The sequence below is a fragment of the Pseudomonas haemolytica genome (genome assembly GCF_009659625.1).
In the GTDB taxonomy this organism is placed as follows: Bacteria; Pseudomonadota; Gammaproteobacteria; order Pseudomonadales; family Pseudomonadaceae; genus Aquipseudomonas; species Aquipseudomonas haemolytica.
The window spans coordinates 515,396-630,642 of the sequence record NZ_VOIW01000005.1; the positions used below are offsets into that span (position 1 = coordinate 515,396).

A 115,247-nucleotide genomic window follows, 5' to 3' on the forward strand; every position below is an offset into this window, starting at 1 on the left:
GTCTTTGTTCGATAGGAACCTCGCGGGCGAGGATAGTCCTATCACTCACCTCTTTTGAAGGCGTAAGAAAACTGACACAACTTGAAATCTTTCGTCTACAACTATTTCCACAGGAAAAATGTGACGCAGGTTCAACTTGATGAAGTCGTACGCAGTGTTTACTGGGAACGCTTGCTTTTTGCCTGACCGGTTTGGCGGCGTCATATTTAAATATTAAATAGCAGTAAAGCCGCTCTAGTTGAGCGGCGCACTTGAATAATGGATCCAATATATTGTCACGGTGTCATTAGCAACATTAAAGAGCCACTACTCGGACTATTTAAAGTACGTGCCCCCTATTACCGGGACATACTCCAGCCACACCTGTGCAACGCTTGCAAAAGGCTCTCGCCGGCAAGGCCCGGGACCTTGACGCCCTCCTCCGTGCTCATGTCTTCACCGGCCAGGATAGCATTGATAATTGCTTCTTCCACGGCCTCCGCGGCGGCGCTGAACAGCGGCGAGATATGATCGTTATTGACCATCCGCAACGGTGTGCTGAGTGGCAGATCCTTGCGCCCATAGTCTGCCGGCGGTAAATCGTGGTTACCGGTGGCAAAGGCCAGGAACAGGTCACCGCTGGAGTCCTCAGTGCCGCCACCGGTGCGCCCGATGCCGATGGATGCGCGCTGCGCCAGACGCTTGCATTGATGGGGCAGCAACGGTGCGTCCGTGGCAATAATCACCACGATGGAACCCATGCCGGGGGTACCACGCTCGGCGAAAGGTGAAGGGATGTCCATCAAGTGGCGCCCCACCGGGTAGCCATCGACCCGCAGTTCCTGGCGCTTGCCATGGTTGGCCTGCACCAGTACGCCAACGGTCCAGCCGCCCTGCTCCGCCGATAAACGTCGCGACGCGGTGCCGATACCGCCCTTGAATTCGTGGCAGATCATGCCGGTGCCGCCGCCCACGGCACCTTCCTGCACCGGCCCGGTTTCAGCCTGATCCAAGGCCTGGCGCACATGCTCAGGTTGCACATGCTGGCCCCAGATATCGTTGAGCAGGCCGTCATAGGTTTCCATGACCACCGGCATGCACCAGTACACCGCAGGGTCCGCCAGGCGCTCACGCTCCAGGGCAATCAGGGTGTCACGCACGATCCCGATGCTGTGGGTGTTGGTTATGGCCATCGGCGTGGTCAACAGCCCTGCCTCGCTGATCCACTCGAGGCCGGTAGCGTCGCCGTTGCCATTGAGCACGTGGTAACCGGCGAAACACGGTTGATGCCGTGCCTCCCCGGCACGCGGCTGGATCAGCGTGACACCGGTACGCACCTGCTTGCCGTCGACACGGGTCTTGAGCGTGCTGTGACCCACGCGTACCCCGGGAACATCGGTGATGGCATTCAATTCGCCGGGCGTGCCCAGCCCCAACGTGATACCCAATTGACGTGCACGCATACCCACTCCTTACAATTTCTGGAACGCCGGACTCAGCCGGCCACTGATGCAATACAAAATCACCGACAGGGCCAGCAAGCCGATGATAATCATGATGTCGCGCACCGACGCCTCGAGGATCAAGGTCACCAGCAGATAACCCGCGCCGAGCACCGCCAGCAAGGCCGGCAGCGGCCACAACGGCATGCGATAGGGATGCTCGCGATCACGCAGCAGCACCCGGCTCATCAGCGCGCTCAACGCCACCACCAGGTACACCAGCATGATCAGCAAAACGCTGAACGAAGTCAGGTCGGCCAGGTTCGAGCTAAAGCTCAACAGCGCCGAAGGAATCGCCAGGAACAGCGTCGCCAGCCACGGCGAATCCCAGCGTGGGTGAATACGCGTGAACAGCTTGTTGATGCTCGGCGTCCACAGCGCATCGCGACCACTGCTGAACACCACCCGGCCAATCTGGATGACGATGGCGACAATGGCGTTGAACACCGACAGGAAGATCCCGGCGCTGACCAGGCGCGACAGGGTTTCATTGCCGTGACTGGTCAGCAGGTAGCCGATGGGATCAGGGCTGCTGATCATCGCACTGAGGGACGGCGCGCCAATCAACAAGGCCGTGATCGGCACCAGCTCGATCACCACCACCAAACCCAGGGACCACAACACCGCCTTGTGCACGCCCTTGCCGCCGCACTTCATGTCTTCGGCCAGCAACACCGCCGGGCCGTAGCCATTGAACGAGAACAGCCCGATGCCGACAGCGCCGATCACCAGGGCCCAGGGTGCCAGGTGCAACACGCCGTTTTCGACGATCTGCGGTTGGAATAATACGCTGGCCGGCTGCACAGGATTACCGAAGCCGATAAACACAATCACCAGCAACGCCGCTACTTCCAACAGCAGGCAGGTACCGGTGATCCAGGCATTGAGCTTGATATTGAGGATGCCTAGAGCATAGCTACATACCACAATGACCAGGGCCACGGTCTGGGAGTCGAACTTCGTGCCCAGTGCGTTATTCAGGTATGTCGCTGCACCGGTGGCCAATACCGGCGGGATAAACAGCAACATCACCAGCACGGTCAAGAACGTGGCGTAGCCGGCCATGCCGCCAAACACGCGCTTGGCATACACGTACTCGCCACCGGCACTGTTATGGGCGCGGCCGAGTTCGGCGTAACAAAAGGCGAACATCAACGCGAGCAACGCGGCCATCACAAACGCCAGGAACACACCGCTGCCCGCCTGCTGAATGGCAAACGGGGCGATCACGAATACGGAACTGGCCGGCGTCACCGCGGAAACGGTAATGGCCACTACATCAAAGACGCTCAGGGTGGGCTTGAGCACGCCATCGGGCGCGGGGGTAGCGCTCATATCGTTATCCTCTGTCGTTGTTTTTGGTGTGAGGCAGAAACGAAAAATGATGATTTTCCGGGATATGCTTCCCGGTGAATAATCGCGACGTTATCGGCTGGGAGCCTATCGGCCAATTCCCCTATTGGCGTACTCCCCTTGACGGTGCCCGCTAAAAGCCGAACCCTTGGCCGATCTTTTGAGGGTAGGAGGCAGTGACATGAGCCTGTTCAGGGAAATCGGCATGCATGCGGGGTTGGGCCGCACCCTGTCACAGATCGGCACCGAGCGTTTCTGGAAACAGTTGGTGTTGTTGCTGCATCAATGCCTGCCCTTCGATAACGCCCTGGCGATTTTCTACCCGCTGGACGGCCCACCCCAGGCCCTGGAAGAGTACGACGCCCAGCCGAGCAGCAAACCGGCGTCGATGCTGGTTTACCTCAACGGCTTGTACCTGCTCGACCCGTTCTACCAGGCGTGCCGCGAGAACTACGCCAGCGGCGTGTATCGCCTGGAGGAAGTGGCGCCGGACCATTTCCGCCAGAGTGAATACTTCCTCAATTACTTCCATGACAACGTGCTGGAAGACGAGGTGCAATTGATCCTGCAATTGCCCGGCGCGGGGACGCTGTCACTGTCACTGGGCATGCAGCGGCGCTTCAGCTTTGAGGAAGCCGGGTTGCTGACCACGCTGGCCGCCTGGGTGCTCCCGCTGATGCAACAGCATTGGCAGCAAAGCAACCAGCGCGCACCGGCGATGGACAGTCAGATCAGAGACGCATTGAGCCATTTCGGTTGTGGCGTGCTGTCGGAACGCGAACTGGAAATCGCCCGCCTGGTACTGCGGGGGTTCTCCTCCAAGGCCATGGCCGAACGCCTGAAGATTTCGCCAGACACCGTAAAAGTGCACCGCAGGCACTTGTACGCCAAGCTGGATATTTCGTCACAGCCCGAGCTGTTCTCATTGTTTATCCAGTCATTGGGGCATGATCTGGAGAACCCGTAGGTTTAATCCGAATGAAAGAAGTTAATATGCTCCGGCAATAGATTTACACCATCAACGCGCACGGAAAAGTTCGGCCCCTGCGAACTGACCTTGATGTTCAAGGTGCTGACACCAAACTCGTGGGTCAATTGCACGTCACCCACGTCCACCGGTGGGCCTGGCTGTATATTGATGGCGGCTATGTTGCTATCTTTCAATACTGACGACACATCAATTTCATCTTCCTTCGGATTGAAATTCAAGATGATGTCCGGGTCATCGCTGAGAGAGTCGGTGCTTTTTTCATATTTGAATTTATTTTCACCTTGGCGGCCCACCAGTTGGTCAGCGCCACCGCCGCCGATAAGCACCGAGGGCTCGCCGCGGTTGGCTTCCAGGCGCTCGCGCTGGTCTGTGCCGCGTAAAGTGGGAGGGCTGTTTTCTGGGTAAGTCCAGGTACCGCCAGTTGGAAGGGTTTGTATAGAGGACATATAAGTCACCTTTCAGGAAGTAAGTTGAAAGTGTTACGTATTGGAGATCGGAATCTCTCACACGGCGAACAACACTTTCCACCCTGAATAGTTGACATTAAATGTACAAAATATGACGCCATTATCAACTCAAGCTAATCCGCCAGTTACTGATAGGCACCCGAACGTCAGGAAAGCTGGCTCAGCTTGTAACCAGCCACCTTGCAACTGTAGTCATCGGTTAACTAGTACCCCGTGCGAATGGTGTTCCACACCCGCGTGCGAATCCGGTCGATATTCAAGGGCATGGCTTGCAGCGCAAACAACTTCCCCATCATTTCCGGGCTCGGATACACCTTGGTATCGGCCTTGATCGCCGGGTCCACCAGGCTATCGGCAGCGGCGTTGCCATTGGCGTAATGCACGTGGTTGGTGATGCTGGCCATGATTTGCGGGCGCAACAGGTAATTCATGAAGGCATAACCGGCGTGTTCATTCGGCGCGTCGGCAGGCATGGCAACCATGTCGAACCAGATCGCCGCGCCCTCCTTGGGAATGTTGTAGCCGATGTTTACGCCGTTCTTGGCTTCCTTGGCGCGGCTTTCGGCCTGCAGGATGTCGCCTGAAAAACCGACGGCCACGCAGATATCACCATTGGCCAGGTCGGCGGTGTATTTCGAGGAGTGGAAGTACGCTACGTAAGGCCTCACTTTCATCAACAGGTCTTCAGCTTTCTTGTAGTCCTCGGCCTTTCTGCTGTGGTGCGGCAAGCCCAGGTAATTCAGCGCTGCTGGCAGCAGTTCCGGGCCATTGTCGAGAATCGCCACCCCGCACTTCTTCAGCTTGGCCATGTTTTCCGGCTTGAAGATCAAGTCCCATGAGTCCACCGGCGCGTTGTCGCCTAATACCGCCTTGACCTTGTCAATGTTGTAGCCAATGCCGGTGCTGCCCCACAGGTACGGGAACCCGTGCTCGTTGCCCGGGTCGTTGTTTTCCACAGCCTTGAGCAGCACCGGGTTGAGGTTCTTCCAGTTCGGCAACTGGCTCTTGTCGAGCTTCTTCAGGGCGCCGCCCTGGATCTGCCGAGCCATGAAATGGTTGGAGGGGAACACCACGTCGTAGCCGGATTTACCGGTCATCAACTTGCCGTCGAGGGTTTCGTTGCTGTCGAACACGTCGTAGGTGAAACCGATGCCGGTTTCTTTCTGGAAATTCCTGGTGGTATCCGGCGCAATATAGTCCGACCAGTTGTAGATCTTCACGGTCTCGGCAGCCTGGCTGATAGAGGCGACCAACATCAGGGGCAACAGGGCAATAGCTTTCATGGTTCGATTTCCTGGCGGTTTTTGGGCTGTTTTTATGGCAGGCGATCAAGGATCAAAGCGTTACAGAATCAATACGTAGGTCTTGCGCACGGTTTCCTGGATATCCCAGATACCGGTGCTGTTGGCCGGCAACATCAGCGCATCACCGGCTTGTATGTGAACGATTTCTCCGTTGTCAGGCGTAAAAGTGCAGCGCCCCTGGATGAAATGGCAGAACTCCTGGGATGTGATCTGCCGCCGCCAGCGCCCCGGGGTGCATTCCCAGATGCCGGTCTCGACGCCATCATTGCGCTCCACGCTCAAGGTCGAGGCCACGGCGATGGGCTCGCCCAAGGGCACGGCCACCGGTGATGAGTTCGGCAAATGGGTGTGAAGCGTGTCTTTGAATTGAGTGATGCTCATGGGTTTTCCCGTATGAATGGAGCGACTTAGTGCATGAACCCTTCCATGATCCCAGCGATACCGGTCGCCAACCGGCGGCGCCAGGGCGCGGTGTTGGGGTTGGCCAATACCTGGTCCTCATGGACAAAACTGCGGATGATCGCGTTGTAGCCCAGCCAGCGGCACGGCTCCGGTTCCCAGGCCTTCAGCGCGCGCAGGCTGCGCTCGCGTATCACCCAGGGTTGGTGGACCCGTGGCGTGTCCAGGCCCAGGATCAGGTCGGCCAGGGTGCGGCCGCCGAGGTTGGTGGCACCTACGCCCTCCCCGCCATACCCGCCAGAAAGCGCGATACCGGTTTTGTGGTCGCAGAGCATATGAGGTCTGAAATTGCGCGACATACCGAGATTGCCGCCCCATGAATGGGTAATTCTTGTGTTCTTCAACTGTGGGAAGAGCTCACCGAACAGGTAGCGACGCAGCTCCACTTCGTTGTCGGTCAAATCAAAGTTATGACGCAGCTTGCCGGCGAATTGGTAGCCACCACGGGCACCGAACACCAAACGATTGTCCGCCGTGCGCTGGCCATAGGTAACTTGCCGACTGCTCTCGCCAAAGGCCTGGCCGTGGTCGAGACCGATTTCATCCCATGTGCTGGCAGGCAATGGTTCGGTGGCGACAATCAAGCTCTGCACTGGCAACTGGTAGCGGCCCAGGGGCGGCAACGTATTGGCGTAGCCTTCGACAGCGGGCACTACCCAGGCAGTGCGTACGCTGGCCTTGGCGGTACGCAGGCTGCCGGACTGCCAATGGGTCACAGGGCTGTTTTCGTAAATGGTCACGCCCAGGTTTTCAACGGCCCGTGCCAGACCGCGCACCAGTTTGGCCGGGTTGATGGTTGCAACGTGGGGCGTGTAGATACCGCCATACGGCTTGGCGATACGGATTTGTTCGGCCAATTGCTGCGGGCTGAGCCAGCGATAGTCGTCTTCAGTCAGACCCTGGGCGTACAACTTGGCCAGGTACTGCCGCAGGCTCACCTCCTGCTCCGGGTAGCGTGCGGCGCAATACAGAGCACCGCCTTTGCGGTAGTCGCAGTCCATGCCTTCACGGGCCAGTACCTGCGCCACTTCATCAGGAATGCCGTGCAGCAGGTCAAACGAGGCGCGCCGCTGTTGCGGTGAAAGGCCGGCCAGCAGGCGGTCTTCCCCCAGCAAATTGCCCATCAGCCAGCCACCGTTGCGACCGGAGGCGCCAAATCCGGCAGTTTGCGCTTCGATGATCGCGATTTTCAGCTCGGGGGCCTGGCGTTTCAGGTAATAGGCGGTCCACAGCCCGGTGTAGCCGGCGCCGATAATGGCCACGTTGACGTCCAGGTCATGCTCCAGGGCCGGCCGCGCTTGCAGCGGGTCGTCCAACTGGTCCATCCATAAACTGATAGTGCGCCATGCCGGCATGCCCGTGTCCCCTACTCCGTTTCGATAGGGTCGATCCTAGAGCGCGGCGTCAGGGGCTGTCTTGCGCGCGTGCACGCAGGGAAATTTGTTTGAGGTAGGCCTTGGGCGACTGGCCGGTGTGCTGGCGGAACGCGCTGTAGAACGCCGACAGTGAATTGAAGCCAGCGGCAAACGCCAGGTCATCGACTTTGATGGGCGGTGTGGCGCTGTCCAGCGCGGCCAATAGATGCTGGAGCCGCGCCTGGTTGACGTAGCGGTAGAAGCTCTGCCCCAGCACCTGGTTCAGCAGGTAGGACATCTGATTGCGGCTGTAGCCGCATTCCTTGGCCACTCGTTGCAAGTCCAGTTCCGGGTCAAGATAGGGTTGCCGTGATTCGAAGTATTGCTGCAGGTCCTTGGCCATATGCCCCAGTTGCTGGGGCGACAAACCCAGGCGACTGACGGTAGGACGCGTCGATTGGGCAGGCTGCTCATGCACCAGGGACGCGTACTCGTTTACCCGCCAGATTAGCCCGTCGCGCACCGTAATGGCCTCACTGGTTCGAAACGACACAAGGCCCTGGCCGCCGCGCAAGGTGATGCGGTACTGGATAAACGCCGTATCGCCATCGGCGCGGATGCGGTCGGTGTGTTCAATCGCCTCGTCCGCCTCGCGGGGCATGCTGGCTTGCAAGTACTCGCGCAGCTCGGCGTAACCCACCACACGGTTCTGGAAGAAGTCGTGGTACTGGACCTCGGGATGGTAGTAGGCCATGACGCCGTCCAGATCGCGATGGCGCCAGCACAGGTGATGGTGCAAGACCAATTCGCCGGTGGCTTGAGTGTTCTGACAGTCATCGTCTGGGGCGATGTCGGGCATATAGGGCTCTGCGGCGAGGAAAACGCTTGAGAGTGCCGAATTTCACCCGGCCCTTCAATAGGCAGTTTGATCGTCTGACTAATGGCCTTTTGCCTAATTTTCCGTAGGACATGACCCACATCAAAATTAGCGAAAAGAACCGCCGAACGGGGCCAAAAAATTCACCTTGTGCTTGCGAACGAATGCTACTTTGAAGTTCTTCGACGTCATGACCAACGACGGTCGTGACCCCTGCCGCGAGCTAAAGGAAGCGCTCAATGAACAAGGTGGGCAACATGAACAAAGTGACTTTTCCCAACGCCTGCCAGCTGATGCGCTGGCATTTTCATCCAATCGGCTTCGAGGGGAGTATGGACGCCCCCGGCAGCATGGTCGCCCGCCTGTTCGACCGAGCCAGCGGCGAGACATTGATCGCCATCGCTGGCATCCCTTGCTCCACGGTGATGAACGCCGCCGATGTGGAGCGCATCATCGAGGCGGTAGAGGATGAGCTGGAGAGTTTTGTGCCGCCGTTGTCGTTGCGGGCCTGAACTTTCCCACCTGCAATGAAGATCCAGAAATATGAGAGGGGCTTGCCCCCTCCCACATTCAGCCCTGTGTCAGGTTGAGACTCGGCGCTGGTCATCGAAGAACGCTTTCTTGCCGTCTACCCGTTCAGATGCCCTCGGCACATTCACGCCCTGGCCCTCCGGCTTTTCCACGTACCAGTAGCAGTGGCTGACCGCCCGGGTTATGCCGACGTAGGCAAGGCGCAGTACTTCGTCCTTTTGCGCGTTGTCGTACGGCTCGCTGTCACCCTCCTTGCCCAGGCCGGCCATGCGGTAAACCTGGTTCTTATAGGGCGAGCTGGTGAGATGCTGGCAGTCCCCTAGCAAAAATACTGCATCCGCCTGCAAGCCCTTGGCGCTGTGGTAGGTCAGTTGTTTGAGCCTGCGCTCATGCCCCGGCAAGCTAGAATCCACATTAACAACAGACTGAATATGCTCTTGAATCAATAACTTATCGCTACTTTTTCGATAGAGCATCAACACTGTCTCGCCCCTTTGATAGTGCTCCAACAACCGCAGCCCAAGCGCCGCGTCGTCGCGCTCCAGCACTGTGACAGGCAGCAACGTCTTTGGCGCGCCACTGGCCTTGGCCTTCTTGCCGGGGATCGCCGGCGCGCTACGCACGATATGTTCGGCCGCATCGATGATGTGCTGATGGCTGCGGTAGTTCTCGCCGAGCATTACGCGAGTGGTGCTCGGCGATACAAATTCCTTGTTGAACTCCATAAAGTACTTGGGCGAGCTGCCGCGCCAGCCATAGATCGATTGCCAGTCGTCTCCCACGCACAACAAGGATGAGCGTTGCGCACCGCGCCCGACGTGCATCGCCGGGCCGCGACTACGGATTTCCCGCAGGCTGGCGCGGATCCACGACACGATCTGCGGCGATACATCCTGGAATTCGTCAATCATCAGGTGCGACATCGGCCGTAGCAGCGGATCGCTGAGCAGCTTGAGGTTTTCCGGGGTGTTTTCACCAAACAGGGAGAACATCCGGTTGTAGGTCATGATCGGCGGTGATTGATCCAGCAGGTGGTCTTCCAGGGCCTTCCAGAAAATACTCAGGGCTTCAAAGAAAAACCGATCCGGGTCGTCCTTGGCGAAGCGCATTTGGCTGACCGCCGTGGGTAAGTCCAACCCAAGGTTTTCGATAAACCCGGCAGCCATGACGAAACTGTCCAACAGCGGCGCTGAGGCCAGTTCGCCCTTGACCTTGTAATCAAAGCCCGGCCCGGCCGTAGCATCACCGGCCAGGCTGCTGAGGAGGCGCTTTGAAGACTCATAACTATCTAACCATATCAAAGGCTTATGACAGAAAGCTTGAAACAGGGTGCGCTTTACCGCCCATTCTGCACGCACTGAAAGCTTCGAGTTCGGCCGACTGATCTGAGCGTTTTCCCGCGCATCAAAACCCAGTACCACCCAGGCACCCAGCTCCGGGATATAGCCATGGCAATGAAATTGCGCGCCATTGATTTCAAACGTCTGGCGCCCAGGCTCTATGCCCTTGATCGGCCAGGCACCGGCGCGAAACCACAGGTCTTCGATCACATCGCACAACTCGTCATCGCGTTTGGCCGCTAACTCAGTCACGGCCATGCGTTTTTGCACGTCCGGATGATCGCGCTCCAGTTCCTTTAGCTGCAAGCCATGGCGGGCCAACGGCGCAATCAACTCGCGGAACCGCTCATGGCGACCATGCAGGCGGTGGTAACAGGCATTCATCTGTTGACGCTGGGCATCGCTGATACGCAGGTCGAAGGGGTTGCTGTCGGCGTCTTCAAAGCCTGCGCTGAGATTTTCAAAGGCTTGCAGTCGCTCGAAGCCCGGCAAGCTGCGCACCATCGGCAGAATGCGCGAGTGAAAGGTACGGACCACGGCCTGGGCTTCTTTCATGCCAAGGGGTTGGCCCCACAGGCTGAGAATTTCCATGAGCTTGTGAATGAAGTCTTTGCGCGACTCGCGGGTGAACGTCACCACCGTCATCGAACTCAGCTCAAAGCCCAGGTAATGCGTGAGCAACAGGATGCGCAGTACCAGCGAGGTGGATTTACCGGCGCCAGCACCGGCGATCACCGAGGTCGAGGGCGTGTCGCTGAAGATCATCTTCCACTGCGCGGCACTCGGCTGCGCATGCGCCGGCAGCAAGTGCGCGACATCCGCCTTCATGCGTTTCTTCACCTCAGGCGTGAGTGGCAACCGCCAATCGTCAAACAGGCTGTCATCCACCCCCGGCGCACGGTGTTCATCCGGGCGGAAATCGCGAATCAACAGGACCTGCCGGCCCTCCTCAAGCCCATCGGCCTTGCCCTCGCGGTAGCCATATTCCACACCCGCCTCATGCCCACTGCGGAAACCATCGGCTTGGCCATGCAACCAGGAAAACCGGTGCTGCGCACGCAAGCGGGTAAGGCCGTGGCCGAACAGGCGAGCAGCAAGCCGCTTCAACAGGGGCATTTCAGTCAAGGGACGCAGTTCAGGGGGCAGATCAGGCTTTTGTTGCGGCACGCGGACTCCTGCGATGAGCTTGGCTTTGACAAGGGCGCCATGGTCGCCGGAATTGGCGCTCAGTTCCAGCCAAATGCTTTGCTGTCATGCAGTTAGGCGATGAAGTGAAAGTCAGTACAGGGTTAAACAATCGAATTAATGGATAGGAATCCAGCAGTTTTTACGCTTTTTATCGATCATGCGCTGTTGGATGATAGCTCCATCAACAGGAGACGATCATGCTTGAACTTCGACCTTTCAACACCTTGGGCGGCGCCCATCATGGCTGGCTTGACGCCCATCACCACTTTTCATTCGCCGAATACCACGACCCCGAGCGTATGCACTGGGGCAACCTGCGGGTATGGAACGACGATATCATCGCGCCGGGCACCGGCTTCCCTCAGCACCCGCACCGTGACATGGAGATCATCACCTACGTGCGTGAAGGGGCTATCAGCCATGCCGACAACCTGGGCAACAAAGGTCGCACCGAGGCCGGCGACGTACAAGTGATGAGCGCGGGCACCGGGATTGCCCACAGCGAATACAACCTGGAGGCCACACCAACCAAGATCTTCCAGATCTGGATCATCCCAAATGAAGCTGGCTTGCCGCCGTCCTGGGGTGCCAAACCGTTTCCACAAGGCAATCGCGAGGGTTTTGTGACATTGGCCAGCGGAAAGGCCGGCGACAGTGAAAGCCTGCGCATTCGTGCCGATGCGCGCTTGGTGGCAGCCAATCTGAAAGCAGGGGAAAGCGCCGAGTACCGGCTGGACAGTGGGCGTCGGGCGTACCTGGTGCCGGCCACGGGCGTGATTGAAGTCAATGGGGTGCGGGCACAGGCTCGAGATGGCGTGGCGGTTGAGGATGAGCAGGTGTTGCGGGTGACGGCGATTGAGGACAGTGAGATCGTATTGGTCGACCTGGCCTGATCTCAAGCCCTCCAGGCCTCTAATGTGGAAGGGGACTTGCCCCCTCCCACAGTGTGTACGGCCTGGTTACTGGCTGATTGCACCGTCTACCAACACCTGCGCCTCTTCCACCAGTTGCTTGAGGTGATCTTCGCCGATAAAGCTCTCGGCGTAGATCTTGTAGATGTCTTCAGTGCCCGATGGCCGTGCGGCAAACCAGCCGTTTTCGGTCATGACTTTCAAACCGCCAATGGCCTGGTTGTTGCCAGGTGCATGGCTGAGTATTTGCTGGATGCTCTCCCCGGCCAATTGCGTGGACGTCACCTGCTCCGGCGAGAGTTTACCCAGCAGGGCTTTTTGCGCCGGGGTCGCCTTGGCATCGACGCGAATGGCAAACGGCTCACCCAACGCGTCGGTCAGGCCGCGATAGATCTGGCTTGGGTCCTGGCCTTTGCGCGAGGTCATTTCCGCCGCCAGCAAGGCCGGGATAAGGCCATCTTTGTCGGTGCTCCATACCGTGCCGTCCTTGCGCAGGAACGAGGCACCGGCGCTTTCTTCGCCGCCGAAACCCAACGAGCCTTCGAACAAGCCATCGGCAAACCATTTGAAGCCCACCGGCACTTCGTACAAACGACGGCCGATACGCGCCGCGACGCGATCTATCAGGCCGCTGCTGACCACGGTCTTGCCCACGGCAGCATCGGCGCGCCACTCAGGACGGTTCTGGAACAGATAGTCGATGGACACCGCCAGGTAGTTATTCGGCGCCAACAGGCCACCGGACGGCGTAACGATACCGTGACGGTCGTGGTCCGGGTCGCAGGCAAACGCGACGTCGAAGCGTTCCTTGAGGCCGATCAGGCCCTGCATGGCGTAGCTGGAGGACGGATCCATGCGGATCTGGCCGTCCCAGTCGACGCTCATGAAACGGAAGGTGGAGTCGACTTCAGTGTTTACCACCTCAAGGTTCAGACGGTAGTGCTCGGCAATCGCCGACCAATAGCGCACCCCTGCTCCGCCCAATGGATCCACGCCCAGGCGCAAGCCGGCGCTGCGGATTGCGTCCATGTCGATCACATTGATCAGATCAGCCACATAGCTGTTGAGGTAGTCATGGCGGTGAGTGGTGTCCGCCTTGAGCGCCTGGGCGTGGGTGACGCGCTTGACCCCGGCCAGCTTGTTGGCGAGCAACTCGTTGGCCTTGGCTTCGATCCACTTGGTGACGTGGGTATCGGCCGGACCACCGTTAGGCGGGTTGTACTTGTAGCCGCCACTTTGCGGTGGGTTGTGGGACGGCGTAATCACAATGCCGTCCGCCAGGCCGCTGGTACGGCCACGGTTGTAGCAGATGATGGCGTGGGAAATCGCTGGGGTCGGCGTGTACTCATCGCCTTCAGCCAACATGACGTGTACGCCATTGGCGGCCAGTACTTCCAAGGCACTCGCGCCGGCAGGTGTCGACAGTGCGTGGGTGTCCAGGCCTACGAACAGCGGACCATCGATACCTTGGGCTTCTCGGTACAGGCAGATGGCCTGGCTGATCGCAAGCACATGCCATTCGTTGAAGCTCAGCTCAAACGAGCTGCCACGGTGCCCGGAGGTACCAAAGGCCACACGCTGGGTGGAGATCGCTGCATCAGGCTGGCCGGTGTAATAGGCCGTGACCAGTCGCGGGATGTCCACCAGCAACTGGGCTGGCGCCGGTTTGCCCGCAAAAGGACTGATAGTCATGCATAAACCTCGTAAAGAAGGATTCGGAAAAAATGACAGTTTACTGGGACTTGGACTACTTCGCGACGGTATCGATCCTACAGGCGAGAGACAAATTTCAAACACTAGCCAGTTTGCGACTGGAGCAGTGCATGAGCCAACGTATCCAGGGTGATATCCAGGTTGGGATGGCCCGTGAACGTATGACTCACACGCATATGCTGGTGGTGCAAGCCACTGAGGCTGAACAACTCGCCCGGGGCGATAATCACCTGTTGCGTGAGCATGCTCTGGAAGACCAGGCGCATATCCACCGGCGCCACCGACTCTAACCAGAAACTCGCCCCCGCGACGGGCATTCGGTAGCTCACGCGGCCAGCCATGCGCGCCTCCAGCCGCAGGCTCATGGCTTGCGCTTGTTCTTGCAGGTGCTGGCGCAATGTCTGCAAGTGCTGGTCAAAGCGCCCGCTCTGGTAGAGCCGGGCAATGGCGCGCTGGCGGATTGACGATAATCGAAACGAGCGCAGTAGAAACTGACGTTGCAATTCACTGCCTATCTGATGTGACAGCAGATAACCAAAGGGCGCCTCCGGGCCCAATACCTTCTCGAACGAGGAGAACACGATCAGGCGCTCTGGGTTGACGAGATTACGCAGGGCCGCCTGGGACGGGGTGTAGCTCAGTTCGCCAAAGGTGTCGTCCTCCAGCAGCCAACAACCGTATTGGTCGAGCAGATGCGCCACCTGCAGGCGCTCCGGAACCGATAAAGCCGCGCCCGACGGCATACTGATCACTGATGACAACAGCACCAGATGCACGGATTCGTGATGCAACAGGTGCTCGAATGTGGTCAGGTCGAAGCTGCCGTCGGCGAGCCACGGCAACTCGATCACCCGGACACCAGCGGTCTGCAACAAGCGCAAGACCAGGTAGTCACAGGGTGATTCAGTCACCACCACGGTGCCCTTGAGACCCAGGGCATCAATCAGTATTTCCAGTACACCCCGCAAATCGGCGCCGATATATACCTCATCGGCCTGCCAACAGCGCGTGGGCGACGATGTATAACGCGCAGCCAACGCCGCACGAAGCTCCCAGACGCCGCAGGGTTGCGTCCAGGGTTGCAACTGGTGCGGGTACTTGCGCACCAGTTGACGTTCCAGCGTCAGCAAGTCGCCATCGAGCGAGCCCAGCAACGCCGGTTCATCGCCACTGAGTACGACCATGCCCGGACGTCGCGCCGCCGCGTATAGCCGCTCGAGCAAGTCGGCGCCCGCCATGACTTGCGAGTTAGCCGCCACTGGCCAGGCGAAGTAGCCGGACTTGGCGACCGAGTAGATGCGCCCTTCCTTCTCCAGCAGCGAGTAAGCGTACTGGATCGTCGAGATTGACACGTTCAAGCGTGCCGACAACTGCCGCAGGGACGGCAGCTTGACCGGCGTCTGCAGGCTGATTTCGTTGATCAGGCTGATCATGTAGCGATACACCGCCTGGTAGGCAAAATCTGCCTGCCGCTCTCCTCGCAGGTTCATAGCTGTTCACCGGGCGGTTTAGGCCAGCACACGCGACTAGCTCCCCGACAACTGCGCAGTCCGTGCCTGGCAAGGCATGAAGCGCTGCTTGCTTGCCAGGATGCGACGGTCGATCTGAAGAGGCCGCTTGCGGTACACATGCTGCAATAGTGGCAGCGGCAATCCGCTGGTATCCACCAGCCACTGTTGCAACATTTCCGCAGCGGGTTTGCCTTGAAGCGCCTTGTGCAGTTCGGGGAGCGCCACCAGCATGCCAGGGTGACATTGACGCAGGAAACCCTCCAGTCGCTCGCCATGCTGAATGAAGGGCGCAAACAACAGGCAGGTTAATTGACCTTCGTCCAAACCAAAGAACTCTCGGGCATAGGTGGTCGCCAGGACACGCCCATCTTCACCGGACGCCTCAGCGATCAACGCCATGGGGATTTTCCTGCGGTGCATGTAGTCCATTGCCTGGCGAAAAAAGCTTTCGACGCCATGCTCATAGGAAAGCTCACGCAGACATTGGGCCTGCAGCCCGTGCAAGTGCGCCATGAGCAATGGATTGGGGTAGGCAGGATGGCTGAAGTGAAAATCAAACGGGTCCGGCTGGCACGCCAGGAAGTCGGTCAGCAACGTTGCCTGGGGCACATCCACATCGTCGAGCAGGTCAGCAATACCGATATAGGCCAGATGACGGTGCCCACCCCGACCTGCCCCCTCAGTGCCCACATAATGTTCGCCATAAAGGTCACGGTAACAAGCGACACTCCACTCCTCCATACGCGCAAATAACCCATTGAGCGACACCGGCTTGCCGGGTGCGAAGTCGAGAGCGGTTGCCAATGCAGTCTTCTTCAGCCAGGCAAGGTATTGGCTTTGCTGGCGTGGCGAGTCGCCGCTGACCATGGCATGCACGCCGCCGTTCCATGTGGCGGCACGCTGGTAGAACTCGCCGAAGGCCAGGTAGGTATCGTTGCACAACGTTGCGCGGATATCCCCGGAGGTCAGATGCCCCAACATCAACATATTGCGCTGGCTGACCTGCCGCCCGGCAGCAGACGGAGGTCGCTGCGGATTAAAGGGCAGTACCTCCTGATTCTCCACCATCAACAGCTCGACTCTCGGGTCGTCATGGAAAAACAGCCTGCCATAGCCTTGGTTAATGCTGTCGAGGGTGGCCTGGGTCATGCCCGCATAGCGCAGGGTGGCAACCCGTAAGTGAAAAGTCTTAGGGGCCCGGCCCGCAATGGTCAGTTGTGCCGCCCGCAGCATCGCCAAGGCGTAACTGCTGACCTCGCCACCGCCGTGGGCGATCAGCACTTTATAATTACCCACTTGTTCCATGCCACCGGCTGCGACCACAATTCGTTGGACCAACAATTGGAGCACTGTTCGTTCGGTGCGCGTAAAGTGCCCGACCAAACGCTGCAAAACTTGCTGGTAAACATAGTTCATGGCTTGCTCATGAATTGCGCTCATCGTTCTACTACCTGAGTTGAAGTATCAGTTTCAAGCAACTATCAACATTAATTGCTCGACCCATTAAATCTGTAGGGCGGGTGTCGTCCGTTGCACAGCGCGCAGTGAGTTCAACATTAGCACCTTGCAACAAAACCACTGGCGATGCGTGGCAGCGCTCTCAGGGCTCCGCCCAAGCAAATCGCGCTGCCGAGCCATATCTAAACGGCGCGGCCAGCAGGCCTAGGAACAGCCCTACAACTTCCTACACTATTCCAACTAACAAACTAAGGACGCATCTGACAAAAGTTAATCGCCCACTTTAGTCGCGTCCGCGCGAAACAATAGGGCGCTTTGCGTGCACTATCCGGGTGGCCGGATACGCCTCGCTTAGTTTCTTCGGAACGTGGCAAAAATCTCAGACATTTAATCATTGCTCAATCCTTGAGATGACAGTGAAGGCACAATTATCGGCACTCAAATAATGATTAACAGATACAGAAGATCGCCTGAAACCCGTTCAGATGCGCCCGATCACAAACATTAATCGCGCCCACACAACAGCGCCGCACTGGATTTCAGGGCGGCTTAAGGAAAAAAGGTATTGTTTGCAGGGGCAGAATGCTCTTGCGGCGGCTCAACCCTGGTGCGGGTTAAGCCCTGTCAAATGGCGCATTTGCCTCATCGGCCCAGACGCCAGCGTATTCATTTGCGAATACTCCTACAGCTCAAACAGCTTCAACCTGCAATGCGACACGCTCGCGGCACGGGCATTCGTCCATGTAGCGATGCGCTTCGACGAACTGACTGAACGGAAATACCGTGGTTTTCAGTGGGACGAGCACACGATCGGCTGTCAGTTGGTTGATATCACGCAACGCGCGCTGCAATGCTACCTGGTCCTGGATGATGCCCAGTTCCGGCTTGCCGGTGAAGTTGCCGATACAGTGCACAAAGAACTGGATGTTCTTCTGGAACGCCGCACAAGCCGGAAATGGCGTTTGGTTGCCGCCTTGCAGGCCATACAGCACCAGGCTGCCGCGAGGCGCCAAGACATCGCCGAGCAACGACATCTGCGGGCCACCCAGGCCATCGAACACTACGTCGACGCCCCGGTTGTCGGTGAACTTGTTGATCTGCATCAGCAGGTCTTGCTCTTCGGTGACGATAACTTTTTCAGCCCCGAGGGACAGTAGATATTCGCGTTCAGAACTGTCCTTGGTGGCAGCAATCACTCGCACACCCAGGGCCTTGCCCAGTTGTACAAACGAGGGGCCGGCACAGTGGCTGGCATCGGTCACCAGGGCAAACTGCCCGGGCTTGACCCGCGCCAGGTCCATGTAGGCAAAGTACGCAATCAGCAGCGGCGTGTAGTGCACACTGGCTTCAATCGGGCTCAAGACATCCGGGTAACGGGTCAAGGCCGAACGTGGCAAGACGATCTGCTCGCCATACACCGGGTAATCATTAGGGCTTTCGGCTGGAAAACTGGCCACCTTATCGCCCACTGCCAAGTCATCCACGCCATCGCCGAGGGCGATAACTACCCCGGCCATCTCATGGCCAAGGCCAGAGGGCAAGCGTGCATGGGAAGACGCCAGGTTCTGGCGCCAAAGAATGTCGTACCAGCTGATGCCAATCGCTTCGACACGCACCTGCACTTCGCCCGGTGCGGGCTGCGCGGCTGCATGCTCTTCGCATTTGAGCACCTCGGCCGGACCAAACTTGTGAAAACGGATCGTGCGGGACATCGCAAACCTCGTCAAAGTAACCTCTAATGCCATGAACTTTATCTGGGCTTTTCAGCTAAGGCCACCGGTCGCCATTAATAGTCGACATGCCTGTCATTGATTCCGCGAAGGAGGAACAGACCTCAACTATCGTAGGAAAAATCAATTAGCCGGTGCAGAGTACCAGCCTTTCCCCGTAAGATTCATGCCGGTCATGCTTCTCAATCGAACCTTGGAGGTTCCTGTGTGACCGCTCACGTCAAGTTTGCTGACTCTTCCAGGACACAAGATGAACCGTAACGACCTGCGTCGTGTCGACCTTAACCTCTTGATCGTATTCGAAACCTTGATGCATGAGCGCAGTGTGACCCGCGCCGCCGAGAAATTGTTCCTCGGCCAGCCTGCCATCAGCGCGGCGTTGTCGCGCCTGCGTGGGTTGTTCGATGACCCGCTGTTTGTGCGCACCGGGCGCAGCATGGAACCCACAGCGCGCGCCGTGGAAATCTTCGCCCTGCTCTCCCCGGCCCTGGACTCGATTTCCACCGCCGTCAGCCGCGCCGCCGAATTCGACCCGGCCACCAGCACTGCCGTGTTTAGGATCGGCCTGTCCGATGACGTGGAATTCGCCCTGCTGCCGCAACTGCTCAAACGCCTGCGCGCAGAAGCCCCGGGCATTGTGCTGGTGGTGCGCCGCGTCAACTACATCCTGATGCCCGGCCTTCTCGCTTCCGGTGAAATCTCCATCGGCGTCAGCTATACCGCCGACCTGCCAGCCAACGCCAAACGCAAGGTGCTGCGCCGCAGCCTGCCTAAATTGCTGCGTGCCGATAGCGTGCCCGGCTCACTGAGCCTGGACGACTTCTGCTCGCGCCCCCATGCATTGGTGTCGTTTGCGGGGGACTTGAGTGGGTTTATTGATGAAGAGCTGGAAAAGCTTGATCGCAAACGTCACGTCGTACTGGCGGTGCCACAGTTCAACGGGCTGGGCACGCTGTTGGCGGGCACCGACATCCTGGCTACCGTACCGGATTATGCCGCCGAGGCGCTGACTTCGGCCGGAGGCCTGCGCGCCGAAGACCCGCCACTGCCGGTGCGTTCATTTGAACTGCACATGGCGTGGCGTGGGTCACAGGATAATGACCCGGGGGAGCGGTGGTTGAGGTCGCGGATTCAGATGTTTTTTGGGGATCCTGAGAGTCTTTAGGCGTTGTCGGGCAGGCTGTTCGGCTGATCATTTCTGCCTTTCCACAAACCATGGAGCTCCGTTCACTTCCAGTGGATTGCTACATTGGGGGCACATCTGAGGGCATGGTTTGAAAAGGATGCCCCCAATCTAAAGCCCAACAGTTCCGTTCTCGAAAAGTCTCCCCTGCGCTGTTCCCAGCCGCCGTTGAGCGCTAGTCGATGATCTCAGTTAATGGCTGAACCTCCATACGAGAACGAGTGAGGAGTCGTGTGATCGACACTGATGGTGGCGCACCATCATTAGATGTGTCCGTAAGCTTGCGCTTGCACTTCACAAAGCCGGAGCGCCAAGGCGACAGCGGCACGTGGTCGTGTACAACGACGTCGAGGGCCAGCAGGACACGGCATCAGGGCGCCCCTACGCCAACCCGTAGCACCCATGCCCCTGCAGGGGGGATCCGGAAAACTCGCTCAAGCGCTGGAAATAATCCGCCACTGCCGGCAACCACGGATGCTCGAACGGAGTGTCGATCCAGCGATTCACCGAAAGTCCCACAGGAATATCCGCCTGGGGATGTGGTCCGTATCTATTAATGGGGGCGGAAGGCTCCGTTAGACTCAAGTCGTTGTCAGGCAGGCCTCATTACTGATGCTTGAAATTACTGAGGATGGCTCACGTAAACGCCGCGACGTTCAGATGATATGCGCTAAGCATCAAATCTTGAGCTGAAATGACATCTCCATCCAAGATCGTTCAACTTTCCGATCATCTGCTCAGCCAAGCCATTGGCTCAAGCGTTAGAAATATTGGATACTGCCATTGCGCCAGCACCCATCTTTCAAGGTTGAAATGACACATGGCAAGGAAGAAAGCCAAAAACTCCGGTGGCACCGGCATACTCATCATTATTGCTCTGGCATTCAGTGCTCTCGCTGCGATCCCCAAAAACGCCTGGATAGCGATCGGTGTCATAGCGGGTATCGGCACGATTATGTGGCTGCTGGCCGAACGCGGAAAACGCCGGCTCAATCAGCTTCAAGAATCGGCTGCAAAGAATATACGCCCGCAAAAGCCACAAGGCTTAGGCGTAACGTTTTCCATGCGTGAGGTCTCGACGAGCAATAGGGACAATGAGGAAAACCCCGAGTTTTATACGGTGCAACTTGGCTCTGCCCCTGCCAATACCTTTAAAATTCCAAGTATCAGCTCACAGAGGGCCGACGCCCGCTGGGTGCCTGCTGGCGAAATCATCGAAGTTGCCGGTTTCTCCCTGCCTGGCGGCATGTTTTATATCGGGAGCACACTCGATAGCAGACATGATGCTCAAGAGCCTTCACTGATCAACCCAAAACTTCGGATTGCCAAGAACTACGTCGACCTCAACGAGCGACTGATGTCTTATTGGCCGAGCTTTCACTCCATTACACCGCAAGCGCGACGCGGATACCTGCAATGGCTCGCAGCTGGGCGTAGTGATCCGTTGGCAGATACCGGCTATGTATTTTTGTTTTTCTATGGTTTGGAACGTCGAGCCCTCATTGATCCCATTTACGATTCAAAGGTCATTAATGAGGTTCCTCTTATAGTCGACGAAGTCCGGCGTCTACTGAGTATTTATAGAGGAAATGGGTCATTCCGAGGCTATGCAGAAGGCTTCCTTGACTACCTAGGCAACCGCGCTGTTGACGCGAATCTCTACCTTGGCCTGCCACCCAATGTGGCCGAGCACAGCTACGAAATGCCTCTGCCGCTGCGCATCGGTTTAGGCCAGCACGCGGCCAATAAGCATCCGCTGAACGCCGATTGGGCACTGGCATGGGCGTTGGCCGACCCCAACATCAATAAACGCACGCCAGTCATACGCTGCAAAGATGTGTTTTCACGCTTGTTCAAGCTCAAGTACGAAAACACTTATCCTGCGGGCCTGACATTGGCGCAGAACAAAACCAAGCTCAAGGCCAGCTATCGCCCTGCCTCTGCCGTAATAAAGGCCCCCACGCTTACCCTGGGGGATCTACCTGACGTTATGGCAACCTCGGGCACACGTAAAATTTTGCAACTGCTGGTCGAGCAATGCACCAGCGAAGTTGAGCCCTACAGCCGTTATTTGGGAAGAAACCCTGAAAGCGCAGAGGCACTTGAGGGGCTCCTGCAGCTTCCTGTCGCGCTCTGGCCGAAGGCAGCCCATGATGAATTGGATGAGTTGCAGTCTAGGATTGGTAACGACCTGGTCGTCATGAGTTTTGGCGAGCTCGCAGGGCGCTTTAAAAGCGCGGGCGCATTGTCTCGAGACAAAGTAATCGCTCTGGCCCGCGCATTGGAGTCGCTGCATATTGGAATGGAACCCGACGTACTGGGTGGCAGCAAGACGCCAAAAGCCGAGGACCGGATAGCGTTGTTTGTAACCCAGCCTGAAGATGGATCACTCCGTGCGTCTGCTGCATACAACGCTGCATCGGTAACCCTTGATTTGGCCAGTGCGGTGGCTTCGGCCGACGGTGATACCTCCAACGAAGAAATCACACTGCTTGCTCAGCATATCGATTCATGGAGTCACATGAGCGGTGCTCATCACAAACGCCTCAAAGCACATCTGCAAATCCAACTCCAACAACCGCCCACGCTTGCCAGCCTTAAGAAAAAGCTCGATCCCTTGCCCGTCGATGCAAAACGCACCATTGCCGGCTTCCTCGCTCATCTGGCGCAGGCCGATGGCATCGTCAGCCCTGCGGAAGTGAAGTTGCTGGAGCGTGTGTATAAGGTACTGCAATTGGATAGCCAGTTGCTTTACAGCGACCTCCATGGGGCGGCAGCCGGTGTGGGTATTGCCGTGACGCCTGCCACCACTTACCCATCCGCCGAACCCGGCGCGCAGCCTGCCTCATCTTCGAAACAAGGTTTCGTCCTTGATCATGATCGGATTGCACAGCTTCAGCGGGAGACGGCGGAGGTCTCCGCCCTCCTCGCCAAGGTGTTCACTGAGGATCAGGTTGAGGAGGCGGAGCGGCCGACTGAAAGCGCTGAACCGAATTCCGAGTCGAGCGCGGACGTGCCTGGGCTTGACCTGGAACACTCGGCCTTCCTCCGCCTGTTGATCTCTCGCCCGGAATGGAGCCGCGCAGAACTGGAAACCGCTGCCAGCGACATGGAGCTGATGCTCGATGGCGCTCTGGAACAAATCAACGACATGGCTTTTGAACGATTCGACATGCCCGTCACAGAAGGCGACGACCCGGTCGAGATAAACACAGACATCCTGGAAGAATTAGCCCTATGAGCACTATCAGAGCCAAGGATCGCGATGCGGTCATTCAATCGTTACGCGCGGGCGTAGTGCCACGTGTTGGTCAGCACCTGATTCAGGTTGGCCGTGTAGGTGAGCTTGATGCTCTGATCAAGGATGTCGAACGTCTGATGGAGAGCGGATCAGCGTTTCGGGTGGTGATAGGCGAGTACGGCGCAGGTAAAACGTTCTTTCTGAACCTGGTTCGTGCTATCGCCATGGAACGAAAACTCGTGACCATGCATGCCGACTTGAACCCTGACCGCCGGTTGCACGCCACCGGGGGGCAAGCTCGCTCGCTTTACTCCGAACTGGCCAAGAATATGTCAACGCGCACAAAGCCTGAGGGTGGTGCCATGCAAGGCATCGTGGAGAAATTCATCTCCCAGGCCAAAACAGAAGCCAAGGCAGCGGGTACCGACAGCGAGACAGTAATTCGTAAACACTTGGCCGAATTGACCGAAATGGTTAATGGCTATGACTTTGCCGAGGTGATCGCTACCTACTGCCGCGGTTTTGAGGAAGGCAATGAGCAACTGAAGGCGGACGCCATCCGCTGGCTGCGCGGAGAATTCACCACCAAAACCGATGCCCGCGCTGCCTTGGGCGTGCGGACGATCATTGACGACGCCTCCGTCTACGACCAGCTCAAGTTGCTTTCCAGGTTCGTCAGACTCGCAGGGTTCGGTGGCCTGATGATATGCCTCGACGAACTGGTTAACCTCTACAAACTGGCGAATACACAGGCTCGTAATGCCAACTACGAACAGATCCTCCGCATCCTCAACGACTCATTGCAAGGGTCATCCGAAGGATTGGGTTTCGTGCTAGGCGGCACGCCCGAGTTTTTGATGGACACTCGTCGAGGGTTATTCAGCTACCCTGCCCTGCAGTCGCGATTGGCTGAGAACTCGTTTGCCAAAACCGGACTGGTGGATCTCTCGGGGCCGGTCATTCGCCTTACCAGTCTTACCCCTGAAGACTTCTACGTACTGCTTCAAAAACTCCGCCACGTATATGCCGGCGGCGATGCTGAAAAGTATTTGCTGCCTGACGAGGCGCTTCCTCTGTTTATGGCTCACTGCAACCAACGCCTAGGGGAAGCCTACTTCCGCACACCGCGTACCACGATCACAGCGTTCATCAACCTACTGGCCATCCTGGAGCAAAACCCAGGGGCCGATTGGCGAACACTGTTAGGGGCAGTCGAGGTCGCCAAGGATTCCTGCGGTGAAGATGATATGAAGGTCGATGCGGACGATGAACTTGCCACCTTCACACTCTGATTCATCAGGCTTCGAACAGCTAGAGCCCCGAATCCAGCGCTGGATTTGGGCTGAAGGTTGGACCTCCCTTCGCGACGCCCAGGAATGGGCCGTGCCTGTTCTGGTGCACGCCGATCAGGACGTCATCATCGCCGCAGCAACAGCCGCTGGCAAAACCGAAGCCGCCTTCTTACCCATCCTGACGAATCTGCTCAATAACGATGATCCTCCTGGTGCGGTGCTGTATATCAGTCCGCTCAAGGCCTTGATTAACGATCAATGGGACAGGTTAAGCCGACTCTGTGAACAGCTTGAGATCCCTGTTGTCGCTTGGCACGGAGATGTTTCATCCAGCAAAAAACACCGTTTTCTCAAATCATCTGAGGGCGTCCTGCTAATCACTCCCGAATCTCTTGAAGCATTGTTCGTCAATCGTGGCTCAAGTCTCGGCGGGGTATTCCAACACCTGCGCTATATCGTCGTGGACGAACTACACGCTTTCATCGGCAGTGAGCGAGGCAAACAACTTCAGTCATTGATGCACAGGGTTGAACTTGCTGCGGGGAGGCGCCTCCCCAGAGTTGGGCTTTCAGCCACCCTCGGCGATATGAAGATGGCGTCAGCGTTTTTGCGCCCAGCAAATGCCGATAACGTTACCGTTACCGTTATTGAATCGAAAAACGCTAACCAAACACTTCAGGTGCAAGTTCGCGGATACATTCAGCCGCCAATGAGCGAGCTTAAAAAGAAACCTGGTCAACTTAATGTGCAGGAGGGGGATGAAGACGACACGGAAAACGAGGCAAGCCCCGACTTCGCGATTGCTGAGCATCTCTACCAGGTACTACGCGGCAGTAATAACTTGATATTCCCGAATAGTCGGTCTCAGGTTGAATGGTACGCAGACCAACTGCGCCGACGATGCGAGAAAGACGGCGTTCCCAACGAGTTCTGGCCTCATCACGGCAGTCTCTCGAAAGACCTGCGGGAGCAGGCTGAACATGCACTGAAAGCCGGCGACCGGCCAGCATCTGCGATTTGCACTACAACACTTGAACTCGGAATAGACATCGGCAGTATCAAAGCGGTGGTGCAAATTGGTGCCCCACCTTCCGTGGCAAGTCTGCGTCAACGTTTAGGGCGTTCGGGCAGACGCCCAGGAGAGAAAGCAACGTTACGCGTTTACTGTAAGGAATCACCGCTCACGGATAAATCTGGCTTATCTGATCAATTACGCCAAGGGTTGGTACAAACCATTGCCATGGTTCGACTGCTGACCAGAGGTTGGTTTGAACCTCCCAGAGCGCAGGGCATTCATGCCTCCACCTTGGTTCAGCAATGCCTTTCCATCATTGCTCAATGCGGCGGCGCTTCGGCTGCCGACCTATGGAAAAACTTGATTGTTGAAGGCGCATTTCAAGGTATTGAAAAGCCGGACTTTGTGAAACTACTCAAATCTCTGGGTGAGCACGAATTGATTGTCCAGGACAGCTCAGGGTTGTTGCTGCCTGGAACAGTTGGCGAGCGCATGATCAATCACTATGAGTTCTACAGCGCATTCACCAGCGATGAGGAATTCCGTCTGGTATGCGACGGTAAAGCGTTGGGCTCGGTCCCCGTGAGCCGTCCGCTTACTAAAGACCAGCGCATTATCTTTGGTGGCCGTCGATGGCAGGTGCGTGATGTTGACCTGCGGGCCAAAGTCATCATTGTCTCAGCGGCACGCGGCGGGGCTCCTCCACAGTTCGATGGCTTGGGCGCAATGGTACATGACGCCGTACGCGCGGAGATGCGAGCAGTCTTGGCGGACTCCAGCCCCTGCCCTTTTATCGATCATGGTGCCAAAGCTTTACTCGACGAGGCCCGAAAAACTTTTGCGTTATTGGGGCTTGGTGAGCGGTACCTTATCGAGTCGGGTGGGAAATGTTATTTGATCAGTTGGTTGGGTGATTACGCTAATGATGCACTACGCCTGCTGCTCAATTATGTAGGTTTATCTTGTGATAATTCGGGCTTAGCTATAGAGATCGACGCGAGCATTGATCAGACAAAAAATGCACTCACGGATGTGGGAAGTCTGGATCCAAGCGATCTGAACTCGATACTCTCAGATGTGGAGAACATGTTGCGCGAAAAATGGGATTGGGCGCTGCCAGAGACGCTGCTTATAAAATCTTTCGCATCCATATCTCTCGATATTTCACACGCAGTACTTTTTGCCAAAAAGCAACAAGAAAAATAAAAAAGGTCAAGCATAGGCTGGAGGTGTGTACGCTGCATGGGCAGTCCATTACTAGTCTTCATCCGCTGCCACAAGTTAATCACCCGAAGAACCGCAGAAAGTGAGCGGCGGATTTGGAGGCAGCGTACAGTAAGCCACTGAGCTTTCAGCGCCGATACTGAACGTACACACAGCCAAGTAATCCGCTCACACCCTGATGGCAGCATGCTGCCAGGCAAGCGCCGCTTCGCTAGTTTTTGTTCATTTACAAAGCGGCGGATGCACTTAATCGCTCCCATAACTGAAATATTGCCCAGCATTGGTTTTCCGCAAACGGGCTCAGCGTGTTTTCAGCAACGCCTCAAAATTCGAAACCTGAATATCCGAAGCCCCGCTCAACATGTCCCGCGCCAACGCCCGTCGCTTACTCAGCAACTCATCCAGCGTCGCCTCAAACGTCGGCATCACGGCGTCTCGAATCGTTGGGTAGTACACATATACATCCTTCTCCTGCCCAATTCGATAAGCCCGATCCGTCGCTTGATCTTCCTTGGCCGGGTTCCAGCAACGAGTGAAGTGAATGACATGGTTCGCCGCCTGCACGTTCACCCCAAACCCGACGGCGATGGTCGACAGAATGATCACTGCGAAACCAGGCTGCTCCTGGAATTGGTCGATCAACCTCTGCCGGCTATTGGCACTCTGACTGCTAGTACTAGTATCGCCGTTGATGACCGTAGCCCGAAACCCAAAATGCTCTTGGATCGAGTGCTGCAATTCCCGCTGGATATCCCGCAACTCAGTGAAAACGATGACCTTGTCGCCGCTCCCGGCTTTTTTGATCGACTCAAGCGTCTGCATCAACCACTGCAGCTTCGGTGAGTTGTCGCGCAGTCGCGTATCCGGCTGAACACTATACGGATGGGCACAAATGAGCTTGAGCTTGTGCAGCAACCCAAGCATGCCGGAGGTCTTTTGATCGAGCTGTTCTTCGATCTGTTGTTTCTGGCTGTACGCAGCTATTTCGGACAGGTACAGATTGCGCTGCAAGACATGCATGCCAAGTGAACGGCAGGCTGTGTCTTCGATTTTAGCCGGCAGGTCCTTGGCAATATCTTGCTTGGTTCGGCGCAAAGTTTGCGGATCGATAAGCCCACGCAGCCGTTCCAGTGCAACTGTGTCACGGTCCAACGCTGCTTCGATTGGGCGCTGGTATTCCCGGCCAAACTGATTCAACCCCCCCAGAAAACCTGGCTGAATGAAGTCGAACAGACACCAAAGATCTATCAAAGTGTTCTCGACAGGCGTACCGGTGCACGCCACTCGAAATCTCGCCGGAATGGCTTTGATCGCCTGAGTCACCAGTGCAGCCGGGTTCTTCAGTTTCTGCGCTTCATCGCACACGACGATCGACCACTGCTGGCGCGCCAGGGAAAACTCTTGATCGCGAAGCGTCTCGTAAGTCGTCAGGACGATTCGGGCGCCACCCATCCAACCAGGGCGCAGCAAATTCGTGATGCCTTTGGCTTTCAAGTCGGCAGGGATTTCTTCCTTCTTGAACTTCACTGCACTCAAGGCTGAGCCATACAGTTTCAACACTGGTAGCGCATCAGTGAAGAAGAACCGATGAAGCTCACGCTCCCAGTTATCAAGCAACGAAACTGGGGCGACAATAAGTGTCGGTTTGTCTTGTGGATATTTTTCCAGGTACCAGACAAGGAAGGTGAGCAGCTGGATCGTTTTCCCAAGCCCCATGTCATCAGCGAGCAAGCAACCTGACACGTCCGCGGGGGACAAGCGGAACAAATGCTGCAACCACGCGACGCCTTTAAGTTGGTGCTCACGTAATACGACCTCAGGCTTGAGCAGGCTGGGCAACTCTGGTATTGCATCCAAAGCGGCGCGTAATGCTGCTTGGCGAATCTCAACGTAGGTCGGTTCGTCGATGTTGTGGCCGATTTGCAGTACAGCTCTACCAACTTTTTCCTGCTGTTGGACCAGGCCGGTCTCGACAGGGGCGATCTTCTTGGACCAGGCATGAAGGAGTTGCCCGGCTGTGGCAATCGACAGCGGTGTTTCGGACTCTGGCAAACAGACCGTTTCATCACCGGCAGCGCGAGCTTCGTCCAGCCGTTGCTCAAACGCTGCAAATTGAGCACGGTCGGATGGATCCCAACGCCCAAGAATTTCTGCGTCAATACCCAGCGCCGCCACATCCTTCGGCAACCAGTTCTCGGTCGCCTCCTTGACGAGGAAAGGCGAAGTAATTCTTTCCGCTTCCCCGATGCCTATCACACGGTCGCCGTAAAGAGACAGGTCTAGGACTGAGTCGAACTCAATACCGGCCGCTTCGTTTTGCCAACGCTTAAGCAGATCGCTGATGCCTGCCAACTGGCGCAAATCAAAATTGCTGAGTTCCAGCTCATAGCCCTGCCAGAAACCAGCTGGCATTCCAGCGGCTAACTTCAGTTGCAACTCATGCACGAACGGCGCGAGCTCATAGGCTGCTTTAAATTCAACTTCGATGGGCGCTTGCGACGTTGGCGAGATCGGTTCGAGAGTCAGATTTACCTGCTCGATGTGCTGTCCCGCTTCATCCAGTTTGGGCTCCAGATGAAAGCGATGAAAGAAAATCCCAGCCTCGGCCAGGTCGTCTTCATATGTCTCGGCATCCAACACTTGCGCGGCACTTTCGCCGAGTGCGCTGTAAGGGTTGCGGACGAAAGAAAGAGCATCGTCCCCAGCGACCCGACGCCCGGGCAACGAGCGCACATAGTCCAGTACAGATTTGACTTCGGGATCAATCAGCACGTGTGTCAGCGATCCATCATCACCAGTCACCCGATATCGATCCTGAACCTGATTAGCGCCGTCGAAACTTTCAAGCCAGTTTGCCGGCTGGCCTTCAAAGGTGGGTTCCAGTTCGATAACCGGTATATTGCCTACTGTCGATTTTCGCGGGTTGAGTCGCAAGCTTTCAGGTTTGATAACGACGGTCTTATCCAAGAAGCCATCCATGCCGGCACCAGCCTTGCGCGCCAACTTCCTGATGCTAGCCCAGCCAATCTGGTTAGTTACTTCACCCGGCTCATTTTGCTGAGCCAGATAAAGTTGCCGTACCGCACCGGTCAGTTTCCACGACGACTCGGGCAGAATTTCCATTATTCCGTGGCGCTGGACGATGGCACCTGTACGCTGCACCTGCACATTTGCATTGGACTGCGGGTCGCGCCATCCACTGACAGTGACCTTGAAGTCGTCAGAGGCAATACTGCCTTGGCTACTCAATTGAGGGATGAGGGCTGTCTGTGGCGGCAACCCCAATAGCGGCAGACTTGTTAAGTGCTCTGGCTCATCAAGAAGCCGATAAAGCTCGTCCCACGTTAGCAACCATCGATTGCTGAGCTGAGAGACGAACTCCTCCTCTTCCAACTGATCCAAATAGCTTGCCAGCGGCCAGGACTGCGCATTCTCCGCCAAGCTCAGGGGATAACAAATCCCCTGCTCCTCAATGGAAAAAACAGGCTCAGTATTTTCTACCACCGAATTCGGCTGCCGGCCGATGCCTTTCAGCAAACGCTTGAGCATTACTGTCTCCAAAACCTGAGTGGCTGGTGATTGACGGGCTTGAAGCCCAGGCGTTGGAGCGCTGCAACGGCAACCTGATCATTGTAATCAAGCTGGACCTGAAACGCGCCACCGCGCGCGCGTTGGTCATAGACTTTGTGCTTGACCGACTTTAGAGCGTCACGGACTTGGTCTTCGAAAGCCATGGGTTTGGGTGCCCCTGGCGTGCCGGCCGGACTCCGCACGCGAATGCCCAATTTCCCTAGAGAGTCATCGAATTTGCTCAGCCAACCCTCTATACGGTTTGGGCGGCTCGGTGCAGGTGAATGCCGCATTCGATCCAGCGCACGATTTGCCTGCTTCAGCTCGGCGGTAAGCTCAAGGTGGGATTTGTCTGGATTGAATGGCGAATCATCTGCTTTGTACACATAGCAGGCATTGCCTGTACCGGAGAACTCTACGAAAAAGTAGTTCCCAATCTGCATGACAACAGCATTGTTGTGACCAGGACCGCCTACCAACTTACTCAAGCGCCCTTTATTCTTCTCACGGAAATGGACGAAGTCCCGCCCGCGGTCATTCCACGCATCCGCCCCCATAACAATTCGGGTGTAGCTCATTTGGTTGGCAAATCGCAGCCAATAATGCAGACGCGATTGATCGACCTCGGAGTCTCCCTTCAACAGGTTGAAGAAGTGCTCAAGATCTTCCTTCGCGAACCACGCAACGACCATTGCACAGACATTTTTTTCAACGTACTGCAGCCAACTGTTTTGTCTGGAACGGATCTGAGGGCTGCCCCAGTTGTCGAGGGCGACCTGTTTGAGCAGCGACGAAGGTTTCTCTCGATACGCTGCCAAGTGATAACGCGACAGGCATGCACTCAGAATGTCGTTCATGTACCGCGGATGCTGCCGGCCGATGTCGACAAGGTCGGCTAAGCGCTGAGAAAACTCGGCGTCATCCAACATAAAAATACGAGAGATAAGTACGTTAAAGATCCTTCGCCACAGCCAACTGCTGTCAGGGATCTGCGCAATCGTCTGCAGTGCCGAAAGGTCGCTGATCTCTCCCTTGAACATCTGGTCACCCAGCCTAGCACCTGCCTGCTCGGAAAAAAGCTCCTGATGCTGCTGGACGATATGCACCCATTCCTTCTCGCGTTTTTGCTGACCTCTGACGCAATCGAAGCCAAGCTGAACGTCTGCCCGCAACACACACCAATTGGCGTTCTGATCAGGCGTGGCGGCCTCGTACCAAAAGTAGCTAAAGCACAACGCCAACCAATCTCGGCGACTCAGTCTCCGTTTTTCAATGCGGTGATGGATTTCTTTGTGCACTCGGTCAAAAAGCTGGTCATCGTCCAGTATCGGTCCGACTCGCTCACTCTTGTCCGAGAGACCGGCAAAAACCAAACGCCATTCTGAGGCGTTGAGTGGGAGTACATTGCGGAATTTGTTTATCGCAGCGCGGCGCTTTTCCTGAGGTGGTGGCAAAGCTTTTTCAGCGCGTTCGAATCTTTCGTAAAGATCAATTCCAGCAGCACCCAGACGGAAGAATCGCGCCAACGGTTCAGGCGCCGGCCCCGTGCGATGTGCCAACAGACTCAGGTTAATAGCGGCGGAAAGCCTCGCGATTGGGCTAGTCATCGGCTCATCGCCAACTGGCACTTTTCCATATCAGTGTTATTGAACACCGGTACCTCTGGCTTTAGGTTGTCCTCCTTTTCCTTCAAGCCAAAGAACTGCATACGCAACTCCACTCGCCGGCTCTCTTCCTTGGTGTCCTTTGCATTGTTGAACGACACACCGCCCGCCAGGAAAATCGATCTGATTTGCTGTTGGTGCTCCGGCGACAATCCGACTTGGAGCGGGCTGCGGCTATCGAGCAGGCTGCACATCACCCACTCTGAACGCTGCAGTGAAAGGTGCAGGTTATAAAGATAAGAGCCGTCGGTGTCTGTCGATCCCTCGATCACAATCTGTTTGAACCATTTCCGGCCTTCTTCGCTGTTAGCCGCGTCCAGAATCATCGGCACAACCTCCTGAAGTGCCGACTGGCCATCGTTGCTCAGCGCGTACTGGTTATGCCCAAATCGGCCAGCATCGCCGAAGCTAATCCGATTGTCCTTACAGTCCACAACGATGGTTTTACTGGCAGTCTTCGCCTTAAGGTTCAGGAGCTCGCAGAGCTGACTGATGTCCCTATTACGTTGCTTCTCTCCCTGCTCCGCTTGGTTAATACGCTGCGTCACAGAACTCAAAGCCGCCACCATGACCACAAGAAATAGAATCATCATCGCAGTCATCAAATCAGCGAAGGAGATCCAGAACGGCTTCTCTCCCTCGTCCTTTGAACGGACGACCGAAGGCATTTGCTTACCAAACATCGACTAGCCCCCGTTACTGCCTGATTCGTTCCATGATTTCGCCGAAGTCTTCGAGACTTTCCTTGACCCCTTCTACACCGCCAGCGAGGCTCTTGACTGCTTTATCGAGCTCGGCATCCAGACTACCCAGCGTTTGTCTCAAGGTCCGATCCATACCATCACCGAACTCTTTAAAGCCGTTACCCAACACACCACTGATGTTTTCCAGGTATTCATAAACTTCACGGTTAAGCGCCTGCATTCGCTCGCTTTGAACCTTCAGGTCCTGGAGATACTGGCTGCGGCCGCTGGCCTCCCCTTGTGCGCTTGCGACAACCCCTTCGATGACCGCGAGAGTTTTCGCCAGCGCTTCACGATTGTTTCGATAGTCCGCAACCACGGTGTTCAACTCACGTGATGCCTGTGCAAGCTCAGTACCTGCGCCCTGGACTGTGCCCATCAGCCCCGCAGTCGACTCACTGGCACGCGCAACGCTTTGTCCGGCCGTTTCAAACCGCTCAGCCGCCGCCCGCATCTTGTCTGCGCCTAGCTGCATGCTCTGCAAATGCTGCTCTGTTTGGGCACTCAATGCCTTAACGGTGTCCTGTGCAGATTTCTGTTGCTCTGACACTGTTTGCAGCAACGCCTTGACCTGTTCGTCAAGACCGCCCACCAAGTCACGGGTGCCTTGATGCAGGTCAGCCTGTGCAGCGCGGGTGGTTTGATCCATCTGCTGCTGGCCGTGCTCCAATTGCTTGAAGACTGCCGAGAGTTGCTCACCCAGCACCTCAACGGAGCCCGCAATTTTCGCCATGGTTTCCTGTTGACCTTGGCCGATGTTCTGCTTGATCGACTCAACAAAAGCCTGGAGATTCTCAGCCATTGCCTGTTGGCGAGCCTCGCTTTGAGCAAACAACTTCTCCAACTGCTCGGCCATTCGAGCACCTGCCCCCTCCCCTTCGTTGCCGATACGGGCAACCGAAGCCTGGAGATTGGCGAGCATCTCGTTCATCCCCGCTTGCATGGCGTTCTGTCCGGCCTGCATATCGGAGAGTAACTGAGCGATCATAGTCGAGCTGTTTTGGGTCGAGGACTCGCTAGCCGAACGCATATCTTGGATCAGCGTCGAAAAGCCCTGCTGCATCGACTGCATGGCGGCAACGGACTGGCCCATCAGTTCGTGTAGGCCATTGAACTGTTGGCCGAACGTACCTTCCAGCTTGTTCATGAAGGCAACTAGAACATCCTGAAGAAGGTTCTGTACTTGCCCTGACTGATCGCCACTGGCGGCCTGAACCGCACCCGCGATAGCTTCAAGGGGGGATTTGAGACTGTTCTCAATCGCACTGCTTACCTGATCGGCCAACAACTGCCCAGAGTCACGGTAAGTCGTTGACAAGGTATCCGCTAATTTGAGGCTTTCGCGGACTTGGGTATCAACGAGGTTTTGCAGCATTTCCCGCAGATCCGTTACCAGGCTGTCTTTGAGCTGACGGGTCTGTACGGAGCTTTCAGCACTTGAGCGTACAAGCTCAGCTAGGTATTCCTCTCCAACACCGCTATCGAACAGCCCGTCAATGGTTTCGTTGAACGTTTCAAGGAGTTTATAGCATTGGCCCAGACGCCACTTCTCAGTAATCGTAACGACTATAGAAGCCATAATTGAGATAAAGGAGCCGATGAACGCAAACAATACGTCCTTGAGCAGCTTATCTACGCTGGCATTTACCTGCTCCGGAGTGCTTGGATCAAAATGTTGCAGGCCTAGCATCAAACCAAAGAAGGTTCCGACGATACCAATGCCGGTCAAAATGCCAGGTAAGTGTTTATAAAATTCGGTCCCTAGCGGTGTATCGACTACGCTTTGAGGTGAGAAAAAATGCGCCGCCCCGGCGGTAGAGCGTGATCGGACAAGTACCGGCTCACCGTCCTGCAGCTCAAACTGATCATGCAGCGTTTCGGCGTACTCGTGCCAGGAGTGCTCCAAAGTGCTTCCATTGAACAGTTGCTCCAATTCAGAGCGCCGTTGAGGTGCGGCGAGAGCTTTCACGCCCTGCACGCGTTTAGTCAGACTTTTCAGCTGATTGCTAAGCTTGAAGGATCTACAAAAATAGCGGACAAAATACCAAGCGCATAAAATGAAAACAAAACCGACCACAATTTTTGGTGCAATCAATTGCTCGGAGCTCGCCGCATCCCAAAGATGCAGCAGCGTCGAAAAATCCATACTTTCCGCCTTCAATTAAGCAATTTTGATGTTCGGGGACTTCGTCACGCCCACAGTAATGCGTCAATCGTCAAACCCGATGGCAGAGAGAAACCACACCGGACTCAACAATATTTTCGGGGCACAACGATCTCGGAATGGAAAGATGGCTGCTTCACTTCGGCCAATCAGAGACCATCCATGGACAAAAAAGGGAAAATCATGTCCTTATGCCAGCACCTTAGCCTGTGACTTGGCTACCGTAAAGCCAGAGATGATCGATTGGTCGCTAACCCTCAAGACTCGCTGCATTTGTTCGAGGTGACTTTAAGCTTTTGTGGTGGGATGAGCAGCTCCAAACTGACCTTTCTATATCCCCTCGGCCAGCGCCGCCTTCAACTTAGGTGTCTTGGCCGCAAATTGTTGCTGCTGCTCTTCCAAAGGGCATAAGCCCACACGCGAAGGTAAGGCATCATCTATATCTCAATCTGAGCGCCCTCGTTGTCAGCCGCCTTGGTGGCCAGTTTAAGCGGGAGGTTCTGGGGAACACTGCATCCGATGCCAGCAAATCAAACACAGCGCTGGAAGCGACGCTGATTACCAGGCGATTTTCTAACTCGTAGGGCATTGGAACCTCTCTTGATGCCTCTAAACGCAACTATTGATGGGCATCGAACATGCCGATCGATTTCAGGGCGGATTGAGAAGCACACATCGCGCGCCGCCTGCATGCACAGTCAGGCATATCAATCTTCAAATCAATCTGCCGGTTGCTCTATCAGGGGTGGATCACTTTGAACCTTGCTGATTGACGCTGAGTCCTCCATCACCTGATCGCCGGATGTCGGCCTCAGGCTATTCTCCTGAGAGAAGATGGCATAATATGCCAACCATCAAAAGCACCTGTTTACATGATACTGGAGCTAGTTATGGCGACGCGAAACGTTGTGCTCACCCCTCACCAGGATCAGGTTATCCATGATCTGGTGCAGTCCGGTCGTTATCAGAATGCCAGCGAAGTGATGCGAGAGGGTTTGCGTTTATTGGAGCAGCGCATCGCCGAAGACACCGCCAAAATTGAGGCACTGCGTCAGGCGACCTCGATCGGCATCATGGATCTTGAGCACGGGCGCTTTACTCAGGTGAACGAAGGGGATCTGGAGCACTACCTCGAGGGCTTGAGCCTGGAGGCAACTCTCCCCGCACGCGAGAAACACTGAGCATGCCGCAGTATCGGATTACCAACGCGGCGCGCGCCGACATTGTTGACATCCTCAGGCTCTCCCAGACGCAGTTCGGCGATCAAGCACGCCAGCGCTACCAGGCCCTTATCCTCGCGGCGCTGCAAGCGCTTGCCGACACGCCTCATCGCATTGGCAGCAACGACCGCGTTGAGCTTGCACCGGGCCTTCGCAGCTATCACCTCATCTATTCACGCCAGCAGGCCAAACAAACCCATGGAACGGTCAAAAGCCCACGCCATATAGTGTTCTATCGTGTGGCAAACGACGACGTGATCGAGGTCGTCAGACTCCTTCATGACGCCATGGAAGTGCAGTTGCACTTGCCTAACGACTGATCAGCGACCTGGCCCAACGGCGTAACTGGCCAGGAATAGCGAAGTCCGTCGCAGATCGCCATTCGCGATCACTCGCACACTCGGTACGAATGGGGGCAAAAGTGGAGGCAAACAAAAGTGTTATCGACCTAAAAACGTTGTCCTAGAGCCCAGTCAAAATGTTTTTTGGCGGCCCCGATAGTCTGTAACAGAACTCCACTTAACTCCAAAAAACCTTTAATTAGCTATGCGCGCGCAACGACTGGTACAGCGACGGGAGGCAGTTCAGCAATGGGCGAACTACCTGGACCCGTTGCGGCAAAACGCGGCGCGAGCAATGGCAGGTTGAGATACTGTGAAAATAATCATGCAGAGAGTCATCACCAAGCGTTTTTTTACCGGGCTGTTCGCCCTGCTGATGCTGTGTGTCTCCTTGCCGGCCCTCGTGCAGGCAGCGCCCGCCCCGGTCAGCGACGTGCGCGCCCTGCCCTCGCTGGACGAAAGTGCGAGCGTTGCGGACCTCAACGATCAACTCGACCTGATCCGCCAGAAAGTTACCGTCAGCGCCAACGATGACTTGCTTTCCAGCCTGCGCCAGGCGGCCTTGCAGGTGCAAAAACAGGCCGACGCCCTGAGCGTCAGGCAAGCCATCGATCTTGAGCACCTGGAAGACCAGCTCAACGTGCTCGGCCTGGTGCAGGCGGATGAAACCGCGAGTTTCACTCAGCAACGCACCGCGCTGACCAAACAGAAAAACGCATTGGCCAATGAGCAGCGCCAGGCCAGCACCCTGAGTCAGTCCGCCCGTGACCTGGCGACCCAGATCTTCAACCTTCGCCGCAGCCTGTTTGACTCACAGATCAGCACCCGGTCGGCCAGCCCGATCAGTGTGGTGTTCTGGTCCAACATCATTCGCCCGACGGATGACGACCTCTCACGTTTACGTGGACTGTACGCCGATGTCAGCAGCGTTGTGACGACCGCTGTGGCGCCAGGCAACCGATTGTTTTTCGCGGTCATGGTGTTGAGTGCATTGCTGGTCTGGGTCGCGGGCCGACGCGTGCTTGAGCGCTTCCTGCTGGTGCGACTGATGGTGCGCTGGATGCCGGAGGGCCGCCTGCGCCGCAGTGCGCTGGCACTGGCGTTCGGGTTGTCGACCGTACTGACCATCAGCGTGGCCACCTCGCTGCTGCGCTGGGGCGTGATCAGCGACAGCACGCCCAGCGCAGACGTACTCAACCTGCTCGATCAGTTGCAGACCCTGGTGGTGTTCTGCGCTTTTATCGTCGGCCTCGGCCGTGCCCTGCTGATGCTGCCCCGCCCTTCCTGGCGCTTGCCGCCGATACCCGATCAGATCGCGACGGCCATGGGGCCCTTCCCCGTATTACTGGCGCTGGCACTGCTGCTTATCGGCACCCAGGAACGCATCAACAGCGTAATCGCCAGTAGCCTGGCATTGACGGTGGCGGTGAACGGCCTGACGGCGCTGGCCGTCGCGCTGGTGTTCTTCTTTGCCCTGCTGCGCTACCGGCGCACGCGCCGCCAGTACCAGCTGGAGCGCATGAACGGTATCGCTGGGCTAGTGCCCTTTGTGGTGGCCGTGTGGGTCGGAATCAGTCTGCTGGCGCTGTTGAGCGGCTACCTGACCCTCGCCTATTTCCTCACCGTCAAGCTGCTCTGGATGAGCGTCGTCGCCGCGACGGCTTACCTGCTGATTGCCTGCTTTGGCGATGTCTGTGAAACCCTGCTTTCGCCCAAACAACCGGGCGGCCTGGCACTGGGTTCGGCCCTTGGCTTGTCCGAGCGCCACCAGGCACAGGCGAGCACGATACTGGCGGGCGTTGGCCGCACGCTGCTGCTGTTCACCGCAGTACTGCTGGCATTCCTGCCGTCCGGCTCCAGCCCGGGCGAGTTGCTGGCCGGCTTGACGCAACTCGACCTCACCAACAAACCCCTGGGCAACCTGAACATCGTTCCGGGCGACATTCTCCTCGCCCTGATTATGCTGGTGGTGGGGGTATTCGGCGTTCGCGTGCTTAAAGAGTGGCTGGGCGAACGGCTGCTGCCGGAAACCAACATGGATGCCGGCATGCGCGCTTCGCTGGTGACTCTGGTGGGCTACATCGGCTTTGTACTGGTGGTTGTGGTGGTGATGTCGACGCTGCACATCAGCCTGACCAACTTGACCTGGGTAGTCAGCGCCCTGTCGGTGGGGATTGGTTTCGGCCTGCAAGCGATTGTGCAGAACTTCATCTCCGGCCTGATTTTGCTCACCGAACGCCCGGTCAAAGTCGGCGACTGGGTGAGCCTGGCGGGTGTCGAGGGCGATATCCGCCGGATCAATGTGCGCGCCACCGAGATCCAGATGTCCGATCGCTCGACGGTGATCGTGCCCAATTCGCAGTTCATCACCCAGAACGTACGCAACGTGACCATGGGCAACGCACTGGGCGTGGTCGGCATTACGCTCACCCTGCCGCTGGAAACCGACGTGCTGCAAATCCGCGAGCTGTTGCTGCAGGCCTTTACCGAACACGAAGCCATATTGGACGCGCCGGCGCCTTCGGTGACGTTCAAGGACCTGACCACCACAGGGGTGATCATCAGCGTCAGCGGTTACGTCAACAGCCCGCGCTCTGTAGGCGGAGCCCGCAGCGACTTGCTGTTCACCGTCCTCGGTCGGCTGCGTGAGCTGGGCATTGCGCTGTCTTCGCCGCAGAGCATGGTGCTGATCAATGAAGAGGTGGAAAAGGTACGCGCTGCGAATCAGGAAAAACCAGACTGACGCGCCCCCAGGCAAAAAGACGCCTGCATCGCTGCAGGCGTCTTTTTATGCGTTACGCAAGGCCCCGTCAGAAATCAACGGTACCCGAGACCAGCAAGGTACGCGGTGCGCCCAAACCACCGGAAAGGCCGCTGCCATCACCGCCGTTCCATGAACCCAGCCAGTACGCCTTGTTGGTGACGTTCTGCACGGTGGCGCGCAGGGTCACCGGCTTGGTCTCGACCTTGAACGCATAACGCGCGCCCACATCGTAGGTGGTGTAAGCGTCCAGCGAGACCCGATGGTCGTTGGTCGCGTATTGCTTACCGGTGTGGTTGACGTTACCGGTCAAGGTCAGCCCAGGCACGTCAAGAAGGTCGTATTCGGTGCCCAGCTTGGCGATCACCTTAGGTACGCCGGTGACTTGCTCGCCCTTGACGCCGCCGGCGACCACCTTGGTCATTTCAGCCTGGGTATAGGTCGCGCCCCCCATCAGGCGCAGGCGCGGTTGCAGTTCACCGAAGAACGACCACTCCACACCACGGTTACGTTGTTCGCCGTAGACGCCGAAGATGTTGGTGGCCGGATTGGTGTAGGCACTCGGTTTCTCGATCTGGAACAGGCTGACGGTGTGGGCGAACGTGCCCAGGTCGACCTTGGCCCCCACCTCGTATTGCTTGGTCTGGTAAGGCTGCATGACCGCACCGGCATTCGCTGCCGTATCAGGTGCCGTAGCGCCCTGGCTCAGGCCTTCGATGTAGTTGCCATAGAGCGACACCTTGTCCGTCACTTTGACCAACAGCGCAGTGGCCGGCGAGACGCGGCTTTCGTCGTAGCTGACTTTCGACGCCCGGTCACCGAAGTTCTCGGTGGTGTTTTCCACGCGCTGGCGGCGGGCGCCCACGGTCCATTGCACGCGGTCATCGGCGAAGGACAGGGTATCGGCGAGCGCATAGCTGCCCAGGGTCGCGCGGGTTTGCGAGGTGGTCACGCCATAGCCCGGGAAGGTCGGTGTGTTGCCAAAGTCCAGGTTGTCGAAATGGGTGGTACCGGGGATGCCGGCCCTGGCGTCCTTGAAGCTGTTGTCGGAGGTGAAACGGGTGGTGGCGAGGGTCCAGGCGTGGCCCACTGGCCCGGTCTGGAATTTGCCCTTCAGGCCGACTTCACCGGATTGCTGGGTGCCGCTGCGGATCGAGCGAATCGCCGATGAACTGATGTCACCCGCATTGTTGATCAGGGTGCTGGAGTTGATCAGCGCGTTGTAACCCCCATCGCGCTGCCCCCATGCCGCGTAGGCCGTGACGGAATCCGACAGGTCATATTCGCCGCGTGCCAGGGTGGTAGTGGTGTTGTTGATCGTATAGGCCCACTCCGGCGCCAGTGCATAATCGCCCTTCTTCGGGCTTGGCAGGTGGGTCACGTTGGTGCCGATTGTGCTGATACCGAAGTAGTTGAGGCCGTCGATACGTTCGCGTTGCTTGTAGAAGTCGAGCGAGATGCGCGCGCGCTCGCCGCGCCAATCCAGGCCCAGGGACGACAGCGCCATTTTGTGCTGCTGGTTATCCACGGGCGTGTCGCCGTCACGGTAGACACCGTTGAAACGGATACCGAACTGTTTCTTGTCGCCGAAACGTTGCCCCAGGTCCGCATGCACGCCGCCCAAGCCACGGGATTCGTACGTGGTAGTCAAGCGTGCAAGAGGCTCATCGCCCGCGCGCTTGGGCACCAGGTTGATGCTGCCACCGACGCTGCCGCTGGGTGGCATGCCGTTGAGCAACGCCGATGGCCCCTTGAGCACCTCGATACGCTCGGCCAGTTCAGTGGAACCGCGCATGTTCGGCGCCATGCCGACCAGGCCGTTGTAGGTGATGTCATCGGCGTTACTGTAGAAGCCGCGAATGAAGAAGGTTTCAAAGTTGCTGCGCTTGGTCGGCACGTACACCGAAGGGTCGGTGGCGCCGATCAACGAACCGATGTCCTGAGCCTGGCGGTTCTGAATGTACTCATCGGTGTAGCTGATGATGTTGAACGGCGTCTCCATGAAGTCCTTGTTGCCCAGCAGTCCGACACGGCTGCCGGAGGCGACCTGCCCCCCCGCATACACCGGCGGCAAGTCGTCGGCGGTGTCCATGCGGCCTTCCACCAGCGTTTCGGTCAGCTCCAGGGTTTGTTGTTTGGACGGCTCGGCAGGCGGCGCAGCGGCCGCCCCCATGGAGGTGGTGCCCAACCCCAGCAATAGCGCCATGTGTACGGCAGTGAATGTGCGATTGAAGGTAAAGCGTTGCGCAGCCTGCAGTAAATCAGGGGTGGCGTGGCGACAGCGTTCCGACATGCTGGATTCCTTTCAATTCGGAGGGTTAGTAGGTATTCACTAGATTCTCCGAACCAGAAGGCAAAACCCTCAATAGCAATCATTAGCATTTGTAAATCTTTCTAAAAAAGGCGGATACCTGAATAACATCCGCCCTTTTTGCCGCAGCGATCAGCCCTTGTAGCCCTGGACCACCTCGTCAGCCATGCGATTGAGGCACGTCACGCTGGCGGTACACAGGTACCAGGTCTGAGCATCGACGAAGATCACATGCCCATTGCTCCAGGCCTTGGTCTTGCGCAGCAGCGGATTATCCAGGCTATTCAAGTCCAGCGCCGGCCGGCGTTCCATCACCGCCGTGCGGTCGATCACATAGAGGATGTCGGGGTCGGCCTGCTGGATGAATTCATTGGAAATCGGCTGGCCATGCAAACCGGCCTCGATGTCACTGCTGGCCGGTTTCACGCCCAGGGTGTCGAACACGAAGCCGTAGCGCGACTTCACGCCATAGGAGGTGAACGCGCCGTTGTTATGCAGCACGATCAGCGCTTTCTCCGGGCGCCCTTCGGTGACGCGGCGAGTCTGCTCGACCTTGGCGTCCATTTGCGCAACCTTTTGGCGAGCCAATTCTTCCTTGCCGAAGATGCGCCCCAGGCTGGTCAAATGGTTTTTCGCCGTGGTGATGAGATTGCCGTGCTGGTTGGTCAGGTCCACGTCGTCATAGACCGTCGGCGCGATCTGGCTCAGCTCCGCGTAGCTTTGTGCCTGGAGCGGCGAGATCAGGATCAGGTCAGGCTTGAGGGCATGCAGGCGTTCGAGGTTGGGCTGGATCGTGGTGCCGACGTCCATGATGTTTGGGTCGTCGCGGTACTTGACCAGGAAACTGGCGACGTAGTCCTTGGCAATGCCCACCACCGGCGCGCCCAACTGGTCGAGGGTGTCGAGTTCACTCATGTCAAAGGCCACCACCCGCTCGGGCAGCTTGGTAATCAGCGTCGTGCCCAACGGGTGCTCGATCTTGATCGGTTGGTAATGCGCCTGGGCAGTCGCAGCCGGCGTGGCTTGTGCCGCCGGCTTATCACAGCCTTGCAGCCCCGCCGCTATCGCGATTGCCAGCAGTGCTCCACAGCATCTTGTTGCGTTACCGGTACTCATATCAGCTCCCTTGACGGTGTTGGATTGAAGTAGTTGCAAACGAACCCTTGCTCGCTGTGCAGGATCTGGAAATCCAGGTCGAACAGCTCCCGCAGGCGCGCCTCGGTGACGACTTCCGTGACCGGGCCACGGCAATGCACCGAGCCGTTTTTCATGGCCACGATGTGGTCGGAATAGTTGGCGGCGAAGTTGATGTCGTGCACCACCAGAATCACCGTGCGACCCTGCTCGTCACACAAGCGCCGCAGGGCGCGCATGATCTGCACGGCGTGTTTCATGTCGAGGTTGTTGAGCGGCTCGTCCAGCAGCAGGTAATCGGTTTGCTGGGCGATGGTCATCGCCAGAAACGCCATCTGCCGCTGCCCGCCGCTGAGTTCGTCGATGTAAGCCAGGCGCAGCCGCTGCAACGACAGGAACTCGATAGCTTCATCGATAGCCTGGCGGTCCTGAGCGGTGAGCGCGCCACGGCTGTAGGGGAAACGTCCGAAGGCCACCAGTTCCTCGACGGTCAGGCGCAGGTTGAAATCCGGCGATTGGCGCAAGGTGGCCACGCGCTTGGCGTAGTCACGAATCGGCACCTCCAGAAGGTTGCGGCCGCCAATCAACAGTTCGCCGCGCGTTGGCGCCAGCAGGCGTGCGATCAGCATCAGCAGCGTGGTTTTGCCGGCGCCGTTGGGACCGATCAGCGAGGTGACCTGCCCCAGGGGAAACTGCACGCTGACGTCACTCAGGACGTGCTTGTTGCCATAGGCCTTGTAGACGTGACTGAGGGAAATCATGGGGCGCCTCGGGTTCGGACCATCAGCGCGAGAAAATACACGCCACACACCAGGTTGATGAGAATGCTGACGGAGGTGTTGTAGTTGAACAGTTGCTCGACCAGGTACTGGGCGACGATGAAAATGCCGATGGCAATGGCGCAGCTCATAGGCAGCGTGACCCGATGCCGCGCGGTTCGCGCCAGCGCATAGGTGATGTTCGCGACGAACACGCCCATGAACGCGGTCGGCCCGACGAGGCTGGTGGACACCGCCACCAGAATCGCGATCAGCGCCAGTTGCAGGCGCACACTGCGCTGATAGTCGACCCCCAGGGAGATCGCCTGGTCACGCCCCAGGGACAGGACGTCGAGCGTCGGCAGGCTGCGTTGGGCGATCAGGCATACCGCCGCCACCAACAGGCCCGAGTAGATCACTTGCGCCGGTTGCGCCTTGTTGAAAGAGGCATAGTTGAAGCCCTGGAAAATCGAGAACTCGCCGGGGCTGATTTTCAGCTGGATAAATTGGGTAAATGTCGCCATCACCATGCTCAGCACCAGCCCCAGCAGAAGCAGCAGGTAGACGTTGTTGCGCCCGTCGCGAAACAGCCAGCGATGGATCAGCCACGAGTAGCCGAGCATCAACAGCACCGACAGCAACACATTGCCGTTACGCCCCAGCAGCACCAGGCTCTGGGTGCCCAGCCACAGGATCAGCAGGGCCTGGAACAACAGGTAGATAGCTTCATAGCCCATGATCGCCGGGGTAAGGATCCGGTTGCCGGCGATGGTCTGGAAAATCACCGAGGAATAGGCAATGCACACCCCGGTAATGCCCATCGCCGCCAGGCGAGTGAGCCGCTTGGGAATGACGTACGCGAAGTCAAACCCCGAGCCCAGCAACAAGAATGCAAGCGCCAGGGCCAGGACCACCAGCCAGACGCCGAAGCGGGTTGCCATGCCGTTCATGTGTACTTCCTGATCAGCAACACAAGGAACAGCACCCCGCCCACGCTGCCCGCCGTCAGGCCGATGGGCACTTCGAAGGGATAGATCAGCAGGCGGCCGAGGATGTCGCAGGCCAATAGCAACGACGCGCCGTACACCGCGACGATGGGCAAGGTTCGCTCCAGGTTTTCGCCGTAATGCAGCGCCACCAGGTTGGGAATTACCAGCCCCACAAAGGGAATGGCGCCCACGGAGATCACCGTGGCGGAGACGGTGACCGCCACCAGTATCAACCCCAGCGCGGCGTTGGCCGCGTAGTTCAAGCCGAGGCTGCTGGCCACGCCCTCGCCCATGCCCATCACAGTAAAGCGATGGGCGAAGAGGTAGGTGAGCACCACGATCGGCAGGATCAGGTAGATGATTTCGTAGTTGCCCTGGACGATCTTCGAGAAGTCGCCGAGCATCCAGCCCTGCATGCCCTGCAGCATGTTGTGCCGGTAGGCATAGAACTCGGCGATGGCGCTCAACACGCTGCCGTACATCAGGCCGATGACGGGCACCATCACGGTGTTCTTGAACTTGATACGGCGGATGATCGCGACATACAGCAGGCTCGCCCCGAAGCAGAACGCCAGGGCAAACAGCATCCTGCCGGCCGCACCCGCGGCAGGCGCCACTGTCAGCGAAATCAGAATGCCCAGCTTCGCTGCATCGAGGCCACCCGAGGTGGCGGGCTCGACGAAGCGATTGCGCACGATTTGTTGCAGGATCACGCCGCAGATGGACAGCCCTACGCCGGTCAGGATCAACGCCGCCAGACGCGGCAAGCGGCTGGCCGTGAGGGTCAGCCAGGCATCATCGGAGAAGGTCAGCAGCGCGGTCCACGAGACCTGCTTGACGCCCACCATCAGCGACAGGCAACACAGCGCGGCAAACAGTAGCAATAAAGCTGCACGACTCAAGAACCGCCCTCACTGCCCGATGCTCCGGCAATCCGCCAGCCTTTCGCGGCCCGACGCTGCGCGAGGAAATGCGCGTAGAGCCCAGGCTCGGTACTCAGTGCCGAGTGGGCACCGCGCTCGCTGATGCGGCCTTGGTCGAGCACTACGATCTGGTCGGCCATGGCTACCGTGGACAGTTGGTGGGCTATCACGATCAGCGTGCGGGTGCCACGCAGACGTGCCAACGCATCGGCAATGGCGGCCTGGTTCTCGGCATCGAGCGCTGCGGTGGCTTCGTCGACCAACAGAATCGGCGCGTCCTTGATCAGCGCACGGGCGATGGAAATTCGCTGGCGCTCTCCGCCGGACAGCCGCGCGCCGCCCTCGCCCACCGGTGTCTCCAGGCCCTGTGGCAAGCGTTCGATGATCTCGATGACACCAGCCTGCCGTGCCGCCTCCATTATCTGGGCATCGCTGGCATCGGGTTTGCCGATGCGGATGTTGTCGGCAATGCTGCCCTGGAACAGGTAGGCGTCCTGGAAAATCTGACTGATCTGGCCGGCCAGTTGCTCACTGGACATCTGCCGCACATCCACACCGCCCAGAATCACGCTGCCCTGCGTCACGTCGAAGAATCGCGCAATCAGCCGCACTAGCGTGGTCTTGCCTGAACCTGAGGCACCCACCAGCGCGGTCATGCTGCCCGGCTCGATACGCAGGCTGATATCGCGCAGAACCTCAGACTGATCCTCGGCGTAACGAAAGCTCACGTTGCGCAGTTCGACCGAGCCACCCACGGGCGCTTGCGGCGCCGCTGGCTGGGGCAGTGGCTGGACCGCAAAGATCCCGCGCACCGCCTCCAATTGGCCACGCGCGCCACGCAGCACCTCGCTGTAACCGGCGACTTCGAGCAGCGGATCTATGAAGCGGCTGACCAGCAGCAACGACACGATCACGGCAATCACCGAACCCGCTTGCAGGTTGGCGCCCACCTGCTCGCCCAGCGACAGCGTGGCGGCGACCAGCAACGCGGCGAAACCGGCCTGCACCGCCCAGGCATTGAACACCACTGACATCGCCGAGACATGAATCAGACGCTTGGCCGACTGCTGCTGGCGTGCGATGGCTTGTTCCAGAAACTGGGTGCCGCCGTCCTCGCCGTTGAAAGCGCGCAGTACCGATTGCGCCTGGGCAAACTCGACCATACGCTGGCTGGTGAGGGCCGCATTGTGCTGGAAGCTTTGATCGGCACGCTGACCCAGGTGAGCGGTGAACGCGAAGACACCGAACAGGATCGGCAGCGTCACCAGCGCGATCAGCCCCATCTGCACATTCAATGTAAACAGCGCGACGAGGATCACCACCGGCGTGACCACACCGGTGATCAGCGGGGTGAACACGTGGGCGGGCAACTGGGCCATTTCCATCATGCCCTGGGACGCCACATGACTCAGCCGCGCAGTGTTTTGTGCACTGAACCAGCCGACCGGCAGGCGCGCCACATGGTCGCCGAGCCGATGACGGCCACCTTGCAGGACGGCGATGCCGACACGGATACCGGCCTTCTCCACCGTGCGCCGCAGTGCCCAGCACAGCGCCACGCCGATCATCAGCACCACCAGCCATTGCGCCGCCGAACGCAGCTCGCTGCCCAGCAGGTGGGTGAGTACCGGCACCAGGGTGACTATCGTCAGCCCGCAAAGCAGGCCATAGGCCAGTGTCATCCAGAGGTAGCGGCGCAGTACCGGGGCCTCTTCGCCCAGCAGTTGAATAAAGGTTTTCAGCATGACGATACCGCCTGTTCACTGCCCTGTTCAGAGCCTTGTTCATAGCCGCCCAGCGCCCACAGTCGGGCGTAGCGGCCGTTGCGCGCGAGCAGTTCGTGATGACGGCCCTGTTCGCAGATCGTGCCGTTGTCGATCAGGATGATCTGATCGGCATGCATCACCGTATCGAGACGGTGAGCGATCACCATCAAGGTGCGGCCCTGGGCGAATCGCGACAGGGCTTGCTGCAGCTTCACCTCGTTTTCGGCATCGGCTGCCGCCGTGGCTTCGTCGAGCACCAGCACGGGCGGGTCGAGCAACACGGCGCGGGCAATGCTCACGCGCTGCAACTCGCCACCGGAGAGCTGCACGTCCTCGCCAATCACCGAGTCGTAGCCCCGTGGCAATGCGAGGATGCGTTCGTGAATGTTGGCGGTGCGCGCGGCGTCTTCGATTTCCTGCTGGCTGGCCGAAGGGCGGCCCAGGGCGATGTTGTCGCGCAGGCTGGCATGGATAAGGCGCACTTCCTGCAACACAAAGCCGATGCGTCGATACAACTGCGCGCTCTCGATCTGCCGCAGGTCGACGCCACCCAGGGTGATACGCCCCTCGCTCGGATCGAAGAAACGCAACAGCAGGCGCGCCAGGGTCGACTTGCCGGAGCCGGACGCGCCGACAATCGCCGTGACCGTGCCGGGCTTGAGCGTGAAGCTGACATCGCTGAGTACCGGGTGCTCTGCGTCGTAGCGGTAGCCGACGTGTTCGACGCGTATTTCAGCCTGCACAGGTAGCGTTGCTGCCTCGCCCGCCAGGGTTTCCAGCACCGGGGTCTGCAGTAACTTGTGCACGCGCTGGGCGGCGCCGGTGGCGTTGTTCAAGTCGTGGGTGATGTAGCTCAGCAGCAACAGCGGCGCACAAATGCCCGGCGCCACCAAGGCGAAGGGCAACACCTCCACTGGCGAGATCCAGCCCAGGCTCACGAACAGCGTGCCAAAGGCCAACACCACGCCGAGCACCGCCACCGGGGCGATCATCGCGTGAGCGTTGGCCATTGCGCTGACCAGCGGCCGAGTGAAGTCGGTGAACGCGTCGGCAAACGCATCCACCGCTTCACGGTAACTGCCGTGGGCCTTGCCCTCGACGCCAAAGGCCTTGACCACAGGAATGCCGTTGACGAACTCGACCACCGCATTGTTGATACGCGCCATGCCGGCGCCAAACGACTGCATGTTCGCCCCGCTGGCTTTGGTGGCCCTGGAGAAAAACAGGAAAAACAGCGGGAACGGCAGCAGCGAGACGATCGCCATGCGCCAGTCCATGGCAAACAGGTAAATCATCGAGATAAGAATCGCGCCGAGGGTGCGGCCCAGGGTGGTGTAGAAGTGTGCCGTCAGGCTGTGCAGCGTACCGATGTCATCCTGCATCGCCTGCTTGACCTCGCCCGATGCCCGGCTGGTAAACCAGCCCAGTGGTACCTTGGCCAACCGATGGGTAATCGCCAGGCGCAAACGCCCGGTGATGTGATTGTCGGCCAGGTGCGCGACCATTTCGCCCATCGAGATCAGCGTCAGCCCCAGGAACAGACACCCCAGGCTGATGATCACCACGCGCCAGACGGGCCCCTGCATCTGCGCCCACGCCGTGGCCATTTCTGCCTGGCCCATCGCGAACTGGGCGATGTACGCGATGCCGGCCAGGGGCACCATCGTCAGCATCGTGCCGATGGCGGCCAGCAGGCCCGCAACGATCAGTCGTCCGCGTATGGGCTTGAGGACCTGGGACACCGAGCCGGTGCCTGCGGATGGTTGGTTAACACTCATGAGCTCTCCTGAATAACCACTGCAGGCAACCTGAGGGCATGCCTGACTTCCTTTACGCTCGAAGGCTTTGCGCACTGCGTACCTTGTCTTCCGGACAGCAACGCAAAATCCTCAATCGAAACGTTCATTTATCGGTGAGGGGTCAGGGCCCGGAGACAAACGGGGAGCAGGCCCGCAGCCCACTGGCGATATACTTTTCGACGGAAGACACCGACACCTTCAACTCGGTGGCAATGTCGCGATGGCCCATGCCATGCAGCTTGCACAGCAGCAGTGCCTGGCGGGTCTTGACGGGTTTGCGGTGCAGCGCGCGATCGATCTGGGTCAGGGTTTCGGTGACCAGGGCGCGCACTTCTTCAGACGGCGCCAACGGCTCGGCCTGCAGCTTGAGCCCTTCGAGGTGGCACGTTTCAAGGCGACGGCGGCGATAGAGGTCGATCACCATGCCCTTGGCGATTTGGGTCAAGTGGCAGCGCGAGTCTTCGATCGAGGGCAAGCAGCCTTTCTTGATGAGGTTGAGATAGACGTCGTGGGCGAGGTCCGCAGCATCGACCGGGTTGCCCAGCTTGCGGCGCAACAGCCTGCACAGCCAACTGTGATGGTCGATATACAGCCTTTCAAATTGCTGCTTAAACGCGAACGCTCCGTTGTCCACTTCACCTCTCCTGAGACGCTGATATTCGCGATCAGATTTTGACTAATGCGAATAGGTATGATTATTATTTGAATCATACGGCGTTCATAGAGCCCCTGCAATGCAACGTGCCTGCCCCTCTTTTTGTGCCCGGAATCCCGGGCGTTACCCCAGACTCCGGATGGGTCTGTCGGCACTCGGTGCCATCTCTACTTCTGACTGTTCAGTTTGATAAGGCGGGAAATTTCCATGATGGAACCCAATCCAGATACGTTTTCGAAACTATCTGCCACACGTTACGAAGAGCATATCTGGCTCTTGCAGCAGCAATATCCCGAACGCATTCTCAAACACTTCAGCGCCTGGCAACTCGACGCGGATGTCGATATTCCAAAGCTTGAGCTGGCGATCAAGACTGTTATCGAACCCTTGCCTGATCTGAACGCGCGCTATCAGTTCAACGACGACGGTGAAATTGAAAAATTTCACGCCATTGATTGGCAATCCTGCGTTGAGCTCATTGGCTCACACTCCGAGACCGACGCCACCGAGCAATTGCTCGCGCAGCAGGCGGCGCCCTGGGATGCGCAAACTCAGCCACCGCTCAAGGTGCTGATTATTCAAACCGGACAACACGTGATCCTGGCGTTCGTGGTGCACCAGATCCTCGACCAGACTTGCCAGGTCATCGATCTGTACCGCGGGGTGCTGAACGCCTATGTCGGGCACTCGGCCAGCGACACACCGTGGTTGCAGCACCAAGCGGATGGCACTATCAGTGCGCCTACCGTCAGCGCCCCGCCGACGACGGCCAACCATGATGTCGAGGCCATTATCCTTGGAGAATTCCGTGGCGCACTGGCCGAGCCCGACATGCAACTGACGGACGACTTTTTTGATTTCGGCGGCCATTCCCTGCTGGCGACCCGCATCATCGGCAAGCTGTTGAGCAACCACGGCATTGAAGTCCAGTTCAATGACTTCTTCAGTGCTCCGACTGCAGCGGCCCTGGCATCACGGGCCAACGTCATCACGCAGAACGATGGGGCAACGGCTGCCCGGAACGTGCCGCAAGACGTACAAAAAGCACCGTTCGCCCTGGCCCAGGCGTCTCTCGGCCGAGCCTATGTGGCCTATGAGTTCGGGACGATTTTCAACCTGCCGTTTGCCCTGGACTTTCTCGATGGTGTGGACGAGGCGCTGTTCGAGCAGGCCTTCAGCGACCTGCTCAAGCGCCATGCGAGCCTGCGCACCACCTTCCACTTTGAGGGCGATGAGGCTTACCAGCAGATCGTGCCTATCGCACAACTGTCGGACTACAAGTGGTTCTGGTCCAGCCATGAAAGCCTGCGGGCGACGCTGGAAAGCGAGGCCACTTATCAATTCGACCTGTCCCGCGAACTGCCCCTGAGGGTTCGCTTCATTTACGACGTACAACGCCAGCGCCAGACCCTGTCACTGCTGGTCCATCACATGGCCATTGATGAGTGGTCGCTCAACGTCATGATGGAAGAGCTGGCACAAGCCTACCTCGCCCGCGCCGCCGACAAGGCACCCACCTGGGCAACACCCGCACGCTCATTCCATGAGTTTGCGTTGCGCGAGCAGGCCACCGGCATCAATCAACACCATCTCGACTATTGGACGAGTATGTTGCGCCATGCCACCCGTGGCTTGACGCTGCCCTCCCCTGGCTCCCAGGCGAGCGCGCCCATTACGGTATCATCGAAAGCCCAGTGGTTTGAGATCAAGCCGGACCAGACGCTCACCGATAACCTCTATACCTTCGCCAGGCAGAACAATTCGTCTTTGTTCGGTGTGGTCTATACCGCCATTGCGTTGTCCCTGCACAAGCTGGCTGACTTGAAAGACCTGGTGATCGGCACCTCGGCCTCCGGCCGTACCGACCCCGGTTTCTACGAGACGGTGGGCTACTTCACCACGATGGTCGCACATCGGGTGCAGTTCGATCCCCGGCAAGCCATTGGCGCCCTGGTTGAAAACGTCACCCACTTGATCAACGACTCCATGGCCTATGCCGACGTGCCACTGGAACTGATTCAACATGCCCTGGGCATGACGCCCGCCGATGGCTTGCTGTTTGACGTGTACATCCAGATCCACGCCAACAATGCCTTGAACGGGGCCCTGCAAACCCCCGACGCCAGGACGATCCGCTACCGCCAGATTGACCCGGACAAGAGCCAGTCGATGTTCGGGATTCAGTTCGAGATCATGGAAAACATGATTGATGGCAAACGCGCGTTGCGCCTGGTGATTACCTACCTGTCAGACCGCTACAGCGCCGAACAGATGGCACGTCTGAGCGCGACGATTGATCAGGTGTTCACGCTGTTCACCACGCCCGATGCCGCCGGCGTCGTGATCGATCACATCCGCGTATAACCCTCCAGCCGGGTCTTGTTAACAAGACCCGGTATTTCAACGTCTACCCTTCATGCATCCCGTAGCGCTGGAATGACGAGCGCTTGGGCAAGCGGTAGTGCGGCTGGCCCAGCAACTGGTTGGCAATCGTCGCATTGCGAATGGCGGAAATTCCCAGGTCCGGTGAACCCACGCCATGCTGGAAGATTTCCGCGTTCTGCACAAAAATGCGGCCCGCGCCTGCATCGCAACGACGCGCCGTAAAATCCTCCTCGACGATGCAGTCACCGTACTCATCGGTCTCCAGCACACTGCCTTTCAGCCGCTCAAACCACTGCGGCCAGACATGCCCGTACCCCGTGGCCGCCACAATCGCATCGGCTTCGAAGGTGCTGACCTGGTCCAGTTCGCGGTGCCGGTAGGCAATGCGCAGCGTGCCGTCGATATCCTCCACGGTCTCCACCTCGCAATTGGAAAGCAGCGTCAGGCCCGGGTCACTGCCTCCAATCGAACGCTCGTAGATCAGGTCGTAGATGTCGGCGATGGTCGAGAAACTGATGCCCTTGTACAGCAAGCCCTGCCCCGCCACGATGTCTCGGCGGCGCTCGCGGGAAATGCTGTGGAAGTACTCCATGTAGGACGGCGTAAAGCACTCCTGCCCAAGCTTTGAATACTCCATGGGATGAAAGCCCGGCGAGCGGGTAACCCAGCGAATCGAAGCGCCCGCCGCGATGCGTTCCGGGGTCAGTTCGTTGAACAGCGCCAGCACGCACTCCGCCGCACTTTGGCCGGACCCGATCACCGTGACCCGCTGACACTGCGCCAGTTGCGCCTGCCGTTTACCGAACTCCGCCGAATGCATCACCGGCGCTGTGCTCTTCACCTGCGCCCACTTCGGCAACAACGGCACGGTGCCTATGCCAATGGCCAAGTCGCGGCTGTAGTAATGACGTTTGAAGCCCGACACCGACTGGCTCTCAATGAGGAACCGGTCCACGCTGGCGTCATAACTCACCTCACAGATGTCTTCACCGAAGTGGCAGTCGGGCAGTTGTTGCGACGCCCAGCGGCAGTAATGGTCATATTCGCGGCGAGGCACCTGGAAATTTTCGTAGTAATAAAACGGGTAGAGGCGATCCTGCTGATGCAGGTAGTTCAAATAACTCAGTGGGTGTGTGGGGTCGGCCATCGTCACAAGGTCCGCCAGAAACGGAACCTGCAGCGTGGTACCGGGCAACAGAAGCCCTTCGTGCCAGCGAAACTCTGCTTTGCGGTCGAGGAAAATACTTGTCACGCCAGGATGCCTGGACAGTAACGCGGCCAACCCCAGATTGAAGGGCCCGATGCCGACTCCGGCAATATCAACATGTGGTGTATCCATCATCCCATCCATCTCCATAGGTACTGGTTGGCAGTGGCACGGCTTTCGGACGGCCACTGCGCTCATAACAAATTCCGCTACCGGCTCAGGCGCCCTCGGCCATGAGCAGGCGTTCAACGTCTTGTGCGTTGCGGCAACGCAAGAGTTGCCCGGGCGACAGTGCGACCGAAAAGTCTTCGCGTACCCGCGCCGAAATAGCCTTCAAATGCTGGGGACGCAAGCCCAGGCTGATGAAGTCCACCCGGTCATTGGCGCCGTCTTCCAGCGGCCGACCCAGTACGCTCAGGTAAATATCCAGCACCTTGTTGCGCGGGGTCGCGCAAGGTTCGGCGGCGTCATTGGCTGTTGTGCTGAGCAGGTTGCGCGCCCGTTGGCGATCCGGCTTGCCGTTTTGCGACAGCGGCAACGCATCCACTCTCAGGAACCGCGTCGGTACGTGGGACTGCGGCAGATGCTGACGGGCGTAGTTACGCAACGCGGCGGTCGTCAGCTCGGCAGCGTCCGGCTGCGCGACATATAGCGCACCAATGCCGACCTCGCCCTGGCGCTGCTCGCCAACATCGACCACCAGCACGTGCCGGACCCCGGGGTGATTGATCAGCTCGATCTCGATATCCGGCAGCGATACGCGCACACCACGCACCTTCACATAGCCGTTGACTCGACTGTCGAAGATCAGGGTGCCGTCGCGGCGGTAGCGCCCGCAGTCGCCGGTGCGGAAGGCACGAACGGGCTGACCGTCCTCATTGAGCACTGTCACGAACTCGCTCTGGGCCAGCGCGCCGTTTTCCAGGTAACCCAGCGCGAGGTTGACGCCGGCGGTGTGGATTCGGCCCACCACGCCCACGGGGCAATGCGCGCCCTGAGGATCGAGAACGAAGTAACGGTTACCGGGCAACGGTCTTCCATAAGGGATCAGCGCACGGTCGTGCGCCGAGATGTCGTGCCAGATGCTCCAGATCGTGGTTTCCGTCGGCCCGCCCAGGGAAATCAGACGTGACGACGGCAGCAACTCGCGCAACTCGGCAACCACGCCGGGTTTGATGTAGTCACCGCCCTGGGCAATCAGGCGCAGGCTCTTCAAATCATGTGTCGCGCGACAAGACAGCAGCATCTCCAGGATCGCCGGCACCGAGCACCACAGTGTCACCTGATGCCGGGCGATCAACTGGTTCCAGCGCACGGCATCCTTGTCTTCGCCGGGCTCCGGAAGCACCAGTGTCGCCCCTGCCGTCAGGCAGCCCAACACGTCGAACACCGACATGTCATGGTGCAGCGGCGTCACGGACATAAACACATCACGCTCGGTCACGGCCCAGTGTTCGAGGGTGCTGCCGATCACGTTGGCCGTGGCGCGGTTGCTCAGCACCACGCACTTGGGCTTGCCGGTGGTGCCCGAGGTATAGAGGTAATACGCCGGTGCATCGCTCAACGACAGGTCATCCAGCGCGGGTGCGGGCACTGCCGGCCCTGCCAGAAGTTCGTCCGGTGTGGCGAAGGGATGTTCGACCGGCTCGCCTTGAGTAATCACCACCAGGTCGGGTCGACAGTTTTCCAACAGGTACTGCCGTCGTTCACCAGGTGCCGAGGCATCAATCGGCACCCAGATCAGGCCGGTCAAGGCGCAGGCCAGGGTCACTAGCGTGTGCTGCGGGCTGCGCGGCAGGCAGATCGCAACCACCTGGCCGCGAGACAATCCGCGCATTTTCAAGGCCGCAATGACCCTGCCTACAGCGTCGCCGAGTTCGGCATACGTGAGGTGCTGGTCCCCGGCGATGAGGGCGGTTCGGGTGTTTGCGGGATCAAAGATGTGGCTCGCGATTCGCTCGAGAAAACTCATTCGCGACGCATCACTGACCGGGCTGTTCAACCGGTAGTGGCGGCTGTCGATAATCGTCGAGGTATCCAGAGCGAACACTGCGCTTGCAGTGACAAGGTTGATGGCCTTTTCGAGCGCACTCAAGATATCGCTGACCATCGCAGCGTCCATCACCTCCCGTGCGTAATCGATGTCGAACACCAAAGCCCCTTCGGCGTTGGCCGAGAAGCGAATATCCATCGCCACTTGAGGCGTTTGGGTCAGCCCGCCACACAGGCTCATGGGGCTGTCCAGCGACGTGACCGGCCAGGAAAACCCGTTGGTGATCACCACCGGCAGCACCGGGCCCGGGCCATGAGATTCAAACAGCCATCGCGCAAGGTCCACACCGGAAAATGCCAGATGCTGCAGCCCTTCCAGCACGTCCACTTGTAGCTGGGTGGCCCGCTGCGCAAAACCGCCTGGCTCGGTGCTCCAATTGATCGCGATAAAGCTTGAACGGTTGGCGAATGCACCTGTGGTGTGCGGCGCAACAGGTACCGCGACACACAAATCGCCCTCATCGACCCAATGGGACAGCACTTCCAGCACCAGCGCCATCAGGGAGGAGTTCTTGAACAGTCGTTGCCGCGCGCCCAGTTTGCAGAACGCGCTGAACGCTGGCGTTGGCACCAGCAGGCTCTGTCGCTCATAACGCGAAGCACCCACCTGGTCCAGCGGTGTGGTCCATGGCAAGCGTGGCGCACCGCTGACGGCGGCGAGTTTGGCTTTCCAGTAAACGGCGTCCGCCTTGCGTTGGTCAGTGAGCTCTTGCGGCTCGGACGCACTCTCTGCGACGGGCTCTTCGTCTGTTGCACCGTCGAACAGTTCGACCATCAGCGTGGCGATTGAGCGCCCATCGAGGATCAACGCATCTACGCGTACAAAGACGTGTAACTGGTCTTGCGGCAGCTTGAACAGCGTGACGTTCCAGGGCGAACGGTCGAGCTCGAACAGCCCGTGCGCATATGCCTCGCGCAATGCTGCAATGTGCTCCAGCGCATCTTCCGGCGACCTGTCGGTGAGATCGAGTTCATCCAGGTTCAACTCCCCCACCTCACTGACACGCTGCACGAGCCTCTGCGCATCGATGCGTGTCCGCAGGCTGGGGTGACGCTGCACCCTCTCGGCCAAACGTCCGCGCAGCAGCGCAGGTTCCATGGCGCCGCGGTACTCGCGAAACTCTTGCATGGCCACGCCACCGAGTGGCATCTGCGCGCTACGTCCCAGCAGATAAGCTTGCTGAAGCGAGGTCAATGGCTGCTCGACAACCGCCTGACGCAAGGGTTGATCCAGCACTGAGGCGCATACCGCGACCTCGCGCACGATGGCCACGAAACGTTCGAACAGGTCCGACACCCAGGCCTGCGGCAGCGCATCCAGACGGATGTCCCAATTGATCAGAATGCCGCCGTCAGCGCAGGCGATCTGCGCATCGAGTGCCACTTGCGGCCCCTGGGAAATAACCCAGTTCATCGGCCCGAACACACGCCGCACGCGCGCTGAAAGAAGATCGCCACCGGGCATGTCCAGCGCCGCCGTAAACACCACCGGTGCCAGTTGCGGCGTGCCATGGTGGCGGGACAGGTCGCGCATCAGGTTCACCCCGGGATAGGCGCAATGTTCGAGCAGTTCGACCATCTTGCCCGCCAGTTGCGTACATAGCATGGCCGGGCTGCGGGCGGCCGCGATATCCACGTCGAGCATCAGTACGTTGGCAAAATCGCCGATCACACGCTCCACATCATCAACCAGCGGCGGGCGCCAGAACGTCGGGACGTTGAGGCGAAAGACGCGGTCGCCGGTGTGCGTACCAAGGGTCGTTGCAAACAGCCCCATCATTAAGGTGGACAGGGTGATTCTTCGCTCACGGGCTACCTGCTGCAGCGCGTGGCGCTCGTCGGGACCCAGCCATGTACTGAGACGATGACTTCGCGCTTGATCCGGCTGCACGGCGAGAAACGGCAACGTCGGCGCGGGAGCGACGTCCGCCAGCCGATCACGCCACCAGAGACGGTCGCGCTCGCGGGCCATTTTCAGTGACGGGTCGGTGCGCGCCTTGTCGTACCAATCGAAGAAAGACGGCGTAGGCAGCGCGGCGCCTTCGGGGTCCTCGTAGAACTGTGCGAGGTCCTCTACCAGCGTGCGGAAACTCGATGGGTCGATGGCGATCATGTCGGTATCGACATGCAGGCGGAACGCATCGTCTGCCAACAGGCTCACGGAAAATCGGGCCCCGCCCTCCTGGCTCAGGTCCAACTGCTGGTGGGTCCATTGTTCACGCTTGGACAGCAAATGCTGCGTCACTTCCTGCTCGGTCAGCGCACGCAGGTCTTCGACCTCAAGCGGCGGTGACGCGTCTGGCGCGGCAATGGATTGCAGTCCTTCGGCATTCACTCTAACCCGCAGCATAGGGTGCAGCAGGCAGACCCGTTCTAGTGCTTTGCGCAGCCGCTCAAGATCAATGGCGAGGCCATCGAACTCGGCATACAGATGAGCCGAAACTCTCCCTAAAGACGCATGAGCAGTGCGCCCGATCCAACAGGCGGCTTGCATTGAAGTTAACTCTCTCATGGCTCACTCATATGATTGACAAATCTAAATGATTAGCGTCCTCTATTAGAAACGATAATGATTATATTTCAACATTTAATTTTTGAATCACTGGCCACGGAGGCTTTCCCCAAAATGAGAACGGGCACCCTTAGAACGAACGAGATAAACGAGGAGCAAATCTTTGATGAAAAACGAAGTTTTTCATTCACTTCCGGCGACCGCGAACTAGCTGTCACCGGGATTCTGCAGAGAATCGAAACACCGGCCATCGGCGGCGATGACGCCAATAGCCTGTTTCAAAAGACCATTGCGCAGGCCTTCAAGCGAGCGCGCAAGGCCGGCCAGAGCAACCCTGTTATCGTCGGTGCAATCCCCTTCGATCCCTGCGAAGCCTCTTGCCTCTACATCCCCGAGCACGCGCACTGGCAACCCCGCAACACCCTCGCCCCCATCAACACGGCCACGTTGCCTGAACTCATCGAACAGAAAAATATCCCGGACGAGCACGCCTTCAAGCGCGCGGTGGAACACGCCATCGTCAACTTCCGCCTGAGCGACGTGCGCAAGGCTGTGCTGTCTGTGCAGCGCGAATTGGTCTTCGCCCAGGATGTGGACGTGAATGCCATGCAAACCAACCTGCGGGCGCAGAACCCCAGCGGCTATCACTTCCGTGTGCCGATGCACGATGGTTCTACGCTGATCGGCGTCAGCCCCGAGTTGCTGGTGCGCAAGGAAGGCCTGAGTTTCCTGTCCAACCCGCTGGCAGGATCGGCCAAGCGCATGGCCGACCCGCAAGCCGACCGCCGCAACGCCGACTGGCTGTCAGCCTCGGAAAAGGATCATTACGAACACGGGTTTGTGACGCAGGACATCGTCAGCCAACTCGGCGAGCTGTGCACCCAACTGCACGTGCCACGTCGCCCCTCCCTCATCAGCACGCCTGCACTCTGGCACCTCTCCACACGCATCGAAGGCACGTTGGCCGACCCCAGCGTGTCGGCCTTGCAGCTTGCCTGCCGCCTGCACCCGACGCCCGCCGTCTGCGGCTTTCCCACTGAGCGTGCGCGACGCCTGATCCGCTTCGTCGAGCCCTTCGAGCGCGGCCTGTTCACCGGCACGGTCGGCTGGTGCGATGCCCAGGGCAATGGCGAATGGGTCGTGACGATCCGTTGCGGCACCGTCAAGCGCAACAGCGTTCGCCTGTTCGCCGGCGCCGGCATTGTCGAAGCGTCCAACCCCGACGCCGAATGGACAGAAGTCCAGACCAAACTCGGCACCATGTTGCGCGCCTGTGGATTGGCCCACTAACTCGAATTTTCTGACGTGTGAACACTATGACTATTGAATTTAACCACTGGCCCCTGGACAGAGCGCAACGCTATCGGGACGAGGGCTACTGGATCGACAAACCGCTGACCCACATTCTCCAGACCCGCAGCCAGTCGCAACCCCACGCACTGGCGATCGTTTGCGGCGAGCGCCGCTTCAGCTACGCCGAGCTGGACCAACTCTCCTCCAACCTGGCCACACGGTTGGCTGCCAGCGGGCTGGGCAAAGGCGACACTGCCCTGGTGCAACTGCCCAACATCGCAGAGTTCTACATTGTCCTGTTCGCCCTGCTCAAGGCCGGGATCGCGCCACTCAACGCGCTCTACAGCCACCGAAAACTGGAGCTCAAGAGCTACGCCAAACAGATCGTGCCACGGCTGCTGATCGCCTCCCGCGAGCATGAAGTGTTCCGCAGCGACAGCTATATTGCCGACTTCAAGGAGGTCGGTACCCACCCTGAAATCACCTTGCTGCTGGGTGAATCACGTCACGAAAAAAACCTCGCTGAGTGGATTGAAACCTCAGGCCGGCGCGCCGCGAACTTCTCCCCCACCGAGCCCGGTGAAGTGGCGTTGTTCCAACTGTCGGGCGGCAGCACGGGCACGCCCAAACTTATCCCACGCACGCATAACGACTATCACTACAACGCCCGGGCGAGTGCGCAAGTCTGCGAGCTCACCGCACAGACGCGCTTTCTGTGCGCCCTGCCCGCAGCGCATAACTTCCTGCTCAGCTCACCCGGCGCACTGGGCGTCCTGTATGCCGGCGGCGCTGTCATCATGGCCCCCAGCCCGGAGCCGCTGACCTGCTTTGCGCTCATCCAGCGTCATGAAGTGAATACAGTGGCCCTGGTGCCCAGTGCCGTCGCGTTGTGGTTGCAGGCAGCGCCGGAACATCGGGAACAGTTGCACTCCCTGGAATTCCTCCAGGTCGGTGGCGCCTGCTTTGCTGACTCGCTGGCCCACCAGGTTCCCGGCGTACTCGGCTGCAAGCTGCAACAGGTGTTCGGCATGGCTGAGGGGTTGATCAACTACACCCGCCTGGACGATTCCGACGAGCAGATCTTCACCACCCAAGGCCGGCCCATCAGCCCTGGCGACGAGATCAAAATCGTCGACGAACAAGGCATCCCCGTCGCCGACGGTCAGCCCGGCATGCTCGCCACCCGTGGCCCTTATACCTTCTGCGGCTACTACCGCAGCCCCGAGCAGAACGCCCAGGCATTCGACAATGAGGGTTACTACTACTCCGGCGATCTCGTCCAGCTCACGCCAACCGGCGATTTGCGCGTGGTCGGCAGGGTCAAGGACCAGATCAACCGTGGCGGTGAAAAAGTTGCCTCGGAGGAAATCGAAAACCTCATCGTCATGCACCCGGACGTGACCCACGCCGGGCTGGTGGCCATGCCCGACGACCGCCTGGGGGAGAAGAGCTGCGCCTTCGTCGTGTCGCGCAACCCCAACCTGAAACCGCCCACGCTGCGCCGCCACTTGATGGAACTGGGCATCGCCGAATACAAGCTGCCGGACCGCATCCGGCTCATCGAAACCATGCCGCTGACGGCCGTGGGCAAGATCGACAAGAAGCACCTGCGCCAGCTCCTGGCAGCGGAAACCACGCGCACCTGGTTGCAAACCCGCGTGCTGCAACTGGTCGAAGACTGCGAAGACCTGGACCCGGAAGAAAACCTGATTTTCTATGGTCTCGACTCCCTACAAGTGATGAAACTCGCCGCCGAACTCAAAGAGCGTGGCATCGTCGTCAGCTTCGAAGAGCTGGCCGACTCACCCACGCTCGCCAGTTGGTGGTCGCTGGTAGACACACGGCAGAAAGCCGCCTGACCGAGCGGCTTCGCCCAGTCAATTTAAAAAGGAGTTGAAAATGACCTTGTCCACTGCCGACCAACGCAAGCTTGAGAGCTTCTGGCAGCACTGCGTGACGAACCAATATTTCAATATCGGCTACCCCGAATCCGCCGACTTCGACTATTCGCATCTGCATCGCTTCCTGCAGTTTTCGATCAACAACTGCGGGGACTGGAACGAGTACAGCAACTACCTGCTGAACTCGTTCGACTTTGAGAAGGACGTCATGACCTACTTCTCCGAGCTGTTCAACATCGCACTCGAAGACAGCTGGGGCTACGTCACCAACGGTGGCACCGAAGGCAACATGTTCGGCTGCTACCTGGCCCGCGAACTGTTCCCGGACGGCACCCTGTACTACTCCAAAGACACCCATTACTCCGTGGCGAAAATCGTCAAATTGCTGCGCATCAAATGCCGTGCAGTCGAGTCCCTGCCCAATGGCGAAATCGACTACAACGACCTGATGGCCAAAATAGCCACCGACCAGGAACGCCACCCGATCATCTTCGCCAATATCGGCACCACCCTGCGGGGCGCAATCGATAACATCGCGATTATCCAACAACGCCTGCAACAGGCGGGCATTGCCCGTCACGATTACTACCTGCACGCCGACGCCGCGCTGAGTGGGATGATCCTGCCCTTCGTCGAACACCCGCAACCCTTCTCGTTCGCCGACGGGATCGACTCCATCTGCGTCTCCGGCCACAAGATGATTGGCTCGCCCATTCCCTGCGGAATCGTCGTGGCCAAACGCAAGAACGTCGCGCGTATCTCGGTGGAGGTGGACTACATCCTGGCTCACGACAAGACCATCAGCGGCTCGCGCAATGGCCATACCCCGCTGATGATGTGGGCGGCGCTGCGCAGCCAGTCACTGGCCGATTGGCGCCACCGGATCAGGCGCAGCCTGGAGGCCGCGCAATACTCGGTCGACCGCTTCCAGGCTGCGGGGATCGATGCCTGGCGCAACAAAAACTCCATCACTGTGGTGTTCCCCTGCCCTTCAGAGCAAATTGTGAAGAAATACTGCCTGGCCACCTCCGGCAATACTGCCCACCTGATCACCACGCCCCACCATCACGACAACCGCATGATTGATGCCTTGATCGATGAGGTGATTGCCGAAACCCAACTGACAGCCTGGCAATCCGGGAAAACATCCAAACGAGCCGCCGGCTAAAGACGGCTCACTTATCTATTGATCGAGACACACCATGCAGCCACTTAAAGCACCTGAAGCGTGCGAAAACCTCAACGACATTCGAGCGGGCATCGACTTCTTCGATCGCCAGATTCTCGAATCACTGCAAAAACGCCTGCGCTATGTGAAAGCTGCCGCACAATTCAAAGCCAATGAACAAGACATCCCGGCCCCGGAACGAGTGGCGGCGATGTTGGAAGAGCGGCGTGAATGGGCAATGGAAGCAGGGTTCGACGTAGCGTTTATGGAAAAACTCTACGAGCAGATTATTCACTGGAACATCCAGGAGCAGATTTTGCACTGGCGCGCGACCTATCCCGAGAGGGCCCAAGCATAAAACTCGGTCAGGCGGCCAAGGCGCGGGGGCACAGCGATCCCGCGTCCTGCGCATCGCCTTCATCGAGAGAAGAACGTGCACGAAGTCTAGGGTCGGCGCCTGGTGCTGGCGATGCCCCCTGTTGTTACTCCTGGAGTTCATTCATTTAACGCCTCCAACTCAGCCTGCTTCTTGTGCAATTGAATCTGCGCATCGATCAACGCACTCCGCGCCTTGACCACGCTGGCCTGGTTCTCCAGCGCGGTGACTTCAGTCGGCTGCACCAGTGCCTTCTGGGAGTTGAGCAGCGCGACCTGCGCATCAGTAAGGGCTTTCTCATTTGCCAGGTCCCGTAGCTCTCTTGTGTTTGAAAACAACTTAATGGCCGTCAGCGCGTCGATACCCGCATTGACCGTTTCGCCGACTGCTACTGCCTCGGCACGGGGCTTCTTGTAGCCCATTTTTATCAAACTGCCGTCTTCGCTGAATGATGCCGTCAGTTCGTTATTGGTGAACGGGCCATTGTGCAACCCCAGTGACGCCAGATGCCCCATCTGGGGAATGGAACGTTCATCCGTGAACAGCACCGCGGGATCAGTGTTGCTCATACCGTGGCATTGCTGAGGATTGGCAATACCTTCTTGCTCCGACATAAACCGACAGATACGCAGGCGTCCCGGCAACTGTGTCCGATAGAGAATGCCGCAACGTTGGTCGCCCTCCCCGGTACATGTGCGGCTGGCACCCAGCGTCAGGTCTTTGCGCTCCGATGAAAGCGTATTGGCGGTAATTAGCACTGCGGTGCCCTGCAAGCGCCTGGTGACTAACTGGATTTCGTCCAGGGCAAGCGTGTTTTTCCAAATCGCCTTAGCCGCGTTGGAAGCCTGCTCAGCATCGACATTCGTCGGCTTACCGCTGGCATCACTCCAACGCGCCTGCGCCGTGATTGATCCATCGCAATCGAGCGTCATGTCAGGCCCCAACGTGTGGACAAGCCAACGCGCGCTCCTCTTCCCATCGCTGGAGTAAGAGCGCAACTGCACAATGGATTGAGGTGATGTTGTGCCCGCCGTCGCATCCGCAAGGCCGCTGTAAACGCCGTTGATTTCGGGGACGGTCGATTCCGCAGTGGCGGGTTTCTCCCTGCACGTATTGAACCTGGCGCTGTGGCGAGAGGCCAGGACACTAGGCGCCGCACTGGTCTGCCCCGGCACGTAAGTGGAACGGTAGACAACGGTGATGTCGTTCAGGGTCTTGGCAAGTGCTTCGTTGGCCGCAGTTAGCGCTTCTTTTGCGAGCAATTGAGCACGGGCCAACTTGGCAGCCTGGGCTGCTTGGCTACCGTTATGTGGCGATGGCGGGTGGTCCGTATTAAAACCATCCAATGCATCCGTGGCTTTTTCCAGCTCAGCCTCGCGCTCCTTTACCGCCTTGCGTAGCACCGGGACCGCTGCCACACTTTCGCTGGCCTTGACACTGCAAGCGAGGAAGTAATTGCGTTGCCTCACGCCGGTTTCGGTGGCCTCCAGGCTCGGCAACCCGATCGCTAACTTGCCAACGCTGACAATAGCTTTGAACGCTTCCTTGGCAACATCGGCGGTACGGTCATCGACTGTCGCATTGACTGACTTGAGGATTCCGCTGGGGTAGCGCTCAAGATCAAAGTTGGTGATTTTGGTGAACGCCGACAACGCCTCGAAATCGATTACCACTTCCTGCCCGGCGACAGTGCGTGGTGTTGCCGTGGCGCGGGTCTGGAACTCGATCTGCCCGACGGCCTGGGGGTTGTGCCGATCCGGAAGAATGGGGCATTGGGTCAAGGTGCGCTTCACTTCAATGTCGTAGTGAAGTTCCGGTAAATGATAGCTGGCGCCCTGGGTGATTCCCGTCGGGGAAGGCTTATGCGATTGCAGGTCAGTCGTGCAACTGGCAGTGGTCAAGCAGGCCGCAACCGCTATAGCCGTCCCGAAATGGCGCATATCATTACTCCCTTAGAAGCCACGCATATAGGTGTCTGAACGAATGAATTCCTGAAGATCAGCCATGGCCACCTCAAAGGTTTGCCCTTTTTTGTAGCGCGAGACCTCGCCGGCAGGAATCTTGAGTTCGCTCCTGACCTCCACCACCAGTCGGAAATCCTCGCCTGGCGACGCCAAAAAAGGCGTGAGTTGGTCATGACGGAAGCACCACAACCCGCCCGAAGCGCTGCGCTTGAGCGCGAAGACATGCTGGCCATCGGTCTCCACACCGCAATCGATGGCGCCCTGTACCTGCAGGTCGCCTAACAGTTCGACCTCTTTTTTAGAGGTGTCGCCACTGCCCCCATCCTTGACTCGAATGCGCAGGTAGTCTTGATGGAACATCAGCGCCTTTTCGAGGTTGATACGCGAACGCGAATAAATCTGCGGTCGGCTTTTATCGGTCATTGGCAAGGTTCGCAGATTGCCGTTATCGAACCGAAGGACGCCCTCCAAGAGGTCGCCACTGGTGAGCAGACGCCGCTTGATACCCACGGCGCTCAACCCATGCCGCGCCAGCAGTGTTGCTGCAAAACTGACCAGGGCAGTGGCCTGGGAGGTACCACTGAGCATCTCAACCTGCTCGCCATCCAGCGAGGATTCTACGTTGCACCCTAATGCAGCAATATCAACCCGCGAGTCGCTGTAGTTGCTGAAAGGTGTGAGGAAGCCGTTGCCGTTTTCCGCGGCCACAGAAATGACATTTTCGTTTTTGTCACCGCCAAGACTGGCCGGAACGAACGCGGTGTCATTACCAAGCCTGCTATTGACGTCACGTGCGTCGTTCCCGGCGGCCACTACAAACAAAATCTCCCGGTTGTCGCTGATGACCTTGTTGAGCCGCAGGTCCTGTGTCGATCCATAACGAACACTCATGTTGACGATTTGAGGTTTACCCAGGCCCACCCGAAATATGGCCTCGTTAAGCGCCATTCGAGAGACCTGCCGGGTACCGGCCGACAACGGAATGATGCGTAAGTGCAGCCAACTCTCCTGGTCATTGATGGCAAAGAGCGACGACACGGGGTCCATCCATGGGCCGCCGATGACCAAGCCGGTCACATGGGTACCGTGCCCGGCGACGGAGCGTGGGGCTTTTACGTCAGCCAGGCTGATCACCGACTCCAGGGACACGCTGTCGGAAATAGGCACCGGGCTTTCCAGTTCCTCGTTTCCACCGTTTTCTCTCTCGCTGAGCAGAAACAATCGTTTGGGAAATTTGCTCGCAAACGCCAACTCCCCATCCTTCAAATGAGCGGCGCTGAAGCCGTTGTCCAATACTGCAACCGTCACCGGGCTTCGAGGCTTTTTATAGTCGCGGCTCAGCAGCGACAACACCTGGCGAATCCGCGCGGGGTCGAAGGGCGCGGCGCTGCCCACGCAGTCGGGCAGTGCCACGCCGGCATCGCTGACAGCCGTCACGATCTCATCCGCCAGCTTGGGTTTTGCGCTGACCTTCATCGCAGCCGTAATGGACACTCCATCGGGCTTGACCGCCAACGCGACGACTTCGCGCTCGAAATCCGCTCGGTCACCCTTGGGGATGAACGTGACCGGTTGAGTAGAGAAGGATAAGGGGACCGTCTCGCCTGGCCTGACCTGGTTAACATCGGCGCGCTGGAAGTACTGCTGCATCTCCCTGGCGCTGCCCGCTCGCCCTATGCGTTCGACAAACTTACTGCTAAGCAGACGATTGGGCTGCACAACGAACTCACCCGGCTTATCGCTGATGTAGAAACAGGCGGGCCAGCTCAATGCGTACACCTGCTCACCCATCGGGCTTTGCATATCGAATGCACCGCTTAGACCATTCTGCTCGCGCCACACCTCTTCATAGCCGGGTTGTTTGGTGCCACAGAGCAGTTCGATCATGGCCTGCGCACTGACTTCATGGGCTGCCGGGTAAGTGGCGCGGTCCAACAGCCGGGATTCGGCGTGCGTTGCGACATAGCTCACCAGCGTGTCGGGCAATTCGCCGCGGGTGGCGCGGAACGCCGAAACCTTGTCAGGCTGACCGATTGTCGATGCATCCACCGCAAATGCCGGCGCGCCCGGCGTGGCCCCGAGCGCGCAGGCCAGGGTCACTACGCATCGCTGCCGCATATCAGGTTCTCCACGGTTGTTGTGCCAGAGGTTTTAACCATCACGTATGCGTTGGGGTTGGCTTTTTTCCAGCACGCCAGGAACCGCCCAAAGCGCGGTGTAGACAGCGAAGCAAAGTGCGAGACGACCTTGCTGTCGTCGACGTGTTTTCTTGAAGCGATACCACGAATGGTACGTGCGCCGCCCGGGTTCATCGCGCTGACGCCACTGAACGCCGGACCTCCAGAATCACCTGCGCACAACGCACTTTTAGTCTTGCCATCCGATTCGCTGGAGAATGAGTCGGCGTCCAAGTCAGTGACCTTGAAATCACCCACGGCCAAGGTTTTATCCCTCGGCTCATCGGCAATATGTCCGGTGGCGGGGTTGAACGTCCACGAAACACAGCCGTAGCCGGCCACCAGCAACAGATCATTTTTGGCCACTGCACGCAGATCAAGGGTATCCCAGAGTAAGCGCTGGAACTCGGCCGGGACCGTACCTGAATAGGGCTCGGCAAGACACAGCGCATAGTCTGCGGGGTGACGGACGCTCGGCATTTGCGTCGTCGAAAGATAGGCCGGATCCACCGAGCAGCGGTACCTGAACGGCCCAATGCTGATGGGCGAGGCAAAATGATTGCTGCCCACGACGACGCAATGCGCGGCGGTCAACAACACACCCTTGCCGACAAAGGTAGCGGTACAGGTCGAATCGACGCTGCCGGATTGGCTGATTGCAATGGAACGCCAATCCCCGCTCTTGGCCGGTGCGCCATTGAAGACCTGTATATCCGCGTCTTTCAGTGTTTGCGGTAACAAGGTAAAGGAAATGGGCGTGTCTGCGGCGACGATGGCCCCGTCATTCGGGGCGGCAAGCGCCGGTAGGCTGCAGCACAGCGCCAAAAACCAGAAGCCGGCGAAATGCAGATGTCGCCCGTTCAGCCGCAATCTACGCGGGAGAGAAGCATATCCATCCATTTCGGGCTCCGGTGATTGCGTCCTGACATCATCAATGTAGTCACGGCCCCTTACCTGTCAACCGAAGCCTTGGACTTTTCGCAAAAGTTCCTTGCACCTTCAGCAACAGTCTTTTGTCATCAGCGCCATTGATAGCTCCCTAACGAAACCCGCATCCTAGAGGGCTAATCCCGCGCTTATATCATTCCGAATGATAGTTACCTTTGCTTCATTCGATTCGTGACATAGCACCTCGCCGCGCATGATCCGCCCATCTCAAATACATTGGCGGATGCACCTCATGGAACAGTCACTTAAACATTTGCGCTTCCCCCTGGCGATCCTGGCCGTGGTGGTGATGAGCGCGTGCGGCAAGACCCCGGACCAAACGGCCGCCATGCCCGCAGCCAAAGTCAGCGTGGCCAAGGTACTGGAGCAACCGGTCAACGAGTGGGACGAGTTCACCGGACGCCTCGAAGCGCCGGAAACCGTGCAGATTCGTCCTCGGGTGTCCGGCCAGATTGACCAAGTCGCTTTCACTGAAGGCGCTTTGGTCAAGAAAGGCGACCTGCTGTTCCAGATCGACCCTCGCCCATTCCAGGCTGAAGTGCGTCGTCTTGAAGCCCAGCTCGCGCAAACCAAAGCGGCCGCCACCCGCAGCGAAAACGAAGCGCAACGCGGTGAACGCCTGCGTCAGAGCAATGCGATCTCCGCCGAACTGGCCGACTCGCGCACCACCGCCGCCCAGGAAGCCCGCGCCGCCATGGCCGGGATCCAGGCGCAGTTGGACCTGGCCAAGCTGAACCTGAGCTTTACCCGCGTGACGTCGCCCATCAGCGGCCGCGTCAGCCGCGCTGAAATCACCGCCGGCAACCTGGTGACCGCCGATACCACCGCGCTGACCAGTGTGGTCTCCACCGACAAGGTCTACGCCTACTTCGATGCCGACGAGCGTGTCTTCCTCAAGTACACCGAGCTGGCCCGTGAAGGTCGGCGTGGCGCAACCACCCCGGTGTACCTGGGCCTGTCCAACGAAAGCGGCAACCCGCACCTGGGCCAGATGAACTTCGTCGACAACCAGGTCAACCCGTCCACCGGCACCATTCGTGGCCGTGCGGTGTTCGACAACAGCAAGGGCGAATACACCCCTGGCCTGTATGCGCGCTTGAAGCTGGTCGGCAGCGGCACCTACTCCGCCGTGCTGATCAACGACGAAGCCGTCGGCACCGACCTGGGCAAGAAATTCGTGCTGGTGATGGAAGGCGACAAGCCGGCGTATCGCGCGGTGGAACTGGGGCCGAAGATCGAAGGTTTGCGCATCGTGCGCAGCGGCTTGACCAAGGACGACACCGTTATCGTCAAGGGCCTGCAGCGCGTGCGCCCGGGCTCACCGGTCGCACCGGAAACCATCCCGATGGCCAGCAAGGAAACCCTCGCCGCCTTGGCACAACAACGACAAGCGCTTGAAGCCAGCAACCTGGAGCAAGTGGCGCCGGAACAAACCGCGCCCAAGCTCGCCAGCAGCGCGACTCCACGCGGTTAAGGGATACGACTCAAGATGAATTTTTCCAAGTTCTTCATTTCACGGCCGATCTTCGCAGCGGTGCTGTCGCTGCTGATCCTGATCGCCGGTTTGATCTCGCTGTTCCAACTGCCGATCAGCGAATACCCGGAAGTGGTACCGCCGACTGTAGTGGTACGCGCCAACTTCCCGGGCGCCAACCCTAAAGTCATCGGTGAAACCGTGGCGGCGCCGTTGGAGCAGGCCATCACCGGCGTCGAGAACATGCTGTACATGTCCTCGCAATCCACCGCCGACGGCAAGCTGACCCTGACCATCACCTTCGCCCTGGGCACCGACCTGGACAACGCGCAGGTGCAGGTGCAGAACCGTGTGACGCGGACTCAGCCCAAGCTGCCTGAGGAAGTGACGCGCATCGGTATCACCGTGGACAAGGCCTCTCCCGACCTGACCATGGTGGTGCACTTGACCTCGCCGGATCAGCGCTACGACATGCTCTACCTGTCCAACTACGCGATCCTCAATATCAAGGACGAGTTGGCCCGTCTGGGCGGCGTCGGCGACGTGCAGCTGTTCGGCATGGGCGACTACTCCCTGCGCGTCTGGCTTGATCCGAACAAGACCGCCTCACGCAACCTGACCGCGACCGATGTGGTCACGGCGATCCGTGAGCAGAACCGTCAGGTGGCAGCCGGTGCCCTGGGCGCGCAGCCTGCGCCAAGTGACACCAGCTTCCAGTTGTCGGTGAATACCCAGGGCCGCCTGGTCACCGAAGAAGAGTTCGAGAACATTGTGATCCGCGCCGGCGCCAATGGTGAAATCACGCGCCTCAAGGATATCGCTCGGGTCGAGCTGGGCTCCAGCCAATACGCGCTGCGCTCGCTGATCGATAACCAGCCCGCCGTGGCGATTCCGATTTTCCAACGCCCCGGCTCCAATGCCATCGACATCTCCAACGATGTGCGCAGCAAGATGGCCGAACTGAAAAAGAGCTTCCCTGCGGGCATGGATTACCGCATCGCTTATGACCCGACGATCTTTGTACGCGGCTCCATCGAAGCGGTCGTGCACACGCTGTTCGAAGCACTGATTCTCGTGGTGCTGGTGGTGATCCTGTTCCTGCAAACCTGGCGCGCCTCGATCATTCCATTGGTGGCGGTGCCGGTGTCGTTGATCGGTACGTTTGCGGTAATGCACCTGTTCGGGTTCTCACTCAATGCCTTGTCCTTGTTCGGCTTGGTACTGGCCATCGGCATCGTGGTGGACGACGCCATCGTGGTCGTGGAGAACGTCGAACGTAATATCGAATTAGGCCTGGAACCGTTCCCGGCCACTGAAAAAGCCATGAGCGAAGTGACCGGCCCGATCATCGCTACAGCGCTGGTGTTGTGTGCGGTGTTCATTCCAGCCGCCTTTATCAGCGGCTTGACCGGGCAGTTCTACAAGCAGTTCGCCTTGACCATTGCGATCTCGACGGTGATCTCGGCGTTTAACTCGCTGACGCTGTCCCCTGCCCTGGCCGCCGTATTGTTGCGCGGTCACGATGCGCCCAAGGATCGCTTCTCGAAGTTCCTCGACAAGATCTTCGGTGGCTGGCTGTTCCGCCCCTTCAACCGCTTTTTCGAAAAGGCCAGTCATGGCTACGTGGGTACCGTGCGCCGGGTGATTCGCGGCAGTGGTATTGCCCTGTTCGTGTACGCCGGCCTGATGGTGCTGACCTTCTTCGGGTTTGCTCACACCCCGACCGGTTTCGTACCGGCCCAGGACAAGCAATACCTGGTGGCCTTCGCCCAACTGCCCGACGCCGCGAGCCTGGACCGCACCGAAAGCGTGATGAAGCGCATGTCGGAGATCGCCCTGAAACAGCCCGGTGTGGAGGCCGCGATTGCGTTCCCTGGCCTGTCGATCAACGGCTTCACCAATAGCCCGAACAGCGGCATCGTGTTTGTGACCTTGAAGCCCTTCGATGAGCGTAAAGACGCGAGCATGTCGGCCGGGGCGATTGCCGGGGCGCTGAATGGCCAATACGCCAACATTGAAGAAGCGTACATGGCGATCTTCCCGCCGCCGCCGGTACAGGGCCTGGGCACGATTGGCGGGTTCCGCCTGCAGATCGAAGACCGCGGCAACCTCGGCTATGACGAGCTGTATAAAGAAGTGCAGAACGTCATTGCCAAGAGCCACAGCGTGCCTGAGCTGTTCGGCCTGTTCACCAGCTACACCGTCAACGTGCCGCAAGTCGATGCCGCCATCGACCGCGAAAAGGCCAAGACCCACGGCGTGGCGATCAGCGACATCTTCGACACCCTGCAGGTCTACCTGGGTTCGTTGTATGCCAACGACTTCAACCGCTTTGGGCGTACCTACCAGGTCAACGTGCAGGCCGAGCAACAGTTCCGCCAGGACTCCGATCAGATCGGCCAACTGAAGGTGCGCAACAACAAAGGCGAGATGATCCCGCTGGCGACCTTTATCAAGGTCAGCGACACCTCGGGCCCGGACCGCGTGATGCACTACAACGGCTTTATCACCGCTGAAATCAACGGCAACGCCGCACCGGGCTACAGCTCCGGCCAGGCCCAGGCTGCGATTGAAAAGCTGTTGAAGGATGAACTGCCCAACGGCATGACCTATGAGTGGACTGACCTGACCTATCAGCAAATCCTTTCGGGCAATACCGCGCTGTTCGTGTTCCCGCTCTGCGTGCTGCTGGCGTTCCTGGTGCTCGCCGCCCAATACGAAAGCTGGAGCCTGCCGCTGGCGGTGATCCTGATCGTACCGATGACGCTGCTGTCGGCGATTACCGGGGTGATTCTCTCGGGTGGCGACAACAACATCTTCACCCAGATCGGCCTGATCGTACTGGTGGGCCTGGCGTGCAAAAACGCGATTCTGATCGTCGAGTTCGCCAAGGATAAACAGGCCGAGGGCCTCGACCCGCTGGCAGCGGTACTGGAAGCCTGCCGCCTGCGTCTGCGGCCGATCCTGATGACGTCGTTCGCGTTCATCATGGGTGTGGTGCCATTGGTGTTGTCCACCGGTGCCGGTGCCGAGATGCGTCATGCCATGGGCGTGGCGGTGTTCTCCGGGATGATCGGTGTGACCTTCTTCGGTCTGTTGTTGACGCCAGTGTTCTACGTACTGATCCGACGTTATGTGGAACGCCAGGATGCGCGCAAAGCGGCCAAGGCCTTGAAGCTGGAGACACAGCAATGAGTGTGAAAGTATTCCTGCCGAGCTTGCTGGTTCTGGCGCTCGCCGCCTGCGCCGTAGGCCCGGACTACAAGACCCAGCAGTTGGAGGCGGCCAATATCACGGCCGCCGCCGACAGCAAAAGCTACGACCATGCCAAATACGAAGGCATCTGGTGGCAGCAGTTCGACGACCCGACCCTCGACCAACTGGTAACGCAGTCGCTGAGCGGCAACCGCGACCTGCGCGTGGCCTTCGCCCGTCTGCGAGCGGCACGGGCCATCCGAGATGATGCGGCCAACGACATCATGCCGGTGGTGACGTCCCGTGCCAGCAGCGATGTGGGCAAGGGCCAGATCCCTGGGCAAACCACCAAGCGCGTCAACAGCGAACGCTACGACCTGGGCCTGGACATGGCCTGGGAAGTGGATTTGTTCGGGCGCATCCGCCGCAACCTGGAAGCCAGCGACGCCGACCAACAGGTGGCCGAAGCCGACCTGTACCAACTGCAAGTCACCATGATTGCCGAGTTGGTGGATGCCTACGGCCAGTTGCGCGGGGCGCAACTGCGCGAACGCATCGCCCTGGACAACCTGAAGAACCAGCAGGAATCGCGCACCATCACCGTCAGCCTGCGCGATGCTGGTGTAGGCGATCAGTTGGACGTAGAACGTGCCGACGCCCGCCTCGCGGCGGTGGAAGCCAGCGTGCCGCAATTGCAGGCCGAACAAGTGCGCGAGCGCAACCGCATCGCCACCCTCCTCGGCCAGCGCCCTGACAAGCTAAGCGTAGACCTGAGCCCGAAAGACCTGCCGGCAATTGCCAAGGCCTTGCCGATTGGCGACCCGGGGCAGCTGCTGCAACGCCGCCCGGACATCCTCAGCGCCGAACGCAAACTGGCCGCCGCCACCGCACGTATCGGCGTGGCCAAGGCCGATCTGTTCCCACGGGTCAGCCTCAGTGGTTTCCTCGGCTTCACCGCCGGGCGAGGCTCGCAGATCGGCTCGGCAGCGGCGAACGCTTGGTCCCTGGGCCCGAGCATTACCTGGGCCGCGTTTGACCTGGGCAGCGTACGCGCCCGTTTGCGTGGCGCGAACGCCGAAGCCGATGGCGCGTTGGCGACCTATGAGCAGCAAGTGTTGCTGGCGTTGGAAGAGTCTGAAAACGCCTTCAGCGACTACGGCAAGCGCCAGCAACGCCTGGTCTCGCTGATCCGTCAAAGCGAATCCAGCCGCGCCGCCGCCGACCTCGCCGCGATCCGTTACCGCGAAGGCACCGTGGACTTCCTGGTGCTGCTCGACGCCCAGCGCGAACGCCTGGCCGCTGAAGACTCCCAGGCCCAGGCCGAAGTCGACCTGTATCGCGGCATCGTCGCGATCTACAAGGCGCTGGGCGGTGGCTGGCAGCCGGATACGGTGGTTGCCAGCAACAAGTAAGGTAAAGAGCTCCTTTGGTTGGTCGCATCCAGCCAATTTTTAGCCCCGTGGATCATTCGGTCGCGGGGCTTTTTTTTGCTTGGTCTTCCTAAAATATTGAAAGTTATCTCTGTAATCCAACAACGAAGTACTTTGTAGGTTATTTCCTAGTACAGCGCCGTGCCTGGCCTTAAGCTTTAAGCACCTAATAATCGACTCTGCCTTTCACGTAGATGAGCGTCATGCCCGCATTAAAGTAATTCGCGCTCCCGTCGACAAGGAAGTGTCACTTTTATTAATGGAGCAATGTGCCATGGCTATCATGTTGACTGCCGAGCAGATGCGGTACACCAAGGCAACCAATGCATTCGTGATTAAAAATCCGGAGCAGACGACGAATACATTTACGATTACAGAGAAGAAGGTCGCGACTGACACCCTACAGCTCAATGACAACGAGAAAATCACCAAGCTAAAGAATTACCTGAAAGATTATGACATGACGTCTATCAGCTCAGATGAGCTGAGAAAGGTGGGGCGCACGCTGTTTGAAAACGACATGATTGACATATATGCATACAGAATGTTCATGGGTGGCAATCTACATAGCGACGCAAACGGCGTTCCGACTGAGACACACGTAAAATTCAACGCGATTGCCTTATTTAATGAGCGACTGGTGGAGTACAGTGAATTCTTGGAAGACAACCCGGCGGATGCAAACGAGCACACGTTGAGATGGAGGCAGGGGATGGTTGCGGCTAATCACACCATGGGGGCACTGGTCTATTTTGTAAATTCTTCCAATAGCGTTTTATCCATAGATGAAAAAGCTTGATTCAGGTGCTCGCAAACAGTGCGCCCATAAACCTCGTGGCGCACTGTTTAGCTCAACGACTCAGCGGCCGTATCGAGTGGTGCCAGAATAAGACTGCACCTGCGAACCAGAATTGATCATGACGACCCGATAAGTTCCGAACACGCCGGAGTAGGACGTGCTGCTTCCAAAGCTTCCAGCAACATCTCCCCAGGAAGCCCCCGACTGCCTTTGAATAATCAACTGCGGCGCCCTCCCCCCACCGCTCGTGGAAGCCGCAACATCAATAGTCGCACCCGCACATCCATTAGCAGACGTTATTGTGAACGGACCATACACTGCCGTTTCCACATCTGGCTGCAAAAGTCCGCTATAGCTATCAGTTATATACAGACACAAGGCGGACACCTGAGTAGACAAAAGCATTAACGCAAAGCACGGCAACGCAATAAGACTTTTCATAATCTCACCTCAAATCAATTAATAAACACTCAATTGAAATAACTGAAACCTTTATTCCTCCATAAGCACACCTCACAGTTAAACAACGCCTTCCAGCACACCACGCTTGATATCAACCAGCAGATATCAAGCGCCCGCAAATGCAGGTAGGAACACGTTGCTTACAGTGCACGAAATGAGGTGCCGAATATGCCAGCCGCGTCCTAAAACAACTAAGGATCGCTCTGTCATACCCAGGTGAAGGAATAAGTAAGGAATATCCTAGTCCCGCATCAGCGCGGGGAGAACCGACTTGGCTCGTTCAAAATCAAACTTCGATAATGGCCAGGATTCGACCCCGCCCATTTACGGAACGCCTTGTAGAACGAACTCGCATCTGCAAACCCCAACCGCGCGGCTATCTCGGCAAAGCTGATCTGCGGTTCAGCCAGCCACACAATCGCCAACTCCTTGCGTACGCTGTCCTTGAGGCCCTGATAGGTCTGCCCCTCCTCCGCCAGGCGGCGGCGCAGTGTGGAGGCGGAAATGCACAAGGTAGCCGCAAGGCCGTCGGTTTCCGGCCAAGTGTCGGGAGGCATCTGGCGCAGGTCGTGCTTGATGCGCGTAGCGAGGCTTTCGGGATCGCGGTATTTGACCAGGATGTTGGCCGGCGCATGGGCGAGGAAGCGCTTGAGTTCTTCCGGGCTGCGCTTGATCGGCAGATCGAGGCAGTCGGCAGAGAAGATCATGCGGGTGCGCGGCCGGTCAAAGCGTAGGTTGTCGGAGAACATCACCCGGTAATCGTCGTAGAAACCCGGTTGCGGGCAACGCAGTTCGATGGCGAGGATCGGGATACGGCGCCCCGCCAGCCAGCAGGCAACCCCGTGCACGATCATCCAATAGGTGAAATAGGTGAACGCACGCCTGGGCTCAGGTTCGTGTTCGAGCAGGACGATTTCCGCCAGGCTCTGTTGGCGAACCAGTTGGGCGGGCATGCGCTCCAGCATCAACGAGAGAAACCCCAGGCTGGTTTCCAGGCCAGCGGCCAGGCTGGGCTGTGCCATCGAGGCGCGACACAGGAAGGCCAGGCTGCCGGATTTGAGTTTGCGCGGGTCCATGCCGAAGAATTCATCGTCCTTGCGCCGAGCCAGCAAACGCCACAGACGCGCATAAGCCGTGGCCGGCACACGGGCAGTTGGATGCTCCAGCCACGCAGGGTCAATCCCGACCTTGCTTAACGCCTCGACAGTGGCCGCCCCAGGCGCACAGCTCTGCAACAAGGCTTCGCGCACGAGGTGAATAGAGATGGTGTCTTTTTCCGACATGGGGTGTTGAGCTGTCCGGCTGCAGTCTGGGTGGCCTGCATCATAAAGGCGGTTGCGCTTCGCCACCACCGTTCAGCCCTCGTTCAGCAAAGGTCAATATTTCTTGTTTAGCAATGAGTATCATTATGTTACAACTTAGCTTCCTAACTAGTTACGCCCCGGTGCCCGATGCTCGTTCCGTTTTTAATCATGTTGCGCGAAGGCATTGAAGCCGCGTTGATCGTTGGCATTATCGCCAGTTACCTGCAACAGACCGGCCGCGGCCAGTGGATGCCCGCCGTGTGGATCGGCGTGTTCCTTGCCGCTGCCCTGGCGTTGCTGGTGGGTGGCGGCCTGGAATTGGTCAGCGCGGAATTCCCGCAAAAACAGCAGGAACTGTTCGAAGGCATCGTCGGACTGGTCGCCGTGGGTATCCTCAGTTCCATGGTGTTCTGGATGCGCAAGGTGGCGCGCTCCATCAAGCATGCCCTGCACGAATCCCTTGACCACGCGCTGGCCGGCTCCAGGCACCAGGTAATCGCGCTGATCGCCATGGTGTTTTTCGCCGTGGCCCGCGAAGGCCTGGAGACCGTATTTTTCCTGCTGGCCGTGTTCCAGCAGAGTGAAGGCCCGGGCGCACCGATTGGCGCCCTGCTCGGTCTGATCCTGGCCATTGTCGTGGGCTTCCTGATCTATTCCGGCAGCATGCGCCTGAACCTTGGCGCGTTTTTCCGCTGGACCGGCCTGTTCATCCTGGTGGTGGCGGCCGGCATTCTCGCCAACTCGGTGCAGGCCCTGCATGAGGCCGGCGTGTGGAACCACTGGCAGACCGTGTTGTTCGATTTCAGCGCCGCGCTGCCCATGGACAGCCCGCTGGGCTCGGTACTGGCCGGCATGTTCGGGTACCAGGAGGCGCCGACCGTCAGCACCCTGGGTGCCTATCTGATTTACCTGGTGGTGGCCCTGGTGATGTTCTTCCTGCCCTCGGCGCCCGCCCGACCCGTCGCCAAGACCTCTTCCGCTTCCAGCCAGTAAGGACCGTCTCTTGTCCAACCCAACCCCTCAATCGGCTCCGCCGTCCCGCGCCCTGCGCTGGGGCGTGGCCGGCTCGGTGGCAGTGATGATCGCCGCCGGTGGCCTGTTCTATTACGCCTCGCAACTGGCCGCTACCAAACGCCAGACCAACCACAATGAAATCGCCGTGACGATCCACAGCCACGCCTGTGAGCCCAACGCCCTCACCGTGCCAGCCGGGCGCGCCAGCTTTCGTATCATCAACCGCTCCGACCGTGCAGTGGAGTGGGAAATCCTCGACGGCGTGCTGGTCGTCGAAGAGCGGGAGAATATTGCACCGGGCCTGAGCCAGGTGATCAACGCCAACCTGCTGCCCGGCGATTACGCCATCACCTGTGGCCTGCTGAGCAACCCTCGCGGCACGTTGCATGTCACGCCGACCGCAGAGTCTGATGCCCAGGCCAAGGCCAAGCCGTCGATGGTGGCCTTTATCGGCCCGTTGTCGGAGTTTCGCGTGTACCTGAGCGGCCAGGGCAATGCCCTGATCAAGTCCGTGACAGCCCTGCAGCAGGCCATTGATGCCGGTGACCTGGCCCAGGCCCAGGCGCTGTATGTACCGGCCCGCGAGGCGTATCAGCGCCTGGCGCCGGCGGCCCAACGCCTGGCCGAGCTGGACAACGCGATCAACGCTCGCGCCGATTACTTTGAAAAGCGCGAGCAGGACCCCGCCTTCAGCGGCTTCCACCGCCTCGAATACAGCCTGTTCCAGCAACACAGCCTCGATGGCCTGGCACCGATTGCCCAACGTTTGGTGGGCGATGTCACCACGCTCAAGCAACAGCTATTGGCGCAGTCCCTGCCGCCCGAGCAACTGGTAGGCATTGTGGTGCGCAACCTCAACAGCTTGGCGGATGTGCGCGCAATCAGTGGTGAAGAGGAGCGTTACAGCCATGTCGACTTGAACGGCTTTGCCGCCAACCTGGAGGTCGCCCGCAAAGTGGTGGACCTGATGCGCCCGCTACTGAGCAAGTCCGCTGCCGACCTGTTGCCGAACATCGACAGCGCGCTCAACGCCTTCGACGCCGAGCTCAACGGGCTCAAGGTCGAAGGCCGCTACACCGGCTATGACAGTATCAGCGCCGATCAGCGCAAGCAGATCGCCGCCAAGGCCAAGGCACTGGCCGCCGCACTCGATGGAATCGACCCCGCCCTTGGCCTTTCCGGCCTGCAGTGAGACGAACGCATACATGAGTGATTCAGAACAGCTAAACCTTGCGCGCCGTCGCGTCCTGCTGGGCATGGCGGCCACCGGTGCGGCGATTGCCGGCAGCAGCTTGAGCTGCCCGGCCATGGCGGCCGCAGCCGAGCAAGTCACCACCGCACCACGCAGTGACAAGACCCAGGACCACCACGACTTTTTCGGCCAGCACCAAAGCGGCATCGTCACCCCGCGCCCGGCCTGCGGCATGCTCGTGGCGTTCGACGTACTGGCCAGCGACCGTGAAGACCTGGAACGCCTGTTCCGCACCTTGAACGAGCGCATCGCGTTCTTGATGACCGGCGGCACCGTGCCCCAAGTCGATCCGAAGTTGCCGCCCACCGATTCCGGCATCCTCGGCCCGGTGGTTTCGCCGGATAACCTGACCATTACCGTGTCGGTCGGCGAGTCGCTGTTCGACGAGCGCTTTGGCCTCGCGGCAGTCAAGCCCAAGCGCCTGAGTCGCATGGTCGGCTTCCCTAACGACGCGTTGGAACCGGCGCAATGCCACGGCGACCTGAGCCTGCAGTTCAGCTCCAACACACCGGACACCAATATCCACGCCCTGCGCGACATCGTGAAGAACCTGCCCGACCTGCTGCTGGTGCGCTGGAAACAGGAAGGCAGCGTACCGCCCCAGGCACCGGCCAAGCCCGGAGCACCTGCGCAGAGTGCGCGCAATTTCCTGGGCTTTCGCGATGGTTCGGCCAACCCCGATTCCAACGATGCCAAGGCCATGGACCAGATTGTCTGGGTCCAACCCGGCAGCGACGAACCGGCCTGGGCTGCCCATGGCAGTTACCAGGCCGTGCGCATCATCCGTAACTTTGTCGAGCGTTGGGATCGCACGCCGCTGCAAGAACAGGAAAGCATCATCGGCCGGATCAAACCCACGGGCGCGCCCATGGATGGCCAGCATGAAACCCAGGTCCCGGACTACAGCAAGGACCCGGAAGGCAAGTTGACCAAGCTCGATGCCCACATCCGCCTGGCCAACCCCCGCACCCCGCAGACCCAGGCCAACCTGATCCTGCGTCGGCCGTTCAACTACTCCAACGGCGTCAACAAAAACGGTCAGCTGGACATGGGCTTGTTGTTCATTTGCTACCAGGCTGACCTGGAGAAAGGCTTTATCAGCGTGCAAACGCGGCTCAACGGCGAGCCCCTGGAGGAATACCTCAAGCCGGTCGGCGGCGGGTATTTCTTCACCTTGCCGGGGGTCACCGGGCCCAAGGATTTCATCGGGCGCACGCTACTCGCTGCAACGCACCTTCACACCACTGCCAAGACCTAAAACAAACCAGAGCGGAATTTCTCCCATGAAGAAGTCGTCTATCGCGTTGTCGTTGTTAATGAGCCTTTCGCCGCTGGCAGCCTTCGCCGCTACCGCGCCGCTGGACCTGGTAGGTCCCGTATCGGACTACAAGATCTACGTCACCGAGGAAATCGGTGAACTGGTGATCCAGACCCAGGCGTTCACCAACGCCATCAATAAAGGCGACCTGGCCACCGCCAAGAAGCTCTATGCGCCGACCCGCGTGCACTATGAGTCCATCGAGCCGATCGCCGAGCTGTTCAGCGACCTCGACGCGTCCATCGACTCCCGCGTCGATGACCATGAAAAAGGCGTGACGGCTGAAGACTTCACCGGCTTCCACCGCATTGAATATGCGTTGTTCTCGCAGAACTCGACCAAGGGCCTGGAGGCTCTTACCGCCAAGCTCAATGCCGATGTGAACGATCTCAAGACCCGGGTCGACGGCCTGACCTTCCCGCCGGAAAAAGTCGTCGGCGGTGCTGCAGCGCTGTTGGAAGAAGTCGCCGCCACCAAGATCTCCGGCGAAGAAGACCGCTACAGCCATACCGACCTGTATGACTTCCAGGGCAACATCGACGGCGCGAAGAAAATCGTCGACCTGTTCCGTGGCCAGATCGAGCAGCAAGACAAGGCCTTCCTGGCCAAGGTCGACAAGAACTTCGCCAGCGTCGACAAGATCCTGGCCAAGTACAAGACCCCGGATGGAGGCTTTGAGACCTACGACAAGGTCAAGGACAACGACCGCAAAGCCCTGGTAGGGCCGGTCAACACCTTGGCCGAAGACCTCTCGACCCTGCGCGGCAAGCTGGGCTTGAACTAAGCGCTGCGGGCAAAAAAAACACCCAGGCGCCGTTAAGCGACCTGGGTGTTTTTTTGCCTGCCGGTTGCCCGGCTACAGGATGCGGTACAACAAACGCTCAATGCGCACGCGGCTGACCCGGCGCAGGAACTTGCCGACTGCTGGCGGATAATCCACCAGCGTCTGCAACTGCTGGTAACCCTGGATACGCGTGGTGTGCTGGAAAATCTGCGCCAACTCGGTACGCCGCGGTTCCAGCCATTGGCTTTTGGGGTCATCGATCAGCAAGCCGTTTTCTAGGTCGAGGCGAAACGCTCGTGGGTTGAGGTTGTTGCCGGTGAGCAAGGTGTAGCGCTGGTCAACCCACAGGCCTTTGAGGTGGTAAGTGTTGTCGCCATCGCGCCACAGGTGCAGGTTCAACTGGCCGCTGTCGATCATCGGCTGGTGGCGCTTGGCAAAGCGCCTCAGGCTGATCTCATACAAGTACGGCAATGCAGCGATGACCTTGAACGGCTCGCTGGGTGGAATGTAGAAATCGTTGGCGGTCTTGTCGCCGACAACGATGTCGATCTTCACCCCACGCGCCAGGGCGCGGTTGATCTCGCGAGTCACCGGCAATGGCAGGTTGAAGTACGGGGTGCAGATGGTCAGTTGCTGCTGGGCGCTTGCGATCAGTTCAAGGATCACCCGGCTCAGGGGGTTGTTCTTGCCGACGCCGAGCAGTGGGCTGACAGACAGGTGGCCATTGGGCAACTGGCCGGCCGTGGTGTCGTAGGCCGCGTGCTTGAGGCGGCTGCGCAAATCGCCAATATCGTTGCGCAGGCTGCGGGTGGTGGGCGGGTTCGGCAGGTCCAGACGGTGTACGGCCTTGGACGCTACCAAACCATGCTCCACCAGGTGCTGCATCGAATCGGCCAGCGGTTGGCTGTGGATCAGGTGATAACGGTCGAAGCGGTATTTGTCGAACTTGTGCAGGTACACATTGTTCAGGCTGGCACCGCTGTACAGCACGCTGTCATCAATGACAAAGCCCTTGAGGTGCAACACGCCGAACAACTCGCGGGTTTGCACCGGCACGCCATACACCGGCACTTCGCTGGCGTGGCTTTGCGTCATTGCCTGGTACCAGGCGCTGTTACCGGGCTGCTTGCCGGCACCGATCAGCCCGCGCTGGGCGCGCAGCCAGTCAACCATCACCACGATGTCCAGTTCGGGCCGTGCGGCTTTGGCTGCGTGCAGGGCGTCGTAGATTTCCTGCCCCGCCTCGTCCTGCTGCAAGTACAACGCAACAATGTAGATCCGGCGGGTGGCCTGGGCGATTTTCTCCAGCAGGCAGCGACGATACGCATCAGCGCTGGGCAGCACCTCGATAGCCTCGGGGGACAGTGGAAAACCACGCAGCTTGGGCAACAGGGAACGTTTGAAGAACGACGGCATAAGGCTCGCAATGGGTCGAATCCGAAGAGGCCCCGAGCTTACACCATGGGGCCGCTCAGGTCTCGCCACCGACAAATGAAAAAAGCCCCTTGACCAAGAAGAACGATCGTTCTACTGTCTTCGGCATGAACGATATAGCCAACAGTGAAACCCGCGACATTATCCTCGACGTGACCGAGAAGCTGATCTATCGCCATGGCATCGCCGCCACTGGCATGGACTTGCTGGTGAAAACCGCCGGTGCCTCGAGAAAAAGTATCTACCGCTACTTCGCCAACAAGGATGAGTTGGTGATTGCCGCCCTGCAACGCCGCGACGAACGCTGGATGCAGTGGCTGCGCAGCGAAGTCGAACGCAGTGCAGACAGCGGCGAACGCCTGCTGGGCCTGTTCAGCGCGCTCAAACAGTGGTTCGGCTCGGCGGACTTTCGCGGCTGCGCCTTTATCAACACCAGCGGCGAAACCGGTAACGCCCAAGACCCGGTGCGCCTGTTAGCCAAAGCGCATAAACAAAAACTGTTCGAGTACGCACTTGAACTATGTCAAGCACATGGCACCCCCGACCCGGAACGGCAGGCCGTACAACTGCTGATCCTGATCGATGGCGCCATAACCGTTGCCCTGGTAATGGGTGATTCTACAGCTGCCGATAGTGCGCAATGCATGGCGCGAACGTTATTGCAACTTTGAACCCACAGGCCAGGCAACTTTCGATCTAACTCTAGTGTTTTCAGGAGCCGCCCAATGTCAGCACATGCAGAAGTCCGTCCACCCTTGCCGCCGTTTACCCGCGAGTCGGCCATCGAAAAAGTCCGCCTGGCCGAAGACGGCTGGAATTCTCGCGATCCGCAGCGGGTGTCCCTGGCCTATACCCTGGACACGCAGTGGCGAAACCGCGCTGAATTTGCCCACAGCCGCGAAGAAGCCAAGCAGTTCCTGGCGCGCAAATGGGCCAAGGAGCTGGATTACCGATTAATCAAGGAACTGTGGGCGTTCACCGGTAACCGCATCGCCGTGCGCTATGCCTATGAGTGGCACGATGACTCGGGTAACTGGTTCCGGTCCTACGGTAATGAAAACTGGGAATTCGATGAGAACGGTTTGATGGCCAACCGCTTTGCCTGCATCAACGATATGCCGATCCAGGCAAGCGAACGCAAGTTCCACTGGCCGCTGGGGCGTCGCCCGGATGATCATCCGGGGTTGTCGGATTTGGGACTGTAGTCGCAAGCCGCAAGCTTGAAGCTTGCGGCTGGCAGCTCAATCCTGATTCAACCCGACCCGATACAGCACTCCATCATCCTCATCCGTCAGCACATACAAATAGCCATCCGGCCCCTGCCGCACATCGCGAATCCGCGCTTTCAACTCACCCAGCAGCCGTTCCTCGTGAATGACTTTGTCGCCATCGAACTGCAACCGGATCAACTCCTGGCTGGCCAGCGCACCGATAAACAGGTTGTGCTGCCACGCCTTGAACCGGTCGGCGTCATAGAACGCCATACCGCTGATCGCCGGGGATTTCTCCCACACATGATGCGGCGCTACTGTGCCTTCCACTGTCTTGCCCTTGGCTTCGGGAATCGGCAGCAGGGAATAGTTGATGCCATGGGTTGCCAGCGGCCAACCGTAGTTCTTGCCGCGCTCGATGATATTGACCTCATCGCCACCACGGGGGCCATGTTCGTTCTCCCAGATCGTGCCAGTCCATGGGTTCAGCGCCAGCCCTTGCGGGTTGCGCTGGCCGTAAGACCAGATCTCGGGGCGTACGCCCGGTTGGCCGACGAAGGGGTTGTCATCGGGTACGCGACCATCCGGGTAGATGCGCACCACTTTGCCTTGCAGCTTGTCCAGGTCCTGGGCCGTCGGCCGGTCGTTATTTTCCCCGAGGGTCACAAACAGATAGCCGTCACGGTCGAACGCCAGGCGTGAGCCAAAATGATTGCCGGTCGACAGCTTGGGCTCCTGGCGCAGGATGACCTTGAAGTCCTGCAAGCCGCTCAAATCAGCGGCCAAACGCCCACGCCCAACGGCGGTCCCGGCTTTACCGCCTTCACCGCCCCCTTCGGCATATGACAGGTAGACCATGCGGTCCTGCTTGAAGTCCGGCGACAGCACCACATCGAGCAACCCGCCCTGCCCTTTGGCCCACACCTGCGGCACGCCCGTCAATGGCGCGGAAAGCTTGCCGTCGGGGCTGACAAACCGCAGGTGCCCGGGGCGCTCGGTGACCAGGAAGCCTTGCTTGTCGGGCAGAAACGCCAGCGCCCAAGGATGGTCCAGGCCCTTGGTGATCGGCGTGACGGTGATGCTGCCTTGCTCAGTGGGGAATTGTTGGCTATCGGCAGCGAATACCGCGCTCAGCGGCAACAGTGAGGCGGCGCAAATAGCCGCTAGCAGGGTTTTGCGTAGAAACATAAGACGAAATCCTTAGCGGCGATTGCCGTTGGCATCATAGGTGGACGCTTTGGGTTCGGTGGCCGGGCGACTGGGGGCCGCCTCTTGCCGGGGGTAACGGTTGCCGATCCCGCCGTTTTCCACGGTCGGCCGGGGGCTGGTCGGGGCGGTCTGGATGCCGCGAACGGCCGGTGCATTAGGCTGGGTGCCCTGCATGCTATTGGGATTGGCCCGGTGGATAGGGCTGTTGTTAGTGTCGTAACGGCCCGGCAGGTTTTGTGCCTGGGCCAATGGCGCAAGGGCCAGGCCCAACGCCAGTACTGCAAGATGATGTACACAACGGTTCATGACCAAGCCTCTCTATGCCGAGTACTACGTGCGTTCGATAACACGCTACGCCGTGGGTTCGCGTTGTGACACTAAATAGTTTCTCATCAGGTGTAACACGATCTGTCCGAGCATCTGCCCACCGAAACTTTTGCCCTGGCCCGCGAGTCACCAGAACACAGTCTCTTCGTTAAGGAGTCACACCTATGCCACGGGCAATCTGGAAAGGCGCCATCAGTTTCGGCTTGGTTCACATCCCGGTATCGCTGGTTTCGGCCACGTCCTCCCAAGGTGTCGACTTCGACTGGCTGGACAAACGCAGCATGGACCCGGTGGGCTACAAGCGCATCAACAAGACCACCGGCAAGGAAGTCACCAAGGACAATATCGTCAAGGGCGTGGCCTTTGAGAAAGGCCGCTATGTGGTACTCAGTGAAGACGAAATTCGTTCGGCCCACCCCAAGTCGACCCAGACCATCGAGATCATCGCCTTCGTTGCCAGCGACCAGATCCCTCTGCAAAACATCGACACGCCCTACTTCCTGGCGCCGGATAAACGCGGTGGCAAGGTTTATGCGCTGCTGCGAGAAACCTTGAAAAAAACCGGCAAGGTCGCCCTGGCCAATGTCGTGCTGCACACCAAGCAGCACCTGGCCGCGCTGATGCCGCTGGAGTCGGCCCTGGTGCTGGTGATGTTGCGCTGGCCCGCCGAAGTGCGCAGCCTGGATGAGCTGGAGCTGGGCAGCGATGTGACCAAGCCGACCTTGGCCAAGGGCGAGCTGGACATGGCCAAGCGCTTGGTGGAAGACATGAGCGCCGATTGGCAACCCGATGAATACCGCGACAGCTTCCAGGACAAGATCATGGCGCTGGTCGCGAAGAAGGCCAAGGCCGGCAAGATCGAAGATGTGGAAACAGCCGAGGGCAGTGAAGAACGTAAATCCGCCGATGTGCTTGACCTGACGGAGTTGCTCAAGCGCAGCTTGGCGGGCAAGCCCGCGGCGAAAAAGCCAGCCGCGAAGAAGTCCAGCAAAAAGGCCTCTTGAGCCCGCCATTGGTTGGAGAATGACATGGCAAAACCCCTGAGCGAGTACAACCGCAAACGCGATTTCGAGATTACCGCCGAACCCGCTGGAAGCTCCCCGGCCGCCAAGCGTAAAGCCTCGGCCCTGAGTTTTGTGATTCAAAAGCATGATGCACGCAACCTGCACTATGACTTTCGCCTGGAACTCGACGGTGTGCTGTTGAGCTGGGCGGTACCCAAGGGACCGAGCTTGGACCCGACCCAGAAGCGCCTGGCGGTGCACGTTGAAGATCATCCGCTGAGCTATGGCAGTTTCGAGGGCAGCATTCCCGCCGGCCAATACGGCGCCGGGGATGTGATTGTATGGGACCGTGGTGTATGGCAACCCCATGACGACCCGCGCAAGGCCTACGCGGCCGGCAAACTCAAATTTACCCTGGTGGGTGAAAAGCTCTCGGGGGATTGGGCCTTGGTACGCACTCGGCTCAAGGGCAGCGGCGACAAGGAGCAATGGTTGCTGATCAAGGAAAAGGACCAGCAGGCCCGCCCAGCGTCCGACTACGATATCGTCCAGGCCCAGCCCAACAGTGTGCTCAGCGATGCCTCGGTGGGCAAAGCCCGGGCTGCCAGCAAACCCAAGAAAACTGCGAAGCCCAAGAATGCGCACACTGCGCTACCCGAGCAATTCTCCCCGCAATTGGCAACCCTGGTCGACCGCGCGCCCGCTGGCGATTGGCTGTACGAAATCAAATTCGATGGCTACCGCATGCTGGCGCGAATCCGCGACGGTGACGTGCGCCTGTTCACGCGCAACGGCAATGATTGGACTGAGCGCCTGCCACGCCAGGTCAAGGCGCTGGAGGCGCTTAAACTCAAGGACAGCTGGCTCGACGGTGAAGTCGTCAGCCTCAACGCCGACGGTTTACCGGACTTCCAGGCGCTGCAAAATGCGTTCGATATCGGCCGTAGCCTGGACATCGTCTACTACCTGTTCGATGCGCCCTTCCTCGATGGGCAAGACCAACGCAAGGCCCCGGTGCAAGAGCGCCGCGCTGCGCTCAAATCCGCGCTTTCCGGTAGCCGCAGCAAGTTACTGCGCTTTTCCGAAGCCTTCGCCGCCAACCAGCGCGATATCTTCGAAAGTGCCTGCGACCTGGCCCTTGAGGGCGTGATCGGCAAGCGGGCCGGCAGCGCCTATGTGTCAAGCCGCAGTGCCGACTGGATCAAGCTCAAATGCCGCTTGCGCCAGGAGTTCGTGATTGTCGGCTATACCCGGCCCCAAGGTTCGCGCAGCGGGTTTGGTGCACTGTTACTGGCGGTCAACGAAGACGCCGGGCTGGTCTACGCCGGGCGCGTGGGCACCGGCTTTGACCTGGCGGCACTGAAGGCGATCTACGCCAAGCTCACGCCCCTCGAGCGTAAAACCTCGCCACTGGAAAAACCCCTGACCAGTGCCCAGGCCCGCGGTGTGCATTGGGTTGAACCAACGTTGGTCGCTGAAGTGCAATTTGCCGAGTGGACCCGTGAGGGTGTGGTGCGCCAGGCGGCTTTCGTGGGGCTGCGCACGGATAAACCGGTCTCGCAGATCATTCATGAACTGCCACGCGCGGCCAAAACGCTCAAGCAGCCCAAGGCAAAAGAAACGCATAAGGGCGTCAATATTACCCACCCCGAGCGAGTCATCGACCAACAAAGCGGTACGCAAAAACAGCAATTGGCACAGTTCTACGCCGACATCAGCGGCTGGATCCTGCCCTTTCTGCATGGCCGGCCTGTCTCCCTGCTCAGGGCACCGGAAGGCATCGACGGCGAGCAGTTTTTCCAGAAACACTCCGAGCGCATGGCGATTCCCCACATCAAGCAACTGGACCCGGCGCTCGACCCCGGCCACGCGCGCCTGCTGGAAATCGACAACGCAGACGCCCTGATGGGCGCTGTGCAAATGGGCACTGTCGAACTGCACACCTGGGGCGCTACCACGGACAAAATCGAAACCCCCGACTTGTTCGTGCTGGACCTCGACCCCGATCCCGCCCTGCCCTGGAAAGCCATGCTGGAAGCGGCGCAACTGACCCTGTCGGTACTGGATGAGCTGGGCTTGCAAGCCTTCGTAAAGACCAGCGGCGGCAAAGGCTTGCACCTGATTGTGCCCCTGGCCCGACGCGATGGCTGGGACACCGTGAAGGCGTTCGCCAAAGCCATTGCCCAGTTTATGACTGAACAACTGCCCGAACGCTTTACTGCCACCAGCGGCCCGAAAAACCGTGTGGGCAAGATCTTTATCGATTACCTGCGTAACGCTCGTGGCGCCAGTACGGTGGCGGCTTATTCCGTACGGGCCCGGCCAGGCTTGCCGGTATCGGTACCGGTCAGTCGGGATGAATTGAAAGGCTTGCGCAGCGCCCAGCAGTGGACGGTGGCGAACCTGCACGAGCGGCTGCAGGGTTTGAAGGAAGATCCTTGGGCCGGCTACGCCAATCGACAGAAAATCAGCAAGAAGATGTGGGACAAGCTGGGCGCTGAACCACCGCAGTGATTCGCGCCCTGGGCAAGCTTCAAACAAGAATGAAGATGAGCGCCAAACCAGCGAAGATCGCCCATTTTTCCAGGTAGTAGCGCGTGCGATTGCGCTTTTTAAGCTCTTTGCCACGCAGACGGATCTTGTACAGGCGAGTAAAGGCACGGTTGAGGCCGCCGGTCTTGTCGCCATCGTCATTGGGCGAGCCTGCGGCCGCCATCACATTGCGGCTGAACCACCGGTTGAACGCCGCCGCCCAACGGTACTTCATCGGGCGCTCAATATCGCAAAACAGAATGATCCGGTTTTGCTGCGTGGTGTTTTCCGCGTAATGAATGTAGGTCTCATCGAACATCACCGGCTCGCCGTCACGCCAGTAGTAGCTCTCGCCATCCACATTGATATAGCAGCCAGGATCGTTGGGCGTATCCAGCCCCAAGTGATAGCGGTAGGAGCCCGCGTAGGGGTCACGGTGGCGCACCAGCTTGGAGCCCGGTGGCAGCTCGGCGAACATCGCAGCCTTGATCGAGCCGATGCCTTGCACCAACTCGGTGGTGCGTGGGCACAGCTTCATCGCCGACGGGTGGCTGTCGCCGTACCACTTGAGGTAGAAGCGCTTCCAGCCTGACTTGAAGAACGAGTTGAAACCCACGTCGTTGTACTGGTCCGAGCGCTTGATCTCCCCTGCGCGCATCAGGTTCTGGCCTTCCTGGCGGATCTCCTCCCAGTGCTCCTGCAACGGGCTCAGGTCCGGAAAGTCGCTGGGCGAGAGATACGGGCGGCTGGGTTGCTTGGAGAACAGGTACAGGAAGCAGTTGATCGGCGCCAGGAACGTCGAGTGATCGCTAAGCTGGCGACCCAGCTTGTGTCGCACCCGACCACGCAGGTGTACATACGCAATGGAGGCAACGTAGAGAGCAACAATGATGAGTTTCAAGGGATTCGTCACAAGTCAGGGAGAGAACAGGCTGCTCCTGCGGGCCCACAACGGCCGAGGATGGATAAGCAGCACCTGAAATCACAATTCACATACCGGTGACACGGCCGGCTGGGCAACCTGTCGGCGTGAAACCATTGACGTTATTTAGCCACACTTTGTAACCAAAGGTTAACTAAGAATTGTGAAAAGCTGTCCACTGGTTGTGCTTGAGGGGTGAGCAGGCGGGCCCTTGGGCCCGCCTGTATGAACGCTTTGCCAGGGCTATAGCGGGTCGTTTTTACCTTCGCGGCGAGGAACGCTGCTGTCACCCAATGCGGTATAAGGCAAGGCTTGGCCTCGGCTGCGGATGAAGTAGCGGATCAACGCAATCATCATCCCAAGCAGCAAGCCGCCGACGAGACTTAACCCGATGACCAGCGGTTTCTTCGGCTTGATCGGCGCCACAGGTTCCTGGGCGCGGCGGTCGATCGTCACCAGCTTCAAGTTGCTCATGTCGATATTCAAGCTGCGCAACCTGGCGACTTCAGCGCGTAACGGCTCTACGTCCTGCAGGAATATGTCTTCATTGCCACGCTTTTGTAGCACCTCGACTTCGCGGTTGCTTTCCAGCAGTTGCAACTCCTTGCCGATCTCGGCAATGCGTGTGTTGGTGAAGTCATCACTGGTGCGCTGTTGCAAAGCCGAGCGCTCGGCTTCCAACGCCTCGGTGCCCATGAAATACAGCGGGATCTTCTGATTGTTCACCTCTGTGCGCATGACCTGGCTCGAACCGTTGCGCGTAGCATCAGCCATGGAGGATGGCGTCGTCGGTGTGCGGATCCCCATCGACTTGGCAATCGTAATGGCTTCCGCCAGCTCAGCCAGGCGGTTGGTCCGCTCCATCTTCATCTGCAAGCGCAGTGCGCTGAGCTCATCCTGCAACTGGGCACGCTTGAGCCGGTCAGCCTCAAGCAGCTTGGCGATCTTGGACTCTTTCTCGGTATCGTAGTTGGCACGGGCAGCGTCGATCTTGCCTTTAAGCTCGCTCAAGCGGTTATTGACGATTACCTTGAGGTCGGCGCCGACTTGCTGGCGCTCGGCAGCAATGGCGTAATCCACGAACCCGTTGAGGATCGCGACACCATCGACGTCGGTCGGGTACTGCAACTCAAGGCGAATATAGCTACTGAGCGAATCGGATTTCTTGGGATCTGGCAGGATCAGGTTGACGGAATTTCGATTGAACTCCTCAAAACTCTGTTCAAGGCTTTGCCCCGGTTTCTTGAACGTCTGGAACAACTCCTCGTGGTCCTTGAAAAATCCCAGGCGGGCCTCGTAGGAGTCCAGCTGTGCGCCCACTTTTACCAGCGCATCAGCAGGCGGCAACTTATAAACTTCCGAACGGTTCAAGGCATCCAGCTCGTTGATTGCCGCAGGCCTTAACACACTGCTGACTTCATACGTCTTGGGTGCAAGGAAGGCATACCCCGCGCCTAATACGCCTGCCAGAAGCGTACACCCCACAATCAGCTTTTTTTGTCGCCAAATCGCGTGAAACAATTCAATCAGATCAATTTCATCAGAAGCAACGGAAGGCGGGAGCGGGGAAGTTCGATTCAAAATAAGAACACCTTAAGATAATACTAAAAGGCCATCATTCTCAGAAGCACAATGACTTCTCACATCAGGGACAACGCCCTGTACACGGCGGACCAATGGCGATATGACCACTCAGTCCGCTGAAAAATCCCACAGTTATATGGAATATTTCCATTTTATTTCGGCTAATAGGACAAATGTCACAACCCTGTCGGACTAACCTAGCTGCAAGAGTAGTCAATACATCATGAAAATGCTGTCAAATGCCTGTCCTATAAAGAAAAAAACTCAGCTTCCCTGTATTGCAGTTTCACTCTCGATACAATTTAACGCTTCCCTCTTCAGCAATAAGGAATTTGCATGTCGCCTTTTTCAGCCGCGGATTTTCACAAGCTTCAAGGTGCCTGGGAACAAACTGCCCTTGAAGACAGTGGCGTTCTCAACCCTGCTGACGCCCACAGCGCGCCAGGGGCTATAACGACAATTAGCGGAGATGGATTCGAAGTGGTTACGATCAGTGGCGATGTATTGCTGGCGGGGCGTTTTATCCTCGACGCCAGCACCACCCCCAAAAGTATCACCTGGGTCGACACCATCGGCGATGATGCGGGCAAGCAGTTGCCTGCCAGCTACTGGCTTGAAGGTGATGATTTTGTGTTTATCGCAGCGGATGAAGGGATGCCCAGGCCTACGCAATTCAGCACCGGCCCGGGGCAAACCATGCGCACCTTCGTACGGCGATCGTGATCGGCGCGTCTATCCGATTTGATCACAGCGTTTTCACAAAGCCTTCACTTTTCGATCTATAGGGTGGACCTACCTACTCCAGTGAATCACTTGGCCCGCCTCTCCTCGCGGGCCTTTTTTTTGCGCGATGGAAACTGGATCAGCCGGCCCGCTTGGTTGCCGTCAAGGTAAAGCACAACGGCAATTGCGCGGTCTGGTGCTGATATTGGTCGTAGAGCTCTTCCCGATTGGAGTGCGGGTACTCCTGCAAGTGACCTATCTGCAATTGCGCCGCGATCGCCGCGCCAACCACACTTCCCAGGGTGTGTACATACCAATAGGACGTCGGTCCGGCCTGCTCACCCTGCCCTTCATAGACAATCGATTCCTGCAGCACAAAGGGTTCGCGCTGGAAGTAGGAGCTGGCAGGCAACAGTGGGTTGGCCGCCCGCGGGTCGAACACCTCGAGGAAGGGGTGGGTTTCGTACATCACCAGGGTGCCGCCAGGTTTAAGCACACTGGCGACATGCTGCATGAACAGCCCCACATCCGGCATCCAGCCCAGCACGCCAATGGTCACCAGGGCAATATCGAAACGTGCGTGCAAACGCTCGGGCAAATGATGGATATCGGTCTCTACGAACTCGGGGCTATGGGGCGACACCGCGGCCAGCTCACGTGCCTGGTCCAGAAATGCCCGGGACTGATCGATCCCCACCACCGAGCGCGCGCCCAAGCCATACAGTGAGAGGCTTTCGCGGCCATTGTTGCAGCCCAGTTGCACCACGTCCTTGCCCACCACACCGACGTCTTGCAGCAACGCGGTGATGGTCGGGTCAAGACAGGAGAAATCAGGCTTGGCTACCGAGGCCAGCAACGCCGTCCAGGTGGCCGTGTCTTTATGCAGCCGGGCGGATTCGTCCCAGGCGTTTTTGTTGCTGGCAATTGCCTCTTGTGCTGAGGGCATGTCCATTGCTTCTCCAGAAAGTCAGTCAGGCGGGCTTGGGAAAGTAAATCAAATGCCAGCAGGATAGAACCCTCGACGACCGCGAAACTTATCGTCAAGCCTGCTGGTCACTAAACCAACGCGTGTTCGCTCCCTGAGCACCGCTTTTGAAGGTCGCACCGTGGCCCATCCCTCAGACCTGCGCATCGCGTTATCCCTGGACAGCCTGAACTTCTTCCTCGCCGATGTGCGCGACGGTCTCGGGCCGTATCTGGCGATCTACTTGTTGGCGGTCCATCAATGGGACCCGGCCAGCATCGGTGTGGTCATGACCCTGGCGGGCATCGCCGCCTTGATCACCCAGGGCCCGGCTGGTGCGCTGATCGACCGCACCCACCGTAAACGTGCAGTCATTGCATTTGCCGCGCTGTTGGTCACCACCAGTTGCCTGATGCTGCCCTTCGTCAGTTCATTTGGCTGGGTGGCGCTGACCCAAGCCGCCAGCGCGATAGCCGCCTCGGTGTTCGCTCCAGCAATTTCCGCGATTTCCCTGGGCATTACCGGCCCCCGCGCTTTCACCCGGCGCACCGGACGCAACGAAACCTTCAACCACGCCGGCAACGCCGTGGCTGCGCTGCTGGCTGGTGGCTTGGCCTATCTGTTCGGGCCGGTGGTGGTGTTCTACCTGATGGCCTTCATGGCGGTCGCCAGCGTTGTCGCGGTCAGTTGCGTACCGGCCAAGGCGATTGACCATGAGGTCGCTCGCGGTTTCGACCCGGCCGTTCACAGCGATCATGAACAGCCCTCGGGCCTGAACGTGCTGTTGGCCAATCGCCCTCTATTGCTGTTCGCCATCTGCTGCGCCCTGTTTCACCTGGCCAATGCCGCGATGCTGCCGCTGGTCAGCCAGAAGCTGGCACAGATCAACCTACAGATGGCCACGCCCCTGACCTCCGCGTGCATCGTCGCCGCGCAGTTGGTCATGGTGCCGATGGCCTGGCTGGTGGGGCTCAAGGCCGATGTATGGGGGCGCAAGCCACTGTTGCTGGCCGGGTTTGTGATTCTGCCGCTGCGCGGCGTGCTCTATACCCTGTCCAGCGACCCGTACTGGCTGGTGACGGTGCAGATGCTCGATGGCATCGGCGCTGGCATTTTCGGCGCGCTGTTCCCGGTCATCGTCAAGGACCTGACCCACGGCACCGGGCGCTTCAACGTCAGCCTGGGCGCCCTCTCCACCGTATTCGGCCTGGGCGCGGCGCTGAGCAGCAGCCTGGCCGGTTTCGTGGTGCAACAGGCAGGCTACAACGCGGCCTTTCTGACGTTGGCCGGCGTGGCAGGCGTGGCGTTGCTGCTGTTATGGCTGGCGATGCCAGAGACGATGGCGAAACCATCCTTCGCTCGCCATACAACTGTTGCCTGACATATGCGACAATGCGCGCCAAATTCCAACACACATCCAAAATTTTCCGCTCAGCGACCGGGTTTCGCGCCTTGATGTCGCTGTTGACGCATGCCTGAAGGCACCTGCCGTCACGCTCGCAACCCATTGATAGGTAAAGTAATTGATCTCCACAGCTAACATCACCATGCAGTTCGGCGCCAAGCCGCTCTTCGAGAACGTCTCGGTCAAGTTCGGCGCCGGCAACCGCTATGGTTTGATCGGTGCCAACGGTTGCGGCAAGTCGACCTTCATGAAAATCCTGGGTGGCGACCTCGATCCGTCCGGTGGCCAGGTCATGCTGGAGCCGAATGTGCGCCTGGGTAAACTGCGCCAGGACCAGTTCGCCTACGAAGAATTCACCGTGCTCGACACCGTGATCATGGGCCACGAGGAGTTGTGGAAGGTCAAGGCCGAGCGCGACCGTATCTACTCGCTGCCGGAAATGAGTGAAGACGACGGCATGGCCGTCGCCGAGCTGGAAACCGAGTTCGCCGAGATGGACGGCTACACCGCCGAATCCCGCGCCGGTGAGCTGCTGCTGGGCCTGGGCATTCCCCTGGAACAGCATTTCGGCCCGATGAGCGAAGTGTCCCCAGGCTGGAAGCTGCGCGTTTTGCTGGCCCAGGCGCTGTTCTCCGACCCTGAAGTGCTGTTGCTCGATGAACCGACCAACCACTTGGACATCAACACCATCCGCTGGCTGGAAAACATCCTGACCCAGCGCTCCAGCCTGATGATCATCATCTCTCACGACCGTCACTTCCTGAACAGCGTGTGCACCCACATGGCTGACCTGGACTACGGCGAGCTGCGCCTGTTCCCAGGCAACTACGACGAGTACATGACCGTGGCGACCCAGTCCCGCGAGCAACTGCTGTCGGACAACGCCAAGAAGAAGGCGCAGATCTCCGAACTGCAATCCTTCGTCAGCCGCTTCTCGGCCAACGCTTCCAAAGCCAAGCAGGCCACCTCCCGCGCCAAGGCGATCGACAAGATCCAGCTGGCCGAGGTCAAGCCTTCGAGCCGTGTGAGCCCGTTCATCCGTTTCGACCAGAACAAAAAACTGCACCGCCAGGCGGTCATCGTCGAGCGCATGGCCAAAGGCTTCGATGGCAAACCGCTGTTCAAGGACTTCAGCTTCCAGGTTGAAGCCGGCGAGCGCGTGGCGATCATCGGTCCGAACGGTATCGGCAAGACCACGCTGCTGCGTACGCTGGTCAACGAACTGACGCCGGATGCCGGTAGCATCAAGTGGACCGACGCGGCTGAGCTGGGCTACTACGCTCAGGACCACGCCCATGACTTCGAAGACGACATGAGCCTGTTCGACTGGATGGGCCAGTGGACTCAAGGCGAGCAAATGATCCGTGGCACCCTGGGTCGCATGCTGTTCTCCAACGACGAGATCCAGAAGTCGGTGAAGGTGATTTCCGGTGGTGAGCAAGGCCGTATGCTGTTCGGCAAGCTGATCCTGCAAAAGCCGAACGTGCTGATCATGGACGAACCGACCAACCACTTGGACATGGAATCCATCGAGGCGCTGAACCTGGCGCTGGAGAACTACCCGGGCACGCTGATCTTCGTCAGCCACGACCGTGAGTTCGTATCGTCCCTGGCCACCCGCATCATCGAGTTGAGCCCTAGCGGCGTGATCGACTTCAGCGGCACCTACGATGACTACCTGCGTAGCCAGGGTGTGGTGTTTTAAGGACAGCCAGTAGTTTTCAGCTGCAAGCTGCAAGAGAAAGCCCTGTCCATGTGACAGGGCTTTTTTCATGCTCACTTATGCCATCATGCCGTACCGCCCGCCAGCGAACGAGTGCCCATGCCTGCCGCCGCCCCGTCCTCCCTGTCGATCACCCTGCAGATCGTCTCCATCGTCTTCTACACCTTCATTGCCTTTATCTGCATCGGCCTGCCGATTGCGGTGATTCCAGGCTATGTGCATGAGCAACTGGGTTTCAGCGCCGTAGTCGCCGGGATCACCATCGGTTCGCAATACCTGGCCACCCTGCTCAGCCGCCCGATGGCCGGCCGGATGTCGGATAACGTCGGCACCAAGCGCGCGATCGTGCTGGGCCTGGCCGGCATTCTGATCAGTGGCGTGCTGACCTTTATCGCCACCCTGGTGGAAAGCCTGCCGACTTTGAGCCTGAGCATTCTGATCGTCGGCCGCCTGTTATTGGGCGTGGCCCAGGGCCTGATCGGCGTGGGCACCATCAGCTGGTGCATGGGCGCGGTAGGCACCGAACATACTGCGCGTTCGATTTCCTGGAATGGCATCGCCTCCTACGGCGCCATTGCCATTGGTGCGCCAGTCGGCGTGGTGATGGTGGCGACATATGGCTACACCAGCCTCGGTATTGCCCTGTCGGTGTTGGCGGCGTTGGGCCTGGTGCTGATCCGCACTAAACCTTCGGTGCCGGTGGTACGCGGTGAGCGGCTGCCGTTCTGGGCGGTGTTCGGGCGTATCGCACCGTTCGGCACCAGCCTGTGCCTTGCCTCGATTGGCTACGGCACGCTAACGACCTTTATTACCCTGTATTACCTCAACCGCGGCTGGTCCGGCGCGGCCTACTGCCTGACGGTATTTGGTGTGTGCTTCATCCTGTCGCGCCTGGTGTTTATCTCGGCCATCAGCCGTTTTGGCGGGTTCACTGCTGCCATCGCTTGCATGCTCATCGAGACCCTGGGCCTGACGTTGCTGTGGTTGGCGCCGTCCACCGGCGTGGCGTTAATCGGTGCCGGGCTGACCGGCTTTGGCTTGTCGCTGGTGTACCCGGCGCTGGGGGTAGAGGCCATCAAACAGGTGCCGGACAGCAGCCGGGGCGCAGGGCTGAGTGCCTATGCGGTATTTTTCGACCTGGCCCTGGCGATTGCCGGGCCGTTGATGGGCGCCGTGGCGTTGAACCTCGGCTACGGCTGGATCTTCTTCTGCGCCGCACTGCTGTCGGTCAGCGCACTCGCCTTGACCGTACTGCTCAGGCGCCGTGCCTACTGATCCGCAGTCTGCAAACCGGCGCGAGTCGTCTGGCCGAGGGTATGGCTGAAAAAGCGCCCGGCCTCGGAGACCAGGTCGCGGTGGATACCTTCGCGATCGACACCATCGGCATCGGTGCAGATGGCCGGCATCGTTGCCAATTGATCACTGTCACACGGCGCCATGAACACGAAGTGCCCTGCCCCGGCCAACAGTTTGAAATCGGGCGGCTCCGGCAGCTTGCGCGCCAGGGCGGCAGCGTTTTTGTCCACGGCCACCAGCTTGTCACCATCGCCACTGTAGAGCAGTACCGGCACATGTACGTCAGCCAGGGTGTGGCGGCCAAACATAAGGCTCAGTGGCGCCATCAGCATCAGCGCATGGATGCGTGGGTCGGCCTGGGGTTGCAAATCGTCCCGGTCGACGACCAGTTCGCCGTTGGTGGTGCAGGCGTCGCGGTCCTCCGGGCGTTGCTGGCAGTAGCGGCGCAGGCGGTCGAAATCAGGCTTGGCGCCCGCCAGGATCAAGGCAGTTTCGCCACCGGCGGAATAACCGATGACGCCGATCTGATCGACGTCAACGAAGGGCGACAGCATTGAATCGGCCAAGGTGGCGGTGATCGCCTGGGAAATCTGGATCGGCCGGCCATACAAATTGCTCACAGTCCCCAGGCGGCTGTGATCCTTGTAGTTGTCGCCAGGGTGAAGCACCGCCACCACCACAAACCCTTTGCGCGCCAGGGAGGTGGCCAGGTCATGCAGGGCCAGCGGCGTGCCGGTATTGCCATGCGACAGCATCAGCATCGGGAAACGGCCAATCGCGACCTTGGCGTCTTCACTGGCGGCAACGCGATAAGGCCCCAATTGCGTGGTGTGCCCAGCGTCGGTTGAAGGATAGAACGCAATGGCTTTCATCGGCTGTGAATCCAGCGGGTCAAGAACGCTCATGCGATGAAAGCCCACACTCCAATGAGGATGCGGTGCCGGGGCGGCGTGCACTGAAACCAGGCCGCCAACCAGGGAGAGAACCAAAACAGCACAAAGACGCATCATGGGGATGTCCACCTTTGCTGCGCAAAAACCGGCATGTCGAATAAAAAGTCCAGGGTGTTGGAACCATGTGTGCATAACCTGGGCCACAAACGAAAAAACTCCGTACTCCGCTCGCGTTCAGGCGATCAGAATACAGAGTTTAGGCGCCCGACTTCAAAATGAAACCGAGCAAAGGCGCAATTTACACTAGCCTTACGCAGCGGCGAACAACTCTTCGTTAATGCGTACGTTGGCGTCGTTCATGGCCTTGCTGCGCGCTTCATCACCGTAGGCCAGACCTTCGGCACGGACGATTTCAATATTAGTGATGCCGAGGAAGCCGAACAGCAGCTTCAAGTAGCCTTCATGGGCGGCGCCCGAGGCTTGGTCCGCATGCAGGCCGCCAGCGGTGGAGACGATAATGACTTTCTTGTTGCCGCACAGGCCTTCAGGGCCGGCTTCGGAGTAACGGAAGGTCTGGCCGGCAACCGCGATGCGATCGATCCAGGCTTTCAACTGAGTGGGAATAGTGAAGTTGTACATCGGCGCACCCACCACCACGGCATCGGCAGCGAGGAATTCAGCCAGCGACGATGCACTCAGTTCAGCCTCGTGTTTTTGCGCCGCATCGCGCAACTCAGCGGCCGTCCCCAATGCGCCCAGGGTGGCGCCGGAGAAGTGGTTGATGCCTTCACTGGCGAGGTCACGATAAGTCACTTCCACACCCGGCTCAGCCGCTTGCCACGCCTTGACCACACCAGCGCTGAGCTGGCGGGAAGCGGAGTTGTCGCCGAGGATGCTGGAATCGATATGCAGTAATTTCATGGTGGATCTCCGAGGTGGGATCGACAGTGGCGATCAGATGGTGGTGATGCTACACATGAAACCAATAGTCGATAAGTAAGCTTAAATGCGATAGTTTGTCCCACTGACAGGACAATAGGCCCAGCATGCAAGACCTCAACGACCTCTACTATTTCGCTAAAGTCGTCGAAGCCGGTGGTTTCGCGGCGGCTGGGCGGCTACTCGGAATTCCCAAATCCAGGCTGTCGCGGCGCATTGCCGAGCTGGAGGAACGCCTGGGTGCGCGCCTGCTACAACGCACCACCCGCCAACTGACCTTGACCGCCGTCGGCGAACGATACTTACGCCACTGCCAGGCCATGCTGCTGGAGGCGGAAATGGCCGACGAGGCCGTGGCCAGCATGTCCAGCGAGCCGCGCGGGCGTATTCGCGTCAGCTGCCCGGTGGGCCTGGCCCAGAACATCCTGCCGGAATTGGTGGCCGGGTTTCTTGCCGCGCATCCGTTGGTGCAATTGGACATGACGCTGGTCAACCGCCGCGTCGACCTGGTGGCCGAAGGCATTGACGTGGCCCTGCGCGTGCGCGAACTGGGCGATGAAGACCCGCTGCTGGTGACCAAGCGCCTGCGCCAGGCCCAGACGGTGCTGGTCGCCAGCCCCGCGTTCATGCGCGAGCGGCAGGTGCACACCCTCGAAGACCTCAAGCAACTGCCCATACTCGGCGCACTTGAAGCCGACCGCATGGTGCACCAGCGTATTCTCGACCCCCAGGGCAACCCTCACGACCTGGTGATGGAGGCCCGCCTGGGCATCGAAGACTTCACCGTGCGCAAGGCCAGCGCCATCATGGGCTTGGGCTTCACGGTGCTGCCGATGATGTATTGCGAGGAGGAACTAACCAGTGGCCGCCTGGTGCAATTGTTGCCGCAATGGTCATTGCCGGGCGGCTGGTTGCAGGCCGTGTACCCACATCGGCGTGGTGTGTTACCGGCCATCCGGGCCTGGATCGACTACCTGGAAGAAGGCTTCAAAGGCTGTGGAGACCGTACGTTATGAGCATGACCGAAGCACAAGTCGCCGCGTTCTGCCTGGGCCTGCCCGGTGCGCGGGAAGACTATAAATGGGGCGGCGTACGCGTGTTCTCGATTGCCGGCAACAAGATGTTTGCGCTACAGAATCTGCGCGGTGAGTCGCTGGCGTTCAAAGTCGATAAAGAGTTGTTCCTGGGCCACGTCGACCGCCCGGGCATCCACCCGGCGCCGTATCTGGCGCGAGCGCAGTGGGTCATCATGAACACGCCCTACCCGTTGGTTGCAGAGGAACTGCGTGGCCTGTTGCAGCGCTCTCACCAATTGGTGGTGAGCAAGCTGCCCAAGCGCACGCAGGTCGGGCTAAGGCTGGAGGGTTGATGGGGCGCAGCCTCAGGGCGTGAAAGCGAATGCCCGCTCGATGACCCGCGCTGCGGCTAATGCCAGATGCTCATTCCACGGCCGCGCGACGATCTGCACCCCTACCGGCAAACCATCAGCATCCGTTCCGGCGCGCACCACCACACAGGGCCAGCCGGCCAGACTGTAGGGCAACGTATGGTTGAACAACCCTGGCCGTGTCTCACCCAGGCGTGGTGCCGCAGCGACGTCAACCGGACACAGGATAAGGTCGTGGTTCGCCATGAACCCCAGCATGGCACTGCGAAACTGGTCCCAATCAGAGAACAGCTTGATTGACTGCGCACCGGACCCCTTGCTCATCGCCCAATAACGTTCAGTAATATCGCGAGCGGTGCTCAGTGCCGAGGGAAAGGCCGCATGCAGCCGCGCGCCCGCGGCTTCCAGGAGATTGGCGACGGCCTGCAGCGTTGCCTGAGTGATGGGATCAACCGGCTCGATGCCGCCATCGCTGTACCACGCGACTCGCAAACCGTTCACGCCACGAACAGGCACATCGTGCAGCGGCATTGGAATCACCCCCGCATCCCGTCCGTCCTCACCGGCGATCACCTGAAGCACCAGCGCCAAGTCATCCACATGCCGGGCCATCGGACCGATCTGGCTGCGATAGTCGCTCAAACCACCCGGGTGATCGAAAACCCCGGTATTGGGGACCCGGCCAGTGGTAGGCTTCAACGTGCAGATACCGCAGAAATGCGCGGGCACCCGCAAGCTGCCGCCGGAATCACTGCCCAGCCCCAAGGGAGACAAGCCCGCAGCAATTGCCGCTGCTTCACCGCCGCTGCTGCCGCCCGGGCTATGGGCCAACCCATGGGGGTTACGCGTCGCGCCGTAGACCGGATTGTCGGTCACCCCACCTCCGCCACCCGGCGGGCAGTTGCTTTTGCCCAGCAAAATGGCGCCGGCGGCCTTCATTCGTGTCACCACCACGGCATCCTGCTCCGGCAGGTAGTCAGCCCGCTCAGTCAAACCTGCCGCCGACACCACACCACGGGTATCGATCACATCCTTGACGGTAAAGGGCACCCCGTGCAGCAGGCCCCGACACTCACCTTGAGCCAGTGCACGATCCGCTGCCCAGGCGTCGGCCAGCGCCGCTTGCGCGCACACTTGCACCAAGGCGTTGATCGATGGATTGAGCGCTTCAATGCGGGCGAGGTAGGCCGAGACAACAGCCGTGGACGTGAGCTTGCGTTGCTGAATCAGCGCGGCAAGCTCAGTCGCCGAGCGGCGTAAGAGTGAATCTGAATCAGACAACGACATTCGTACTATCCCAATGCGCATCAGGGCGTTGAGCATAACGCCAACCTGGCCCCTACAGAATCGACAGCAACGTGCCGCCCAGGAATAACTGGTCCAGCCAGAACACCTGGTGCAACAGCACGATCACCCAGAACAGCACCTGGTAAGAGACCTTGCGCGTCTTGTGCCGGAACACCTGCTGGGCGATCAAGGCCCCCGGCCAACCGCCCGCCAGCTCGACGGCATGCAGGATGTTTTCCGGGGTGCGCCAGCCTTCGGTCTGGGCCTTGCGCTTATCGCTCCAGTACAGGAAAAACGCCACCACGCTGACCACGCCATACGCCGCCAACGGGATCACCGTTTCGCCGCGATACCACAGCAAAGCCGAGCCCAACAGCGGTGCGGCACACAACAGCACAAAGATCAGCGCCTTCAGGCGTGGGTGCTGGATGTTCATGGCTTGACCGCAGTCCAGTCGATCCAGCCGAACTGCCAGGTCGCCAGGATCACCAGGCCGAAGGCAATCCGGTACCAGGCAAAGACCGCGTAGCTATGGCTGGCGATGAACTTGAGCAACGCCTTGACCGCGATCATTGCGAAGATGAACGAGGTAACAAAGCCAATGGCGAACACCGGAAAGTCCGCCGGCTGGAACAGGTCGCGGTACTTGTAGCCCGAGTAAACCGCCGCACCGACCATGGTCGGCATGGCCAGGAAGAACGAAAACTCGGTGGCGGCCTTGCGTGACAGGCCGAACAACAGGCCACCGATGATCGTTGCACCGGAGCGCGAAGTGCCCGGGATCATCGCCAGGCACTGGGCCAGGCCGACCTTGAGGGCGTCTTTCCAGGTAATGTCATCCACCGTTTCAGCGCGCACCGCATGCTGGCGGCGCTCGGCCCACAGCATGATCACGCCACCTATCACCAGGGCAGTGGCCACGGTGATCGGGTTGAACAGGTAATGCTTGATCAGGTCAGCAAAAATCACCCCCAGCACCACGGCCGGCAACACGGCGATGATCAGGTTGACGGTGAAACGCTGGGCGTTGGGCTGGGTCGGCAGGCCGATGACCACATCAAGGATCTTGCGGCGAAACTCCCAGACCACCGCGAGAATCGCGCCGAGCTGGATGATGATGTTGAAAGCTTCGAAGCGCTCGCCGCCGAAATTGATCAGGTCGGCGACGATGATCTGGTGGCCGGTGCTGGAGATCGGCAGGAACTCCGTCAGCCCCTCGACGATGCCGAGAATCAATGCCTGTATGGCGGTCCAAAAATCCATGCTGTCTCCAAAGGTCATGCGCTCGGCATGCCTCTTAGTCTTTTTTAAAGTTCACTGACGACGAACGCACTCAAGCGCCCGCGGTTGATTCTCAACGCCGGTCTGCAAAAATTCCGTGAAAAATCAGGCAGTACTCAGGTTTTTCGATTCCGGGCCGAAAGCCTATCAGACACGCCGGAAATCTCGAAGCAGCACCACAATTATAAAGAGCATGGAGTGACAGGACGATGAACAGTTTGCGCAGCATGTCGATCAGCCGCCGCCTTTGGCTGATCCTGATAGTCGCCGTGTTGATGCTGCTGGCCTTGGGGCTGCTGATGCTCAACCAGATCCATGGCGAACTCTACCAGGCCAAGCGCCAACAGACCCAACACGTGGTGCAAACCGCCAGCGGCGTGCTCAGCTATTACCAGAACCTGGAGAAAACCGGCGTACTGACCCGTGACGCGGCGCAGCAGCAAGCCCTGAGTGCGGTGCGCGGCCTGCGCTATGACCACGATGATTATTTCTGGATCAACGACCTCACCCCCGTGATGATCATGCACGCGGCCAACCCCAAGCTTGATGGCCAAAACCTCTCGGCGATTCGCGACCCGGATGGTTTTGCCGTGTTCAATGAGTTCGTGGTCCTGGCCAAGGCCAAGGGCGCCGGCATCGTCAACTACCGCTGGCCGAAACCGGGGGCCGAAGCGCCGGTGGAGAAAACCTCGTATATCCAGCTGTTCGAGCCCTGGGGCTGGATTATCGGCTCCGGCGTCTACGTGGATGATGTGCAGGCTGAATTCAGAGGCCAGGTGTGGAAAGCCTCGGTCATCGGCCTGGGCATTGCGCTGATGATGGCCGTGCTGGTGCTGCTGATCGCCCGCAGTATTGTGCAGCCGTTGCAGGCGGCGGTGAATGCCATGGGCAATATCGCCAGCGGTGAAAGCGACCTGACCCGCAGCCTCGACACGCACGGACGCGACGAGCTCACTCAACTGGCCCGGCACTTCAACAGCTTCACCGCCAAGTTGCGCCAGGTGATCGGCCACTTGCAGGTATGCGCGAACGCCCTGGGCCAGTCATCCACGGAGCTGGGCCACAACGCCAGCCAGGCCCACGACCGCAGCCAGCAGCAGTCGCAGCAGATGGAACTGGTGGCTACCGCCATCAATGAAGTCACCTACGGCGTGCAGGACGTGGCGAAGAATGCCGAACACGCGGCCAGCGAAATGCGCGATGCCCAGGCCCAGGCGCAACAGGGCCAGGTCAACATCGACGGCAGTCTGCAGCAGATCGACCAACTCTCCACCACCATCAACCAGGCCGTGGAGGTGATCCGCACCCTCTCCAGCGAAAGCACCCAGATCGGTGGCGTACTCGAAGTGATTCGCTCCATTGCCGACCAGACCAACCTGCTCGCCCTCAACGCCGCCATTGAAGCCGCGCGCGCCGGGGAGCAAGGCCGTGGGTTTGCGGTGGTCGCCGATGAAGTGCGCTTGCTGGCCCAGCGCACGCAGAAATCCACCGCCGAAATCCAGGTGATGATCGAACGCCTGCAAGGCCACTCCGAAGCGGCGGTCAAGGTCATCAGCGACAGCCACAGCGCCTCGCAGCTGACCATCGAACAAGCTGGCCAGGCTGGGGCGAGCCTCACTGCCATCGGCCAGGCGCTGCACAACCTCAACGGCTTGAACGCCTCGATTGCCAGCGCCACCCTGCAACAGGCCCATGTGGTGGAAGATATCAACCAGAACGTCACCCAGGCCGCTGGGTTGTCTCACAGCACAGCGCTGGCGGCGGAGCAATCCAGCGTGGCGAGTGCGCAGTTGCGTGGGTTGAGTGAGCAGCTTGATGGGTTGCTGCGCCAATTCCGAATCTAGCGCTGGGCAACTTGTGGGAGGGGGCTTGCTCCCGATTGCGACGATCAGTCAGCTCATCTGCAACTGACCCACCGCAATCGGGAGCAAGCCCCCTCCCACATTTTTGTACGATGTATGGCCGTCGCACGCAAGTTTGAAGATCGCCGACCTCTAGGTACAATCACCGCCCTCTCCCACTCTCCCAAGGATCCGCCATGTCCGGGCTTGAACTGTTCGCCGCCGCCCTGGGGGTGATCGCTGTCTGGCTGACGGTCAAGCAGAACCCCTGGTGCTGGCCCATCGGCCTGGTCATGGTGTTGCTCTACACCTGGGTGTTTTTCGAGGTAAAGCTCTACTCCGACATGCTGCTGCAAGTGGTATACGCCGCATTGCAAGTCTATGGCTGGTGGCAGTGGACCCGCGCCGGCGAGGTCAAGCAGGGCCGCCAGGTCACCAGCCTGGGAACACCTGCGATCATGGCCAGCCTGGCCGTGGGTGCCGTGGGCAGCCTGTTGCTCGGCGCTGCCATGGCCCACTGGACAGACGCCGCCCAGCCGTGGCTCGACGCCGCCCTCACCGGTTTCAGCCTGGTGGCGCAGATGTGGATGGCACAAAAACGCGTGCAGTGCTGGCCGTTGTGGATTGTCGTGGACGTGATTTTCGTCGGCTTGTTTCTCTACAAAGGCCTCTACCTCACCGCCGCGCTTTATGCACTGTTCACCATGATCGCCGTACAAGGCTGGCGCGAATGGCGCGCCGACCCGGCGTTGCGTTCATGAAGGTGGTGGTACTGGCCGGCCCCGAATCCAGCGGCAAGAGCTGGCTGGCGGCGCAGTTACACGCGCACTTCGGCGGGTTGATGGTGGGCGAATATGTACGGTATTTCATCGATCACCATCAGCGTGACACCTGCCTGGCGGATATCCCGGCGATTGCTCGTGGTCAGCTGGAATGGGAGGACGACGCCCGTGCCCAGCGCCCTGCCTTGTTGATCCTCGACACCCACCTGTTGACCAACAAGCTGTGGAGCCAGACCCTGTTCGGCGACCATCCCGGCTGGCTCGACAGCGAATTGCTGGCCCGGCACTACGACCTGCACCTGCTGCTCTCCCCCGAGGACGTGGAATGGAGCGCCGACGGCCAGCGCTGCCAGCCGGACCTGGCGGATCGCCGGGCGTTTTTCCAGGCCAGCCTGGAGTGGATGCAACAGCACCAGCAACCGTTGGTGGTGATTCGCGGGGATTGGCAACAGCGCCGGGTCGCCGCGTTTGCAGCGGTAAGGCAACTACTTGCACAACCCCTGTAGGAGCGAGCTTGCGCTAGCTAGCAAGCTTGCTCCAGCGCACCGGCGTTAGTAACCCAAGGACAGGCCCGTATTACGCCGCGGGTCGTTCGCCCCATAGAAGCGATTGCTACCCACCGGCTTACCACCCAAGGACGGCGCGCCCACCAGGATCGCAGCCAGGTGGTTGGCATCTTGTGGGCCGGCAAACTTATGGCCCCAGCTTTCGAGGATCTTCTGGGTGTCCGGGCTGACCGCGAAAGTCTCCAGGTTGGTGGACTCAGGCATCCATTGCTGGTGGAAACGTGGCGCGTCCACCGCTTCCTGGATATTCATCTTGTAGTCGATGACATTCAGGATGGTCAGCAAGGTAGCGGTGATAATGCGGCTGCCACCCGGCGTGCCGACCACCATCACCGCCTTGCCGTCCTTGGTAACGATAGTCGGGCTCATCGACGACAGCGGCGCCTTGCCCGGTGCGATGGCATTGGCTTCACCCTGGACCAGCCCGTACATATTTGGCACGCCGACCTTGACGGTGAAGTCGTCCATTTCATCGTTAAGGATTACCCCGGTCTTGCTCGCCATTACCCCGGCACCGAACCAATCGTTGAGGGTGTAGGTCACCGAGACCGCGTTGCCCCACTGGTCGACGATGGAATAATGCGTGGTGTTATTGCCTTCATGGGGCGACACACCCGGTTTGATCGCCTGGGAGTCCCCGGCCTTGTGCGGCTCGATGGCGTCACGCAGTTTGGCGGCATAGTTCTTGTCCAGCAGATGCTCGATCGGGTTCGTGACGAAATCCGGGTCGCCGAGGTAGCTGTTGCGGTCCACATAGGCGTGGCGCATCGCTTCGATCTGGTAGTGCAGGCCCTGGGCCGAGTGATAGCCCAGATCGGCCATCGGGTAGCCTTCGAGGATGTTCATGATCTGGCAGATCACCACGCCGCCCGAGCTGGGTGGCGGTGCCGAGACCACATGGTAGCCACGGTAGTCGCACTCGATGGGTGCCAGTTCGCGGGTCTTGTACTTGTCGAGGTCGGCCTGAGTGATGATGCCTTTGCCGGCCTGGCTGGAATCCACCAGAGCCTTGGCCACCCAACCTTTATAGAACCCGTCGGTGCCCTTGGCGGAGATTTCCTTGAGGGTCTTGGCCAAGTCCTTCTGCACCAGCTTCTGACCCACCTGCAGCGGTTGGCCGTTGTGCAGGAAGATCCCGCGCAAATCCTGGTCTTTCTCGAACTCGCCGGTGGCGGTGTGCAACAGGTCGATATCGCCCTGCTCCAGCTCAAAGCCGTTTTCTGCCAGCTTGATCGCCGGAGCAATCACCTGGGCGCGCTTGAGGGTGCCGTACTTGCTCAGCGCCAGTTCCATACCAGAAACGGTGCCTGGTACGCCGACCGCCAAATGGCCTTTGGCGCTCAAGCCCTCGACCACATTGCCGGCCTTATCCAGGTACATATCGGCCGTCGCCGCCAGCGGAGCTTTTTCGCGGAAGTCGAGGAAGGTCTTGCGCCCGTCTGCCAGTTGCACGGTCATGAAGCCACCACCACCGAGGTTACCCGCCGCCGGGTATACCACCGCCAGCGCGTAGCCCACGGCAACGGCCGCATCCACCGCGTTGCCGCCGGCCTTGAGCACATCCACGCCAACATGGGTGGCCAGATGTTGGGCGGTCACCACCATGCCGTTTTCACCGGCCACCGGGGCCTGGGAAGCAGCGTGTACAGCGCTGACCGTCAGCACCAATGCAGCGCTGATCAGGGTACGGCTCAAAGGTTGGTATTTCATCCATGGCTACTCTAATTATTGAGATGCCCCAAAATAGCCCGTCTCGGATTTAATCCCCAGTGCAATGGCGTTTTTATTACAGAACTTGTCGGTCATAGAACGGCGCGTACGCCCCGCAGGTTTAGGCCCGATCATGCCCCAACCGACTTGTTCAATCATGCCCCTGTTGGTGGCCCGCAACCGCCGCGAGAATGATGCATCCTTTAAAGCACAAGGAACGCCCATGCGTCACCTGGAGCCCCGCCTATGAACGAGCACGTCGAATTCCATCTGATGGACACCGAGGCCGACTACCTCGCAGCGTTCGCCACCATGCAGCAACTGCGCCCACACCTGACCGACGCCACCGCCTTCGCTGCGCAAATCCAGCGGCAGAGACAAAACGGCTACCACCTGCTCGCCGCTCGCGAACACGGTCAAGTGATCGGCTTGGCCGGCTACCGACTGACAGAAAACACCCTCTACGGCCGCTTCATCTACGTCGACGACCTGGTAGTGGACGCCGCCCTGCACCGGCGACGCCTGGGCGAACAACTGCTGGACAAGGTACGCCAACACACCCGCGCCCTCGGCTATCGTTACCTGGTGCTGGACACTGGCATGCATATGGCCCTGGCCCAACGCTTCTATTTCCGCCAGGGCTTGCTGCCACTGGGGATGCACTTCTCTCAGGACTTGAACCCATGACCCGCGCCCTGTTGCTCAGTTTCAGCCCCCACGGCAAAGCCGCGCAAACCTTCAAGCTGGCCCGCGCCCTGCTCAATGACCTCGTACCGGGCGCCCAGGTTAGCGAACGCGATTACGGCGCTCAGGCATTGCCGCCACTGACCCGCGAGTACGCCAACGCACTGACCACACCCGGCGGCTTGAGCGGCAGCGCGACGGCGCTTTCCGAAGAGTTGATCGTCGAACTGGAAGCCTGCGACCTGCTGATCATGTGCACCCCGGTGCACAATTTCACCGTGCCGGCAGCGCTCAAGGCGTGGATCGACCATGTGGTGCGCATCCACCGCAGCTTCACGGTCAATGAGCAATTTGCAAAAGTCGGGCTGCTGCGTGATCGGCGCACCTTCGTGCTGGTGAGTTCGGGCAATGCGCGCAAGGGCCACGAGCCTGACTTCCTCACGCCCTACCTCACCACCATTCTCGCCACTGTGGGTATCTACAGCGTGGAGTTCGTCTACCTGGGCGCCATGGTACGCGGTGACGAAGCGGTCAATCGTGCGGTGGAGCAGGCGCACCAGCAGTTGTCTGCGGCAATCGGCGCTGGCCTATAAAATTTATGGCGCTAGAATCAGCGCCATTCTTTTCGCCGCCGCCCTGATACGAGCCTCCCATGAGCTTTGATTTCGACACCATCCACCCACGCCTCGGTACCGGCAGTACCAAGTGGAGCCGTTACCCGCAAGACGTCCTGCCGATGTGGATCGCCGACATGGATATCGCCGCGCCGCCCGCCATATTGCAAGCCCTGCATGCACGTCTCGATCAGCAGATTCTCGGTTACAGCGTTGCAGGCCCAGACGTACGCGACGCCATCGTCGCCGACCTGTGGGCCAAGTACGCCTGGCGCGTGCAACCCGAAGAGCTGCTGTTCCTGCCCGGCGTCGAGCCTGGCTTCAACATGGCCCTGCATGCCTTCGTCCAGCCCGGCCAAGCGGTGGTGTTGCAAACCCCCAACTATCGGCCGATCCGCCTGGCCCCCGGTCACTGGAACCTGCCGCGTATCGAAGTGCCATTCGAGCTGATCAACGGCCAATACATCACGCCAATGCCTGCGATGCGCCAGGCATTGAACAGTGCCGGTGCCCTGCTGTTGAGCAACCCGCACAACCCCATCGGCAAGGTGTTCCCGCGCGAAGAACTGCTGGCCATGGCTAACGCCTGCCTGGAAAGCGGCGCGTTGATCATCAGCGACGAAATCCACGCCGAGCTGTGCTTCGATGGCCGCTGGCATATTCCTATCGCCAGCCTCAGCCCCCAGATTGCCCAGCGCACCATCACCCTGATGTCGGCGAGCAAGGCTTATAACGTCGCAGGCTTGAAGACCTGCTTCGCCGTGATACAGAACGCCGAGGTGCGCGAGCGTTTTAATCAGGCGCGCTGCGGCATGGTCGATAGCGTCAGCCCCTTGGGCCTGGAGGCTACTCGCGCCGCCTACAGCCAGTGCGGCGACTGGCTTGATGCGCTGGTGCAGCACCTGCAAGCCAACCGCGACTACCTGCTCGATGCGGTGCAGACTCGACTGCCCGGCGTGGTGATGCACGCGCCGCAGGGCACCTTCCTGGCGTGGCTCGATTGCAGCGCCCTGGGCTTGGAAGACCCGCAACAGTTCTTCCTCGAACACGCCAAGGTCGGCCTGAGTGCAGGGATCGAATTTGGCGATGACAGCCAGCAGTTCGTACGCCTGAACTTCGGTTGCCCACGGGCGATGCTGGAGGAAGGTTTACAGCGCATGGAGATCAGCTTACAAAACCGCTGACGCCGGCCGGAACCGCACCGCAGGTTTTCAACACACACCAGGCTTAGCAAGCCGTTGTGTTATTGAAATCCTGCCGGAGCCGAACGCCGATGATCCTGCCGCCCCGCCCTCTCGCCCCCATTGTCTGGGATTTCAAACCTATCACCGGCGATGCCCCTGCCGCGTTGCCATCTTATGGGGTAGAGCCCCTGCAACGACCGCGCAACCCGCAGCGCCATAGCCACTCCACGTCGACAGACGGCCAGAAAGCCAACTACAAGCAACTGCTGCAGACCACGAACAATGCGCTACCCAGGGTGCGCGACGAAGCCAAGAAATGGGCCGAAGAGCTCGTGTTCACCTTGACTGGCTTGAAGGTAGATGCCGACACAGTCTTCCTCAATCGCTTCCAGCAAGCCCAAAGTGCCGACACCGCCACCGGCTGGGAACACCTGGGTGAGGAACCGACGGTTTCCCAGTCGCTGCCGGACGCGCTGTTGAGCAACTTCAACGAACACGACGGGCTACCCGGCGTGCTTGACCAGGAGGCTGGCCTGTACAGGGTGGGACGCGGGCACAGTACAAAGGGCGGCTATGGGGCGCATAACCAGTTCCCGCTTACCCCCTCCCAACTGATGCATGAAAGCTGGAAAAGTGACTTTCAGGCACGCATGACCCAAGTGCAGGAAAACTTTTGGCGCGATCATGGCGATGACTACCGCACCCTGTTGAAGGGCGAGTTCGTGTTCCAGGCGCGTGAGCAGCTCAAGGCCTACGAGCGCGCCTCACCTGCAGAACGCCTCAAGATGCCGGCCGAGCATCGCTTCACGCAGGATCACTATCGTCTGGTGATGGGGGCCGTCGCCAACCTGCCGCTGGATGAACACCAGCCACTGACCGTGAAACAACTGCAGGCGTCAGCGCCCGTAGAGGGCGTGGTAACCACCCATATGCTTGATATCAACGGTTTTCCCGCAAACGATATCCTGCGCTTCACCGCCGCCGATGACGGCACCCATCGGCACTTGCGGGACCGCCGGGACGGTGTGCAGGTGCTGTACATACCGGCACATAAGCCGCCTTTTCTGCCGTTCGACTCTCTGGCCCAGATGGACCAATGGGTTGCTCGACAAGCACTGGAGTCGCACTTCTGCCTCAGGGACCGGCAAGACAACGACGTCGGGTTCTGGAGCGATTTCAAATCCTTCATCACCGGCGATCATTACTCGAACACCGGCGTGGACAGCGCGTTGCGTTACCTGAGCAGCGGTTATTGGGACAGCATCGAAGGCACCGTCATCGACAGCGCCAATGTACGCATTCATGGCGATGTCTTCAGCGTGCTAAGTGACGCCACGCGCAAGCGCATGGCCAGCGACGCAGACGTGATGATCAAGTCCAACAGCGAGGTCACCCGCGATACCTGGCTGAACGACCTGACGGCAGCGGCTGGCCTGGCCGCCAAGTTCGCGGTGATTGGCGAACCGATCGCCATCGGCTTCGCCACCGCCACCGGCTTGGCAGAAACCACGCTGGGCACCGAGAAGGCGATCTCCGGTGACACCCAGGCCGGCCGAAAACAAGGCACTGCGGCCGCATTGGATGGCTTGCTCAACACGCTGTTCTCGGCAACAAGTGGCACCGTAAAAGAGCCTGTGGTCGAGCGCCCCACGAAGATTACCGTACGCACCGAGCTTTTCGCCGATGGCAAACAGCACATGGTCATCGATCATCCTTTGAAGCCCAGCGCCTATACCTTGCCCCGCGCCAATGGCTATGACCTGGTGGATCGCGGCAGGGTTTATCGCTACCTGAACACCCAGCCGAACGAACTTACCGACCTGGAATCGGCGCAACATACCCAGGCACGAGCGGATTTCGAGGCCTTCTGCCCTGCCCCTGCAACGGGTGGGCGGGTACGGCGCGGCGCCAACGACGAATGCTTCATCAAACTCGTTGCAGACCTGCCCAAATCCGAAAGACCGCTACAGGCCCTGGAACATGTGCGGTTGTTCCCGTCCAAAGCCGGGCTCTTTAAACGCGAACGTACGGTGGTCTACGAGAAGCGCCTGCACAAAATGGTACAAAGCGACACCGGCCCCCAACTGCTGCCGGTCGCCAATGGCGAACGCATCACTTACAACGCACAGGTGCGCGGCCAGATCATGGTCGACCCAGGCTTCGGTTTTTACGCAGGCGAAAGCGCAGGAGCCCTCGCTAAAGACACGCGCGTGGTAAAGCTCAACAGCATCAGCAAGGCCAGCGATGATCAACGCCAAGTCAGAGGCGTAGTCGTCACCAGTGGCAGCCAGCAGTACCTGGTAGTGGAGGCCGACACCGCCGAGTTCTACTACGCGCCACTGGGCAAGGCGCAGACGGGGGACATTACCTTCAAGAAGTGCGGCCCCTTTGAGCTGAGCCTCGCGCAAGGTTACCGCCAGTTTCTGAGTGCACAGCACAGCGTGCAGGCCCTGGAGGCCGACTTCATCGCCCTGCCCACCCTCAAGAAAGCCTACAAGCAACTCAAGCTTGCAGGTTGGCGCACAGACGACATTGATGAATTGAAGCGACTCTGCAAGGGACTGGGTCCCGACCAACAGCGCGAAGTGATTTACCAACTGCAACAGGCCAACGCGATCCTGCAACCGGATATCGCCCTGCGCCCCCATCGTGTCTCACCCCTAGAAACGCCTGTCGATTTCCCTTCCTGGCCAGCGAAACGACAAAACCAGTTCTATGCGCAAAAAACCAAAGACAAGGTGAATCAAGTGTTCAAGGCCACAGGGTTGGGGCCGGGCAATCAGTTGCGCTCGGCCAATGACCTGGCCAGGGCCGATGCGGCGACGCTGACGCTGGGCTGGTTGCGCCGCACTACCAGCCTGCGTGCGCCCAACACAGGCGATTTGATCATGAAGACCGGTGCGGGCAATTGTGGCGAAATGGCCATATTGGCCCGGGATATCCTCACCAGGAGTGGCGCCAGGGCCACCGAGTGGCATGCCAGCGACGCGCACGCCTTTACCGTGGTCGGCGGCCCGCCGGGAATCGTCAAACCGACGGTGGACTTCTCCGAGCCCGCCTGGGCTAACGCCTGGATTGTCGATGCATGGGCCGACATCGCCTGCCCGGCGTCTGATTACACGCGCCAGTTGAAAGCCACGATGACCCAATGGAGCCAGGCTGGCTGGAAAATCCGTGAAAGCCTCAATCGCAATATGAGCCCCCTGGATCCCGACTGGATGGACAAACTCATCAATCGTCCCAAACAGCCCTATCCGGCCGAGCAGGTAACCGAGCCGGCCCCGGTACTTCCCCGACCGCGGCTCAAACCTGCTAATACCGTGCATGTCGCCATGGGCGAAGCCACCACCCTGACCGCTGGCGATGAAGTGCTCTCAACCCGCAGCTTGACCGATTGCTCGGCCATTGCGGTGCTCACCGACTGGGACGGTACCCGCTACCAGTCACGCACACTGATGCACCTGACCGGCAGCAATCTGGAGCTGGGCCTGCGCGGCGGCGATACCCAGGCGTTGCTGGAAAAACTGCAAGCCTCGTTGAACGAAGGCGGTCGCGTCATCCTGGTGGGCGGGGTCAGTTCCGACTCCCTGCAAGGCATGGCTACTACTATCGGGCAATCGTTCCACGGCCGGCAGCCGCTCAGGGAATTGCTTCGAGAGCGACCGGGGGTCAACGTGACGCTGGCTGGCTCCCTCGGCATCACAGTCAATCCCGACGGCACGTTTGAGCTGATCGAGGGCACCGGTAAAGGCCTGCTCCCTCAGGATCAAGTCAGGGAAATCTTCAATCGACTTGACTGAAGATGGCGCCTTGCACGCTGTGGTGGTTTCACGCTTACAACTTGGCGATAGACACTTCAGTGGACTTCACAAAGGCAATCACTTCACTGCCCACCTTCAACTCCAGGTCACGCACCGAACGCGTGGTAATCACCGAAGTGACAATGCCCGACGCGGTCTGCACGTCGATTTCCGACACCACTTCCCCCAGCAGAATCTCCTTGATCACGCCCTTGAACTGGTTGCGTACGTTGATCGCTTTAATGGTCATGTCGGCTTTCCTTTTGGCTGTTGGGTCAATCCGCACGAATGCGCAGGCCTTCAAAATGCGCCAAACCATCAAAAATCAAAAGGAATATATAACTCTTTATTTATGCGATATTGATATATCCCAGCACTCAGCTTTACTGCTTCTCTCCATCAAATACCTGCCCACGCGATACCACACTGGCGGGCATCAGTACCGCCCCCGGCGCCAATACCGCATTGGCGCCGATCCGGCACTGGTCGCCTAAAAGGGCACCGAACTTGTCGCAACCGGTACGCTGCAACACCCCATCGACCCGCACGTGTATTTCCTTGTCATCCCGCTCATTGCGGTAGTTGGCGACAATGCTCCCGGCTTCCAGGTTGATACCGTGGCCCAGCACCGAATCGCCGACAAAATTGAAGTGCGCCAGCTTGCTGCCGCTGAACATCAAGGTGGTTTTCAACTCGGCGCCGGGGCCGATGATGCAGCGTTCATCGACCCAGCAACCACCGCGCAGCAGCGAACCACTGGCGATAAAGCAGTGTGCGCCAATGATCAACGGCCCCTTGAGCACGGCGCCCGACTCAACCGTGGCGCTGCGATGGATGGCGATGTCATCGTGGATGTCGTAATCATCGGCAGGCAGTAAGGTCAGGAGTTGGCGCACGATGACCGGCGCCTGGATGACCAGCGCCCACGGCGCCAGGTCAGCCCAAGGGGCCAAGGGCGATTGGGCAAAGTGCGCGATGTAGTCGGTGAGTCGGATCAACGTCGAGCCCTCAAGAGGTCAGGTAAGTTCCAAACGCTAGCATGTCGACAAGGGCAAACGAAACGTGCGCGTGAAAGCCCAAGCGGTGCGCGGCAGCGACCAATGACCGCATATCTTGTGCGTTGACCGTCGTTGTTACACACCATATAGTGTGCCGACAAACAGAACAGACCACTACATAGTGTGCAGTATCGGTATTTACCGACCACACTATGCGCAGTATTTCAATGCCTAGTAGCCTGCAGATCGCACATTATTTTGGACGGGTTTACACGCCGTCAGAACAGACCAGAAGGGAGTATTTCAATGCTGAGTTGGGATGAAGTCGACAACGAGGACACCGGTGCAGCGGTGATCAAAGGCGCCAACGCCGGCCATGCAAGCGAAGCCAACATGGACCGCCTCGACGGTGCCGGCGCCGCTGCCGCCTTGGAAGCGCGCAATGTGACCGCCAACGACTCCGCCGCGATCATCCGCGCCAAGGCTGCCCTGGACAAACTCGACGTCGCC

84 protein-coding genes and 2 pseudogenes are annotated in these 115,247 nt (G+C 59.1%); 41 read left to right on the top strand and 45 right to left on the bottom strand.

The genetic code is table 11. From position 1 onward, the window contains the following. Window positions 1–338 precede the first annotated feature (338 nt). Window positions 339–1,442: a DmpA family aminopeptidase gene (locus FRT59_RS18935; RefSeq protein WP_153872005.1), complete on the bottom strand. Its 1,104-nt coding sequence runs from the start codon at window positions 1,440–1,442 to the stop codon at window positions 339–341. A gap of 9 nt (window positions 1,443–1,451) precedes the next feature. Beyond that, a complete protein-coding gene (locus FRT59_RS18940; RefSeq protein WP_034119535.1) occupies window positions 1,452–2,816 on the bottom strand; it encodes an APC family permease in 1,365 nt (454 codons plus the stop codon). A gap of 199 nt (window positions 2,817–3,015) precedes the next feature. Here FRT59_RS18940 and FRT59_RS18945 point away from each other — a divergent pair, with 199 nt between their 5' ends. After that, a complete protein-coding gene (locus FRT59_RS18945) occupies window positions 3,016–3,801 on the top strand; it encodes a helix-turn-helix transcriptional regulator (RefSeq protein ID WP_153839851.1) in 786 nt (261 codons plus the stop codon). A 2-nt stretch (window positions 3,802–3,803) separates the two neighbouring features. Here the strand turns inward: FRT59_RS18945 and FRT59_RS18950 are convergent, their stop codons facing one another. The 5 genes from FRT59_RS18950 to FRT59_RS18970 form a co-directional block, all read right to left on the bottom strand. After that, window positions 3,804–4,271, bottom strand: coding sequence for a M10 family metallopeptidase C-terminal domain-containing protein (locus tag FRT59_RS18950; protein WP_153872006.1), 468 nt, complete (start codon window positions 4,269–4,271; stop codon window positions 3,804–3,806). Window positions 4,272–4,495: 224 nt separating this feature from the next. Beyond that, entirely contained in the window at window positions 4,496–5,575 is a 1,080-nt protein-coding gene (locus FRT59_RS18955; RefSeq protein WP_153872007.1) for a polyamine ABC transporter substrate-binding protein, read from the bottom strand. Window positions 5,576–5,635: 60 nt separating this feature from the next. Further along, complete coding sequence (locus tag FRT59_RS18960) at window positions 5,636–5,977, bottom strand: cupin domain-containing protein (protein ID WP_034119531.1); 342 nt, start codon at window positions 5,975–5,977, stop codon at window positions 5,636–5,638. A 26-nt stretch (window positions 5,978–6,003) separates the two neighbouring features. Continuing rightward, the gene (locus tag FRT59_RS18965; protein ID WP_153839847.1) at window positions 6,004–7,410 is read right to left on the bottom strand and encodes an NAD(P)/FAD-dependent oxidoreductase; all 1,407 of its coding nucleotides are present in this window, start codon (window positions 7,408–7,410) and stop codon (window positions 6,004–6,006) included. Window positions 7,411–7,459: 49 nt separating this feature from the next. Then, a complete protein-coding gene (locus FRT59_RS18970) occupies window positions 7,460–8,269 on the bottom strand; it encodes a helix-turn-helix transcriptional regulator (RefSeq protein ID WP_153872008.1) in 810 nt (269 codons plus the stop codon). A gap of 257 nt (window positions 8,270–8,526) precedes the next feature. Here FRT59_RS18970 and FRT59_RS18975 point away from each other — a divergent pair, with 257 nt between their 5' ends. Continuing rightward, on the top strand, window positions 8,527–8,799 hold the full coding sequence (locus tag FRT59_RS18975) for a DUF1652 domain-containing protein (RefSeq protein ID WP_034119528.1): 273 nt from the start codon (window positions 8,527–8,529) through the stop codon (window positions 8,797–8,799). Window positions 8,800–8,868: 69 nt separating this feature from the next. Here FRT59_RS18975 and FRT59_RS18980 read toward each other — a convergent pair whose 3' ends face one another. Then, window positions 8,869–11,325 carry a UvrD-helicase domain-containing protein gene (locus FRT59_RS18980; protein ID WP_198809732.1) on the bottom strand — a complete coding sequence of 819 codons (2,457 nt, stop codon included), beginning with the start codon at window positions 11,323–11,325 and terminating at the stop codon, window positions 8,869–8,871. Window positions 11,326–11,543: 218 nt separating this feature from the next. Between FRT59_RS18980 and FRT59_RS18985 the strand changes: the two genes are divergently transcribed. Further along, window positions 11,544–12,239: a pirin family protein gene (locus tag FRT59_RS18985; protein ID WP_034119526.1), complete on the top strand. Its 696-nt coding sequence runs from the start codon at window positions 11,544–11,546 to the stop codon at window positions 12,237–12,239. 66 nt (window positions 12,240–12,305) lie between these two features. Here FRT59_RS18985 and pgm read toward each other — a convergent pair whose 3' ends face one another. The 4 genes from pgm to FRT59_RS19005 form a co-directional block, all read right to left on the bottom strand. Next, window positions 12,306–13,949, bottom strand: a complete 1,644-nt coding sequence (pgm, locus tag FRT59_RS18990; protein ID WP_034119525.1) for a phosphoglucomutase (alpha-D-glucose-1,6-bisphosphate-dependent) — start codon at window positions 13,947–13,949, stop codon at window positions 12,306–12,308. A gap of 104 nt (window positions 13,950–14,053) precedes the next feature. After that, complete coding sequence (locus FRT59_RS18995) at window positions 14,054–15,460, bottom strand: aminotransferase-like domain-containing protein (RefSeq protein ID WP_034119524.1); 1,407 nt, start codon at window positions 15,458–15,460, stop codon at window positions 14,054–14,056. Window positions 15,461–15,496: 36 nt separating this feature from the next. Next, window positions 15,497–16,921, bottom strand: coding sequence for a hypothetical protein (locus FRT59_RS19000; RefSeq protein WP_153872009.1), 1,425 nt, complete (start codon window positions 16,919–16,921; stop codon window positions 15,497–15,499). 707 nt (window positions 16,922–17,628) lie between these two features. Continuing rightward, a complete protein-coding gene (locus tag FRT59_RS19005; RefSeq protein WP_153872010.1) occupies window positions 17,629–18,651 on the bottom strand; it encodes a zinc-dependent alcohol dehydrogenase family protein in 1,023 nt (340 codons plus the stop codon). Between the two features lie 268 nt (window positions 18,652–18,919). On the opposite strand from FRT59_RS19005, the gene FRT59_RS19010 reads away from it, so the two are divergent. Beyond that, entirely contained in the window at window positions 18,920–19,834 is a 915-nt protein-coding gene (locus tag FRT59_RS19010; RefSeq protein WP_034119522.1) for a LysR family transcriptional regulator, read from the top strand. A 399-nt stretch (window positions 19,835–20,233) separates the two neighbouring features. Here the strand turns inward: FRT59_RS19010 and FRT59_RS19015 are convergent. Continuing rightward, window positions 20,234–20,383, bottom strand: a pseudogene (locus FRT59_RS19015) (glutathione S-transferase); the annotation flags it as partial. 289 nt (window positions 20,384–20,672) lie between these two features. Here FRT59_RS19015 and FRT59_RS19020 point away from each other — a divergent pair. The 3 genes from FRT59_RS19020 to FRT59_RS19030 are packed head-to-tail and all read left to right on the top strand — an operon-like array spanning window position 20,673 to window position 26,606. Beyond that, window positions 20,673–23,093: a tellurite resistance TerB family protein gene (locus FRT59_RS19020; RefSeq protein WP_153872011.1), complete on the top strand. Its 2,421-nt coding sequence runs from the start codon at window positions 20,673–20,675 to the stop codon at window positions 23,091–23,093. Continuing rightward, window positions 23,090–24,385, top strand: a complete 1,296-nt coding sequence (locus FRT59_RS19025) for an ATP-binding protein (protein ID WP_153872012.1) — start codon at window positions 23,090–23,092, stop codon at window positions 24,383–24,385. Before FRT59_RS19020 ends, FRT59_RS19025 begins: the two co-directional genes overlap by 4 nt. Window positions 24,386–24,428: 43 nt before the next feature. Beyond that, a complete protein-coding gene (locus tag FRT59_RS19030) occupies window positions 24,429–26,606 on the top strand; it encodes a DEAD/DEAH box helicase (protein WP_325167968.1) in 2,178 nt (725 codons plus the stop codon). A gap of 318 nt (window positions 26,607–26,924) precedes the next feature. Here FRT59_RS19030 and zorD read toward each other — a convergent pair whose 3' ends face one another. From zorD to zorA1, 4 genes are read right to left on the bottom strand one after another with little or no spacing between them, the layout of a single operon-like run. Then, window positions 26,925–30,173: a type I Zorya anti-phage system protein ZorD gene (zorD, locus tag FRT59_RS19035; protein WP_153872014.1), complete on the bottom strand. Its 3,249-nt coding sequence runs from the start codon at window positions 30,171–30,173 to the stop codon at window positions 26,925–26,927. Further along, a complete protein-coding gene (gene zorC, locus FRT59_RS19040) occupies window positions 30,173–31,801 on the bottom strand; it encodes a type I Zorya anti-phage system protein ZorC (RefSeq protein ID WP_153872015.1) in 1,629 nt (542 codons plus the stop codon). The genes zorD and zorC overlap by 1 nt, the downstream gene beginning before the upstream one ends. Continuing rightward, the gene (gene zorB1, locus FRT59_RS19045) at window positions 31,798–32,541 is read right to left on the bottom strand and encodes a type I Zorya anti-phage system protein ZorB1 (RefSeq protein ID WP_153872016.1); all 744 of its coding nucleotides are present in this window, start codon (window positions 32,539–32,541) and stop codon (window positions 31,798–31,800) included. The genes zorC and zorB1 overlap by 4 nt, the downstream gene beginning before the upstream one ends. Before the next feature lie 13 nt (window positions 32,542–32,554). Beyond that, window positions 32,555–34,747 (bottom strand): type I Zorya anti-phage system protein ZorA1, encoded by a 2,193-nt coding sequence (gene zorA1 / locus FRT59_RS19050; protein ID WP_153872017.1) that lies wholly within the window; start codon window positions 34,745–34,747, stop codon window positions 32,555–32,557. Window positions 34,748–35,655: 908 nt separating this feature from the next. Between zorA1 and FRT59_RS19055 the strand changes: the two genes are divergently transcribed. The 3 genes from FRT59_RS19055 (at window position 35,656) to FRT59_RS19065 (ending at window position 39,069) form a co-directional block, all read left to right on the top strand. Beyond that, entirely contained in the window at window positions 35,656–35,946 is a 291-nt protein-coding gene (locus tag FRT59_RS19055) for a type II toxin-antitoxin system ParD family antitoxin (protein ID WP_153872018.1), read from the top strand. Between the two features lie 2 nt (window positions 35,947–35,948). Next, on the top strand, window positions 35,949–36,305 hold the full coding sequence (locus FRT59_RS19060; RefSeq protein WP_153872019.1) for a type II toxin-antitoxin system RelE/ParE family toxin: 357 nt from the start codon (window positions 35,949–35,951) through the stop codon (window positions 36,303–36,305). A gap of 346 nt (window positions 36,306–36,651) precedes the next feature. Beyond that, the gene (locus FRT59_RS19065; protein ID WP_153872020.1) at window positions 36,652–39,069 is read left to right on the top strand and encodes a DUF3772 domain-containing protein; all 2,418 of its coding nucleotides are present in this window, start codon (window positions 36,652–36,654) and stop codon (window positions 39,067–39,069) included. Window positions 39,070–39,136: 67 nt separating this feature from the next. Here the strand turns inward: FRT59_RS19065 and FRT59_RS19070 are convergent, their stop codons facing one another. From FRT59_RS19070 to FRT59_RS19105, 8 genes are all read right to left on the bottom strand, one after another. Next, on the bottom strand, window positions 39,137–41,380 hold the full coding sequence (locus tag FRT59_RS19070; RefSeq protein WP_153872021.1) for a TonB-dependent receptor: 2,244 nt from the start codon (window positions 41,378–41,380) through the stop codon (window positions 39,137–39,139). 150 nt (window positions 41,381–41,530) lie between these two features. After that, complete coding sequence (locus FRT59_RS19075; RefSeq protein ID WP_153872022.1) at window positions 41,531–42,514, bottom strand: siderophore ABC transporter substrate-binding protein; 984 nt, start codon at window positions 42,512–42,514, stop codon at window positions 41,531–41,533. After that, a complete protein-coding gene (locus FRT59_RS19080; RefSeq protein WP_153872023.1) occupies window positions 42,511–43,293 on the bottom strand; it encodes an iron ABC transporter ATP-binding protein in 783 nt (260 codons plus the stop codon). The genes FRT59_RS19075 and FRT59_RS19080 overlap by 4 nt, the downstream gene beginning before the upstream one ends. Further along, entirely contained in the window at window positions 43,290–44,240 is a 951-nt protein-coding gene (locus FRT59_RS19085; protein WP_153839839.1) for an iron chelate uptake ABC transporter family permease subunit, read from the bottom strand. The genes FRT59_RS19080 and FRT59_RS19085 overlap by 4 nt, the downstream gene beginning before the upstream one ends. Next, window positions 44,237–45,181 (bottom strand): ABC transporter permease, encoded by a 945-nt coding sequence (locus FRT59_RS19090; protein WP_153872024.1) that lies wholly within the window; start codon window positions 45,179–45,181, stop codon window positions 44,237–44,239. Before FRT59_RS19090 ends, FRT59_RS19085 begins: the two co-directional genes overlap by 4 nt. Beyond that, window positions 45,178–46,947: an ABC transporter ATP-binding protein gene (locus FRT59_RS19095; RefSeq protein WP_153872025.1), complete on the bottom strand. Its 1,770-nt coding sequence runs from the start codon at window positions 46,945–46,947 to the stop codon at window positions 45,178–45,180. The genes FRT59_RS19090 and FRT59_RS19095 overlap by 4 nt, the downstream gene beginning before the upstream one ends. Beyond that, the gene (locus tag FRT59_RS19100) at window positions 46,941–48,746 is read right to left on the bottom strand and encodes an ABC transporter ATP-binding protein (RefSeq protein ID WP_153872026.1); all 1,806 of its coding nucleotides are present in this window, start codon (window positions 48,744–48,746) and stop codon (window positions 46,941–46,943) included. The genes FRT59_RS19095 and FRT59_RS19100 overlap by 7 nt, the downstream gene beginning before the upstream one ends. Window positions 48,747–48,888: 142 nt before the next feature. Continuing rightward, a complete protein-coding gene (locus tag FRT59_RS19105) occupies window positions 48,889–49,401 on the bottom strand; it encodes a sigma-70 family RNA polymerase sigma factor (protein WP_198809731.1) in 513 nt (170 codons plus the stop codon). Window positions 49,402–49,629: 228 nt separating this feature from the next. Here FRT59_RS19105 and FRT59_RS19110 point away from each other — a divergent pair, with 228 nt between their 5' ends. After that, window positions 49,630–51,786 (top strand): condensation domain-containing protein, encoded by a 2,157-nt coding sequence (locus FRT59_RS19110; protein ID WP_153872027.1) that lies wholly within the window; start codon window positions 49,630–49,632, stop codon window positions 51,784–51,786. Window positions 51,787–51,829: 43 nt separating this feature from the next. Here FRT59_RS19110 and basC read toward each other — a convergent pair whose 3' ends face one another. Together basC and FRT59_RS19120 are read right to left on the bottom strand one after the other, a co-directional pair. Beyond that, the gene (gene basC / locus FRT59_RS19115) at window positions 51,830–53,146 is read right to left on the bottom strand and encodes a putative histamine N-monooxygenase (protein WP_269835869.1); all 1,317 of its coding nucleotides are present in this window, start codon (window positions 53,144–53,146) and stop codon (window positions 51,830–51,832) included. 85 nt (window positions 53,147–53,231) lie between these two features. Further along, the gene (locus tag FRT59_RS19120) at window positions 53,232–57,560 is read right to left on the bottom strand and encodes an amino acid adenylation domain-containing protein (protein WP_233094227.1); all 4,329 of its coding nucleotides are present in this window, start codon (window positions 57,558–57,560) and stop codon (window positions 53,232–53,234) included. A gap of 132 nt (window positions 57,561–57,692) precedes the next feature. Between FRT59_RS19120 and FRT59_RS19125 the strand changes: the two genes are divergently transcribed. From FRT59_RS19125 to FRT59_RS19140, 4 genes are read left to right on the top strand one after another with little or no spacing between them, the layout of a single operon-like run. Next, window positions 57,693–58,868 (top strand): isochorismate synthase, encoded by a 1,176-nt coding sequence (locus FRT59_RS19125; protein WP_034119504.1) that lies wholly within the window; start codon window positions 57,693–57,695, stop codon window positions 58,866–58,868. Between the two features lie 26 nt (window positions 58,869–58,894). Beyond that, window positions 58,895–60,730: a (2,3-dihydroxybenzoyl)adenylate synthase gene (locus FRT59_RS19130; protein WP_153872030.1), complete on the top strand. Its 1,836-nt coding sequence runs from the start codon at window positions 58,895–58,897 to the stop codon at window positions 60,728–60,730. Between the two features lie 40 nt (window positions 60,731–60,770). Then, complete coding sequence (locus FRT59_RS19135) at window positions 60,771–61,940, top strand: histidine decarboxylase (protein WP_153872031.1); 1,170 nt, start codon at window positions 60,771–60,773, stop codon at window positions 61,938–61,940. 34 nt (window positions 61,941–61,974) lie between these two features. Beyond that, window positions 61,975–62,298 carry an isochorismate lyase gene (locus FRT59_RS19140; protein ID WP_034119502.1) on the top strand — a complete coding sequence of 108 codons (324 nt, stop codon included), beginning with the start codon at window positions 61,975–61,977 and terminating at the stop codon, window positions 62,296–62,298. 137 nt (window positions 62,299–62,435) lie between these two features. Here FRT59_RS19140 and FRT59_RS19145 read toward each other — a convergent pair whose 3' ends face one another. From FRT59_RS19145 to FRT59_RS19155, 3 genes are read right to left on the bottom strand one after another with little or no spacing between them, the layout of a single operon-like run. Next, window positions 62,436–64,256 carry a hypothetical protein gene (locus FRT59_RS19145; RefSeq protein WP_153872032.1) on the bottom strand — a complete coding sequence of 607 codons (1,821 nt, stop codon included), beginning with the start codon at window positions 64,254–64,256 and terminating at the stop codon, window positions 62,436–62,438. Between the two features lie 12 nt (window positions 64,257–64,268). Beyond that, complete coding sequence (locus FRT59_RS19150) at window positions 64,269–66,380, bottom strand: S8 family serine peptidase (protein ID WP_167524295.1); 2,112 nt, start codon at window positions 66,378–66,380, stop codon at window positions 64,269–64,271. Continuing rightward, on the bottom strand, window positions 66,380–67,357 hold the full coding sequence (locus FRT59_RS19155; protein WP_153872034.1) for a trypsin-like serine protease: 978 nt from the start codon (window positions 67,355–67,357) through the stop codon (window positions 66,380–66,382). Before FRT59_RS19155 ends, FRT59_RS19150 begins: the two co-directional genes overlap by 1 nt. 280 nt (window positions 67,358–67,637) lie before the next feature. Between FRT59_RS19155 and mexE the strand changes: the two genes are divergently transcribed. The 4 genes from mexE (at window position 67,638) to FRT59_RS19175 (ending at window position 74,303) form a co-directional block, all read left to right on the top strand. Continuing rightward, the gene (mexE, locus tag FRT59_RS19160) at window positions 67,638–68,879 is read left to right on the top strand and encodes a multidrug efflux RND transporter periplasmic adaptor subunit MexE (protein ID WP_153872035.1); all 1,242 of its coding nucleotides are present in this window, start codon (window positions 67,638–67,640) and stop codon (window positions 68,877–68,879) included. A 15-nt stretch (window positions 68,880–68,894) separates the two neighbouring features. After that, entirely contained in the window at window positions 68,895–72,074 is a 3,180-nt protein-coding gene (locus FRT59_RS19165) for an efflux RND transporter permease subunit (protein WP_153839827.1), read from the top strand. Further along, complete coding sequence (locus tag FRT59_RS19170) at window positions 72,071–73,486, top strand: efflux transporter outer membrane subunit (protein WP_034119498.1); 1,416 nt, start codon at window positions 72,071–72,073, stop codon at window positions 73,484–73,486. Before FRT59_RS19165 ends, FRT59_RS19170 begins: the two co-directional genes overlap by 4 nt. Before the next feature lie 292 nt (window positions 73,487–73,778). After that, window positions 73,779–74,303: a hypothetical protein gene (locus FRT59_RS19175; protein WP_153839826.1), complete on the top strand. Its 525-nt coding sequence runs from the start codon at window positions 73,779–73,781 to the stop codon at window positions 74,301–74,303. A gap of 713 nt (window positions 74,304–75,016) precedes the next feature. Here the strand turns inward: FRT59_RS19175 and FRT59_RS19180 are convergent. Next, entirely contained in the window at window positions 75,017–76,048 is a 1,032-nt protein-coding gene (locus tag FRT59_RS19180) for an AraC family transcriptional regulator (protein ID WP_153872036.1), read from the bottom strand. Between the two features lie 168 nt (window positions 76,049–76,216). On the opposite strand from FRT59_RS19180, the gene efeU reads away from it, so the two are divergent. Genes efeU through efeO (FRT59_RS19200) form a run of 4 tightly spaced genes read left to right on the top strand, consistent with a single transcriptional unit; the run spans window position 76,217 to window position 80,437 of the window. Next, window positions 76,217–77,062: an iron uptake transporter permease EfeU gene (gene efeU / locus FRT59_RS19185; protein WP_034119495.1), complete on the top strand. Its 846-nt coding sequence runs from the start codon at window positions 76,217–76,219 to the stop codon at window positions 77,060–77,062. A 10-nt stretch (window positions 77,063–77,072) separates the two neighbouring features. Next, window positions 77,073–78,275, top strand: a complete 1,203-nt coding sequence (efeO, locus tag FRT59_RS19190; RefSeq protein WP_153839825.1) for an iron uptake system protein EfeO — start codon at window positions 77,073–77,075, stop codon at window positions 78,273–78,275. Between the two features lie 13 nt (window positions 78,276–78,288). Beyond that, on the top strand, window positions 78,289–79,593 hold the full coding sequence (efeB, locus tag FRT59_RS19195; RefSeq protein ID WP_153872037.1) for an iron uptake transporter deferrochelatase/peroxidase subunit: 1,305 nt from the start codon (window positions 78,289–78,291) through the stop codon (window positions 79,591–79,593). Between the two features lie 25 nt (window positions 79,594–79,618). Then, complete coding sequence (gene efeO, locus FRT59_RS19200; protein WP_153872038.1) at window positions 79,619–80,437, top strand: iron uptake system protein EfeO; 819 nt, start codon at window positions 79,619–79,621, stop codon at window positions 80,435–80,437. A 72-nt stretch (window positions 80,438–80,509) separates the two neighbouring features. Here efeO (FRT59_RS19200) and pssA read toward each other — a convergent pair whose 3' ends face one another. Next, on the bottom strand, window positions 80,510–81,853 hold the full coding sequence (gene pssA, locus FRT59_RS19205; protein ID WP_153839822.1) for a CDP-diacylglycerol--serine O-phosphatidyltransferase: 1,344 nt from the start codon (window positions 81,851–81,853) through the stop codon (window positions 80,510–80,512). Window positions 81,854–81,978: 125 nt separating this feature from the next. On the opposite strand from pssA, the gene FRT59_RS19210 reads away from it, so the two are divergent. Together FRT59_RS19210 and FRT59_RS19215 are read left to right on the top strand one after the other, a co-directional pair. Further along, complete coding sequence (locus tag FRT59_RS19210) at window positions 81,979–82,542, top strand: TetR/AcrR family transcriptional regulator (protein WP_153872075.1); 564 nt, start codon at window positions 81,979–81,981, stop codon at window positions 82,540–82,542. Between the two features lie 54 nt (window positions 82,543–82,596). Beyond that, on the top strand, window positions 82,597–83,076 hold the full coding sequence (locus FRT59_RS19215) for a nuclear transport factor 2 family protein (RefSeq protein ID WP_034119490.1): 480 nt from the start codon (window positions 82,597–82,599) through the stop codon (window positions 83,074–83,076). Window positions 83,077–83,112: 36 nt separating this feature from the next. On the opposite strand, the gene FRT59_RS19220 is transcribed toward FRT59_RS19215, so the two are convergent. Together FRT59_RS19220 and FRT59_RS19225 are read right to left on the bottom strand one after the other, a co-directional pair. Next, on the bottom strand, window positions 83,113–84,270 hold the full coding sequence (locus tag FRT59_RS19220) for a PQQ-dependent sugar dehydrogenase (RefSeq protein ID WP_153872039.1): 1,158 nt from the start codon (window positions 84,268–84,270) through the stop codon (window positions 83,113–83,115). Between the two features lie 12 nt (window positions 84,271–84,282). Beyond that, a complete protein-coding gene (locus FRT59_RS19225) occupies window positions 84,283–84,597 on the bottom strand; it encodes a hypothetical protein (protein ID WP_034119489.1) in 315 nt (104 codons plus the stop codon). Between the two features lie 185 nt (window positions 84,598–84,782). Here FRT59_RS19225 and ku point away from each other — a divergent pair, with 185 nt between their 5' ends. Together ku and ligD are read left to right on the top strand one after the other, a co-directional pair. Continuing rightward, the gene (ku, locus tag FRT59_RS19230; protein ID WP_034119488.1) at window positions 84,783–85,622 is read left to right on the top strand and encodes a non-homologous end joining protein Ku; all 840 of its coding nucleotides are present in this window, start codon (window positions 84,783–84,785) and stop codon (window positions 85,620–85,622) included. Window positions 85,623–85,646: 24 nt separating this feature from the next. Next, a complete protein-coding gene (ligD, locus tag FRT59_RS19235; RefSeq protein ID WP_153872040.1) occupies window positions 85,647–88,136 on the top strand; it encodes a DNA ligase D in 2,490 nt (829 codons plus the stop codon). Between the two features lie 19 nt (window positions 88,137–88,155). Here ligD and lpxO read toward each other — a convergent pair whose 3' ends face one another. Together lpxO and FRT59_RS19245 are read right to left on the bottom strand one after the other, a co-directional pair. Beyond that, a complete protein-coding gene (gene lpxO, locus FRT59_RS19240; protein ID WP_153872041.1) occupies window positions 88,156–89,055 on the bottom strand; it encodes a lipid A hydroxylase LpxO in 900 nt (299 codons plus the stop codon). A gap of 264 nt (window positions 89,056–89,319) precedes the next feature. Continuing rightward, window positions 89,320–90,657, bottom strand: a complete 1,338-nt coding sequence (locus tag FRT59_RS19245) for a Wzz/FepE/Etk N-terminal domain-containing protein (protein ID WP_034119485.1) — start codon at window positions 90,655–90,657, stop codon at window positions 89,320–89,322. 339 nt (window positions 90,658–90,996) lie between these two features. Here FRT59_RS19245 and FRT59_RS19250 point away from each other — a divergent pair, with 339 nt between their 5' ends. After that, the gene (locus FRT59_RS19250) at window positions 90,997–91,383 is read left to right on the top strand and encodes a TIGR03067 domain-containing protein (RefSeq protein WP_153872042.1); all 387 of its coding nucleotides are present in this window, start codon (window positions 90,997–90,999) and stop codon (window positions 91,381–91,383) included. Window positions 91,384–91,522: 139 nt separating this feature from the next. Here FRT59_RS19250 and FRT59_RS19255 read toward each other — a convergent pair whose 3' ends face one another. Further along, entirely contained in the window at window positions 91,523–92,335 is an 813-nt protein-coding gene (locus FRT59_RS19255; RefSeq protein ID WP_153872043.1) for a class I SAM-dependent methyltransferase, read from the bottom strand. Between the two features lie 154 nt (window positions 92,336–92,489). Here FRT59_RS19255 and FRT59_RS19260 point away from each other — a divergent pair, with 154 nt between their 5' ends. From FRT59_RS19260 to FRT59_RS19270, 3 genes are all read left to right on the top strand, one after another. Beyond that, complete coding sequence (locus FRT59_RS19260) at window positions 92,490–93,728, top strand: MFS transporter (protein WP_198809730.1); 1,239 nt, start codon at window positions 92,490–92,492, stop codon at window positions 93,726–93,728. 142 nt (window positions 93,729–93,870) lie between these two features. Then, the gene (locus tag FRT59_RS19265; protein ID WP_080752973.1) at window positions 93,871–95,457 is read left to right on the top strand and encodes an ABC-F family ATPase; all 1,587 of its coding nucleotides are present in this window, start codon (window positions 93,871–93,873) and stop codon (window positions 95,455–95,457) included. 117 nt (window positions 95,458–95,574) lie between these two features. Then, complete coding sequence (locus FRT59_RS19270) at window positions 95,575–96,750, top strand: MFS transporter (RefSeq protein ID WP_153872045.1); 1,176 nt, start codon at window positions 95,575–95,577, stop codon at window positions 96,748–96,750. On the opposite strand, the gene FRT59_RS19275 is transcribed toward FRT59_RS19270, so the two are convergent. Beyond that, window positions 96,744–97,781, bottom strand: coding sequence for an alpha/beta hydrolase family protein (locus FRT59_RS19275; RefSeq protein ID WP_153872046.1), 1,038 nt, complete (start codon window positions 97,779–97,781; stop codon window positions 96,744–96,746). The genes FRT59_RS19270 and FRT59_RS19275 overlap by 7 nt on opposite strands. A 192-nt stretch (window positions 97,782–97,973) precedes the next feature. After that, a complete protein-coding gene (locus tag FRT59_RS19280; protein WP_034119478.1) occupies window positions 97,974–98,585 on the bottom strand; it encodes an FMN-dependent NADH-azoreductase in 612 nt (203 codons plus the stop codon). Window positions 98,586–98,710: 125 nt separating this feature from the next. On the opposite strand from FRT59_RS19280, the gene FRT59_RS19285 reads away from it, so the two are divergent. Both FRT59_RS19285 and FRT59_RS19290 read left to right on the top strand, forming a co-directional pair. Next, the gene (locus FRT59_RS19285) at window positions 98,711–99,619 is read left to right on the top strand and encodes a LysR substrate-binding domain-containing protein (protein ID WP_034119477.1); all 909 of its coding nucleotides are present in this window, start codon (window positions 98,711–98,713) and stop codon (window positions 99,617–99,619) included. Window positions 99,620–99,621: 2 nt separating this feature from the next. Beyond that, window positions 99,622–99,972: an MmcQ/YjbR family DNA-binding protein gene (locus tag FRT59_RS19290; protein WP_153839870.1), complete on the top strand. Its 351-nt coding sequence runs from the start codon at window positions 99,622–99,624 to the stop codon at window positions 99,970–99,972. Between the two features lie 12 nt (window positions 99,973–99,984). Here FRT59_RS19290 and FRT59_RS19295 read toward each other — a convergent pair whose 3' ends face one another. Genes FRT59_RS19295 through FRT59_RS19305 form a run of 3 tightly spaced genes read right to left on the bottom strand, consistent with a single transcriptional unit; the run spans window position 99,985 to window position 102,540 of the window. Beyond that, the gene (locus tag FRT59_RS19295; RefSeq protein WP_198809729.1) at window positions 99,985–101,277 is read right to left on the bottom strand and encodes an amidase; all 1,293 of its coding nucleotides are present in this window, start codon (window positions 101,275–101,277) and stop codon (window positions 99,985–99,987) included. A 52-nt stretch (window positions 101,278–101,329) separates the two neighbouring features. Then, window positions 101,330–101,713 carry a DUF1294 domain-containing protein gene (locus FRT59_RS19300; protein WP_153872047.1) on the bottom strand — a complete coding sequence of 128 codons (384 nt, stop codon included), beginning with the start codon at window positions 101,711–101,713 and terminating at the stop codon, window positions 101,330–101,332. After that, window positions 101,710–102,540 (bottom strand): undecaprenyl-diphosphate phosphatase, encoded by an 831-nt coding sequence (locus FRT59_RS19305; protein WP_153872048.1) that lies wholly within the window; start codon window positions 102,538–102,540, stop codon window positions 101,710–101,712. The genes FRT59_RS19300 and FRT59_RS19305 overlap by 4 nt, the downstream gene beginning before the upstream one ends. A gap of 227 nt (window positions 102,541–102,767) precedes the next feature. Here FRT59_RS19305 and FRT59_RS19310 point away from each other — a divergent pair, with 227 nt between their 5' ends. The 3 genes from FRT59_RS19310 (at window position 102,768) to FRT59_RS19320 (ending at window position 105,687) form a co-directional block, all read left to right on the top strand. Further along, the gene (locus FRT59_RS19310) at window positions 102,768–104,402 is read left to right on the top strand and encodes a methyl-accepting chemotaxis protein (protein ID WP_153872049.1); all 1,635 of its coding nucleotides are present in this window, start codon (window positions 102,768–102,770) and stop codon (window positions 104,400–104,402) included. A gap of 194 nt (window positions 104,403–104,596) precedes the next feature. After that, window positions 104,597–105,160 (top strand): nicotinamide riboside transporter PnuC, encoded by a 564-nt coding sequence (gene pnuC, locus FRT59_RS19315; protein ID WP_153839811.1) that lies wholly within the window; start codon window positions 104,597–104,599, stop codon window positions 105,158–105,160. Next, window positions 105,157–105,687 carry an AAA family ATPase gene (locus tag FRT59_RS19320; protein ID WP_034119539.1) on the top strand — a complete coding sequence of 177 codons (531 nt, stop codon included), beginning with the start codon at window positions 105,157–105,159 and terminating at the stop codon, window positions 105,685–105,687. The genes pnuC and FRT59_RS19320 overlap by 4 nt, the downstream gene beginning before the upstream one ends. Before the next feature lie 45 nt (window positions 105,688–105,732). Here FRT59_RS19320 and ggt read toward each other — a convergent pair whose 3' ends face one another. After that, window positions 105,733–107,457: a gamma-glutamyltransferase gene (ggt, locus tag FRT59_RS19325; protein ID WP_153872050.1), complete on the bottom strand. Its 1,725-nt coding sequence runs from the start codon at window positions 107,455–107,457 to the stop codon at window positions 105,733–105,735. 246 nt (window positions 107,458–107,703) lie between these two features. Between ggt and FRT59_RS19330 the strand changes: the two genes are divergently transcribed. From FRT59_RS19330 to FRT59_RS19345, 4 genes are all read left to right on the top strand, one after another. Further along, window positions 107,704–108,144, top strand: coding sequence for a GNAT family N-acetyltransferase (locus FRT59_RS19330; protein WP_153872051.1), 441 nt, complete (start codon window positions 107,704–107,706; stop codon window positions 108,142–108,144). Further along, window positions 108,141–108,734 (top strand): FMN-dependent NADH-azoreductase, encoded by a 594-nt coding sequence (locus FRT59_RS19335; RefSeq protein ID WP_153839809.1) that lies wholly within the window; start codon window positions 108,141–108,143, stop codon window positions 108,732–108,734. Before FRT59_RS19330 ends, FRT59_RS19335 begins: the two co-directional genes overlap by 4 nt. Window positions 108,735–108,793: 59 nt before the next feature. Further along, on the top strand, window positions 108,794–109,939 hold the full coding sequence (locus FRT59_RS19340; RefSeq protein WP_153872052.1) for a MalY/PatB family protein: 1,146 nt from the start codon (window positions 108,794–108,796) through the stop codon (window positions 109,937–109,939). A gap of 89 nt (window positions 109,940–110,028) precedes the next feature. After that, window positions 110,029–113,739 carry a dermonecrotic toxin domain-containing protein gene (locus FRT59_RS19345; RefSeq protein WP_198809728.1) on the top strand — a complete coding sequence of 1,237 codons (3,711 nt, stop codon included), beginning with the start codon at window positions 110,029–110,031 and terminating at the stop codon, window positions 113,737–113,739. A gap of 34 nt (window positions 113,740–113,773) precedes the next feature. Here the strand turns inward: FRT59_RS19345 and FRT59_RS19350 are convergent, their stop codons facing one another. Together FRT59_RS19350 and FRT59_RS19355 are read right to left on the bottom strand one after the other, a co-directional pair. Then, window positions 113,774–113,989: a TOBE domain-containing protein gene (locus tag FRT59_RS19350; protein ID WP_003173733.1), complete on the bottom strand. Its 216-nt coding sequence runs from the start codon at window positions 113,987–113,989 to the stop codon at window positions 113,774–113,776. A gap of 133 nt (window positions 113,990–114,122) precedes the next feature. Beyond that, window positions 114,123–114,737, bottom strand: a complete 615-nt coding sequence (locus FRT59_RS19355; RefSeq protein ID WP_153872053.1) for an LbetaH domain-containing protein — start codon at window positions 114,735–114,737, stop codon at window positions 114,123–114,125. Window positions 114,738–115,043: 306 nt separating this feature from the next. On the opposite strand from FRT59_RS19355, the pseudogene FRT59_RS19360 reads away from it, so the two are divergent. Continuing rightward, window positions 115,044–115,247, top strand: a pseudogene (locus FRT59_RS19360) (ribonucleotide-diphosphate reductase subunit beta); the annotation flags it as partial.

What these genes read in the sequence shown, in the direction of transcription:
- FRT59_RS18935 (WP_153872005.1), bottom strand. Translation starts at nt 1,442, where the DNA reads ATGCGTGCACGTCAATTGGGTATCACGTTGGGGCTGGGCACGCCCGGC.
- FRT59_RS18940 (WP_034119535.1), bottom strand. Translation starts at nt 2,816, where the DNA reads ATGAGCGCTACCCCCGCGCCCGATGGCGTGCTCAAGCCCACCCTGAGC.
- FRT59_RS18945 (WP_153839851.1), top strand. Translation starts at nt 3,016, where the DNA reads ATGAGCCTGTTCAGGGAAATCGGCATGCATGCGGGGTTGGGCCGCACC.
- FRT59_RS18950 (WP_153872006.1), bottom strand. Translation starts at nt 4,271, where the DNA reads ATGTCCTCTATACAAACCCTTCCAACTGGCGGTACCTGGACTTACCCA.
- FRT59_RS18955 (WP_153872007.1), bottom strand. Translation starts at nt 5,575, where the DNA reads ATGAAAGCTATTGCCCTGTTGCCCCTGATGTTGGTCGCCTCTATCAGC.
- FRT59_RS18960 (WP_034119531.1), bottom strand. Translation starts at nt 5,977, where the DNA reads ATGAGCATCACTCAATTCAAAGACACGCTTCACACCCATTTGCCGAAC.
- FRT59_RS18965 (WP_153839847.1), bottom strand. Translation starts at nt 7,410, where the DNA reads ATGCCGGCATGGCGCACTATCAGTTTATGGATGGACCAGTTGGACGAC.
- FRT59_RS18970 (WP_153872008.1), bottom strand. Translation starts at nt 8,269, where the DNA reads ATGCCCGACATCGCCCCAGACGATGACTGTCAGAACACTCAAGCCACC.
- FRT59_RS18975 (WP_034119528.1), top strand. Translation starts at nt 8,527, where the DNA reads ATGAACAAGGTGGGCAACATGAACAAAGTGACTTTTCCCAACGCCTGC.
- FRT59_RS18985 (WP_034119526.1), top strand. Translation starts at nt 11,544, where the DNA reads ATGCTTGAACTTCGACCTTTCAACACCTTGGGCGGCGCCCATCATGGC.
- pgm (WP_034119525.1), bottom strand. Translation starts at nt 13,949, where the DNA reads ATGACTATCAGTCCTTTTGCGGGCAAACCGGCGCCAGCCCAGTTGCTG.
- FRT59_RS18995 (WP_034119524.1), bottom strand. Translation starts at nt 15,460, where the DNA reads ATGAACCTGCGAGGAGAGCGGCAGGCAGATTTTGCCTACCAGGCGGTG.
- FRT59_RS19000 (WP_153872009.1), bottom strand. Translation starts at nt 16,921, where the DNA reads ATGAGCGCAATTCATGAGCAAGCCATGAACTATGTTTACCAGCAAGTT.
- FRT59_RS19005 (WP_153872010.1), bottom strand. Translation starts at nt 18,651, where the DNA reads ATGTCCCGCACGATCCGTTTTCACAAGTTTGGTCCGGCCGAGGTGCTC.
- FRT59_RS19010 (WP_034119522.1), top strand. Translation starts at nt 18,920, where the DNA reads ATGAACCGTAACGACCTGCGTCGTGTCGACCTTAACCTCTTGATCGTA.
- FRT59_RS19020 (WP_153872011.1), top strand. Translation starts at nt 20,673, where the DNA reads ATGGCAAGGAAGAAAGCCAAAAACTCCGGTGGCACCGGCATACTCATC.
- FRT59_RS19025 (WP_153872012.1), top strand. Translation starts at nt 23,090, where the DNA reads ATGAGCACTATCAGAGCCAAGGATCGCGATGCGGTCATTCAATCGTTA.
- zorD (WP_153872014.1), bottom strand. Translation starts at nt 30,173, where the DNA reads ATGCTCAAGCGTTTGCTGAAAGGCATCGGCCGGCAGCCGAATTCGGTG.
- zorC (WP_153872015.1), bottom strand. Translation starts at nt 31,801, where the DNA reads ATGACTAGCCCAATCGCGAGGCTTTCCGCCGCTATTAACCTGAGTCTG.
- zorB1 (WP_153872016.1), bottom strand. Translation starts at nt 32,541, where the DNA reads ATGTTTGGTAAGCAAATGCCTTCGGTCGTCCGTTCAAAGGACGAGGGA.
- zorA1 (WP_153872017.1), bottom strand. Translation starts at nt 34,747, where the DNA reads ATGGATTTTTCGACGCTGCTGCATCTTTGGGATGCGGCGAGCTCCGAG.
- FRT59_RS19055 (WP_153872018.1), top strand. Translation starts at nt 35,656, where the DNA reads ATGGCGACGCGAAACGTTGTGCTCACCCCTCACCAGGATCAGGTTATC.
- FRT59_RS19060 (WP_153872019.1), top strand. Translation starts at nt 35,949, where the DNA reads ATGCCGCAGTATCGGATTACCAACGCGGCGCGCGCCGACATTGTTGAC.
- FRT59_RS19065 (WP_153872020.1), top strand. Translation starts at nt 36,652, where the DNA reads ATGCAGAGAGTCATCACCAAGCGTTTTTTTACCGGGCTGTTCGCCCTG.
- FRT59_RS19070 (WP_153872021.1), bottom strand. Translation starts at nt 41,380, where the DNA reads ATGTCGGAACGCTGTCGCCACGCCACCCCTGATTTACTGCAGGCTGCG.
- FRT59_RS19075 (WP_153872022.1), bottom strand. Translation starts at nt 42,514, where the DNA reads ATGAGTACCGGTAACGCAACAAGATGCTGTGGAGCACTGCTGGCAATC.
- FRT59_RS19080 (WP_153872023.1), bottom strand. Translation starts at nt 43,293, where the DNA reads ATGATTTCCCTCAGTCACGTCTACAAGGCCTATGGCAACAAGCACGTC.
- FRT59_RS19085 (WP_153839839.1), bottom strand. Translation starts at nt 44,240, where the DNA reads ATGAACGGCATGGCAACCCGCTTCGGCGTCTGGCTGGTGGTCCTGGCC.
- FRT59_RS19095 (WP_153872025.1), bottom strand. Translation starts at nt 46,947, where the DNA reads ATGCTGAAAACCTTTATTCAACTGCTGGGCGAAGAGGCCCCGGTACTG.
- FRT59_RS19100 (WP_153872026.1), bottom strand. Translation starts at nt 48,746, where the DNA reads ATGAGTGTTAACCAACCATCCGCAGGCACCGGCTCGGTGTCCCAGGTC.
- FRT59_RS19110 (WP_153872027.1), top strand. Translation starts at nt 49,630, where the DNA reads ATGATGGAACCCAATCCAGATACGTTTTCGAAACTATCTGCCACACGT.
- basC (WP_269835869.1), bottom strand. Translation starts at nt 53,146, where the DNA reads ATGGATACACCACATGTTGATATTGCCGGAGTCGGCATCGGGCCCTTC.
- FRT59_RS19120 (WP_233094227.1), bottom strand. Translation starts at nt 57,560, where the DNA reads ATGCAAGCCGCCTGTTGGATCGGGCGCACTGCTCATGCGTCTTTAGGG.
- FRT59_RS19125 (WP_034119504.1), top strand. Translation starts at nt 57,693, where the DNA reads ATGAGAACGGGCACCCTTAGAACGAACGAGATAAACGAGGAGCAAATC.
- FRT59_RS19130 (WP_153872030.1), top strand. Translation starts at nt 58,895, where the DNA reads ATGACTATTGAATTTAACCACTGGCCCCTGGACAGAGCGCAACGCTAT.
- FRT59_RS19135 (WP_153872031.1), top strand. Translation starts at nt 60,771, where the DNA reads ATGACCTTGTCCACTGCCGACCAACGCAAGCTTGAGAGCTTCTGGCAG.
- FRT59_RS19140 (WP_034119502.1), top strand. Translation starts at nt 61,975, where the DNA reads ATGCAGCCACTTAAAGCACCTGAAGCGTGCGAAAACCTCAACGACATT.
- FRT59_RS19145 (WP_153872032.1), bottom strand. Translation starts at nt 64,256, where the DNA reads ATGCGCCATTTCGGGACGGCTATAGCGGTTGCGGCCTGCTTGACCACT.
- FRT59_RS19155 (WP_153872034.1), bottom strand. Translation starts at nt 67,357, where the DNA reads ATGGATGGATATGCTTCTCTCCCGCGTAGATTGCGGCTGAACGGGCGA.
- mexE (WP_153872035.1), top strand. Translation starts at nt 67,638, where the DNA reads ATGGAACAGTCACTTAAACATTTGCGCTTCCCCCTGGCGATCCTGGCC.
- FRT59_RS19165 (WP_153839827.1), top strand. Translation starts at nt 68,895, where the DNA reads ATGAATTTTTCCAAGTTCTTCATTTCACGGCCGATCTTCGCAGCGGTG.
- FRT59_RS19170 (WP_034119498.1), top strand. Translation starts at nt 72,071, where the DNA reads ATGAGTGTGAAAGTATTCCTGCCGAGCTTGCTGGTTCTGGCGCTCGCC.
- FRT59_RS19175 (WP_153839826.1), top strand. Translation starts at nt 73,779, where the DNA reads ATGGCTATCATGTTGACTGCCGAGCAGATGCGGTACACCAAGGCAACC.
- FRT59_RS19180 (WP_153872036.1), bottom strand. Translation starts at nt 76,048, where the DNA reads ATGTCGGAAAAAGACACCATCTCTATTCACCTCGTGCGCGAAGCCTTG.
- efeU (WP_034119495.1), top strand. Translation starts at nt 76,217, where the DNA reads ATGCTCGTTCCGTTTTTAATCATGTTGCGCGAAGGCATTGAAGCCGCG.
- efeB (WP_153872037.1), top strand. Translation starts at nt 78,289, where the DNA reads ATGAGTGATTCAGAACAGCTAAACCTTGCGCGCCGTCGCGTCCTGCTG.
- efeO (WP_153872038.1), top strand. Translation starts at nt 79,619, where the DNA reads ATGAAGAAGTCGTCTATCGCGTTGTCGTTGTTAATGAGCCTTTCGCCG.
- pssA (WP_153839822.1), bottom strand. Translation starts at nt 81,853, where the DNA reads ATGCCGTCGTTCTTCAAACGTTCCCTGTTGCCCAAGCTGCGTGGTTTT.
- FRT59_RS19210 (WP_153872075.1), top strand. Translation starts at nt 81,979, where the DNA reads ATGAACGATATAGCCAACAGTGAAACCCGCGACATTATCCTCGACGTG.
- FRT59_RS19215 (WP_034119490.1), top strand. Translation starts at nt 82,597, where the DNA reads ATGTCAGCACATGCAGAAGTCCGTCCACCCTTGCCGCCGTTTACCCGC.
- FRT59_RS19220 (WP_153872039.1), bottom strand. Translation starts at nt 84,270, where the DNA reads ATGTTTCTACGCAAAACCCTGCTAGCGGCTATTTGCGCCGCCTCACTG.
- FRT59_RS19225 (WP_034119489.1), bottom strand. Translation starts at nt 84,597, where the DNA reads ATGAACCGTTGTGTACATCATCTTGCAGTACTGGCGTTGGGCCTGGCC.
- ku (WP_034119488.1), top strand. Translation starts at nt 84,783, where the DNA reads ATGCCACGGGCAATCTGGAAAGGCGCCATCAGTTTCGGCTTGGTTCAC.
- ligD (WP_153872040.1), top strand. Translation starts at nt 85,647, where the DNA reads ATGGCAAAACCCCTGAGCGAGTACAACCGCAAACGCGATTTCGAGATT.
- FRT59_RS19250 (WP_153872042.1), top strand. Translation starts at nt 90,997, where the DNA reads ATGTCGCCTTTTTCAGCCGCGGATTTTCACAAGCTTCAAGGTGCCTGG.
- FRT59_RS19255 (WP_153872043.1), bottom strand. Translation starts at nt 92,335, where the DNA reads ATGGACATGCCCTCAGCACAAGAGGCAATTGCCAGCAACAAAAACGCC.
- FRT59_RS19270 (WP_153872045.1), top strand. Translation starts at nt 95,575, where the DNA reads ATGCCTGCCGCCGCCCCGTCCTCCCTGTCGATCACCCTGCAGATCGTC.
- FRT59_RS19275 (WP_153872046.1), bottom strand. Translation starts at nt 97,781, where the DNA reads ATGATGCGTCTTTGTGCTGTTTTGGTTCTCTCCCTGGTTGGCGGCCTG.
- FRT59_RS19280 (WP_034119478.1), bottom strand. Translation starts at nt 98,585, where the DNA reads ATGAAATTACTGCATATCGATTCCAGCATCCTCGGCGACAACTCCGCT.
- FRT59_RS19285 (WP_034119477.1), top strand. Translation starts at nt 98,711, where the DNA reads ATGCAAGACCTCAACGACCTCTACTATTTCGCTAAAGTCGTCGAAGCC.
- FRT59_RS19290 (WP_153839870.1), top strand. Translation starts at nt 99,622, where the DNA reads ATGACCGAAGCACAAGTCGCCGCGTTCTGCCTGGGCCTGCCCGGTGCG.
- FRT59_RS19295 (WP_198809729.1), bottom strand. Translation starts at nt 101,277, where the DNA reads ATGTCGTTGTCTGATTCAGATTCACTCTTACGCCGCTCGGCGACTGAG.
- FRT59_RS19300 (WP_153872047.1), bottom strand. Translation starts at nt 101,713, where the DNA reads ATGAACATCCAGCACCCACGCCTGAAGGCGCTGATCTTTGTGCTGTTG.
- FRT59_RS19305 (WP_153872048.1), bottom strand. Translation starts at nt 102,540, where the DNA reads ATGGATTTTTGGACCGCCATACAGGCATTGATTCTCGGCATCGTCGAG.
- FRT59_RS19310 (WP_153872049.1), top strand. Translation starts at nt 102,768, where the DNA reads ATGAACAGTTTGCGCAGCATGTCGATCAGCCGCCGCCTTTGGCTGATC.
- pnuC (WP_153839811.1), top strand. Translation starts at nt 104,597, where the DNA reads ATGTCCGGGCTTGAACTGTTCGCCGCCGCCCTGGGGGTGATCGCTGTC.
- FRT59_RS19320 (WP_034119539.1), top strand. Translation starts at nt 105,157, where the DNA reads ATGAAGGTGGTGGTACTGGCCGGCCCCGAATCCAGCGGCAAGAGCTGG.
- ggt (WP_153872050.1), bottom strand. Translation starts at nt 107,457, where the DNA reads ATGAAATACCAACCTTTGAGCCGTACCCTGATCAGCGCTGCATTGGTG.
- FRT59_RS19330 (WP_153872051.1), top strand. Translation starts at nt 107,704, where the DNA reads ATGAACGAGCACGTCGAATTCCATCTGATGGACACCGAGGCCGACTAC.
- FRT59_RS19335 (WP_153839809.1), top strand. Translation starts at nt 108,141, where the DNA reads ATGACCCGCGCCCTGTTGCTCAGTTTCAGCCCCCACGGCAAAGCCGCG.
- FRT59_RS19340 (WP_153872052.1), top strand. Translation starts at nt 108,794, where the DNA reads ATGAGCTTTGATTTCGACACCATCCACCCACGCCTCGGTACCGGCAGT.
- FRT59_RS19345 (WP_198809728.1), top strand. Translation starts at nt 110,029, where the DNA reads ATGATCCTGCCGCCCCGCCCTCTCGCCCCCATTGTCTGGGATTTCAAA.
- FRT59_RS19350 (WP_003173733.1), bottom strand. Translation starts at nt 113,989, where the DNA reads ATGACCATTAAAGCGATCAACGTACGCAACCAGTTCAAGGGCGTGATC.